Annotated in this window: 101 protein-coding genes and 7 pseudogenes (1 of these 108 running past the window's edge); 62 read left to right on the forward strand and 46 right to left on the reverse strand. The window is 45.4% G+C overall.

Translation table 11 applies throughout. The annotated features are described in order from the left end of the window. Positions 1-18: 18 nt before the first annotated feature. Both AC0IYG_RS10205 and AC0IYG_RS10210 read right to left on the reverse strand, forming a co-directional pair. Positions 19-519: a hypothetical protein gene (locus tag AC0IYG_RS10205; RefSeq protein ID WP_471710984.1), complete on the reverse strand. Its 501-nt coding sequence runs from the start codon at positions 517-519 to the stop codon at positions 19-21. Between the two features lie 6 nt (positions 520-525). Continuing rightward, entirely contained in the window at positions 526-1,641 is a 1,116-nt protein-coding gene (locus AC0IYG_RS10210; RefSeq protein WP_471710985.1) for a Fic family protein, read from the reverse strand. A gap of 215 nt (positions 1,642-1,856) precedes the next feature. On the opposite strand from AC0IYG_RS10210, the gene AC0IYG_RS10215 reads away from it, so the two are divergent. Continuing rightward, positions 1,857-2,813 carry an EamA family transporter gene (locus tag AC0IYG_RS10215; RefSeq protein ID WP_471710986.1) on the forward strand — a complete coding sequence of 319 codons (957 nt, stop codon included), beginning with the start codon at positions 1,857-1,859 and terminating at the stop codon, positions 2,811-2,813. 90 nt (positions 2,814-2,903) lie between these two features. Then, positions 2,904-3,254: a hypothetical protein gene (locus AC0IYG_RS10220; RefSeq protein WP_471710987.1), complete on the forward strand. Its 351-nt coding sequence runs from the start codon at positions 2,904-2,906 to the stop codon at positions 3,252-3,254. Between the two features lie 61 nt (positions 3,255-3,315). On the opposite strand, the gene AC0IYG_RS10225 is transcribed toward AC0IYG_RS10220, so the two are convergent. From AC0IYG_RS10225 to AC0IYG_RS10255, 7 genes are all read right to left on the reverse strand, one after another. Further along, positions 3,316-3,522 (reverse strand): hypothetical protein, encoded by a 207-nt coding sequence (locus tag AC0IYG_RS10225; protein ID WP_471710988.1) that lies wholly within the window; start codon positions 3,520-3,522, stop codon positions 3,316-3,318. A 154-nt stretch (positions 3,523-3,676) separates the two neighbouring features. Next, positions 3,677-5,455, reverse strand: coding sequence for a RagB/SusD family nutrient uptake outer membrane protein (locus AC0IYG_RS10230; protein WP_471710989.1), 1,779 nt, complete (start codon positions 5,453-5,455; stop codon positions 3,677-3,679). Between the two features lie 18 nt (positions 5,456-5,473). Further along, positions 5,474-9,037: a SusC/RagA family TonB-linked outer membrane protein gene (locus AC0IYG_RS10235; RefSeq protein ID WP_471710990.1), complete on the reverse strand. Its 3,564-nt coding sequence runs from the start codon at positions 9,035-9,037 to the stop codon at positions 5,474-5,476. A gap of 169 nt (positions 9,038-9,206) precedes the next feature. Then, positions 9,207-10,181 carry a FecR family protein gene (locus tag AC0IYG_RS10240; RefSeq protein ID WP_471710991.1) on the reverse strand — a complete coding sequence of 325 codons (975 nt, stop codon included), beginning with the start codon at positions 10,179-10,181 and terminating at the stop codon, positions 9,207-9,209. A gap of 97 nt (positions 10,182-10,278) precedes the next feature. Then, positions 10,279-10,533: a sigma factor-like helix-turn-helix DNA-binding protein gene (locus tag AC0IYG_RS10245; protein ID WP_471710992.1), complete on the reverse strand. Its 255-nt coding sequence runs from the start codon at positions 10,531-10,533 to the stop codon at positions 10,279-10,281. Continuing rightward, positions 10,436-10,903 (reverse strand): RNA polymerase sigma factor, encoded by a 468-nt coding sequence (locus tag AC0IYG_RS10250; protein ID WP_471710993.1) that lies wholly within the window; start codon positions 10,901-10,903, stop codon positions 10,436-10,438. The genes AC0IYG_RS10245 and AC0IYG_RS10250 overlap by 98 nt, the downstream gene beginning before the upstream one ends. A gap of 133 nt (positions 10,904-11,036) precedes the next feature. After that, complete coding sequence (locus AC0IYG_RS10255) at positions 11,037-12,038, reverse strand: aldo/keto reductase (protein WP_471710994.1); 1,002 nt, start codon at positions 12,036-12,038, stop codon at positions 11,037-11,039. Positions 12,039-12,285: 247 nt separating this feature from the next. Between AC0IYG_RS10255 and AC0IYG_RS10260 the strand changes: the two genes are divergently transcribed. The 10 genes from AC0IYG_RS10260 (at position 12,286) to AC0IYG_RS10305 (ending at position 19,336) form a co-directional block, all read left to right on the forward strand. Next, entirely contained in the window at positions 12,286-12,444 is a 159-nt protein-coding gene (locus AC0IYG_RS10260) for a hypothetical protein (RefSeq protein ID WP_471710995.1), read from the forward strand. Continuing rightward, positions 12,440-12,724: a carboxymuconolactone decarboxylase family protein gene (locus AC0IYG_RS10265; RefSeq protein ID WP_471711354.1), complete on the forward strand. Its 285-nt coding sequence runs from the start codon at positions 12,440-12,442 to the stop codon at positions 12,722-12,724. Before AC0IYG_RS10260 ends, AC0IYG_RS10265 begins: the two co-directional genes overlap by 5 nt. Positions 12,725-12,734: 10 nt before the next feature. Further along, positions 12,735-12,896, forward strand: coding sequence for a hypothetical protein (locus AC0IYG_RS10270; protein WP_471710996.1), 162 nt, complete (start codon positions 12,735-12,737; stop codon positions 12,894-12,896). 84 nt (positions 12,897-12,980) lie between these two features. Continuing rightward, on the forward strand, positions 12,981-13,595 hold the full coding sequence (locus AC0IYG_RS10275) for a helix-turn-helix domain-containing protein (RefSeq protein WP_471710997.1): 615 nt from the start codon (positions 12,981-12,983) through the stop codon (positions 13,593-13,595). 210 nt (positions 13,596-13,805) lie between these two features. After that, positions 13,806-14,333: an HAD family hydrolase gene (locus AC0IYG_RS10280; RefSeq protein WP_471710998.1), complete on the forward strand. Its 528-nt coding sequence runs from the start codon at positions 13,806-13,808 to the stop codon at positions 14,331-14,333. A 7-nt stretch (positions 14,334-14,340) separates the two neighbouring features. Then, positions 14,341-14,517 (forward strand): hypothetical protein, encoded by a 177-nt coding sequence (locus tag AC0IYG_RS10285; RefSeq protein ID WP_471710999.1) that lies wholly within the window; start codon positions 14,341-14,343, stop codon positions 14,515-14,517. 20 nt (positions 14,518-14,537) lie between these two features. Continuing rightward, on the forward strand, positions 14,538-15,668 hold the full coding sequence (locus AC0IYG_RS10290) for a TIGR03364 family FAD-dependent oxidoreductase (RefSeq protein ID WP_471711000.1): 1,131 nt from the start codon (positions 14,538-14,540) through the stop codon (positions 15,666-15,668). 77 nt (positions 15,669-15,745) lie between these two features. Next, a complete protein-coding gene (locus tag AC0IYG_RS10295; protein WP_471711001.1) occupies positions 15,746-16,621 on the forward strand; it encodes an alkaline phosphatase in 876 nt (291 codons plus the stop codon). Between the two features lie 39 nt (positions 16,622-16,660). Next, the gene (locus tag AC0IYG_RS10300) at positions 16,661-18,016 is read left to right on the forward strand and encodes an aspartate aminotransferase family protein (RefSeq protein WP_471711002.1); all 1,356 of its coding nucleotides are present in this window, start codon (positions 16,661-16,663) and stop codon (positions 18,014-18,016) included. Between the two features lie 18 nt (positions 18,017-18,034). Beyond that, positions 18,035-19,336 carry a DUF5690 family protein gene (locus AC0IYG_RS10305; RefSeq protein ID WP_471711003.1) on the forward strand — a complete coding sequence of 434 codons (1,302 nt, stop codon included), beginning with the start codon at positions 18,035-18,037 and terminating at the stop codon, positions 19,334-19,336. 95 nt (positions 19,337-19,431) lie between these two features. On the opposite strand, the gene AC0IYG_RS10310 is transcribed toward AC0IYG_RS10305, so the two are convergent. Both AC0IYG_RS10310 and AC0IYG_RS10315 read right to left on the reverse strand, forming a co-directional pair. Then, positions 19,432-19,644 (reverse strand): hypothetical protein, encoded by a 213-nt coding sequence (locus AC0IYG_RS10310; protein ID WP_471711004.1) that lies wholly within the window; start codon positions 19,642-19,644, stop codon positions 19,432-19,434. 287 nt (positions 19,645-19,931) lie between these two features. After that, positions 19,932-20,438 carry a hypothetical protein gene (locus AC0IYG_RS10315; protein WP_471711005.1) on the reverse strand — a complete coding sequence of 169 codons (507 nt, stop codon included), beginning with the start codon at positions 20,436-20,438 and terminating at the stop codon, positions 19,932-19,934. A gap of 70 nt (positions 20,439-20,508) precedes the next feature. Here AC0IYG_RS10315 and AC0IYG_RS10320 point away from each other — a divergent pair, with 70 nt between their 5' ends. Next, positions 20,509-21,222, forward strand: a complete 714-nt coding sequence (locus AC0IYG_RS10320; RefSeq protein WP_471711006.1) for an endonuclease V — start codon at positions 20,509-20,511, stop codon at positions 21,220-21,222. Here the strand turns inward: AC0IYG_RS10320 and AC0IYG_RS10325 are convergent. The 10 genes from AC0IYG_RS10325 to AC0IYG_RS10370 all read right to left on the reverse strand — a co-directional run bounded on the left by AC0IYG_RS10325 (position 21,215) and on the right by AC0IYG_RS10370 (position 29,726). Then, positions 21,215-22,393 (reverse strand): glycoside hydrolase family 18 protein, encoded by a 1,179-nt coding sequence (locus tag AC0IYG_RS10325; protein ID WP_471711007.1) that lies wholly within the window; start codon positions 22,391-22,393, stop codon positions 21,215-21,217. The two genes, AC0IYG_RS10320 and AC0IYG_RS10325, sit on opposite strands and share 8 nt — an antisense overlap. A 41-nt stretch (positions 22,394-22,434) precedes the next feature. Next, positions 22,435-23,334 (reverse strand): non-homologous end-joining DNA ligase, encoded by a 900-nt coding sequence (ligD, locus tag AC0IYG_RS10330; RefSeq protein ID WP_471711008.1) that lies wholly within the window; start codon positions 23,332-23,334, stop codon positions 22,435-22,437. A gap of 1 nt (position 23,335) precedes the next feature. Continuing rightward, positions 23,336-24,109: a non-homologous end joining protein Ku gene (ku, locus tag AC0IYG_RS10335; RefSeq protein WP_471711009.1), complete on the reverse strand. Its 774-nt coding sequence runs from the start codon at positions 24,107-24,109 to the stop codon at positions 23,336-23,338. A gap of 60 nt (positions 24,110-24,169) precedes the next feature. Next, positions 24,170-24,670, reverse strand: a complete 501-nt coding sequence (locus AC0IYG_RS10340; protein WP_471711010.1) for a LytR/AlgR family response regulator transcription factor — start codon at positions 24,668-24,670, stop codon at positions 24,170-24,172. Then, positions 24,636-24,923, reverse strand: a complete 288-nt coding sequence (locus tag AC0IYG_RS10345) for a LytR/AlgR family response regulator transcription factor (protein WP_471711011.1) — start codon at positions 24,921-24,923, stop codon at positions 24,636-24,638. The genes AC0IYG_RS10340 and AC0IYG_RS10345 overlap by 35 nt, the downstream gene beginning before the upstream one ends. 866 nt (positions 24,924-25,789) lie before the next feature. Beyond that, positions 25,790-26,851 (reverse strand): sensor histidine kinase, encoded by a 1,062-nt coding sequence (locus AC0IYG_RS10350; RefSeq protein ID WP_471711012.1) that lies wholly within the window; start codon positions 26,849-26,851, stop codon positions 25,790-25,792. A 128-nt stretch (positions 26,852-26,979) separates the two neighbouring features. After that, the gene (locus AC0IYG_RS10355) at positions 26,980-27,549 is read right to left on the reverse strand and encodes a hypothetical protein (protein WP_471711013.1); all 570 of its coding nucleotides are present in this window, start codon (positions 27,547-27,549) and stop codon (positions 26,980-26,982) included. A 10-nt stretch (positions 27,550-27,559) separates the two neighbouring features. Continuing rightward, the gene (locus tag AC0IYG_RS10360; protein ID WP_471711014.1) at positions 27,560-28,234 is read right to left on the reverse strand and encodes a hypothetical protein; all 675 of its coding nucleotides are present in this window, start codon (positions 28,232-28,234) and stop codon (positions 27,560-27,562) included. Next, a complete protein-coding gene (locus tag AC0IYG_RS10365; protein ID WP_471711015.1) occupies positions 28,231-29,016 on the reverse strand; it encodes a TonB-dependent receptor in 786 nt (261 codons plus the stop codon). The genes AC0IYG_RS10360 and AC0IYG_RS10365 overlap by 4 nt, the downstream gene beginning before the upstream one ends. Then, positions 28,962-29,726, reverse strand: coding sequence for a carboxypeptidase-like regulatory domain-containing protein (locus AC0IYG_RS10370; protein ID WP_471711016.1), 765 nt, complete (start codon positions 29,724-29,726; stop codon positions 28,962-28,964). Before AC0IYG_RS10370 ends, AC0IYG_RS10365 begins: the two co-directional genes overlap by 55 nt. A gap of 380 nt (positions 29,727-30,106) precedes the next feature. Between AC0IYG_RS10370 and AC0IYG_RS10375 the strand changes: the two genes are divergently transcribed. From AC0IYG_RS10375 to AC0IYG_RS10395, 5 genes are all read left to right on the forward strand, one after another. Next, positions 30,107-30,319, forward strand: a complete 213-nt coding sequence (locus tag AC0IYG_RS10375) for a hypothetical protein (RefSeq protein ID WP_471711017.1) — start codon at positions 30,107-30,109, stop codon at positions 30,317-30,319. 27 nt (positions 30,320-30,346) lie between these two features. Next, on the forward strand, positions 30,347-30,541 hold the full coding sequence (locus AC0IYG_RS10380; protein ID WP_471711018.1) for a hypothetical protein: 195 nt from the start codon (positions 30,347-30,349) through the stop codon (positions 30,539-30,541). Between the two features lie 152 nt (positions 30,542-30,693). Then, the gene (locus AC0IYG_RS10385; protein ID WP_471711019.1) at positions 30,694-31,923 is read left to right on the forward strand and encodes a multidrug effflux MFS transporter; all 1,230 of its coding nucleotides are present in this window, start codon (positions 30,694-30,696) and stop codon (positions 31,921-31,923) included. A gap of 26 nt (positions 31,924-31,949) precedes the next feature. Next, positions 31,950-33,863: an AAA domain-containing protein gene (locus tag AC0IYG_RS10390; protein ID WP_471711020.1), complete on the forward strand. Its 1,914-nt coding sequence runs from the start codon at positions 31,950-31,952 to the stop codon at positions 33,861-33,863. 97 nt (positions 33,864-33,960) lie between these two features. Then, on the forward strand, positions 33,961-36,753 hold the full coding sequence (locus tag AC0IYG_RS10395; RefSeq protein ID WP_471711021.1) for a DUF5686 and carboxypeptidase regulatory-like domain-containing protein: 2,793 nt from the start codon (positions 33,961-33,963) through the stop codon (positions 36,751-36,753). A gap of 30 nt (positions 36,754-36,783) precedes the next feature. Here the strand turns inward: AC0IYG_RS10395 and AC0IYG_RS10400 are convergent, their stop codons facing one another. Next, the gene (locus AC0IYG_RS10400) at positions 36,784-37,797 is read right to left on the reverse strand and encodes a PDDEXK nuclease domain-containing protein (RefSeq protein ID WP_471711022.1); all 1,014 of its coding nucleotides are present in this window, start codon (positions 37,795-37,797) and stop codon (positions 36,784-36,786) included. A 212-nt stretch (positions 37,798-38,009) separates the two neighbouring features. On the opposite strand from AC0IYG_RS10400, the gene AC0IYG_RS10405 reads away from it, so the two are divergent. Further along, on the forward strand, positions 38,010-38,657 hold the full coding sequence (locus tag AC0IYG_RS10405) for an NAD(P)-dependent oxidoreductase (protein WP_471711023.1): 648 nt from the start codon (positions 38,010-38,012) through the stop codon (positions 38,655-38,657). A 69-nt stretch (positions 38,658-38,726) separates the two neighbouring features. Here the strand turns inward: AC0IYG_RS10405 and AC0IYG_RS10410 are convergent. Further along, positions 38,727-41,705 (reverse strand): annotated as a pseudogene (locus AC0IYG_RS10410) (FAD-binding and (Fe-S)-binding domain-containing protein). A gap of 423 nt (positions 41,706-42,128) precedes the next feature. On the opposite strand from AC0IYG_RS10410, the gene AC0IYG_RS10415 reads away from it, so the two are divergent. The 5 genes from AC0IYG_RS10415 (at position 42,129) to AC0IYG_RS10435 (ending at position 54,092) form a co-directional block, all read left to right on the forward strand. Beyond that, the gene (locus AC0IYG_RS10415) at positions 42,129-45,209 is read left to right on the forward strand and encodes a SusC/RagA family TonB-linked outer membrane protein (protein ID WP_471711024.1); all 3,081 of its coding nucleotides are present in this window, start codon (positions 42,129-42,131) and stop codon (positions 45,207-45,209) included. A gap of 17 nt (positions 45,210-45,226) precedes the next feature. Beyond that, a complete protein-coding gene (locus tag AC0IYG_RS10420; RefSeq protein WP_471711025.1) occupies positions 45,227-46,717 on the forward strand; it encodes a RagB/SusD family nutrient uptake outer membrane protein in 1,491 nt (496 codons plus the stop codon). An 85-nt stretch (positions 46,718-46,802) separates the two neighbouring features. After that, the gene (locus tag AC0IYG_RS10425) at positions 46,803-47,381 is read left to right on the forward strand and encodes a hypothetical protein (RefSeq protein ID WP_471711026.1); all 579 of its coding nucleotides are present in this window, start codon (positions 46,803-46,805) and stop codon (positions 47,379-47,381) included. Next, on the forward strand, positions 47,382-50,738 hold the full coding sequence (locus AC0IYG_RS10430; RefSeq protein ID WP_471711027.1) for a VCBS repeat-containing protein: 3,357 nt from the start codon (positions 47,382-47,384) through the stop codon (positions 50,736-50,738). It abuts the gene before it with no gap. A 3-nt stretch (positions 50,739-50,741) separates the two neighbouring features. Further along, positions 50,742-54,092: a VCBS repeat-containing protein gene (locus AC0IYG_RS10435; RefSeq protein ID WP_471711028.1), complete on the forward strand. Its 3,351-nt coding sequence runs from the start codon at positions 50,742-50,744 to the stop codon at positions 54,090-54,092. Here AC0IYG_RS10435 and AC0IYG_RS10440 read toward each other — a convergent pair. From AC0IYG_RS10440 to AC0IYG_RS10470, 7 genes are all read right to left on the reverse strand, one after another. Beyond that, positions 54,082-56,472, reverse strand: coding sequence for a TonB-dependent receptor (locus AC0IYG_RS10440; RefSeq protein ID WP_471711029.1), 2,391 nt, complete (start codon positions 56,470-56,472; stop codon positions 54,082-54,084). The two genes, AC0IYG_RS10435 and AC0IYG_RS10440, sit on opposite strands and share 11 nt — an antisense overlap. A gap of 10 nt (positions 56,473-56,482) precedes the next feature. Further along, on the reverse strand, positions 56,483-57,694 hold the full coding sequence (locus tag AC0IYG_RS10445) for a DUF4249 domain-containing protein (protein WP_471711030.1): 1,212 nt from the start codon (positions 57,692-57,694) through the stop codon (positions 56,483-56,485). Between the two features lie 2 nt (positions 57,695-57,696). Then, positions 57,697-60,363 carry a TIM-barrel domain-containing protein gene (locus AC0IYG_RS10450; RefSeq protein ID WP_471711031.1) on the reverse strand — a complete coding sequence of 889 codons (2,667 nt, stop codon included), beginning with the start codon at positions 60,361-60,363 and terminating at the stop codon, positions 57,697-57,699. A 167-nt stretch (positions 60,364-60,530) separates the two neighbouring features. Further along, the gene (locus tag AC0IYG_RS10455; protein ID WP_471711032.1) at positions 60,531-61,637 is read right to left on the reverse strand and encodes a hypothetical protein; all 1,107 of its coding nucleotides are present in this window, start codon (positions 61,635-61,637) and stop codon (positions 60,531-60,533) included. Then, positions 61,612-62,346, reverse strand: coding sequence for a hypothetical protein (locus AC0IYG_RS10460; RefSeq protein ID WP_471711033.1), 735 nt, complete (start codon positions 62,344-62,346; stop codon positions 61,612-61,614). Before AC0IYG_RS10460 ends, AC0IYG_RS10455 begins: the two co-directional genes overlap by 26 nt. Then, positions 62,321-62,803, reverse strand: coding sequence for a hypothetical protein (locus AC0IYG_RS10465; RefSeq protein ID WP_471711034.1), 483 nt, complete (start codon positions 62,801-62,803; stop codon positions 62,321-62,323). Before AC0IYG_RS10465 ends, AC0IYG_RS10460 begins: the two co-directional genes overlap by 26 nt. 48 nt (positions 62,804-62,851) lie before the next feature. After that, positions 62,852-63,640, reverse strand: a complete 789-nt coding sequence (locus tag AC0IYG_RS10470; RefSeq protein WP_471711035.1) for an SDR family oxidoreductase — start codon at positions 63,638-63,640, stop codon at positions 62,852-62,854. A gap of 131 nt (positions 63,641-63,771) precedes the next feature. Between AC0IYG_RS10470 and purH the strand changes: the two genes are divergently transcribed. The 3 genes and pseudogenes from purH (at position 63,772) to AC0IYG_RS10485 (ending at position 68,018) form a co-directional block, all read left to right on the forward strand. Then, on the forward strand, positions 63,772-65,307 hold the full coding sequence (gene purH / locus AC0IYG_RS10475; protein ID WP_471711036.1) for a bifunctional phosphoribosylaminoimidazolecarboxamide formyltransferase/IMP cyclohydrolase: 1,536 nt from the start codon (positions 63,772-63,774) through the stop codon (positions 65,305-65,307). Positions 65,308-65,366: 59 nt separating this feature from the next. Continuing rightward, the gene (locus AC0IYG_RS10480; protein ID WP_471711037.1) at positions 65,367-66,242 is read left to right on the forward strand and encodes a hypothetical protein; all 876 of its coding nucleotides are present in this window, start codon (positions 65,367-65,369) and stop codon (positions 66,240-66,242) included. A gap of 160 nt (positions 66,243-66,402) precedes the next feature. Next, positions 66,403-68,018: pseudogene (locus tag AC0IYG_RS10485) on the forward strand (sodium:solute symporter family transporter). A gap of 72 nt (positions 68,019-68,090) precedes the next feature. Here the strand turns inward: AC0IYG_RS10485 and AC0IYG_RS10490 are convergent. The 4 genes and pseudogenes from AC0IYG_RS10490 to AC0IYG_RS10505 form a co-directional block, all read right to left on the reverse strand. Next, positions 68,091-68,536: pseudogene (locus tag AC0IYG_RS10490) on the reverse strand (peptidylprolyl isomerase). 105 nt (positions 68,537-68,641) lie between these two features. After that, on the reverse strand, positions 68,642-68,818 hold the full coding sequence (locus tag AC0IYG_RS10495; RefSeq protein WP_471711038.1) for a hypothetical protein: 177 nt from the start codon (positions 68,816-68,818) through the stop codon (positions 68,642-68,644). Between the two features lie 64 nt (positions 68,819-68,882). Beyond that, the gene (locus AC0IYG_RS10500; protein ID WP_471711039.1) at positions 68,883-69,185 is read right to left on the reverse strand and encodes a transglycosylase SLT domain-containing protein; all 303 of its coding nucleotides are present in this window, start codon (positions 69,183-69,185) and stop codon (positions 68,883-68,885) included. A 64-nt stretch (positions 69,186-69,249) separates the two neighbouring features. Beyond that, positions 69,250-69,471, reverse strand: a complete 222-nt coding sequence (locus tag AC0IYG_RS10505; RefSeq protein ID WP_471711040.1) for a hypothetical protein — start codon at positions 69,469-69,471, stop codon at positions 69,250-69,252. Between the two features lie 475 nt (positions 69,472-69,946). Here AC0IYG_RS10505 and AC0IYG_RS10510 point away from each other — a divergent pair, with 475 nt between their 5' ends. The 11 genes from AC0IYG_RS10510 (at position 69,947) to AC0IYG_RS10560 (ending at position 73,899) form a co-directional block, all read left to right on the forward strand. Next, positions 69,947-70,570, forward strand: a complete 624-nt coding sequence (locus AC0IYG_RS10510; RefSeq protein ID WP_471711041.1) for a molybdopterin molybdotransferase MoeA — start codon at positions 69,947-69,949, stop codon at positions 70,568-70,570. After that, positions 70,552-71,136 (forward strand): molybdopterin-binding protein, encoded by a 585-nt coding sequence (locus tag AC0IYG_RS10515; protein ID WP_471711042.1) that lies wholly within the window; start codon positions 70,552-70,554, stop codon positions 71,134-71,136. Before AC0IYG_RS10510 ends, AC0IYG_RS10515 begins: the two co-directional genes overlap by 19 nt. 49 nt (positions 71,137-71,185) lie before the next feature. Next, positions 71,186-71,425 carry a MoaD/ThiS family protein gene (locus AC0IYG_RS10520; RefSeq protein ID WP_471711043.1) on the forward strand — a complete coding sequence of 80 codons (240 nt, stop codon included), beginning with the start codon at positions 71,186-71,188 and terminating at the stop codon, positions 71,423-71,425. A 223-nt stretch (positions 71,426-71,648) separates the two neighbouring features. After that, a complete protein-coding gene (locus AC0IYG_RS10525; protein ID WP_471711044.1) occupies positions 71,649-71,753 on the forward strand; it encodes a hypothetical protein in 105 nt (34 codons plus the stop codon). Beyond that, on the forward strand, positions 71,750-71,905 hold the full coding sequence (locus AC0IYG_RS10530) for a molybdenum cofactor biosynthesis protein MoaE (RefSeq protein WP_471711045.1): 156 nt from the start codon (positions 71,750-71,752) through the stop codon (positions 71,903-71,905). Before AC0IYG_RS10525 ends, AC0IYG_RS10530 begins: the two co-directional genes overlap by 4 nt. A gap of 35 nt (positions 71,906-71,940) precedes the next feature. After that, complete coding sequence (locus tag AC0IYG_RS10535; protein WP_471711046.1) at positions 71,941-72,174, forward strand: cyclic pyranopterin monophosphate synthase MoaC; 234 nt, start codon at positions 71,941-71,943, stop codon at positions 72,172-72,174. Next, positions 72,071-72,445 carry a cyclic pyranopterin monophosphate synthase MoaC gene (locus AC0IYG_RS10540; RefSeq protein WP_471711047.1) on the forward strand — a complete coding sequence of 125 codons (375 nt, stop codon included), beginning with the start codon at positions 72,071-72,073 and terminating at the stop codon, positions 72,443-72,445. Before AC0IYG_RS10535 ends, AC0IYG_RS10540 begins: the two co-directional genes overlap by 104 nt. Positions 72,446-72,487: 42 nt before the next feature. Continuing rightward, complete coding sequence (locus AC0IYG_RS10545) at positions 72,488-72,898, forward strand: MogA/MoaB family molybdenum cofactor biosynthesis protein (protein WP_471711048.1); 411 nt, start codon at positions 72,488-72,490, stop codon at positions 72,896-72,898. A gap of 137 nt (positions 72,899-73,035) precedes the next feature. Then, on the forward strand, positions 73,036-73,368 hold the full coding sequence (locus tag AC0IYG_RS10550; protein ID WP_471711355.1) for a radical SAM protein: 333 nt from the start codon (positions 73,036-73,038) through the stop codon (positions 73,366-73,368). Between the two features lie 17 nt (positions 73,369-73,385). Further along, positions 73,386-73,559 carry a hypothetical protein gene (locus AC0IYG_RS10555; protein ID WP_471711049.1) on the forward strand — a complete coding sequence of 58 codons (174 nt, stop codon included), beginning with the start codon at positions 73,386-73,388 and terminating at the stop codon, positions 73,557-73,559. After that, a complete protein-coding gene (locus tag AC0IYG_RS10560) occupies positions 73,549-73,899 on the forward strand; it encodes a hypothetical protein (protein ID WP_471711050.1) in 351 nt (116 codons plus the stop codon). The genes AC0IYG_RS10555 and AC0IYG_RS10560 overlap by 11 nt, the downstream gene beginning before the upstream one ends. On the opposite strand, the gene AC0IYG_RS10565 is transcribed toward AC0IYG_RS10560, so the two are convergent. Next, positions 73,900-74,208 (reverse strand): hypothetical protein, encoded by a 309-nt coding sequence (locus AC0IYG_RS10565; RefSeq protein ID WP_471711051.1) that lies wholly within the window; start codon positions 74,206-74,208, stop codon positions 73,900-73,902. A gap of 461 nt (positions 74,209-74,669) precedes the next feature. On the opposite strand from AC0IYG_RS10565, the gene AC0IYG_RS10570 reads away from it, so the two are divergent. Continuing rightward, positions 74,670-75,083: a hypothetical protein gene (locus AC0IYG_RS10570; RefSeq protein ID WP_471711052.1), complete on the forward strand. Its 414-nt coding sequence runs from the start codon at positions 74,670-74,672 to the stop codon at positions 75,081-75,083. Between the two features lie 56 nt (positions 75,084-75,139). On the opposite strand, the gene AC0IYG_RS10575 is transcribed toward AC0IYG_RS10570, so the two are convergent. From AC0IYG_RS10575 to AC0IYG_RS10585, 3 genes are read right to left on the reverse strand one after another with little or no spacing between them, the layout of a single operon-like run. Then, entirely contained in the window at positions 75,140-76,330 is a 1,191-nt protein-coding gene (locus AC0IYG_RS10575; RefSeq protein ID WP_471711053.1) for a glycosyltransferase family 87 protein, read from the reverse strand. A 60-nt stretch (positions 76,331-76,390) separates the two neighbouring features. Then, on the reverse strand, positions 76,391-77,326 hold the full coding sequence (locus tag AC0IYG_RS10580) for an alpha/beta hydrolase (RefSeq protein ID WP_471711054.1): 936 nt from the start codon (positions 77,324-77,326) through the stop codon (positions 76,391-76,393). An 18-nt stretch (positions 77,327-77,344) separates the two neighbouring features. Then, the gene (locus tag AC0IYG_RS10585) at positions 77,345-77,935 is read right to left on the reverse strand and encodes a hypothetical protein (RefSeq protein ID WP_471711055.1); all 591 of its coding nucleotides are present in this window, start codon (positions 77,933-77,935) and stop codon (positions 77,345-77,347) included. Positions 77,936-78,043: 108 nt separating this feature from the next. On the opposite strand from AC0IYG_RS10585, the pseudogene AC0IYG_RS10590 reads away from it, so the two are divergent. Then, positions 78,044-81,131, forward strand: a pseudogene (locus tag AC0IYG_RS10590) (PVC-type heme-binding CxxCH protein). Between the two features lie 55 nt (positions 81,132-81,186). Here the strand turns inward: AC0IYG_RS10590 and AC0IYG_RS10595 are convergent. Then, positions 81,187-81,606, reverse strand: a complete 420-nt coding sequence (locus tag AC0IYG_RS10595; protein WP_471711056.1) for a hypothetical protein — start codon at positions 81,604-81,606, stop codon at positions 81,187-81,189. Positions 81,607-81,978: 372 nt separating this feature from the next. On the opposite strand from AC0IYG_RS10595, the gene AC0IYG_RS10600 reads away from it, so the two are divergent. The 4 genes and pseudogenes from AC0IYG_RS10600 (at position 81,979) to AC0IYG_RS10615 (ending at position 85,677) form a co-directional block, all read left to right on the forward strand. After that, positions 81,979-83,688 (forward strand): PVC-type heme-binding CxxCH protein, encoded by a 1,710-nt coding sequence (locus tag AC0IYG_RS10600; protein WP_471711057.1) that lies wholly within the window; start codon positions 81,979-81,981, stop codon positions 83,686-83,688. Between the two features lie 22 nt (positions 83,689-83,710). Beyond that, the gene (locus AC0IYG_RS10605; RefSeq protein WP_471711058.1) at positions 83,711-84,520 is read left to right on the forward strand and encodes a hypothetical protein; all 810 of its coding nucleotides are present in this window, start codon (positions 83,711-83,713) and stop codon (positions 84,518-84,520) included. Then, on the forward strand, positions 84,487-84,672 hold the full coding sequence (locus AC0IYG_RS10610; protein ID WP_471711059.1) for a hypothetical protein: 186 nt from the start codon (positions 84,487-84,489) through the stop codon (positions 84,670-84,672). Before AC0IYG_RS10605 ends, AC0IYG_RS10610 begins: the two co-directional genes overlap by 34 nt. Positions 84,673-84,755: 83 nt before the next feature. After that, a pseudogene (locus AC0IYG_RS10615) lies at positions 84,756-85,677 on the forward strand (hydroxypyruvate isomerase family protein). A 122-nt stretch (positions 85,678-85,799) separates the two neighbouring features. Here the strand turns inward: AC0IYG_RS10615 and AC0IYG_RS10620 are convergent. Both AC0IYG_RS10620 and AC0IYG_RS10625 read right to left on the reverse strand, forming a co-directional pair. Next, a complete protein-coding gene (locus AC0IYG_RS10620; protein WP_471711060.1) occupies positions 85,800-86,111 on the reverse strand; it encodes an isoamylase early set domain-containing protein in 312 nt (103 codons plus the stop codon). 149 nt (positions 86,112-86,260) lie between these two features. Beyond that, a complete protein-coding gene (locus AC0IYG_RS10625; protein ID WP_471711061.1) occupies positions 86,261-88,522 on the reverse strand; it encodes a TonB-dependent receptor in 2,262 nt (753 codons plus the stop codon). A 192-nt stretch (positions 88,523-88,714) separates the two neighbouring features. Here AC0IYG_RS10625 and AC0IYG_RS10630 point away from each other — a divergent pair, with 192 nt between their 5' ends. Next, positions 88,715-89,125 carry a DoxX family protein gene (locus tag AC0IYG_RS10630; RefSeq protein WP_471711062.1) on the forward strand — a complete coding sequence of 137 codons (411 nt, stop codon included), beginning with the start codon at positions 88,715-88,717 and terminating at the stop codon, positions 89,123-89,125. 37 nt (positions 89,126-89,162) lie between these two features. Here AC0IYG_RS10630 and AC0IYG_RS10635 read toward each other — a convergent pair. Then, positions 89,163-90,135 (reverse strand): annotated as a pseudogene (locus AC0IYG_RS10635) (aldo/keto reductase). Positions 90,136-90,295: 160 nt separating this feature from the next. Between AC0IYG_RS10635 and AC0IYG_RS10640 the strand changes: the two are divergent. The 6 genes and pseudogenes from AC0IYG_RS10640 (at position 90,296) to AC0IYG_RS10665 (ending at position 96,848) form a co-directional block, all read left to right on the forward strand. Further along, positions 90,296-91,060: a M23 family metallopeptidase gene (locus AC0IYG_RS10640; RefSeq protein ID WP_471711063.1), complete on the forward strand. Its 765-nt coding sequence runs from the start codon at positions 90,296-90,298 to the stop codon at positions 91,058-91,060. Between the two features lie 66 nt (positions 91,061-91,126). Then, positions 91,127-92,414, forward strand: a pseudogene (locus tag AC0IYG_RS10645) (aminotransferase class V-fold PLP-dependent enzyme). A 208-nt stretch (positions 92,415-92,622) separates the two neighbouring features. Continuing rightward, positions 92,623-93,240, forward strand: a complete 618-nt coding sequence (locus AC0IYG_RS10650) for a Cj0371 family chemotaxis-regulating polar lipoprotein (protein ID WP_471711064.1) — start codon at positions 92,623-92,625, stop codon at positions 93,238-93,240. A gap of 15 nt (positions 93,241-93,255) precedes the next feature. Further along, positions 93,256-94,428 carry a glutathionylspermidine synthase family protein gene (locus AC0IYG_RS10655; protein WP_471711065.1) on the forward strand — a complete coding sequence of 391 codons (1,173 nt, stop codon included), beginning with the start codon at positions 93,256-93,258 and terminating at the stop codon, positions 94,426-94,428. 138 nt (positions 94,429-94,566) lie between these two features. Further along, complete coding sequence (locus AC0IYG_RS10660) at positions 94,567-94,998, forward strand: hypothetical protein (RefSeq protein WP_471711066.1); 432 nt, start codon at positions 94,567-94,569, stop codon at positions 94,996-94,998. 167 nt (positions 94,999-95,165) lie between these two features. Further along, positions 95,166-96,848: a glycoside hydrolase family 26 protein gene (locus tag AC0IYG_RS10665; protein WP_471711067.1), complete on the forward strand. Its 1,683-nt coding sequence runs from the start codon at positions 95,166-95,168 to the stop codon at positions 96,846-96,848. Between the two features lie 9 nt (positions 96,849-96,857). Here AC0IYG_RS10665 and AC0IYG_RS10670 read toward each other — a convergent pair whose 3' ends face one another. Genes AC0IYG_RS10670 through AC0IYG_RS10680 form a run of 3 tightly spaced genes read right to left on the reverse strand, consistent with a single transcriptional unit; the run spans position 96,858 to position 100,973 of the window. Continuing rightward, the gene (locus tag AC0IYG_RS10670) at positions 96,858-97,862 is read right to left on the reverse strand and encodes a hypothetical protein (RefSeq protein WP_471711068.1); all 1,005 of its coding nucleotides are present in this window, start codon (positions 97,860-97,862) and stop codon (positions 96,858-96,860) included. 40 nt (positions 97,863-97,902) lie between these two features. Continuing rightward, positions 97,903-99,762 carry a glycosyltransferase family 2 protein gene (locus AC0IYG_RS10675; protein ID WP_471711069.1) on the reverse strand — a complete coding sequence of 620 codons (1,860 nt, stop codon included), beginning with the start codon at positions 99,760-99,762 and terminating at the stop codon, positions 97,903-97,905. Then, positions 99,759-100,973, reverse strand: a complete 1,215-nt coding sequence (locus AC0IYG_RS10680) for a glycoside hydrolase family 2 TIM barrel-domain containing protein (protein ID WP_471711070.1) — start codon at positions 100,971-100,973, stop codon at positions 99,759-99,761. The genes AC0IYG_RS10675 and AC0IYG_RS10680 overlap by 4 nt, the downstream gene beginning before the upstream one ends. 294 nt (positions 100,974-101,267) lie before the next feature. Between AC0IYG_RS10680 and AC0IYG_RS10685 the strand changes: the two genes are divergently transcribed. Next, positions 101,268-102,014, forward strand: coding sequence for an SDR family NAD(P)-dependent oxidoreductase (locus AC0IYG_RS10685; RefSeq protein ID WP_471711071.1), 747 nt, complete (start codon positions 101,268-101,270; stop codon positions 102,012-102,014). Here AC0IYG_RS10685 and AC0IYG_RS10690 read toward each other — a convergent pair. Further along, positions 102,008-102,346, reverse strand: a complete 339-nt coding sequence (locus AC0IYG_RS10690; protein ID WP_471711072.1) for a cupin domain-containing protein — start codon at positions 102,344-102,346, stop codon at positions 102,008-102,010. The two genes, AC0IYG_RS10685 and AC0IYG_RS10690, sit on opposite strands and share 7 nt — an antisense overlap. Positions 102,347-102,467: 121 nt before the next feature. Here AC0IYG_RS10690 and AC0IYG_RS10695 point away from each other — a divergent pair, with 121 nt between their 5' ends. The 10 genes from AC0IYG_RS10695 to AC0IYG_RS10740 all read left to right on the forward strand — a co-directional run. Beyond that, complete coding sequence (locus tag AC0IYG_RS10695) at positions 102,468-103,022, forward strand: hypothetical protein (RefSeq protein WP_471711073.1); 555 nt, start codon at positions 102,468-102,470, stop codon at positions 103,020-103,022. A gap of 144 nt (positions 103,023-103,166) precedes the next feature. Continuing rightward, complete coding sequence (locus tag AC0IYG_RS10700; protein ID WP_471711074.1) at positions 103,167-103,724, forward strand: carboxymuconolactone decarboxylase family protein; 558 nt, start codon at positions 103,167-103,169, stop codon at positions 103,722-103,724. 30 nt (positions 103,725-103,754) lie between these two features. Further along, positions 103,755-104,324 (forward strand): carboxymuconolactone decarboxylase family protein, encoded by a 570-nt coding sequence (locus tag AC0IYG_RS10705; protein ID WP_471711075.1) that lies wholly within the window; start codon positions 103,755-103,757, stop codon positions 104,322-104,324. Between the two features lie 31 nt (positions 104,325-104,355). Beyond that, on the forward strand, positions 104,356-107,127 hold the full coding sequence (locus AC0IYG_RS10710) for a TonB-dependent receptor (protein WP_471711076.1): 2,772 nt from the start codon (positions 104,356-104,358) through the stop codon (positions 107,125-107,127). Beyond that, positions 107,108-108,361 (forward strand): MFS transporter, encoded by a 1,254-nt coding sequence (locus AC0IYG_RS10715; RefSeq protein WP_471711077.1) that lies wholly within the window; start codon positions 107,108-107,110, stop codon positions 108,359-108,361. The genes AC0IYG_RS10710 and AC0IYG_RS10715 overlap by 20 nt, the downstream gene beginning before the upstream one ends. Before the next feature lie 112 nt (positions 108,362-108,473). Next, the gene (locus AC0IYG_RS10720; protein WP_471711078.1) at positions 108,474-109,616 is read left to right on the forward strand and encodes a DUF3179 domain-containing (seleno)protein; all 1,143 of its coding nucleotides are present in this window, start codon (positions 108,474-108,476) and stop codon (positions 109,614-109,616) included. A gap of 25 nt (positions 109,617-109,641) precedes the next feature. Beyond that, positions 109,642-111,858 carry a TonB-dependent receptor family protein gene (locus AC0IYG_RS10725; protein WP_471711079.1) on the forward strand — a complete coding sequence of 739 codons (2,217 nt, stop codon included), beginning with the start codon at positions 109,642-109,644 and terminating at the stop codon, positions 111,856-111,858. Between the two features lie 68 nt (positions 111,859-111,926). Further along, the gene (locus AC0IYG_RS10730) at positions 111,927-112,343 is read left to right on the forward strand and encodes a pyridoxamine 5'-phosphate oxidase family protein (RefSeq protein ID WP_471711080.1); all 417 of its coding nucleotides are present in this window, start codon (positions 111,927-111,929) and stop codon (positions 112,341-112,343) included. A gap of 85 nt (positions 112,344-112,428) precedes the next feature. Then, entirely contained in the window at positions 112,429-114,288 is a 1,860-nt protein-coding gene (locus AC0IYG_RS10735; RefSeq protein ID WP_471711081.1) for a glycoside hydrolase family 2 protein, read from the forward strand. Positions 114,289-114,297: 9 nt separating this feature from the next. Further along, positions 114,298-115,343, forward strand: the 5' portion of a protein-coding gene (locus AC0IYG_RS10740) for a glucuronyl esterase domain-containing protein (protein ID WP_471711082.1). The gene runs 136 nt beyond the window's last position; 1,046 of the gene's 1,182 nt are visible here — the first part of the coding sequence; it begins with the start codon at positions 114,298-114,300; its stop codon lies beyond the right edge, outside the window.

A 115,343-nucleotide genomic window follows, 5' to 3' on the forward strand; every position in this document is an offset into this window, starting at 1 on the left:
ATGAGCTGGAATTGGCGTTTACTTCTTCACCGGCTTCAATCCTTTCATCACTTTCAGGCCGATAGCAGGCATTTTTGGAGAAGCGCTAAGCAATTTTGGCTCCGTTTCCGGCTCAATGTATTCCTTCACATTCGACAAATAACGCTCGATGATAAATGCCTCTTCGCGTTCAAACTGAATGGATTGCTCATTTAGATAGTCAGAAAGATCATACAGTTTTTTGTGAAAAATGGCTTCGTCCAGGTTGCCATTGAAGTGATAATCATTCTGAAATCCGTTATCAAATTTGAAGACGATAGGCGTTCCGGCATTGGCAATAAGGCTTGCAGGCGCTCCGGTCAGCGTGATGGGAATGTAGGTTTTTTTGTCGTAAATAAATCCGCCGTGGTTCGTCTTAATGTGCTCACGCATATTCCGCGGCGTATCGCCTACAAACAGCACATCGACAAGTAATATTTGCTCTGCCGCATGAAATTGCGCCGCGTTTTCGATGAGGGGAAGTGTTGAAATTCGGATCATTTTGTCTTATCGTTCTAAAATTCTGATGAGGTCCTCGTTAATGTAATAAATCTCTTTCCCGTCCCTTTTTGGTGTCAGGATTCTCGCTTTTACAAGATCGTCCATGTATTTGGCAACCGTTGTGCGTGAGTTTTTACCGATGGCTTCGCCGAGTGTTTTTGGTTTGCTGTAAGGTTGACTGAACAGCGCTTCGTTCACTTCTTTGTTATACCATTTAATGTGTTTTTTGCCGTGAAGGAAAGTCTCCGACATTTGGCCTAAAATATCGTCTATGAGCTCGCTAGTGAATAAGGACGTTTTTTCGACCGCATCGAGCATATACAAAATCCAATTTTTCCATTCGCCCCGTTGCGTTACCCCTGCCAGATTATAATAATAGTCGTCTTTATTTCTGATAATGTATTGTGACAAATATAAAACGGGCAGCGACAAAAGCTTTTTATTTACCATATACAACAGATTCAGTACGCGTCCCGTTCTCCCATTTCCATCCTGAAACGGGTGAATGGCCTCGAATTGATAATGTGCAATGCACATTTTAAGAAGCGGATCAACCGGATACTTCTGATCGTCATTTAAGTATTCCGTCAGATTAGCCATCATATCCTCAATAATTCCCGGTCCTCGTGGTGGTGTATAAATCGTTTCACCAGCCCTGAATTCACTTTCACCTCTTTTTATGACGATAACAGCCTGCGGCACGCGCAGCTCAGCAGTTGTGTCTTTAATTTGCTGGAAAATGCTGATAATCAAGTCGGTGCTGATCTGGCCACTTTTTAACAGTTCGCGATAACCTGCCCAAAGTGCTTCCCTGTAACGAAGCACTTCTTTGGTCGCAATATTGGTCCGGTCTTCTTTCGTCGTATCCGAGACTGCCTTATAAAGGTCATCTTCTGTTGTGAAAATATTCTCGATTTCCGTAGATGTCCTGGCTTCCTGCAATCCGATTGTGTTGATCAGCATGAGCGGATTAGGAATGCGTAAAACCGTAGCATTAACTGCTGCAAGTGCGCGGGATGCCGAAACGAGCTTTTTCAAGACATCTATATCATCCTCAATGCCAGACTGCGGAGGCAGCAATGGCAGCGCATTGTATGGCTTATTACGATCGTATCTTTCCATCAAATAACATGTCCATTTTTTGGCTTAAATTGGACATGATGCAAATATATGTCCATTTTCTGGACAGATTATTACTACGCGTCCAGTTTCTGGCTAAAATTGGACATGTAATTTACGTTTTTGGTCTGATTTTTAAGGAACATCAAACAAATCCGCATTTTTACATTGCATAACCAGGCGATTATCAGCACATTGGAGGAATAAATACGTCATTTATGGAAACCAGAGACATTGCGCAATGGAAAGTGGCACTTGCCTTTTTTGCTATTTATGTCATTTGGGGCACCACGTACATTGCCATTACTTTTGGACTTGAAAGCTTTCCGCCGTTTCTGTTTTGTGCCTTTCGTTACTTCACAGCTGGTTTTCTGCTGTTTGTAATAGCCAAATTGCAAGGACATCAAATCCCACCTTTAAATATTCTTACCACGACTTCGCTCGGCGGCACGATTGCGCTGGTCGGTGGTTCGGGGCTGGTAACCTGGGCAGAGCAATACATTGGTTCGGGGCATGCAGCGACGGTGATTGCGACCGAACCTTTCATGTTTATCCTGTTTGACCGGAAGTTGTGGCGATTCTATTTTTCCCAAAAAAGCATCATTGCGGGGCTTCTTTTGGGCTTTGTAGGCCTTGTGCTGTTTTCTTACGCGGCTGTTCCTAAGGCAGGAACGGAGAATATGCAAATGATCGGAAATCTGGTTTTAATATTGAGTGCAGCATTATGGGTGGCCGGTTCACTGTTGAGCAAAAAGGCAGACACAGCAGGTTATTCCAATGTTATGCTCGCCGGAATCCAGCTTATGGCGGCAGGCGTTGCAAGTGCAATATTTTCTGGATTGACAGGCGAATATCCTCGTTTTACGTTGGCAAATGTCACATTTGAAGCTTGGAGCAGCCTTGTTTATATGATCACGATGGGTTCTATGGTCGCGTTTCTGGCATTTACCTGGCTTATGACCATTCGCCCGCCCGCGCTGGTGAGCACGCATACATATGTGAACCCGGTTGTGGCTGTGATTGTGGGTTGGATGATCGCAGACGAAACATTTAACGCCATGCAGATCGTCGGGCTGGTGATCATCCTTTTAGGCGTGCTGCTCACCAAGTTCCAGGAATACAAGGCGATGCCCGTTTTTGCCAAATACTTTTCCTTCCGACGACAAAAAATGTAAAAGGTCAGCCTTTCAAAACGGCACGATAATTTTCAGGAATCAGCATTAATAACGAAATTAGGCCACATCAGAAGTATAACCGACCCATTCATGACAGTCAAAACATACAGATTCATAGCATTACTAGGCGACGGCCGCGAGGGTTTCAGCGACAAAGCCCTGGACGAAGAATGGCCCACAGAACCCATCGTCATCGACGCATTCGGCTTTTCCGATGTTTACAGATATTCGGGCGTCGTATTTTTGAATGAAGAATGGTTCGCCAAATACAGCAAGAACTGGCGCAACGACACATCAAAAATCGACGCCCTGTTGACCGATCTCATCAAATACACCGCCAAAGATGTTCATTCTGAAAAATCTAGCAAAGATCAAGGATTATCTGGCCTCTCCGCCGGAGACATTGGAGGAGACTATTCAGGTTTGGAAAGGGTTTTATGATCCGGAGTTGAAGGTGATTTGATGAGGAGGGAATGAAATTCAGGCTAAGCTGCTCGAAAAATCATTTGATAAACTGATTACGGTTTGCTGCCCACCATCCTTTCTGAACTTCGCGTGCCAATTCGGTCGCCTGCTCTTCGGTGCCTTTGTTTTTGGCATTGGATTCAATGAAGCGGAAATAGTCCGCAAACGCCTGAACCTCTCTAATATCGACAAGAGACGCGTCCAAACGAATTACAACTTCATTTTTTTTGCGTTCAATGATCATAGTGTTTGCTTTTTTCAAATATAACATTTATTTGAGACGAATTATTCTCTCATGAAAGTGCTGGCAAGCCTAAAAAACAAAAATTGCCAGGGGCTGAAGCCCCCGGCAATGGATTAATTAATAAAAATAGCATTAATCAAAAGATTCAGAATCCTCAATTATAACCAGGATTCTGCTTCAACATTGGTGCCCCATTCACCACACTCATGTCAATTTGATATTGCGGAATGGGAAAGTAATTATTCTTGCCATTAATAAATTTCCCACCAGCCAGATCGCTCGTGATCTTGGATTCGTAGCTGAAAAAGCTGTTGAGGGTTTTGTCGGCTTGGTCCCAGCGAACGAGGTCGAAGAAGCGGTGGCCTTCCATGGCTAGCTCGATGCCGCGCTCGAAATAGATGGCTTTCAGGACATTATCCTTTCCTTTGGCAGCGAGCGTGCCCGCCGGATAGGGCTTTACAACATAGTTTGCAGCTGGCGTTGTCGAAAATCCGTCCATTGGGTTTTTGCTGTCAATGTATTTGTAAAGCCAGCCCGTTTTGTCTGCGGCCCTTGCTCTTACGCGATTTACATATTCCTCTGCTTTGGCCAAACTTCCTGCATTTGCCTCTGCTTCTGCCGCCATTAAAAGCACATCAGCAAACCGAATCACAAGCACATTAATGGCATTTCCTGGCGCCCACGAGGTCAAATCAGCATAAAGATCCTGGGTTTTTTGTCTGTGAATGTTCTTTTTAGGAGCATAAGGACCACCGTATTTCTGATCGCGCACCCAGTTCATGCCTGGGAAAAGACCCCAGTCGTGGTAAGGAATGTCGCGGCGGCCAACGGTCCAGTCAAGGCGTGGGTCGAGTGGGCCGGGATCGGTTGTGAATGCGGTGGAAGATGTAATGCCGAGGTCGTTCTTAACGGCGTGACTATTGAAATCATCCACATAAGGCAAGCCGTTCGCGTCTGTGCGATAGCTGTTTACGAGCATTTGAGATGGTTGGAAAAATCCGCAGCAAGCGAATGGAGCGCCTGTTCCGTAAGGGAAATTGAGCATGCCGCCCATATTTGCATTTGTAATGTCCAGCGTTCCGTCATTCGCCACCATCTGGATCGCGAAGACCGATTCAGCATTGTTTTTCGTAGCCGCATCGAAGTTGTCTTTGAACGAAACCAGATTGTATTTCAAGCCATTGGAAGTCACGCCGCTGCTGATCACCGTTGCAAAAAGCGTTGCCGCTTCTGCAAATTTGCGCTGGTACAAATAGGTTTTGGCAAGATAAGCGCCTGCTGCCCATTTGTTTGCTCGACCAACCAGTGTCTGCGTCGGAGGCAACTTTTCATAAGCAGCCTTGAAATCCGCCTCGATCATCGGCCAGATGTCCTTGTCATTTGGCTGGTTAAAATCCGTCGTCGTTTCATCGATCCAGGGCACCATATTCCACATTTTTTTCAACTCAAAATAATAATGTGCGCGCAGAAAAAGCGCCTGTCCTTCAATGTTGGCCTTATTCGCCTCCGGAATGTCTGTTACCAATGCCAAAACCTTCAAAACCGCATTAGCGCGTGTAACTCCTTCGTAAAGCGCGCGCCATTTGGTGTTGAAAAAGCCGTTATCAGCGCCGGAAGCGAATGTTGCGATCGCATTAATAGGCGTCTGGTCACCGCCGTCGCTTCCCTTGTGCGCGTCGCCGCCAGGGATGGAGCCGTAAACCCAGTTATCCGGCGGCGCTTCCCAGCCGCTTCCCCCGTTGAAATCGCCCTGCCCGTCCAATGCCGCGTAAGCGCCGGTCAGCAATCCGTCAACGCCTTTTTGGTTGGCGAGCACTTCGTCGCCCAATGCGCCTTGCACGGGTTTGTCTAAAAAATCGTCCTTGCAGCCTTGCATCACCGAAAAGCTGGTCATCAGACAAAAAGCCATGATATATCGAAATCCCTTTTTCATGTCAGTCTCTGGTAAATGTTAAAAAGTAAGATTAATGCCCACTGTGTATTGTTTCGAAGAAGGATATGAGCCTTCGTCAATGCCAAATACGGTCGGGTTGCCATCTGCATTCCGGCTCACTTCGGGATCAAGGCCCGAGTATTTTGTGATGGTAAACAGGTTGGTTGCCTGCACATAAATCCTGAATTGCTGTGTTTTGATCTTTTTCAAAAATGCAGGAGCAAATGTGTAACCCAGCTGGACATTTTTTGCACGCAGATATGAGCCGTCTTCTACGAAATAAGAGTTAGGCACATTGATCGTGCTGAATGAGCTCGAATTTTCCTGGATCGGCGCCTTAGCATTGTGATTTTCTGGCGTCCAGGAATCGTAAAGTGCTGTTTTGCTCTTTGCACCTGATCTGGATGAATTGAAATCACTCCACCAAAGTGTCTGGTTCCAGATCTGATTGCCCTGCACGCCATAAAGGAACAGGCTAAAATCGAACTGTTTGTAATTAAAACCAAGATTCAAGCCATAACTGAAATCCGGGTTAGGGTTACCCAGAATGGTGCGGTCGGCAGCTGTGATCTGGCCGTCGCCGTTTGTGTTTTCATAACGGAAACGTCCTAATGCAGCGCCATCCTGGAACACTGCATTTGCATCGCCCGTCTGTGCAACGGCTTGTGCATTGGCCGCGGCAATTTCTTCTTCCGAATTCCAGAAGCCAACCACTTTGTAACCAAAAAACTGCCCTATTGAGTTGCCAACCTGGTTTCTCACAATAGAATGTCCATCAAAGCCGCGACCTTCCAAATCAAAATAATTGGTGCTGTTGGTCACCTTCAAAATTTTGTTGTTATAAGTTGTGAATGTCAGCGTCGCGTTCAGTTTCAGGTCTTTGGCAAGATCAAAGTGGGAGGTAAGCTGCAAATCGATCCCTTTGTTCTTCATTTGCGCAATGTTCACGAACGGAACCTGGCCACCACCCGCCGTGCCGATCAATGTCGGGTTATACAAAAGATCTTTTACATCCTTAATATAGTAATCTGCGATCACGTCCAGCCTGCCTTTGAAGAATGTGGCGTCGATACCAAAGTTTGTGCTGATATTTTTCTCCCAAACGGCATCCGGATTTCCGATCTGGCTCTTTTCAAATCCTTCCAGTGCGCCCGTTCCGCTCGTGCCCGAAAGGTCATAATAGGAGCTCCTGCGGTTGGAACCATAAGTTGTGAAAGCATTTCCGGACCGAACATTGATCTGATTACCCATAACCCCATAATTCGCGCGCAGTTTCAGGTCGTCCAGCCACGTAATGCCTTTCATGAAATCTTCCTGGGAAACCCGCCATCCTGCGCTTACCGCAGGGAAAAGGCCATATCTTTTATTGATAAATTTCGAAGAACCGTCGCGGCGGATCACAGCACCGAAGAGATATTTATCATTATAAATGTAATCCAAACGGCCTATTAATGAGAACAATGCATCGGCTGAGCGGCTGCTTGAATTGCTTCTTGTGCCCGACCCCGTTCCCAGGTTCATGTAATTGGGATCAAAAGAAAAATAACCCTGCGTATCGCCGCCAATGTCGTAACTCTTGCCATTATACGCTTCTGTTCCCGCAACCACGGTCAGGTCGTGCTTTTGCATGGTTTTGTGAAATGTTACCAGGTTCGTCCAGGTCCAGTTGAAGCCAGAGTAAGCGCCTTCGGAATAGGTGTTGGTGTTGCTGTTTTCCTTGTTTTCATAGGTTGGGAATGCAAACGAATTCCAGCGTCCCGAATAATTTTCACCCCCGAAACTCGTGCGAACCGTGAAGTTTTTGAACAAATCCACTTCTGCGAACACATTACCAAACAAGCGGTTGTCCAAACCTTTATCATAACGTGTACGATCCCGCATGGCCACCGGGTTAAATGCGTCACCCATGCCAGCTGCGCGGCTTCCCGCATAATTGCCCATAATGTCGCGCACAGGAATGATGGGCTGCATGCGGAATGAAAACGCAATCGCAGATCCACCATCAGAAAGCGCACTTTTTGGGTTATCGGAAACGGAAAAAGCCAGGTTTTCGCCGATCCGGATGTGCTTGCCAACATTATACTGGCTGTTTGACCGGATCGTGTAGCGTTTCAGATAAGTGTTGGTCAGAGCGCCTTTCTGATTAAAATAATTTAAGGAAAAAAGATAGCTTCCCTGGTCGCTGCCGCCGCTCAAAGAGATGTTGTGGCTCGTCGAAGGAGCACGTTTGAAAATCTCATGAAACCAGTCTGTGCCTTCTTTATTTGCTTTTACAATCTGATTGAATTTATTAAAATCGTCCACCGACGTGTATTCTGGATTTACATAATACAGATCAGTATTTGTGCCGGGATCCCCTTCCTTAGCGCCGGTAGGCAGAATATAATCGGGCAAAACAGGATTAGGGCCCGAGCCATATTGGTCGTCGCCAACGGTCGTTCCTTCATTCCGCTGCACCTGGAATTTCAGTTGCGCCTGTTCCATCGGCGATAATGTGTTCCAGACATTGCCTTTTGGCGGCGTTTGCATGCCATACCAGGCGCTGTAACTTACTTTTACTTTATCTTTTCCTTTTTTGGTGGTGATAATGATCACCCCGTTCGCAGCGCGCGAGCCGTAAATGGACGCGGAACCGGCATCTTTCAAAACCTGCATAGAAGCAATGTCATTGCTGTTCAGGTCGGCGATGGAAGTTGTGGGAACACCGTCAACGACATATAAAGGGGAATTGTTTCCGAATGTGTTCAAACCACGGATGCGCACCTGCGGTGTTTCGCCCGGCTGGCCGGAACCGATAATGGTCACGCCCGAAGCCCGACCTTGCAACTGGTTAGCAACTTGTCCGTCAGGCGTTTGCTTCAATTGTTCCACATCCACAACCGAAACTGCACCGATCAAATCCTTTTTGCGCTGTGCACCATAACCCGTTACAACCAGCTCAGAAAGCGTGGAAACGTCCGGCAAAAGTTTGATATCCACTGTCGAACGCGAGCCCACCATTGTCTCCTGCGCCGTAAAGCCGATGAACGAGAAAATCAGAATAGACTCATCGCCAGCCACATCAATGCTGTAATTTCCGTCCAGATCGGTCATGGTTCCGTCGTTCGTTCCCTTCACGCGGATCGCAACGGACGGCAATGCTTCGCCTTTTTCGTCGGTAACCTTCCCTTTTACAGGCCGCAGCAGATATTGCGACTGAATCTGCGCCGCCTCACGATCCATTTCCTGTTTCGTTTTTTCAGTTACGCCGATCATTTTGCCCACCTGCCGAAATTCCAGCGAAGTCTGCTTTTCGATCATTTTCAGGATTTCCGGCACAGGCATGCCCATGGCGTAAAGCGTAATTTGCGGCGCATTGCGGACGAGCTTTTCGTCGAAGGCAAAAGTGACCCCGGTCTGTTGTTCAATTTGCCTGAAAACTGTTTTCACCCTCGACTGCCGCACATCCATATTGACGTGCTGAGCCTCGCTGGTACCGGCCATCAAAAGGGCCGCAGTCAGCATGTTAATGCCCAAAATAAGCGTCGAAATGCGCATAAGTTTTTTGAATAAGGGGAGTCCCTTATGGTAATAATTCACCATATTTGTTTGATGTTTAATGGTTAAGCTGTTAAACCGCGCCCGTTCTGACTACTGATGGTTCGAAGCATTGCATAGCAGAGGGACATTCATTGGCCGGGGACATTCGCAGTGTTCCCGGTTTCTTTTTTGAGCCCGCCTTCCTGGAAAGCCAGCTGCATTTTTAGCGCTTTTATTTTATTACAATCGTGCTGTCGTTTAATTGTGAATAATTGAATTTTTTGGAGAAGCCCAACACTTTTAAGACATCGTTAATGGGCTGGTCGTCGAGGGTCAAGGATATTTTTTCAGCTGATAAATCTGCCTTTTCAATGATAATGTGCTGTTTGTATTTTCTTTCCAAAGCATTAAAAACTTCGGATAAAAGCTCATCTTCAAACACCATTCTGTTGTCTTTCCACGGTGCGATGGCAGGTTTGCTGATCTCTGTAACGTGGATTTGAGCCGTTTTTTCGGGAATCGTGGCCTGCTCGGCGGGAAGGAGCATTAATGCGGGACGCTCCGGTTTGTCGCGCATGGTTACGCCCACTTTGCCCGTTTTGACGGTTACTTTAATGTCTTTGTCGTTGTGATACGCTTTCACGTCGAACGATGTGCCGAGCACTGTAATATTCAAAGTTTTTGCATGGACGATGAAGGGCTTGTCCGTCATGTGCTTCACATCGAAAAAGGCCTGGCCTTCTTTCAAAATAACTTCCCTCGTTTTTCCTGAAAATTGGCTTGGGTAGGAGAGGCTGGAACCCGCATTGAGCCAGATGGACGAGCCGTCAGGCAATGCTACTTTCAATGTTTTGCCCAAAGGAGCCTGCACAACCCTGATTTCTGTTTCAGTGGGCTTATGCTGGTTGGTCCAAAAAATAAAACCGGCAATAACAAGCGCCGCCACGGCCGTTGACCACGAAACAAGACGCTTAATGAGGGTGAAATCTGATTTTCTGCGAACAGGCTGTTGCAGCGACTTTATGTTGGCCAGCATACGCGCCTTCATCTCATTCGCAGATTCCGGAGTGCGGGTAAAAACGGTTTCCGTTTCGGGCACATCGGGATTCAGGCTGTCGTACCACTTATGCAATATCTCTTTTTCCTCTTCGGAGGCCGTTCCGTTAAGAAACTTTACAGCAAGCTGTCTGATGTATTCTTGTGTCATTGCAAAGCAGATAAACCCTTTGCATTACTTAGAGGGGAGAATGAGGAGAAACCCCTTAGTTATAAAATAAAAAATTTTGGATTTTTATTGAGGCGACTTAAAATTTGGCAAAAAGCAATAATTGCAGAAGAAGATGTGCGACACCGCTTAGGTTCGAACGGACAATTTTCAATGCTTTGGTCAAATGTGCTTCTGCTGTTTTGGGGGAAATATTCAGCTCTTCGCAAATGTCCGGTAAAGATCTGTCCTGCAACTTATTGTATTGAAAAACAAGCCTGCATTTCTCCGGGCAGGCGGTTTGTGAGGTTCGTAATAATTTCCAAAAGCAGTTTATTCTCAATCTCCTCGTCAATCGAAACCGAGGTAACCGCCTGTTGTTTGATCGTCGATTCCAGTTCCTGCTCCTGTTTGGATTTGGCCAGATAGCGATAAACTTCATAGCGAAGCATTGCCGCCAGATAAGGTTTGAGCGACTGGATCTCCAAAGTCTCCCGCTTCATCCAGAACAACATAAATGTATCCTGCGTGATCTCCTCTGCCACTTCCGCGGATTTCACCATGCGGTGAGCAGCGTAAAAAAGCTTATCCCAATGCCGGTTATAAATCTCGTCGAATGCACCTTCCTCGCCCTCCTTCATCAAAGCGGCAAGCTCGTCATCGGAAAAATGGTGAAAGTCATTCATGGAAGGTTTATCGTTGGCAAGGTTAGTAATCGTTACCAAATATAAAATAAATAACCCACCGGCAAATGGTGATTTAATATAAATACAATATTAAAAATGGCATTATGCGCAGTGCAAAAGATTTTTTAACATAAATGCATGGAATAGCAATATTTTATTTTGAAAGGGTTGGCTAGTGATTAACCAGCTTCATCCCACCTTCGTTATAGCGTTCGCCCGTATTCGGGTAACGTGCAACGAGTCCATCAATTGCGGTTAAATCTCCTTCCAACAAGTCAACGTTCAGTGCACCAGCATTTTCTTCTAAATACTTTCGCTTTTTGGTGCCGGGAATAGGGATAATGTCTTCGCCTTGAGCCAGCACCCAGGCAAGTGCGAGTTGGGCCGGGGTGCAGTTTTTCCCGGAAGCGATCTCTGCAAATCCTTTAACGAGTTTCTCATTGTTGTCCGCAAATTCCTGCTGATAGCGAGGCAATGTCCTGCGGAAATCGGTTTCAGCCAGTGCATCAACTTGCAATGTTGCGGTCACCAATCCCCTCGCTAACGGCGAAAAAGGCACCAGTGAAATTCCTAACTCACGGACAGTTGATAGGATTTCTGATTCCAAATCTCTCGTGATCACGGAATACTCGCTTTGCAGTGCTGCAATCGGATGCACGGCGTGCGCTTTGCGAATGGACGCAGCGGAGGCTTCGCTCAATCCCAGGTAACGCACTTTTCCTTCCTTAACCAGCTCGCTCATTGCACCGACCATTTCCTCAACGGGTACATTAGGATCCACGCGGTGAGCATAATACAAGTCGATTGTGTCGACTTTAAGGCGTTTCAGACTGTTTTCAACGGCTATTTTCATCCACGCTGGCGAACCATCGAAGTAGGAGCCATTTGCATTCCTTGCGTCCCCTGCGTCCTCCCGGTAACGAAAGCCGAATTTTGTAGCGATGAATATTTCATCCCGATTGGGAACCAGCACTTTTGATATCAATTCCTCATTCTGCCCATTGGCATACATATCAGCCGTGTCCCAGAAATTGATTCCAAGGTCGAGCGCTTTATGTAATGTGGCAATGCTTTCCGCGTCGTCGGTTCGTCCGTAGGCGAAGCTCATGCCCATGCATCCCAATCCGATTGCAGATAATTTTTCGTCCGTTGTTCCCAGTTTTCTGAATTTCATGATTTTGGTGGCTAATTGCTTTCGGCAAATTGCCGTCGGCTTTCTATGATGACTTTAATTTTAGAGATTTTAAAGTTATAAAATCAACATGAAGACGATTCAAATATTTCCAAGAATACGTCAACGGCCTATTTCGATAAGTCGGCTGCATTGAATGGACTATTTAAAAAATTGAAAATGGATCATTTTGATAGTCCTGTTCTAAGGTAAGTTTGTTGTGCCAGGCAGCTTAAAATTTTTCAAGATCATGACAAAGCGAAGTTTAACATTGGATGTGGATCCGAAGGCTTATGCCGCGGTGAGAGGGCTGGAAAAATACATTTCGGAATCCGGGCTGGATAAAATTCAGTTACAAACTCATCAAGATAAGGGCGTCCCAACTCAACGGTTGCGCATTTTGTATTGATAAACATACCAGAGAAGCGCGGGAACTGGGGCTTTCAGAGCAGCGCATTTATTTGCTGAACGCCTGGCGCGAAACGGCGCTTTACACAGAAGAGGAGCGCGCCATATTATCCCTTACTGAGGAAGTGACATTCATTGCCGGTCATGGTGTGAGCGACGAGGTGTATAATAAGGCCGTAGCGTTATTTGGAGAAGCTTATACCAAAGCTATTGTCATGGGCATTGTAACAATTAATGCCTGGAACCGCATAGCAATTACCGATCATTGGCCATTGAATTAACATCACGATTATGCAGGATTCCCCGGCGCTTGAAAAGCTACAAAAACTCGGCGTATCGAGAGTAAGTTTTGGTCCCAATTTTCAAAAAGCAGTTCTGTTAGCCATGAAAACATCGTTGCAAAACGTAAAAGACAAGTTTAGCCACGGCCAGCTAACAGATATGCTGGTTTAAACTTAGCGGTTACACAACGTGTTGCAAATCTCCCGTTCCATGAAGCGGGAGATTTTGTTTTATACAAAAAATAAAAATTACCTTGTGACAGAATTCAAGGCAAAAGGCAACTATTTCGATATTATGCAGGAAGACATTCTTTTTCAGATCAGCAATAAATTAAAGGAAGTCAGGAAAAATAAGGGCGTAACATTACAAGAGATCGCGAACGAAGCCGGTGTTACCAAAAGCCTCGTTTCACAGATTGAAAACAGCCGCACCATTCCTTCGCTCCCCGTTATGCTAGGCCTGATCAAGGCGCTTGATATCGATTTGAATGTGTTTTTTAAAGACATTATTTCCACCGCTCCCGGCGATAATGTGCTGATTCGGCGGAAAGAAGAATATCAGCCTTTTACCAAAGAAAACGCCAAAGGCTTTTACTATCACCGGATTTTTAGCAAACAATTTAAGGACAACCACATTGACGTGGTCCTGCTCCGGCTCGAGAAAGATGCCAAGCGCCCGATGGTGCGCACCAATGCATACGAATTTAAATATGTGCTGCAAGGTTCGGTCGAATACACAGTTGGTAAAAACAAATATGTGCTGAACCAGGGCGATTCCATGTTTTTCGATGCCAATGAACTTCATAACCCCAAATGCATCAATGGTGACGAAGTGTTGCTGCTCGTCATCTATTTCTTCAACGAAGCTTAACATTCCCGGTAAATTCGAGGTGAATGTTAAATATTAATTAACATTTACTTAACTTTATTTCTCAGGCATATCATTAGTTTTGTGCCTTGACGGGATCGATCTGGTCCTGCATGACACTTTTACGCACTTTCAGGCTTTGTTTTGAATCAAAGGAATTACCTAAACCCTCCTCTTGAAATTCAGTATTTGTTCACCAATATATATGCAAGGATGTTAATAGAACTGGTTGTTTTTGACATGGCGGGAACCACCGTTAAGGACAAAAATTTTGTAGGAATTGCGTTTCAGCAAGCAATGCAATCACAAGGTTATGACATTGCCATTGAAGATGTAAATCCTTTGATGGGATACGAAAAGCCGCTGGCTATCCGGATGATGTTGGAAACGTGTGAACCGGACAAGGCGAAAATCACAGATGCGCTGGTTAATGAAATTCACACGCATTTCGTGAGCGGAATGATCCAATTTTACAGCACTACCCAGGAAATAGGACCATTGCCGCATGTGGAAGAGACTTTTGCAACATTGCGCGAAGCCGGTGTCAAAATCGCTTTGAACACCGGATTTTCGAGAGACATTGCAGATGTGATCATCGACAGGCTGGGTTGGGAAAATAAAATCGACTGTCTGGTTGCCAGCGACGAAGTGCCTTTTGGCCGTCCATATCCCGATATGATCAATAAAATTATGCAGCAGCTCGAACATTGCATCCGCTGGAAATGTTGCCAAAGTAGGTGATACTGAGGTGGATATCAATGAGGGGATCAATGCAGGTTGCAAATATGTGATCGGTATTACAACCGGCGCGTTCACGGCTGACCAGCTGCTTCCATACAAGCCTACGCACATTATCGACGACATTGCGGACGTGGTTGCCATCATTTCAGAAAGCCCGGCTTACGCTGGTGAAATTCACAAATAGCAAATTTAAACAGCATTGGAATGAGTAAATCTGCTATTGTAATTGGCGCAGGCATTGTAGGATTGGCCACGGCAAGAGCTTTGGTGACAAGAGGTTACCACGTTACGGTGATCGAACGTTCTTCCAAAGCGGTCGGTGCATCCATTCGGAATTTTGGCATGGTCTGGCCCATCGGCCAGCCCGAAGGAACATTATATAACAGGGCATTAAAAGCCAAAAGCATCTGGAAAGAAACGCTAATGGAGGCGAAATGCTGGTTTTACGAAGGCGGCAGTTTGCACATGGCTTATCAAAATGATGAGCTGCAAGCCATTAAGGAATTTGTGGAAGTGAGCGGTTATCGCCCTGTAAAAGTGTTGAATGCTGCTGAAACGCTGGAAATGTCGCCTGCGGTGAATGGAAATGGCCTTTTGGGCTCGTTATATTCTGCGGATGAAATGATCGTTGATCCGCGGGAGGCCATTGCGGGTGTTGCGCGCTATTTGCAGGAAAAATGGAATGTGACCTTTCATTGGGACACAGCCATTTCAAACGTCAGTTATCCAAACGTTTTATCCGGCTCGAAAAGCTGGTCGGCGGATGAGATTTTTGTTTGCAGCGGGCAGGATTTTGAAACATTATATCCGGCGGAATTTGCGGCAGCGCCTTTGACCAAATGTAAATTACAAATGCTCCGACTGGAAGCGCAGCCCAATGATTGGAAAATCGGGCCGGCGTTGTGCGGAGGGCTTTCATTGATACATTATGACGGTTTCAAAGCCGCGCCTTCACTGGCCGGTTTGAAAGCAAGATATCAGGAAGAATATAGCGAATATCTCAAATGGGGCATTCACGTGATGGCTTCTCAAAACGGTCTGGGTGAGATAACGGTTGGCGATTCGCATGAATACGCGCTCACATTTGACCCGTTCGACCGCGAATTTATCAATAAAATGATCCTGGAATATCTGGGCACATTTGCGCAGTTCAAATCACCCAAAGTTTCCCAAACCTGGAACGGGATCTATCCAAAAATGACCAATGGCAAGACAGAAATCGTCTTAAAGCCCGAACAAGGCGTTACGATCATCAACGGACTCGGCGGAGCGGGCATGTCGCTCTCTTTCGGCCTTTGCGACGAGGTGATCGGCGGAACTTCCAGTCAATCCTAAACCCTTAATTTATGTTGCGTAAAATCTCGTTAATCTTATCATTTGCAGCGTTTTCTAGTTTCGCTTCTGGTCAAAAAATGGATAAACCCAAAGGCATTGAGCACGTGATCGTGATCGGTGTGGATGGGCTGAGTCCGGATGGGATCAACAAAGGCAAGTCGCCGGTGCTGCATGATATGATTGAAAATGGCAGTGTAAAATGGAATGTGCGCACCGTGCTTACTTCCGCGAGCAGCCAGAACTGGGCGTCCATGATCATGGGTGCGGGGCCTGAGCAACATGGCATTATTAACAACGATTGGGAAATTGACAAGCACACGTTGCCGCCGATCGTGCAGGAGAAGGACGGACGTTTTCCCACCATTTTCAGTATATTTCATAAGGCTAATCCCAAAGCGGAAATTGGCGTGGTGTATCATTGGGATGGTTTTGGAAGGTTATTTCAGAAAGACGCTGTGAATTACGACAAGCGTTTCGGCACCGAAGACTCCACTGCAACCGATTTTGTCAATTATATCAAAACCAAAAAACCTGCATTGGGTTTTGTACATTTTGACCACGTAGACCACGCAGGCCATCACGGCGGGCACGGTTCGGCGGAATATTATGAGTCCGTTGCCAAAGCGGATTCCCTGATTGGGAAAATCCTTTCGGGGCTGAAAGATGCCGATATTATGGACAAGACATTGGTAATCGTTTGGGCAGATCATGGTGGAGTTGGCAAAGGCCATGGCGGCGCAACGCCTCAGGAAGCCGAAATTGCGGGGATTTTCTATGGTAAGGATGTGAAAAAAGGATATAAGATCGAGCAGGAAGTTTACACTTATGACCTCGCTTCCACCATTGCATTCGTGCTCGGCGTGCAGCAGCCTTATGCCTGGATCGGGCGTCCTGTGAAACCTGCCTTTGATGGTTATAAAGAGCCGGAAAATCTTTGGAAAAGCCAGAAGTAAATCGATTTTAGCGCATAAGCATTTCATAATCAGTCCAAGATGGCCAGTCACAACAGAACGGAGGGGGATATCAATTTATCAGAAGCGCGCCGTGACTGGTATGCCGTCATGAGCGATCCGGAAACGCTTTCTTATCTGGAAGATGATGCGGAACATTTCCTGCACCAGTCGCTTTCAACACCTTGTCTGGACCTGCTGGCTTCGTGTGATGGCATTTATCTGACTGATATTCAAGGCAAAACCTACATGGATTTCCATGGTAACAATGTGCATCAGCTTGGTTACCGCAATCCTTATATTATTGAAAAACTAAAAGAACAGCTTGATATTCTGCCTTTTTCGCCGAGGCGTTATACCAATGTCCCGGCCATCGAACTGGCCAAAAAACTGGGAAGTCTGTTGCCCGGCAACCTTAACCGCGTGCTTTTTGCACCGGGAGGCACTTCGGCGATCAGTATGGCGCTGAAACTGGCGCGAATTGTGACGGGAAAGCATAAAGTTGTTTCGCTTTGGGATTCATTTCATGGTGCTTCGCTGGATGCGATTTCTGCGGGCGGTGAGCTGGATTTTCGCAAAGACATGGGCCCGCTTATGCCTGGCGTAGAGCGCATTCCGCCACCTATGACTTATCGCGGACCATTTGCCAATGCAGGAAATGGTGATCTGGCTTATGCGGATTATCTCGAATATGTAATTGAGAAAGAGGGTGATATAGGCGCTTTTTTGATTGAAACCATCAGAAATACTGACGTCCAGATCCCCTCACAGGCATATTGGAACAAAGTCCGCGAGATTTGCACGAAGCATAAAGTCTTGCTCATTCTCGACGAGATTCCCATCGCATTCGGACGCACAGGCAAAATGTTTGCCTTTGAACATTACGACATTGAGCCGGACATTATTTGTCTGGGAAAAGGCTTGGGCGGAGGCGTCATGCCTATGGCCGCGATCGTGGCCCGTGACACGCATAACATTGCTCAAAGCGTTTCGCTGGGGCATTTTACACATGAAAAAAGTCCGCTCGGAAGCGTAGCAGCATTGGCGATGCTCGACTATATGGAGCAGAACCAGATCCTGGAAAAAGTGCAGGAAGATGCCGTTTTCATGGCGGCTGAATTACAAAAATTGCAAGATAAATTTCCGCTCATCGGGGACGTGAGAGGCGTTGGGCTGTTGTGGGGGATTGAATTAGTAATAGACAAAGACACCAAGGAAAAAGCCGTAAAGGAAGCAGAAATTGTGATGTACGAATGCCTGAAAAATGGTTTGAGTTTCAAAGTTTCGCAAGGAAATGTGCTGCAATTATCGCCGCCGCTGATCATCAGCCGTGAACAATTGCGTGAAGCCTTGCTGATTCTTGAAAACGCCCTGGAAAAGGCCTCCGTCTTTGTGTAATTCATAAAAACCAGTGCTATGCGTTTACAAAAAGCATTGCAGCGTTCCAACGCGCTGTTCATTGCCTGGGCCGTCATTGCCTCTTTTGGAGCTTATTTTTGCATGTATGCCTTCCGAAAACCCTTCAACGCGGGTCTTTATCAGGGACTTGAACTGGGTGACGTTAGTTACAAGGCCGTTCTGATCATTGCGCAGGTTGCAGGTTATACACTTTCCAAATTTGCCGGGATCAAGGTCATTTCAGAGCTGAAACACAGCGCCCGTGTCAAGCTCATTATCTCCTTAATCCTCGTTGCTGAGATCGCCTTGCTTTTCTTCGGACTTGTTCCTTACCCTTACAATTTCATATTTCTCTTTATCAACGGCCTGCCGCTCGGGATGGTTTATGGCGTTGTTTTTAGTTTTCTGGAAGGGCGCCGTTTTACCGAAATGCTCGCTATGGGCCTGAATATCAGCGTTGTGGTTGCTTCTGGAATCTTGAAAACCACTTACATTGAACTGCACACCATGCTTCCGGGCATTTCGGAATTCTGGATGCCGGTGTTTATGGGCGCATTGTTCCTGCCGTTTTTCTGCTTTTTCGTGTGGATGCTTTCGGTGATTCCTGAGCCTACGCCCGAGGACATTCAACTAAGAACGGAGCGGAAGCCGATGACGAATGAGGATAAGCGCGTCGTGATGGCGCAATTTGGCTTTCCGATCGTTTGTCTGGTTGTGTTTTATGCAACGCTCGTTGTGCTGCGTGATTTCCGGGATAATTTCACGATTGAGATCTGGAATGAAATTGACGCCAACTGGGGAAGCAGCGTTTTTACGACGACTGAAATGATCACAGGAGTCGTTGTGCTGGTAATCATTGGCAGCCTGGCTTTTGTGCGGGATAATGTGAAGGGATTTCGACTAACGAATCTTATCCTTTTCGCATCCGTGACGTTATTGGGAGCGGGAACATTTCTTTTCCAAAAAGGCGCTATTAATGGCTTTTACTGGATGTTAATGGTGGGATTGGGGACATTTCTGTCTTACACCGTTTTGCAGACAGTCATTTTTGAACGCATGATCGCGCTTTTCAGGATGCGGGCCAATGCGGGATTTTTCGTTTATATCTGCGAAAGCATTGGTTATCTCGGCAGCGTGGCTTTGCTGCTTTATAAAGAGTTTTTCATGAAAGAACTCAGCTGGTCCAAAGTGCTGATGCAGTTCACCTACATTCAATTTTTCCTCGGATTGCTGCTGCTTGCATTTGCCAATATTTACCTCGAAAAAGTTAGGGCAGCGCGTGAAGAAAAGGCTGATGATTCGAGCCTGGCAGCTGCATAATGTGCTTGAAAGGCACAAAAAAAGGAGAACTAAATGGTTCTCCTTTTTAATCTCAATTTCACCTTAATAACTGATTCTCTAACTATTTTGCAATTTTAAGCTCGACAATCGAAGCTTTTTGTGCCGGCGTGTATTTGGCGAAATCGTTGTTTGCTTTTTCGCGTTGCGGTGCCGGCGTTTCGAAGTGTCTGGGCCGAAGCTGGTAATGTATTTGGAGCCGCTACTTTTGTTTTATCTTCTATGTTGGCAAATGCGAAAGTAGTGCTGAGCGCCATAGCGCAAACGAATGTTGTGATTGAATTTTTCATAGCTAAATCTTTTTTAATTCTTGTGTTTGTCTTATTTGACTGTACAAATGTAAGTCAATGTTTCTGACACGCATAGGATTTTTTTAAGAAATGAGCTAATGGCAATATGAATGGTTTTAATTGATGATGAGTAATTTAAAGGTCATTCATGAAAATGAAGCGTTGCGCAGAAGCTCATTATTAAAGAAAAATTGATTCGCATTAAACATTTGAATAGTGCAATTTGATTTAGTTTTCAATTAGCACATTTAGCTAAGTCGTTTGGCGCCGGTGAGCAGGAGCGGAGCTTATTTTGTTTTCGCTTTGATCAGAATGTATTCAATGTCATTGCCGGATGCAAAGGCTGAGATCTGAGAATATTTTTCGTAGTTATCCCATCTTTTGAGCTGATCTTCATCCACATTTGGTTTGATGTTTTCTTTCAGATTCAGCAGTCCCAATATAACCCGGTCTTCAAAATCATAATCTGAAAGCTTGTTCAGCTGAATTTGATCAGCGATTTCATTGATAAAAATGATCTCAACCTTTCCTTCGCGATAGATCATTTTAGGGCATTTTTCGCAGCCAGCCACTTCGTCTTTGTAATAACTGTCCAGTTTTCCTTTTCCTAAAACAGCCTCAACTTCCTGCATATTGCGAAAAGCGATTTTTGGCAAGTCCAGCTCCACAGTAACCGGCGCATTTTCGTCACCATCGCCAAGCACAAAGAATTTTATAAAAATGGCAATCAGGACGACAATGAATGCAATGAATTTCCAATTTGCCCATTTGCGCTTAACAGTAGTTGTTTCCATGAGGATGGCTTGATTTTTTAAAGTACGACAGTGATTTAAGGTTATACAAAGAATATCATGCCAATGGCCTATGAGAAGCATCATTGAAACGCCCGAGTCCAATTATGGGCAGTTAACCATTTCTGAGGCAACATTGATCCAGGAAAATCTGCGCGAGCAACTGGATCTTACGCCTATGGATAGCGGAATTAAAACCATTGCCGGCGCCGACATTTCCCTGGATTTGAACAGCGAGACGGTTTACGCCGGGATTGTCATTTTAAGTTTTCCTGAGCTCGAACCTATTGCGTATTCACTGGTTCAAGGCATTAATATTTTTCCTTATGTCCCTGGTTATCTTGCATTTCGCGAAATTCCTTCCATCCTGAAAGCTTTTGAGCAAATTCCAGTGAAGCCTGATGTGATCATGTTTGACGGCAATGGGATTTTACACAAACGACGAATTGGAATCGCGTCGCATTTCGGTGTTATAACGGACACTATTACGATGGGATGTGCCAAGAAAAAGCTGGCGGGAATTTACGCAGAACCGGGTAATGTGACAGGTGAATACAGTCTGGTAACCGACAAAGGTGATACGATTGGATTTGCATTGCGGAGTAAGCAAAAGGTCAAACCGATTTTCATCTCGCCGGGACATAAAATGAGCCTTAAAGACAGCATGGACATTGCGATGCAATGCATTAGAAAACACCGGCTCCCCGAGCCTACCAGAAGAGCGCACGAATTCGTCAACCGGTTCAGGATCGGGGAGTTAAGCGAAGGATATCATGAAATTATTTGAGTGACTTATCGATTTCGTCGAGCAAATAAGTTTTGGAATCTGACTCGTATTCCCAGAACATGACGCCTCCCAATTTTTTGTCTAAAACATATTTGCATTTGTCGCGCACCGATTGCTCGTCGTCATAACTTAGCACGTCACCCGTTTTAGCATTAAGCAAATAAGGCGCTTTTGCATCCTCGTCACGATATTCTTTAAAGCCTTTTTTATTAACCAGACTATCTTTGATCATGGTGTAGCCATCCACATATTCCTGCTTGATCTGCTTCTGTCCTAGTCCTTTATCCAATTTGGCAACACGGAACATGCGGCCATAAAAAGGAAGTCCAACGACCAGTTTGTTCATGGGAACGCCTTCTGCTGCAAACGCCTTCACAGCCGTGTCCACAGAGTGACTCGCTTTGTAGATTTTTGACGGATACAAAGCAGCATGATGCACAGCCGTGTCGCCCTGAAAAAGGTCGTAAGTCATCATATTCACATAATCCAGATATTTCGCCGCCTTTCCCATTTCAACCACTTTCAGGAAAGATATAAAACCCGGAACTGCGGTGGTCAGCAGCTTTTTCTTGCCCGATTCTTTCTCAAAAGCATCCAGCTCCTGCCGGATTGCTTCGAACATTAATGTGAAGTTTTGCTTGTCTTCCGGTCTGAAAACGTTGCCGTCTTCGCCCGCCATGCCCGGATATTCCCAGTCAATGTCCACACCGTCAAGGTCATATTTTTTGATAATGTCAACCGCACTTGTCGCAAATATTTTTCGTGAATCTGCGGTTAAAACGGCGTCAGAGAAGTTCTCACTCCACGTCCAGCCGCCCAGGGAAATGAGGATTTTGAGGTCCGGATTTTTTTCTTTCAGCAATTTAAGCTTCCGAAAATTGGTGGAATCCGTTTTTTCATTGGTTAAAAATGCTTTGCCTTTCTGTACATCCACGAATGCGTAATTAATGTGCGTCAGCTTTTCAACCTCAATGCTGTCCGTTTTGATAAGTCCGCGAAAACCGCCCACATAACCGATCACGACTGGTTTTGCGGATGTGCTATCGGTTGCGGCTGCGGATTCTTCCTTTTTTTCTTCGGATTTACATGCATTTAAGAACAGCAGCGGAGTCGCCAGGAGCAGGGCTGTAAATGCGGGAATGAGGGTTTTCGTAAATTTTGTAAAAAGCATGGGATTAGGATATGATTTGTAGCGATAAAGTAACTACAAATTTAATCCGCTTGCAATGCTTCGAGCTTTTGTAATGCCTTCGCCATATCCACACCTTTTCCCAAAACACCTTTGAAAAGATCGCCTTTTTCTTCAACGTGTTTGAGCATATTCTTGATTGTAAAATCTTTTGGGGTCAATCCGTGCTTCACTTCGCTCCATTCCAGCGGCGCGGAGACAGTCGCTCCCGGCTTCGGGCGCACGCTATATGCAGAGGCCAGCGTCTGCGCGATCCTATTTTGCATAAAATCGACATAGATCTGGTTCTTTTTCCGCTTGGAAAGGGATCTTTCCAGCGTAGTGATTTCCGGCAGGCGCTCGGTCACCATTGTTGCCAGGATTTCGGCGAAATCGCGGCTTTCATCGTAAGTATATTTTTTGCCAAAAGGAATGTAAACGTGCAGCCCGCTCGATCCGGATGTTTTGCAAAAACCCGTCATTCCCGTCTGATCAATAAGCTCTTTAATCACAAGCGCAACGTCGATCACCTCATCAAATGTGTTCTTATCCGACGGGTCGATGTCCATCACAATGTAATCCGGATTATCCAGCTTGTTGATCGTAGAATTCCACGGGTTCATCTCAATGCAGCCCATATTGGCCAGATAAAGCAGCGTTTCGACATCATTACAAATGAAATAATTCACCATTTTCCCAGTCGATTCCGCCAGGATCTCTTCTGTTTTGATCCAGTCCGGAACATTATCGCCCGCATCCTTCTGAAAAAAGCTAGGCTCGTTGATTCCGTTCGGATTGCGCCGCAAAGACATCGGCCGGTTTTTGAGATAGGGAATAATGTAAGGCGCGATCAGGCTGTAATATTCCAAAAGCTCGCCCTTGGTAATGTTGTCATCAGGCCAGTAAATCTTTTCTAGATGCGTCAGTTCCGCTTTCTTTTTCATATCACGATGCTTTTCGTTTTGGCGCGCTCAAACTTTCCTTCAACTGGGCCATAAGGTCCTTGCTTTTCGAATGCACGATCTTCATTTTCGGAGCGGTCGGTTTTTTGCCTTTCGCTTTTTCCATAATGAGTTTCAGCAGCGACTCATTGTATGTGTCTTTATAGTTAGAAATGTCAAATTCGGTGGTCAATTGCTCGATCAACTGCACAGCCATCGCCATTTCAGCAGGCTTGATCTTCACGTCCGGAATGTCCAGCTCGTCCGATTCCCGAATTTCATCCTGGAACCTGATTTTATTCAAAATGAGCATGTTACCAGCCGCTTTTATCAAGACCAAACTTTCCCGGTTTCTCAAAACATACGTTCCCAAACCCGCCTTACCCGTCTTTTTCAACGCATCGCGCAGCAATGCATAAGGTTTTCCACCCGATTTTTCAGGCTGTAAATAGTAAGGCGTTTCGTAGTAAATGCTGTCGATATCTTTTTCGTTGACAAATTCTGCGATTTCAATGATCTTGGTTTTTTCAGGGCTTGCCTTTTCAAAATCCTTTTCATCAAGCACCACATATTCGTCTTCGACTTTGTAGCCCTTCACAATGTCATCCCAGTCCACCTCTTTGCCGGTGTTGCCATTAACACGCTGATATTTAATGTTCGCGTGATCTTTTTTGTCCAGCATATCTAAATCCAGCTCGGCTTGCTGGGTTGCGCTAAACAGTTTTACAGGAATGTTGACAAGGCCAAATCCAATGGCTCCGGACCAAATTGCTCTCATATCTTTCTTCGATAGTGACGAATGGTTTTAGACAGCATTTTTGTAAAAATCCGTGCCGCGTCACTGACCGAGCCAATTCTTGAAAGCACCCATCCGCTCACGGCTGATCAGAATGTCGTTATCTGCGCAATTTTCAAGGTGGATTTTCAGGCGGCTGTTGGAGTAAGTAAAGACGTCCTTAATGGCCGCAATCGAGCAGATGTATTTTCGGTTGATCCGAAAAAACCGCTCCGGCGAAACCATTTCTTCAATGTCATCGAGAATGTAATCAACATTGTATTTTTTGCCCTGCACAGTTTGCAAAATCGTCACCTTATCCTCACTGAAAAAGAATGCAATGTCTTGCACATCAATCGTTTGAATGCGTTCGCCGGTCTTCACCAGAAAGCGGGTTTTAAATGTTTTGGTTGTGGGCAGGATAAGGCTGCGGATCTGTTCCAATGAAATTCCTGTCTCCTTTTTTCCAGATCTGAATTTTTCAAGTGCTTGTCTAAGCTCTTCGGGATCAATGGGTTTTAGCAAATAATCAATGCTGTTTGAGCTTGAATGCTTTGATCGCATATTGGTCATAAGCCGTGCAGAAAATGATCGGCGCAGTCACTTTTATTTTATCAAAAATTTCAAAACTAATGCCGTCCGCAAGCTGAATGTCGAGAAAGATCAGGTCCGGTTCCGGGTTGCTTGCGAACCATTGGACCGCAGCAGTCACCGTATCCAGGCTCGCAATAACCTGCGCTTCCGGCAAATGCTGGCCAATTAATTGGATCAGGCGCCTCACCGCTGGTTTTTCGTCTTCAATGATTAAGATCTTCATAATAGGAAGCCCCTTCCGGAGCTAAAAACTGGTTTGAATCATATTTTCCAGAAACAGGTTGCCCCTCCGGGGCGGTTTGGCTGCGCAGGGGCAGCTTTTTGTTTCAAACAATTTGCTAATGTAGGCTTAATGCAAGCGGCATGGTGAATTGGTTTCTTTAATCATCACAAAATCAAACGTAATGCCGGTAGCATGTAATATTGGTAGAATTGACGATCGCAAAATCAAACGCAATGCCGGAGGCATGTCATATTGGTAGAATTTAATGATCGTAAAATCGAACGCAATGCCGGTAGGCATGTAACGGCGTGTGTTACGTTCCTCGTTTCATCCCTGCCGGGATTGAAATTGCCGTTTGATCGCGTTGCTACCAATATTTCGTCGCGCCGCGACTTGGCGTTTTTCTTAGAAACGGGTTGTTGCTCCGAGGCTGTTTGGGCTTGATGTAACCTTCTGTTTCTGCCAAGTTGCGAATGTAAACGCAATGCCGGTGGCATATCCTATTTGTAGAACCGATGTCACAAAATCAAACGTAATGCCAGCGGCATGTCATATCGGTAGAATTTAATGTTCGCAAAATCGAACGCAATGCCAGCGGCATATCACATTGGTAAAACCGATGATCGCAAAATCAAACGTAATGCCGGTAGGCATGAAATATTGGTAGAATTGACGATCGCAAAATCAAACGCAATGCCAGCGGCATGTCATATTGGTAGAATTTAATGATCGCAAAACAAACGCAATGCCGGTAGGCATGTAACGGCGTGTGTAACGATCCTCGTCTCATCCCTGCCGGGATTTAAATCGCCCTTTGATCGTGTTTTTGCTACCAATATTTCGTCGCGCCGCGACTTGGCGTTTTTCTAGCAAATTCCCAATAACGGCAACCGCACGATGAAAAACTGATCTTCATTCGTAACTGAAATCTCCTCTGCGCTTAACAGCTCATATCGTTTGCTAATGTTCGAAAGGCCTATGCCGGTTGATTCGTCGGGCAAACTGCTTTTGGGTTGCAAATTGTTTTTTACAATTAGTTGATTATTAATCAATTCAATGTTGATTTTCAATGGCATTTCGGTCGATGCAACATTGTGCTTGATGGCGTTTTCGAGTAATAATTGTAAGGAAAGCGGGGGTAAAAGTCCTTCTGAGTTGCCTTGGATTTTGATTTGATATTGCAAACTTTCCTCAAACCGGATCTTTTGTAACGAAAGGTAATTTTCGGCGAACTGCAACTCTTGTTTTAATGTCACAAGCTCTTCCTGCTGCACTTCCAGCACATAGCGGTAAATGCCCGAAAGCTGGCGGATGAACTTTGCGGCTGTGTCCGGATTCTCATAAACTAGATTACTCAGCACATTCAGCGAGTTGAACAAAAAATGTGGATTGAGCTGGTCTTTCAAGGATTGATATTGCTGCGCAAACCGCTCCGTTTTCAGCTGTTCGGACTCAATTGCCGCCGTCCGCCATTCCAGTAAAAAAGAACGGCTGATGAGTATGAACAGAATCACGAAGGAGATTTTCATTGGAAAGGCGGTCCAGCTTACCAGCCTGTTCCACGGAATGTTGTTTAGCGTAAATGTTTTTGTAACAAAGAATTGGAATAAGAAAATGATCACAATGCTCGCACAGAACACGTACAAAAAGTAGCAAAGGCTTTCTAAAATCAATCTTTTGACCGGATATTGAATCCAGGAAATGGTCTGGTCGAAATAATCTTCCATCAAAAAACCGCCATAGCTCAATGTGGAAGACATGACGAATGAGATCAGGATTTCCTGCGCCAAAGCGCCGTAACCTTCGCCTGTGGCAATGCATTCAGCGAAGGCGCCGATCGAAATGACCATCGCAATCAGCAGGTTGGCGCCGATAAAAGCGGGAGAGAAATTCCAGAATTTTTTTGAGCCTCGCGTTGTCAATTTCATGTGCCGCAATATTGCCGAATAATATGCAATTCTAAAAGTGGTTTTACTGACAGCCTTTTACCATTTTCTCAGCCAAATTCTTTCCCCAGTAAGGCATTAATGCTGATTTTAAAGCTGCTTCGTCTTGCTTAGCGAACATGGCGAGACTTTCCTTCGCCAACCCGCACGATTTCTCCATGCCCGAGCCGAAAAACTTTGCCATACCTTGTTCCATTTGCGCCAGTAATATCATTGCGCGGGGATTTTTGTCGTTGAGCGCCAATGCTTTCCCAAATGTTTGCAGCACCTGGCCGGATAAGCCCGGCCCGCGTCCGCCCGGATCCACGCTCACTTTGGCCATGGTTATAAAGCCTTGCAAAGCCACGATTTCTGAAATTGTTTTTGGAAACCGCATCTGCTTTTGAAGCTATTTCTGCTGCTTTTGCCAAAACTTCGTCACGTTTCTCGGCAGGCAATGCTTCGTCGATACCTTGATATGCCCCGGCCAGCGCCTGATAATAATAAGGTTGCCATTCATTGGGATTAAGCTCGGAAATTCTGGCAAATGCATTGGCCGATTGCTGATATTGAGGAACCGAATCGGCTTCCATGAGCTTGGCGATTTCCTTTTTCATCGCTTTCTGATAAGGCGAATCCTGGGCGGCTGCGCTGAACATTGTGATCAGCATTGCGATGGTGATTTGTAGTAACTTTTTCATGAATGATAGATTATAAATTGTTTAATTGATTTGCTTTTTTATCCTTCGAAAGTGTGATGAAAAGGCCTGCGAAAAGAAATCTTTTCGCGCCCTGGCCAACGGGCTGACTGGCATAGGAACCCGTTTCGTCGGGTTGTGACGCATATTTATAGCCAAACACATTCTGCCTTCCGAGCACATTGGAACAAGCAACGTGGATGATGACATTGGGTTTCGGGAGATAGCTGATGCTCAGACTGAGGTCGCTGTAAGGCTTTGTTTTCTGCTGCATTTCTCCGGGCAAATTGGGATTGTCAAACGTGTAGCCGCTGTTCCACGACCACGATGTGCCGAGCAAGGATTTGATGGAAGTAACGAAATGCTTCACGACCACCGAGCCATTGTGTTTGGGTGCAAATGATGGCTGGACTTTGGTTTCATAAGCCGCAAATTGACGCTTGCTGTCCACAAAACTGTAAGTGACCCAGAAATCCGTGTCCTTGATTGTATTCTTGTCGCGTAAGAAAAAGTCCACGCCTCTTGCATATCCCGAGCCGTTCAATGCAAGGTTTTTCGGCTCGGTTGTTGATCCTTTGTAAGTGACCAGATTGTCATAGTTTTTATAAAAAGCCTCAGCGCGGAATGTGAGGTTGTTATTGACAATGAAGTAATTAAGAATGTAATGTGTTGCAGCGGAATTTTTCAAATCCGTTTGCAGGACGGCGTAAGTTTTTCCTCCGCCAGCTGCTTGAATTTCCCTGCCGCGAATGAGAACTGGCCCTGATTGCTGAGCTTATAAGCAACCGAAAACCGGGGCGTAAACCACATTACCTTTGCCAGCGAACTATAACCGCTGCGTAAACCGCCCACGACGATCAGGCTGTTGCTGAAATAATAAGTGGCTTCGACGAAATGGTTGAACTGATGATCTGTAAACTGTCGTTTCCGGTTTTCAACCTGCGTGGCTTCTGAATAACTTTTGGCATAAAATTCCAATCCGTTTTTTACAGAAAACTGGGATGAGAAATCTTTGACAGCGGCTATTTTGGAATGGAAAACCTGATTAATCTGCCTGATATCGTCTGCATTGAACCGGGTGGCGTCGCGGTTATTGGACAAAGCAGCGCCGCCGTAGAAAAGCCAGCCTTTGTCGCCAGAATGACGAAATGATACATTGCCGTAATGATATTGGTTGTTGAGTTTTACATAATCTCCACGGCTATTTTCCCCCGGAATCTTTTGCCAGATGGCCATATTGCTGCCCTCGGTGTGAAAATATGCTTTAATGAAACCTGCCTTACCCGTCACTGCATTGCCCCATTTCTGGCGCAAGGAAATCTCGGTGTCCCAGTTGGAAGGCGCTTTTTCCCAATCAAAATCCTGCTTAACCAATGCCTGGTAAGGAGCCAGATTGTAATAATTGGCCGAGGCGGTTAATGCTCGGTCATTTCCAACCAATGTTTGTGTGTAACCTCCGCCCAATGACATGACACTGATGTCGCCCGGCTTCTTAGCGGAATGTCCACAGTGTTTAATGCCAATGCAGACGAAAGTGCTTGTCCATATTCGGCTGAATAGCCGCCTGTGCTGAAAAATGATCCTTTGAAAAGGTTGGCGCTGAACCGGTTGCGGGTCGGGACGTTGGCGGTTGTGCTGCCAAATGCATTGCCAACCTGCAACCCATCGATATATATGGCCGTTTCGGAAGCATCGCCGCCGCGGACAAACAGCCTGCCGTCGTTGCCGACTGTGGAAGTGCCGGGTAATGTTAGTAATGCAGCCGTAATGTTGCCCATTGCGCCGGAAGTGGTCACAATGTCCAGCGGTTTCAGCACGACCGATTTCTTCTCGTCCCCTGCTTCCATTGCGCCGGCTGTGATCGTGACCGCGTTTAACTGGTTAATGGCTTCGTTTAAGGAAATATTCAATGTCAAAGGCTGGCCTTTCAGCTCCAAAGTAACCTCGTGCGTTTTGAAACCAATGGCTTGAACGCTTAAAATCTGGCTTCCCGATTCACCCGTGATGAATGTAAATGCGCCAGTTGCGTCGGAAGATGTTCCGTCATAAGTGCCTTTCAGAATGACATTTGCACCTGGCATTGCGGCTCCTTTATGATCTGTTATTTTGCCGGAAATGGTTGTCTGGGCAGATGTTGCGAGTGCCGTAAAAAGTAAAAAAGTAATCAATAGCGTTTTCATTTTGCCCTTTGTTTGAGACAAAATTGAGCAGAAGGAAATGGCTGAGAAATTCAGTCTGACCGAAGTTCAGAAGCAGCAGTATGAAGTGCGGAAAAAGTTGTCCGAAGTGGAAAGCGAAGGCGAAAATTTTGCGGAAAACGGATGATCAATTCAAACGTAACTGAGTGCTTATTTTCATTTTTTGAACATTAATCATAAAATTTTTTCTAAATTTTTAAATCGCACTGAATCAGCATGTTAATTTTCTGATTTGTGACTTGAAGCATGCCTAAGTGCTGTTTTTGCTGCTTTCTTAATCCTTGAATTATCCCGCTGGCATATTTATTTAAGAAGCCTTTCCAAAACAGTTTTACAACGACTAACTCTTAATCAAATATAACATGATAGCGACACTTGGAAATAACGCAATAAGCACTTTGAAGCCTGGCGCAGTTCTTACAGTTACGGGCGCAAATACCGAAACAGACGCGCAGAGAGAAGTAGCAGATTTCTTACAAATGAGCAACAGAACTGACCTTGGTTATTTTGCTATCTCAAAAGATTACTACTTGTTGTATTTGAAGTCAGAAGGTTCGTTAAGTGGAATTGCTTAGAACTAACTTTTTTCGTTTAATTTAGTCATGGTACAATCAGGTACATTTAGCTTACTGGGCCAAAAGCTCATCAATATCATTATTCACAGAGACGACGTAGCAAAAATAGCACCCATTAAAGAAGGAAGAGGCTGCGTAATTTATCTAAAAAACAAAGTTCCATACGCGGTGAGCGAAAGCGCCCGTGAAGTTTATAAGAAGTTGGACTGGATCGCGGCCTGAAAATCGAATCCGTTGTCATGAAAACAAGCTGAGGCTCCGAATTAACGCGGGGCCTTTTTTGTTGCGCCGCAGTGAGATAAATCCAATTTTCCCCGAACCCTCAGCCGCTTAACCGCGTTATACGGCCTAATGCTACGCCACAATTAATAATAATGTCCAAAAAAACATATTTTTTCCTGATCCTCATTTTAGGGAGTTTAACGGCGCTGGGGCCTTTCTCGATCGACATGTATCTTCCCGGATTTCCGGCCATAGCAAGAGATCTGAATACAACCGCTGCCAAAGTTTCGCTTTCGCTTTCTGGCTTTTTTGTGGGAATTTCTGTCGGTCAATTGTTGTACGGTCCATTGCTGGACCGGTTTGGCAGGAAAAAGCCACTTTTTATTGGCCTTTGCGTTTACATTATTGCCTCGATAGGCTGCGCAATGGCTGTTTCCATCAACGATTTGATATTGTTACGTGTCATACAGGCGATCGGGAGTTGTGCCGCCACGGTTGCTTCCGTTGCCATGGTCCGGGATCTTTTTCCGGTTAAGGACAATGCAAAAGTATTTTCGCTGCTTCTTTTGGTCGTCGGCGTTTCACCTATGATCGCACCGACGGTTGGGGGCTATGTTACTGATGCTTTTGGCTGGCATTCCGTATTCTGGATCCTGACCGGCATGGGCGTTGCGATCCTGATCGCCACTGTGCTTTGGTTACCAGATAGTTACAAGCCGGATAAATCACTTTCGCTGAAACCGAAGCCGATCATTATGAATTTTTTGCAGGTCGTTCGCGAGCCGCAGTTTTATACTTATTCGCTCACAGGCGCCATTGCCTTCGCCGGATTGTTCGCTTATGTCGCAGGTTCGCCGCTCGTTTTCATGGAAGTTTTTTACACCGACGGGAAAGTTTACGGCTGGATATTTGCGTTTCTTTCGGTCGGATTTATTGGTTCGAGCCAGTTAAATACATTGTTTTTGAGGAAATTCAGCAGTGAGCAGGTTGTCAACACCGCATTGATCTGCCAGGTCTTGGTCAGTTTTACATTTCTTGCCGCAGCTTTGGCAGGTTTTCTGACATTGCCGGTAACCATTGTTTTCCTATTCTTTTTCCTTTGCTGCATTGGCTACACTTATCCCAATGCCGCCGCACTTTCACTTGCTCCTTTTACGAGAAATGCCGGCAGCGCATCCGCATTAATGGGCGCTTTTCAAATGGGCGCGGGCACATTGATCTCCATTGTGATCAGTTTATTTGAGGTTCCTTCTGTTGTTCCAATGGTCGCTGCCATGGCCGGATCATCGCTTCTGGCGCTTTCTGTGCTGGTTTTTGGCAGACGATTTATCAAAGAAAAAGTGGAAGTGCAGCAAGGCGCGGATGCTGGCGTCATGCATTAAACCGGTTTTGTTGACTTTATTTGTGCATGGATTATTTCAAAAAGCTCCTCGATTTACTCAAAACAGAAAGAGAAGAAGACCGGCAATCTTACCAGCGGCTGATCGAAAGATCGTCTGTTTCTGAGCGTCGTGCCAGCGGGTTAAGCTGGTATCCGATCGCCATTCGCGGTTCCGAAATGAGCCGGGGTGATTATCTGGCGGTTGAGGTCGAGCGCACTACGCACCAGGATATTTCGCATCAGTTGCGGTTTGGCATGCCTGCCGTTTTGTTTTCCAATCATGAACCAAAAAAGGATCGGCTGGAAGGCATTATCACGCATCAAAGCGGAAACAGGCTGAAAATCACATTGCGCACAGACGAATTGCCGGACTGGTCGCGCGACGGAAAGTTGGGCATCGATCTGCTTTTTGACGACAATAGTTATGATGAAATGCAGGGTGCCATTAAGTCCGCATCTGCATTACTCGAAAATGAAAAAGAGGGGCGTTTGGTAAAAATCCTTACGGGAGAAAAAACACCGTCGTTCAATGATCAACTTCCCAAAATTACAATCCCTAAGCTCAACAATTCACAAAATGAAGCTGTAAATACAATCCTTTCGGCGTCGGATCTTGCCATTGTGCACGGGCCTCCGGGAACGGGTAAAACGACCACATTGGTTCAGGCGATCAAGACTTTGATTAAACAGGATCATCAGCAAATTCTGGTCGTTGCGCCTAGTAACACGGCTGTGGATTTGCTCAGTGAAAAACTGACTGATGAAGGTTTAAATGTGCTTCGGGTGGGTAATCCGGTGCGGGTTTCGGAGCGGTTGATGTCGCTGACATTGGATAACAAATTGTCTGGCCATACGCGTATGAAAGACATTAAGGCGCTGAAAAAACAAGCAAACGAATACAAAAATCTGGCACACAAATACAAGCGTAACTTCGGAAAAGCCGAACGCGATCAGCGGAAAGCGCTTTTTGACGAAGCCCACAAAATCATGAAGGAAGTGGGAAGCGTGGAGCAGTATGCGATTGAGGATATTCTGAGCAAAGCGCAGGTTATTACGGCAACATTGGTGGGTGCTAACCATTACACGGTCAGGAATTTAAAGTACAAAACCGTTGTCATCGACGAAGCTGGCCAGGCGTTGGAACCGGCTTGCTGGATTCCGATCTTAAAAGCGGAGAAAGTGGTGCTTGCCGGTGATCATTTCCAATTAGCACCAACGATTAAATCTAGTGAAGCGGCGAAAAATGGCCTGGCCACAACATTGCTTGAAAAATGCGTTTCCCTTCATCCAGAATCTGTGACTTTGCTGGAAGAACAATATCGGATGAACGAGGCGATCATGGGATATTCTTCCAAAGTATTTTATCAAAACAAACTCAAAGCCAACGAAGCAGTCGCGCATCATCTGGTTTTTCCGGCAGACCATGCATTGGCTTTCATTGACACAGCAGGCTGCGGTTTTGATGAAAAACTGGAAGGGACCAGCTCTACGAACCCAGATGAAGCTGCGTTTCTATTTAAACATTTGACCCAATATGTGACCGACTTGACGCAATCCAAAAGCTTCAAAACAGAAGAATTTCCAAGCATTGCGGTCATTTCACCTTACAAAGAACAGATCGGTCGATTAAAAGAACAATTGGCGCATAATGCGCTTTTGCAGCCATTTATCGCAAAAATTTCAGTAAATACAATCGACAGTTTTCAAGGCCAGGAACGCGACATTGTTTACATCAGCATGACCCGCAGCAATCCCGAAGGTGAGATTGGTTTCCTTTCGGACATTCGCCGGATGAATGTGGCTATGACGCGAGCGCGCAAAAAACTGGTGGTGATCGGCGACAGTGCGACCCTTTCCGGATTGCCTTTTTACGCAGATTTCATTTCCTATGCTGAGGGTTTGAATGCTTACCAAAGTGCCTGGGAGTTCGCGGATATCTGAGGACCGGAAAAATCTTGTTGGCTTTTAGATGCAACCCATTTATATTTAAACGCATCTTGGCAACAGATGGTCACATCCTCACGAACCCGGTCTCTCTATGCGCAAACATTACGTTTCTGTTATTCTTCTTTCCTTTCTGGTCATTGCGCATTGTTTCGGACAGGCTGGGTCGGCGAGTGGGATCAAAGGAATTATCAAGACCAAAAATGGCGAACCGCTCCCGTTCGCTGCCATTATCGTCAAAGGCACAGCCATCAGCACCATTTCTAATGAAGAAGGCCGCTATCAGCTCGATCTGAAACCGGGTTACTACGAGGTCATTTTTCAATATTTAGGTTTCAAAACAGGCCAGAAAGGCTTCACGGTTGAGAACAAAATGGAAACGTTCGACCTCACCATGGAAGAGCAGGCGCTTAATCTTGGTGAAGTGCGCATTGGCAGTCGCGATGAGGATCCTGCCTACACCATTATGCGCCGCGCGATCGCCAAAAGCCGCTATCATTTGCTGCAAGTGGACAGTTATGTCGCCAAGGCTTATTCCAAATCTTCGGTTGTGATCACAGATTTGCCTTTGGAATTTTTGTATAAAAAGGAATTGAAGGAAGTTGAAAAGGAAACGAACTTTAAAAAGGGCGTCCCGATCCTGAATGAAAGTGTTTCCGAGGTCACATTCAAGCAGCCTAACACGTACAAACAGAAGGTTATAGCCGCCAGAAACAGCCAGGACAAGGATTTTGCCAATCCCAATGCTTACTTACTGACGAGTTTTTACCAGCCCGAAGTTGTGAAAGCCGTTTCTCCGCTTTCTCCCCGAGCATTTGCTTACTATAAGTTTGAATATCAAGGAGCTTTTCGTGAAAATGGCATTGAAGTAAATAAAATAAAAGTTACTCCGCGCTCTTACGGCGAAGGCGTTTATAAGGGAACGATCCACATCATTGAAGACGAGTGGAGCATTTACAGCCTTGATCTGACGACGGTTAACACCGGTTTTACGATTGATATCAAGCAGGTTTACAGCCCGGTTCAAGGCGTTTGGATGCCGGTTAATCAGCAGTTTCATGTGCAGGGAGGCATTTATGGGTTGAAGGGGAAAGGTGATTTTGTGATCTCTCAATCGTTTTCAAACATTAAGATTAACCCAGCATTCAGACCTGATATCGTGGTTGTGGATGATAAAAAGCAAAAAGACGAGGCAAAAAAGGTTAAGCTTTCGGGCAGGGAAATCAAGACGCAGAAGCTGGAAGAAGTTGTTAGTAAGCAAAAGGAATTTTCTGCTAAAAACTTGCGGAAGATGATGAAAGAATACGAAAAGCAGGATTTGAAAGCGAAGGAGGAGAAAGGAGAGGACATTGACCTCAATTTTACCAGAAATGACTCAACCGTTGTCGATTCCATGGCGAGCATGCGCAGCACGGCATTCTGGGATTCCATCCGAACTGTGCCGCTCACGACCGCAGAAGTAAAAAGTTACACGCGGCTGGACAGCATTGTTGTCGTAACGAAAGGCACGCAGGAACAGAAAGACAGTTTGAAAGTCACGAAATCCGACACGACTAAAAAGAATAGAAAAGGCGGCGGATTGGGTTTTATAGGCGATATTTTTACGGGCCACAGTTTTAGTTTAGGCAAAAGGAGTCCCTGGCGCCTGGATTATGTGACGCCGCTGCTTGGCGCGCAGGTTAACACGGTAGAGGGTTTGGTTTTGAATGGGGGAGGGTTGAAGCTGCGCTATAATGGCGGCGGTAAGTCGAAAAAGCTGGATAGTTTGGAAATCGGTTCTGCTGACATAAAGCGCTTTTCCACTTCGCAAAGGCAGGAATTAGCAATCAATGCACTGACGCGTTACTCTTTTGCAAGGCAGAAGCTAATGTTCTACGGCGGAGTTGATTACGGCTGGAAACGCAATAAAATCAATGTTTCCGGTGGGCAAACCGTTTCGCAATTTAATGTTGAAAACCCGATGCACCCGCTTTTGAACTCGCTAACAACATTGTTTTTGGAGCAGAACTTTATCAAAGTTTACGAAAAGAATTTCGTCCGGCTGGATTTTTCAACAGACCGTGAAAACGAACATTTCGAGCTAAAAGCGAACATTGAATACGCAGACCGGAGCCCGCTTCAAAACCTAAGAAACCTCGGACCTTATCGCTGGATTGATTGGAAGCGCAGGGACTTTACTTCAAATCATCCGTTTACGATTGACGAGAATGGCGAGTCAGGCAAGTCATTCACTGAAATGACGGCCCACCAGGCTTTAACTATTGGGATTACGGCAAACTACAAACCCTGGCAGAAATACAGGACAAAAAAGGGAGAAACGACCTATTATAATGACGATTCACCGAAACTGTCATTAAACTATCGCAAAGGGATCAATAATGTGTTCAGCAGCGATGTGGATTTTGATCTTTTGCAAATTGGCATTGCGCACGGATTTGAGACTGGAATCAGGAGCAAACTAAGCTATAAGCTGAGTGCCGGAAAATTCCTGAATAGCCGCGAGGTCCGCTATCCTGATTTTCAACATTTTGCAGGCAACCGCTTCTTTTTTCAGCTGGGTGACCCGGTAGGAACATTCAGGATGCTCGATTATTACCGTTACAGCACTTCTAACCAGTTTTTTGAAGCCCACGTCCTCAGTGAACTCCGCAAATTTCTGTTAACCCAAATCACCTGGTTCCGCATTCTTGGCATCAAAGAAAACTTCATGCTGCATTATCTGGCCACCCCGGCTTCCAACAACTATACAGAACTGGGCTACGGCCTGGATGTAGGCATCCGATTGCCGTTCCGGGTGGAAGTTGTGAGTAATTTTGAAAGTTTCAAGTATAAAACGACGGTGTTTAGGATTGGGACTACGATGAATTTTAATTTGGGTAGAAATTAGAGTTCGGTCAATAGAATTTCAAACGAAACTCTATTGACCGAACTCGAAAAGCTTCTGGGCGATTTCGTCAGCAGATGGCAACATTGTTTGATACATTTTCGGTAAATGGTGTGAAGTGTTATAAGTCGCAATTCCGATCGGCTGGCCTGCACTTTTTAACGAATATTCAACAATGGTCCTGTCTTTGCTTTTACAAATGATGATTCCAATCGATTCATTTTCGTGCGGCAGCTTTACGGTGTCATTCAAAACAGCGAGATAAAATTCCATCTTGCCTTTATGCTCTGGCTCGAAATCGCCGATTTTCAAATCTATGGCGATGAGGCATTGTAACCTTCTGTGATACAACAGCAAATCTACCCAAAAGTCTTTTGTGTTGACCTGAATGCGATATTGATTGCCGATAAACGAATAATCACTTCCCATTTCCAAAAGGAATTTCCTGATGTTTTTGACAAGGGCCTGTTCCAACTCTTCTTCCGAGTGCTCATTACCAAGATTCAGAAAGTCAAATGTGTAAGCATCCTTCACTGCAAGGAGTGCTTGCTTGCTGATTTTCTCAGGTAATGCTTCGTCAAAGTTCGTTTGGTTCAGCAGATATTTTTCGAATGTCTTGTTTTCAATCTGGTGGATCAAAACGTTTTTCGTCCAGCCATGCTTCTTGGTTGCAAGAATGTAAAATTGCCTTTCCTGACTGTTCTTGCATTTAGATAAAATGGTCGTATGCTTGCTCCATCCAATTTCTCCAGCCAATGGCTGGAGATTTATATCTGACTGGTAATCAGTGTAAAATTGCACCATATACCAAATGTTCGTGGTGGAGAATCCGCCGATTCCTGGGAACTCCAACTGCAACTCTTTGGACAGCTTCGGAACAATGGATTTGCCCCAACTTTCGGATTGCTTTTCGGCAATGGACTTTCCGATTTCCCAATAAAGATTGATTAATTTAATATTGACTTCCCTAAGCGCTTCATACTGCGCCTGCCTGATTTTTTCTTTGATATTAAGAATGAATTCCTTTTCGAGTATGCTCAAAGCCATGACTGTTGGTTTTATGATTTGAGGTTTAGACGTCGCCACAAATCATTGGTCACACTTTCATGAAAAATTTTTTCGTCTGATCTTTCTCTTGCTATCTTAACCCCATTCAAATCTCTTGATAAATATTAAAGCATTTCGCAGGCAAGCCTGCAATTCCCATCTAGGCAAAGCATGGGAGGAAATTTATTGCTTAATATTTATCAAAAGAGGAAATGAAAGAAATACATAAAATTGCCGTCCTCGGAGGCGGTGGCAGGACTGGTTATTATCTGGTTAATCAGTTACTTGAACAAGGTTTTCAATTGAAATTGCTGCTTCGAAAACCAGAGACTTTCCAAATACAAAATCCATTAGTAGAGGTTGTCAAAGGCGACGCAATAGACGCAGAAATCGTTGAAAGGCTGTTGGAAGGCTGTGATGCTGTGATCAGCACGGTTGGGCAACGAAAAGATGAGCCGCTTGTAGCGAGTCAGGCGACAGCGAACATTATTAATGCAGTTGCTAAGCGGCAAAACAACGCGGAGAATTTCAGATATATTTTGTTAGCAGGCCTAAATGTCGATACGCCATTTGATAAAAAGGGCATTGAAACCCAAAAGGCAACGGATTGGATGAAGGCAACTTTTCCGGATATTCATGCAGACCGGCAACAATCCTATGCATTGCTTGCAGAAAGCAGGATTGCCTGGACAATGGTGCGCGTTCCGTTTACTGAATTTGTCGAAACGAAGGATAAAATTATGGTTAGTCTGGAAGATTCGCCGGGAAGTAAAATTAGTGCAGCGGATATCGCAACCTTCATGATCAGGCAGTTGACGGATAATGCTTACATCCGAGAAGCGCCGTTCATTTCGAATTGACAAAATCTCACTAAGGATGTCAGACTTTCCAGGCAGGTCAAAGTGCCCTGCTTGGAAAGTCTTCTCATTTCAAACCAACGCCTCCCACAAAATCTCGGCCGGATGCATTGCGTGCCTGCCGGTTCCGTCGTGGATCTGGTGGCGGCAGCTGGTTCCTGGAGCGGCGATGATTACTTCTTCGGGTTGCTGGCGAACGGCAGGGAAGAGGACGAGTTCACCTATTTGCATTGAAATGTCATAATGCTCTTTTTCGTAACCAAATGATCCCGCCATGCCGCAGCAGCCGGATGGAATCAGCTGAACATTATAGTTTTCAGGCAGCGAAAGCATTTTTTTGGTTGGTATCATGCTCGAAATGGCCTTTTGCTGACAATGTCCGTGCAATTTGATCAGTCGCTTTTCTTTGGTAAACTGGTCTTTTGATATGTGCTTCAAGTCAATTTCTCTCGCAATGAACTCGTCAAATTGCAATGCGTTTTGCGCGAGTTTTTTGGAATCTTCCACAAGTTCATCGCTAACGAGATCCGGATATTCGTCGCGGAATGTAAGGATCGCGGATGGCTCAATGCCTACGAGCGGCGTGTCGTACGAAATAATGTCTCTCAGCAGCTTAATGTTCTCCTCAGCAATCTTTTTGGCATCTTTCAAAAGTCCTTTGGAAAGTTGTGGCCGGCCCGAAGGCGCGTGATTGGGGATAATCACATCATAACCCAGCTTTTCAAGAGCCATAATCGACTTTTTGCCAATTTCAACATCATTGTAATTGGTAAACTCATCGCAAAAAAGATAAACGTTTCCTACCTGTCGAATGGCTCGTTTTGCGTTGATCATACCACTTTTTCAAAGTCGTGCTATGCAGCAGCGGCATAGTCCGTTCGGGATGGAAGCCGACAACGCGATTGGCAATTTTACGCAAAGGCGCATTTTTGAACACCAGATTGTAAGCCCAGGGAACATAACTCGCTATGCCGGTCATTTTTGAGAAATTTCCAACCAGCCAAGAACGCATCGGAATGCCATTCGCATCGTGATATTGCTGCAAAAACTCCATTTTCAGCTTCGCCACATCCACATTTGATGGACATTCACCTTTGCAGCCCTTGCAAGCTAGACAGAGGTCGTAAACTTCTTTAATCTCTTGATTATCAAATCGGTTCTCTTTGGGAGAACGCGTTAACATTTCGCGAAGAATGTTGGCGCGGGCGCGGGTTGTGTCTTTTTCGTTGCGCGTTGCCATGAAACTTGGGCACATGGTTCCGCCGCTCATTTGCGTTTTGCGACAATCGCCTGAGCCATTGCATTGCTCGGCATGCTGCAAAATATCCTGATCCTTAAAACGGAAGTAAGTTTTGAATTCAGGCGTTTTCTGATCGGCTTCGTAACGCAGAAACGTGTCCATAGGAGCCGTATCCACGATTTTTCCGGGATTGAAGATGTTGTTCGGGTCCCAGGTTTTTTTGATTTCCTTAAAAAGCTGGTAATTATGCTCACCGACCATTTTAGGGATAAATTCGCCTCTCAATCGCCCGTCGCCATGTTCCCCGGAAAGCGATCCGTCGTATTTTTTTACCAGTTCAGCGATTTCCTCAGCAATCATTCTGAATTGCTTGTGACCTTCGCTCGTTTTCAGGTTAATGATCGGCCGCAAGTGAATTTCACCCGTTCCGGCATGTGCGTAATGCACGGCGGACATGCCATGTTTTTTCAGAATTTCGTTAAAATCCCGTATATAATCAGGCTGATCGTAAACGTCCACAGCCGTGTCTTCAATCACCGCAACCGCCTTTTCATCGCCTGGAATGTTGCCCAGCAAGCCCAAACCAGCTTTTCTTAACGACCAGATTTTCTTCGTGTCGTCTCCAAAAAGCAGCGGATAATGAAATCCGATGCCCGCTTCCTGCAATTCTTTGGTCATTTCGGCCGAAAGCGCTTCAACCTCTTCTTTTGTTTCCCTGGACAAATCCACAACCAAAATGGCAGGGAATTTTCCGTCGGGTTTATTTTTTACAAAAAATGCGTTTTTCTTCTGCTCAACATTCGTAGCCGCACATTCCAGCACATAATCGTCAATGAGCTCGACGGCATGCGGCTGGTATTTTAATGTTAAAATCGTCGCCCTTAGCGCTTCGTCGATTGTGTCGCAATGCACGCAAACCAATCCCTGCGTTTTAGGTGGCAGCGGCACAAGATTCAACTTTATTTCAGTCAAAAAGCATAATGTTCCTTCCGAACCCGCGATCAGGCTGCACATATTGAAAGGCTGCACGCGCTCGTCGGTGGCTTCCACAAAAGGCTCTGTATGCAGAAGCATATCCAATGCATAACCCGTGTTCCTTCTGCTAATGCTTGGTTTTGGGAAGTTTCTTCTATTATTTCTGACTGGTTGTCAGGCGATTGCAGGATTTCGTTTGTTTTAAGATATATTTTGTCCAAAAGCGTTGCACTTCCGTTTTTCCGCGTTGCATCTGAAATCAGGTTTTGATAATCACCGTTTTTCAAGCTTTTGAATTCCACTTCACTGCCGTCCGCAAGGATTGCTTTTACTTCCAGCGTATGCTCACGGGCGCTTCCGTAAACGATCGAATTAGAACCGCAAGAGTTATTTCCAACCATTCCACCAATCATCGCGCGATTAGCTGTCGACGTTTCCGGGCCGAAGTATAGTCCATAGGGTTTCAACGCCATGTTCAGCTCGTCGCGCACCACGCCGGGCTCAACGCGCACCCATTTTTCGGCCGCATTGATCTCAATGATTTTTGTAAAATTCCGTGAAACGTCCACCACAATGCCATTGCCCACAACCTGCCCGGCAAGCGACGTTCCGGCCGTCCGCGGGATCAGCGAAATGTGCTTTTCTGTGGCGTATGCAATCAAAGTTTTAATGTCAGCGATCGACTTGGGCATGGCGACAGCAAGCGGCATCTCGCGGTAAGCGGAGGCGTCGGTTGCATATAAAGTGCGCATGGTGTTGTCGAAATGCAGTTCACCTTCAAGTTGGTTGGCAAGAAGACTTAAATCAATGTTAGTTACTGAAAGCGGCGTGGTCATTGTATTATAAAAGCGGAAAAATAGATCTCAAAGTTACGAACAACCAACAAGGATTTCCAGCAAAATATTCATGGAAGTGTTTATAACAACGCGGTGAAAAAATTAAACTTTAATTAAAAAAGTCACCGAAACGGCTATCTATTGTACTTCTCAAATATGGCGTTTGGACTTTAATTGGATAATATAACTTTTTTGCTTAAAAATTGATTTCTTTAAGCAGATTTCAGAATTGCGTTATTGTATTATCAGAACTATTTATATTATTTTGTATGACCGTTATTGAATAATTGTAACTTTTTCGCAGATTAATTTAGTTAAAAGGCCATTTCCCTCATCCTAAGGCACTTTTGATGATTATAAAGCTGGAATGTTAAAATGATACAAAAAGCGGTGACCAGATTTAACAATTTACTTAACAGACCTATGATGAATTTATCCTTTCATGTGTTTCGTCGACATGATTCAAGCAATGCAAAGAACGTTGCGACGAAAGAAAGATTTGCAGGACAAGGCACAGGGCTATTCGCCATCCTAATGATCTTGATTGGCTTAACAACAAATGCTTTTGCACAAGATGTGAATGTATCCGGGAAGGTTACAGACGCAAAAACGGGTGGCGTTCCAGGTGTGACCATTACCATTAAAGGAAGCACAAAAGGAACCAACACGGACGTTGACGGAAATTATCAGATCAGCGTACCAGGCAATGCAACATTGACTTTCAGCGCCATTGGATATGAGACGCAGGATGTGGCGGTTGGCAACAAATCAACACTTAATGTTACACTTTCTGAGGATGTTAAGGCTTTGGAAGAAGTCGTCGTAGTGGGTTACGGAACGGTTAAGAAAAAGGATGCAACCGGTGCCGTTTCTGCTTTGGGCTCGAAAGACTTCCAAAAAGGGATCGTAACTTCTCCTGAGCAGCTTATGCAGGGACGCGTTGCGGGTGTGCAGATTACACAATCCAGCGGTGAGCCGGGCGGTGGAATCAACGTGCGTATCCGGGGAACGTCGTCTGTTTTGGGTGGTAACAACCCTTTATTTGTAATTGACGGTGTGCCTTTGAGTGGAGATAACACTTCATCGGGTGGTGATAACCAGGGTGTTGGCCGTCAGCCAGCGAAAAACCCGCTTAACTTCCTTAACCCGGACGATATCGCGAGCATGGACATCCTTAAAGATGCATCTGCAACAGCGATCTACGGTTCACGCGGTGCGAATGGTGTGGTTTTGATCACAACCAAAAGAGGAAAAGGCAAAGGTGCATTGGACTACGGATATTCATTGGGTATCAGCAACATTACCAAGAAATATGACCTTTTGAACGCAGCTGAATACAAAGCAGCAGGCGGACAGGATCAGGGATCAGACACAGACTGGCAGGATTTGTTGTTCAGAACAGCACTTACACATCAGCACAACCTTTCTTATGGCGGCGGTGACGCATCAGGAAACTATCGTTTCTCATTGGGTTACATGAACCAGGATGGTATTGTGGAAACATCTAATGTTAAGCGTTACAGTGTTGGTTTCAGCGGAACTAAGAAATTCATCGGTGATAAATTGACGATCGGAAGCAACCTGAACTTTGCAAACACGCAAGATACAGGTGTTCCAATTTCTGAGAACATTGGTTTTGAAGGTGATTTGATGGGAAGCATCCTGAAAGCAAACCCTACACGCCCAGCGTACAGAGGCGATACATTGAACCAGTCTACAACTACTGAGCCTAACCCGCTTGCATTCGTGAAATTGTCACAGGATAAAAGCAACACGCTTCGTGCTTTGGGTAACATCAACGCAGAACTAGAAATTTTCAGCGGCTTGAAATTCAAAACTGTATTGGGTTTTGATAAATCAATGTCTTCAAGAAAACAAGCTTATTCAAGAGATCTGGTTGTTGCAGGTATTGGTGGTATTAACGAAGCAGACAAAATTGGCCGCGTGTATATTCGCGATGTGGAAAGTAACAACCAGTTGATGGAAAACTACTTTACATATGATAAGGAGATCGGAACGGTTACATTGAACGCCCTTTTGGGTTATTCTTACCAAAGCTTTGAAAGCGGAAGCAAAAATGTAGCGGCTGCCAACTTCCGTACAAATGACCTGGATCTGATGATCAACAACCTGGGTATCGCCGGAACAGTTGCTGTTAAGGATGCAACATCGCTTTCAAGCGTAGGTTCGGTTATTCAAAATTCGAGCTATGTGAAGGATGAGCTTCAATCTTACTTCGGTCGTGTTAACCTTGGTTTTGGAAGCAAATACTTGTTCACGGGTACATTGCGTGTCGATGGTTCTTCCAAATTTGGTGGGAACAACAAATACGGTTATTTCCCATCAGGAGCATTCAAATGGAAATTGGTTGAAGAGGATTTTATTCCTAAAACTGTTTTCACAGACCTTTCTCTTAGAGTTGGATATGGTGTAACGGGTAACCAGGCAATCCCTCACAACGTTTACGACAGACGTGACCGTTACAGCGATTACGCGATCAACCAGGGCGCTGATAACATTACAGGTGGTGGTTTGAACGCAGTTGCATTTAACAACCCTGATTTGAAATGGGAATCAACTGCTGCATTTAACTTCGGTCTTGACTTCTCCATTCTGAAAGGCAGATTGAGCGGAACAGTGGATCTTTATAACAAAAGCACAAAAGATCTTCTTTTCAAAGTTGTTGCTGCTCAGCCTGCTCCAAACCCATTCGTTTATCGGAACCTGGATACAGACATTCAAAACCGCGGTATTGAATTGGCATTGACGGGTGTGATCGTAGATGGCAAGAAATTCTCGTGGGAAATGGTGTTCAACGCATCTTACAACAAGAACCTTGTTAAAAACCTGATCGGAACATATGATACAGGTGAAATCAACGGACAGGGTCTTTCAGGTGCATTTGCACAGCGTTTGGCAGAAGGCCAGCCTTTGTTCGCTTACTTCCTTCGCGAGTTCGGCGGATTTGATGACAACGGAAACTCACTTTATCCAGCTGGTGACTTCCAGACATTCCTGGGTGGCAAAAGCCCGCTTCCAAAAGTTAATGCAGGTTTAACCAATAACTTAGCATACGGAGCGTTTGATATGAGCCTGTTCTTCAATGGTGTTTTTGGTCACTATCTGTACTCAAACACTGCGAACGCATTCTTTACACAAGGTTCATTTGCAAATGGTCGTAACGTGACAAAAGATGTGATCGGCAACGGAGAAGGAGCTTTGAACGCGCCGGACGTTTCTACGCGTTTCCTTGAAAAAGGTAACTTCGTTCGCTTGCAAAACTTGTCAATCGGCTATCGCGTTCCTATGAAAGCGAACAAAGTGTTGAGCAATGCAAGAGTTTTTGTTACTGGTCAGAATTTGTTAACTTTTACAAAATATAGCGGTCAGGATCCAGAGGTTAGCACTAACAAGTCCCTGAACGATATTCCTTCATTCGGAATCGACTATACGGCTTATCCGAGAGCAAGAACGTGGACAGTTGGTGTTAATGTTTCATTCTAATTCAAATTCATTATAAAATGAAAACCAGTCAGATATACAAAATAATGGTTACAGGGGTTTGCATGGCGACGCTGTCGGCCTGTACTGACCTTGTGAACGACGAGAAAGACTCAGTGGTTAACGAAGTTGTCGACGGCGGATTCGCCCCGGTGGATGTGGTGGAGTCGTTATCATCTGCGTATAAGGATTTGTCTACTTACTCTGACCAGGCCGGTATTTATGCGCTTGGGGAGCATACAACTGCTGAAATGATCCCGCCAACACGTGGTGTTGACTGGGGTGATAACGGGGTGTGGCGGACATTGGATCAGCACACCTGGGATGCGTCTCACTCTTACATTCTGAGTGCATGGAACGCATTGAACCAGCGCGCTTACAAGGCAACTGAGATCCTTGCTTCAAACCCAAATGCAACTCAGAAAGCGGAAGCACAGTTTTTGAGAGCTTACAATATGTATTGGGTTATGGACTATTGGGGCGTTGTTCCTGTCCGCGAGGTAACTCAGGGTGTGAATGACCTGCCAAAAGTTTTGAGCCGTTCAGAAGCATTTGATTACATTATCAAGGATTTGGAAGAAGCCCTTCCTAACCTGCCAAAAAAAGGCCCGTCTATCGGAAATGGAACGGCTTCAAAAGCAGCTGCAAACTTCCTTTTGGCTAAAATGTATCTGAACAAAGCAGTTTACAAAGGTGCTACACCAGAAGGTCCTTATACATTTGATAAGGCTGATATGGACAAAGTGGTTGCTTACGTAGATGCAATTACGGCTGACGGTTATGCATTGGAAAAAGATTACTTTTCAGCATTCTCTTCCGCTGCAAAAACAGAACCGATTTTCAACGTGCAGGAAGGAACGGCGCAAAACCGCTGGATGATGACTTTGCACTACGGTCAAAACCCATCAGGATGGAACGGATTTGCGACATTGGCAGATTTCTATGACACTTTCGAAGCAAAAGATACGCGTATCGGAAAGCCTGCTAAGAAAGACGGAACAGAATTCTCGGGTATCAGCTACGGCTTCCTGATCGGTCAGCAGTATGACGAAAAAGGAAAAGTCATTATCGATACACGTACGCAAAAGCCATTGCAATTCACAAAAGATGTGCCTTTGGCTGGTGCTGCAACGGATAAAGGGATTCGCGTTATCAAGTATCACCCTGCAAACTCTGGAAAATATCTGCTTATGCGTTACGCAGAGGCTTATTTGATGAAAGCAGAAGCGATGATGAGAGGCGGAAACGCAGCTGGTGCGCTAACCCAGGTTAATGCATTAAGAACATTGCGCGGTGCAACAGCATTGGCATCTTTGACAGAAGCCAACCTGTTTGACGAGATCGGTCGCGAATTGTACTGGGAAGGTTTCAAAAGAACTACTGAAATCCGTTTCGGTAAGTTTACAACCGGCACAGGAACATCCGTTAAAGATCCTTACACAGTGCTTTATCCAATCCCGTCTGCTGCCTTGGTTTCCAATGCAAACCTTGTTCAGAATCCAGGATATTAAGACTCAAATCATATTCTTTGACAAAAATGCTCGATCATTTCGGGCATTTTTGTTTTATTATTGGTGTACAAATTGACTCAATGTAATGACCCGTTGCTTACTTTTATTTTTAGCGTTCTTTATTTCTAATTGTAGTTCAAAAGATTCCTCAGATCAGGCCGCAGATGCGCTTTTTCAAACATTAAAGGACAATGAAGCGAAAATTGTCATGTCGATCGATGGGAAAGAATTTTATCCAGAAGAAAGCGTTTTCACAGGGCAGGTGCTGATGTCGGATAACATGATGAATGTTACGTTAACGGATCAGTTTGAAGGGAAAACAATTATCAATCTGGGTGGGGAGAAATGGTTTGCTGCAAAGCCGATCACAAAAGCAATCACTGCAAATGGAGCAGTTGAGACAAACATTAAAATGGGAAAGATCATTGATAAAATCAACATGATCGGTGAAGGTTACATGATGGCCGAGGGCGAGATTACCGCAATAGCATTTACAAAAGACAAGATGGTTTTCAGGATCAAAGGGAAAGTTGGCAGATACAGCGACTTCCAGCAGCCTGACAAATATTTACCCGCGGAAGGCTTCATTGTTTACAAAAAGCCAGCCGTTAGTTTAGGGAACATTACTGAAAAAGAAGTTTTCAGCTCCTCGATATCGAATTAAATGATCACAAAATATAAAGGCACCGTGCACGCGGCAGCCGTTTTTACATTTCTTTTCCTACTATTTTCCTGCAAGAATTCAAGCAAACCGGACGGCTTATTTGAGGAAATGGATGCTTCGGCGACCGGCATCGATTTTGTCAATAAAGTGGAAGACAAAGAGGATATCAACATCTTCAATTACCGGAATTTTTACAATGGCGGAGGCGTGGCAATCGGAGACATTAACAATGATGGCTTGCCCGATATTTACTTCACCGCCAACATGGGTGATAATAAGCTTTATCTCAATAAAGGAAACTTCAAATTCGAAGACATTACGGATAAGGCCGGCGTTGCAGAGCCGACTAAATGGAGCACGGGTGTTGTCATGGTGGACATTAACGGTGATAATCTGCTGGATATTTATGTCTGCAATGCGGGTTACCAGAAGTTTGTCAACAAGCAAGGCAACTCTCTTTACATTAATAACGGCGACCAGACATTCACCGAATCGGCCGCGCAATATGGCCTGAACGAAACGGGTTACACCACACACGCAGCATTTATGGATTATGACCTTGACGGCGATCTGGATGCCTACATTCTCAACAACAGCTTCATCCCGGTAAACACGCTCAATTACGCCAACGACCGCAATATGCGCGCAAAAGACTGGCCGGTAAAGGATTTTCTCAAAGGCGGCGGCGACAAATTATTGCGAAATGACAACGGGAAATTTGTTGACGTAAGCCAGGAAGCAGGCATTTACGGCAGCTTGATCGGGTTCGGACTGGGCGTGACCGTGGGCGACATTAATGGCGACCAATATCCGGACATTTACATTTGCAATGATTTTTACGAAAAGGATTATCTATATATCAATCAAAAAGACGGCACATTCTCCGAAGAACTTGAAAAACGTGTAAAACATACGAGTTTGGCCTCAATGGGCGCGGATATGGCCGACATTAACAACGACGGATATCCCGAATTGTTCGTCACTGACATGCTTCCACGCGATGAATATCGCTACAAAACGACCACTTCTTTTGAAAACCATTATCTCTTTAATCTCAAAAAAGAGAAAGGTTTCCACAATCAATACATGCAGAATAGCCTGCAATTCAATAATCAAGACGGCACATTCAGTGAAATTGCGAATTACTCCGGCGTTGCTGCCAGCGATTGGAGTTGGGGCGCGTTAATGTTTGACGCCGATAATGATTCCAAAACAGACATTTATGTATGTAACGGCATTTATCACGACATTCTGGATCAGGACTTTATCGATTTTTTTGCCAATGAAGTGACGCAGAAAATGGTGATGTCGGGCGAGAAGGAAAATATGCAGAACATTATCGACAAGATGCCTTCGAATCCCGTTCCCAACAACTTTTTTCACAATGAAGGCGATTTACAATTTAAGGAACGCGCCGAAGAATTCGGGTTGGGGGAGAAGTCGTTTTCCAATGGTGCGGCTTACGCGGATCTGGACAATGATGGCGATCTGGACCTTGTGGTGAACAATGTGAATCAGAAGTGTTTTGTTTATAAAAATAAAAGCGAAGCGAAGGCTGAAAAAAACCATTATATCAAGCTCAAACTGGCGGGCGAAGGCAAAAACACTTACGCAATTGGTTCTAAAATCGAAGTTTTTGCAGGTAAACAGGTTTTTAGCAAACAAGTTAATCCGGCGCGGGGATTTCAGTCAAGCACGGAATATCCGATCACGATTGGATTGGGGAAAATCGCTTCCATCGATTCCATTCGCATAATTTGGCCAAACAGAAAAGTGACCAGCCATCCGAAAGTTGCTGCGGATACGACGCTCAACTTTAAGATCAATAACTCCGGAGGCGACTTTGCAAATCCCGCTCAGTCAAAAACAATGTTGCTTACTCAGGTTTCCAGCGATGGTTTTGATGCGCATCAGGAAGACAAATACGAAGATTTTTATCACGAGCGAAACATTCCAATGCTGCTTTCGCAGGAAGGACCGAAAGCCGCGATAGGCGACGTGAATGGCGATGGGCAGGCGGATGTTTATGTCTGCGGCGCGAAAGGGCAGGGCGGGCAGTTGTATTTGCAAAAGGGCGGTTCATTCGTAAAATCAACACAAAAAGTCTTTACGGATCTCGCTGGATTTGAGGACACTGCCGCAACATTTTTCGATGCCGACGGCGACGGTGACCTTGATCTTGTTGTGGGAAGTGGCGGAAATGAAACATTGGTAACCAGCCCCGACTTGCCAACCCGCCTTTATCTGAATGATGGAAAAGGCAATTTTGCGATCAATACGCGCGCGTTGCCGCCGAATTCCATGAATACGGCCGTAATTGTTGCGCACGATTATGACAATGATGGCGATATTGATCTTTTCGTCGGAAGCCGCAGTGTGCCGCGCGAATACGGGTCGAGCCCGAGAAGTTATCTTTACCAGAATGACGGAAAGGGCGTTTTTAAAGAAATAGGGACGACCATTGCGCCGGAACTGGCAAAACTCGGCATGGTGCGTGACGCTTCCTGGGCGGATGTGGATGGCGATAAAGTGAAAGAACTGATCATCGCAGGCGACTGGATGGCGCCCGTCATTTTAAAATACAATGGTCGAAAATTTGTGAGAATGACTTCTGGTCTGGAAACTTACGCGGGTTTCTGGGGATGCCTGAAAGTGGCGGATATGGATGGCGACGGTGATCAGGACATTGTTTTTGGCAACATTGGCGAGAATTTTACACTGAAAGCATCGGCAAATGCGCCGCTAAAAATCTGGATCAATGATTTCAATAAAAACGGGACCATTGAAAAAGTGGTGACCAAAACGGTCGAAGAGCGTGATATGCCGATTTTACTCAAACGCGAATTGACCACGCAGTTTCCGTTTTTGAAAAAAGAAAGTCTGAAACATTCCGAATATGCCAATAAATCGGTGCAGGACCTTTTTCCGAAGGATCTGATGAAATCTGCGGTTGAGAAATCGGTGAATTATCTGAAATCCGCGGTGGCTGTGAATGATGGAAAAGGGCACTTTACATTAAAAGAATTGCCACATATGGCGCAGATTTCTTGCCTGAATGCCATTGAAAGCGCCGATGTGAATGCCGATGGCAAACCAGACCTGATCGTTGGCGGCAATTACACGCATTTCATTCCACAGCTCGGCGCTCTCGATGCGTGTCGTGGTAATGTGCTCATCAACAAGGGGAATATGCAGTTTGACCTGCTCCTAAGCAATCAAAGCGGCTATGCCGTCGACGGCGAAGTGAAGCAGATTAGTCCAATCAACATTCAGGGCGCGCCTTACCTGATCAATCTGGTGAGCAATGCGAAGCCCGTTTTTTTTAAGATTAATAAGCCGCAACCGGCCAATTTATAGTCCATGCTTTTTCAAAATACGATTATCAAAATCTTGCTCTTCACCCTGTTCCTCGCCGGTCTTTCCTGCACGAAGGAAAAGGACATTGCCGAGTATGATTTTGACCTCCTAACTGCCGAAAAAACCGGAATTGACTTTGCTAACACGCTGAAACCAACTAAGGATTTCAACATTTTCTATTATATGTATTTCTATAATGGTGGCGGCGTTGGCGCGGGCGATCTGAACAATGATGGGCTTGTGGATCTGTGCTTTACGGGAAATCAGGAAGCAAACCGCATTTACCTGAACAAGTCGGGGATGAAGTTCGAGGACATTACGGAAAAGGCGAATTTCAAAGGCAACAAGGGCTGGTCCAATGGCGTGTCGATTGTGGACATTAACCAGGACGGGATGCTGGATATTTACATTAGTCAGGTCGGGAACTTTGAGTCGATGAAGGGACATAACCTGCTTTTTGTTTGTCAGGAAATTAAGGACGGCGTGCCGGTTTATGCGGAGAAATCGAAAGAATATGGCTTGGATTTAGTCGTTTTTGGCACGCAGGCCGTGTTTTTTGATTATGATCTGGATGGTGATCTGGACATGTTTCAACTAAACCATTCGGTTCATCAGAACGGAACATTTGGCCGCCGGGCACTTTTTGAGAATGTTTATCATCCGCTGGCTGGCGACAAATTGTTCAGAAATGACAATGGGAAATACATTGAAGTGTCCAAAACGACCGGCATTCACAGTTCTGCATTGGGTTATGGCCTTGGCTTAGGCGTTGGTGACATCAATTTCGACGGTTATCCCGACATGTACATTGGAAACGATTTTCATGAAAATGATTATTTGTATATCAATCAAAAAAATGGTGCATTCCTGGATATGACCGATTCGTCGCTGATGCATACGAGCCAGTTTTCGATGGGCGTGGACATTGGGGATCTTAACAACGATATTTTCCCGGAAATCGTGTCGCTGGATATGCTGCCTTCCAATTATGAAATCCTCAAAAAGTCGGAGGGCGAGGATATGTACAGCATTTTTAAATACAAGATCCGGCAGGGCTACAATTACCAGTTTGCGCGGAATAATCTGCAATACAACAACGGAAACGGCACATTCAGTGAAATTGGCATGTATTCCGGCGTGCATTCGACGGACTGGTCGTGGGCCGCGCTTTTCTCTGATTTTAATAATGATGGTTTAAAAGACCTCTTCATTTCCAACGGCATTCCAAAGCGGATGAATGACACGGATTACATCAAATTCGTGTCCGATGATGTGGTTCAGGAGAAGATCAGGAATAAGAATTTCGACGAAAATGATCCTGGGTTGGCGGATAAGCTGCCTGAAATCAAGCTTAACAACAAGTTTTTCTGCAATAAAGGCGATCTGGCTTTCAGCGATATGAATGGCCTTATTCGGAATGATCAGGTTTCATATTCCAATGGTTCCGTTTATGCGGATCTGGACAATGATGGCGACCTGGACATTGTGACGAATAACATCAATGAGAAGGCATTTGTCTACGAAAACCTGCATGATAAAAAGGCTGAAAAAGGCGATTTTTCACGCGTTTATCTGAAAGGAAAAGCGGGGAATGTGAATGCAATCGGCACCAAATGTCTGGTTTTTAAAAAAGACAAAGTGCTGAGTTTCGAGAAATTTCCTGTCCGCGGTTTTCAGTCGAGTATGGAGGTGCCCTTGAACATTGGTTTGGGCAAAAAGGTCGATGTGGATTCCATGTTTGTGATCTGGCCGGACAACCGTTTTCAAGTCCTTAAACAGGCTGATTTGAAGGATTCTTTATCATTAACCTACAAAAATGACCTGCCAGTTTTCGATTATCAGCAGTTTAAAACAAGCCGTGAAACCAAGGATTACACATTCGAAGACATTGCCGCACAACTGGGCGTGGATGTAAGACACGAGGAAAATAATTTCGTAGAATTTGATCGTAACTCGCTCATTCCGTTCGAAGTAACCGCCGACGGGCCAGCGCTTGCCGTTGCCGACATTAACCACGACGGACTGGATGACATTTTCGTAGGTTCTTCCAAAAAGCATCGCAATCATTTATTTCTGCAAACCAATGCGGGCGTTTTCAACGAATCGATGCAGCCTGCTTTGTTGAAAGACAGCACTTATGAGGAGGTTAGCGCGGAATGGGTGGACGTGAACCGGGATGGACATTTGGATCTGGTGGTTGCGACCGGCGGCAACGAATATTCCAATAATTCTGAGTTTCAAATGCCGCGCATTTACCTTAATGATGGCAAGGGAAATCTGAATGTCAAACCTGATGCTTTTACCAACACTTACGTGACTGCTTCCTGTGTGGTTCCGTTTGATTTTACGGGCGATGGCGTTGTGGATCTGTTCATTGGTGGCCGTGCCGTGCCGCTTAACTATGGTGAAATTCCTAAGTCCTATCTGCTTAAAAATGATGGTTCCGGTAAGTTTACGGATGTTACAAGCCTGTATGCCAAGGAATTGTCCTCTATGGGTTATGTGAAAAATGCGAAGCTGGCTGATCTGGATAAGGACGGAGATCAGGATATATTACTGGCTTTGGAATGGGACGGCATCGTGATGTTGCAGAATAATGGAAAAAGCTTTTCCAAGAAGATGCTAACCGACAAAAAAGGCTGGTGGAATTTCGTAATGCCTTATGATTTTGACGGCGATGGTGACCTCGACATTCTGGCTGGAAATCTGGGTTTGAACAGCAGAATGAAGGCAAATGCCGAGCAGCCCGTGAAAATGTATATCAATGATTATGATGGAAACGGTCGCAAGGAGCCACTCTTGACCTATTATCTGAATGGAAAGGAAGCGCTTTTTCCTACGAAGCTCGAAATGGAAAAGCAGATGCCGGTAATCCGCAAGAAATACATTTTCGCAACCGATTTTTCGAAAGCCAGTTTGGGTGATATTGTGGGCGAAGACAAATTAAAAGATGCTCAGGTTCTGTCGGCCGATTATTTCCAGAATGCAATTTTGGTGAATGATGGGAAAGGGGATTTTGAAGTCAAACCATTGGGATACAAAGCGCAATGGACGCCATTTTACGACGCGCAGATCATTGATGCCAACGGGGATAAGCTGCCTGATGTGCTCATTATGGGCAATTTCTATAATTGTAACATTCAAATGGGGCGCTATGACAGTGATTTTGGCACCGTTCTGATCAATCGCGGCAACTGCAATTTTACGCCCGAACCATTGAAAGGATTACAGGTCAAAGGCCAGGTGAAACATTTGAAAAACATCAAATTGAAAAGTGGAAACGCGATCGTGGCAGCGAGAAATGATGATAAGCTGGTTGTGATCCGTAGAAAAGGCGATCCGGTCAAAAAGTAAAATTATAAGCGACCGTTGCAATCGGGGTTGCGAAAATATTCAGCTGATAACTTTTGGTAACCGCATTCTCAGTCTTAAAAAACACCGAATAAGCGTTCTTTCGGGCATATAAGTTGTAAATCGAGAATGTCCAATGTCCCTGCCACCTGCGGTTTTTCATGCTCGGATTGTAAATGTTCCAGGCGAAATCCAGGCGGAGATAATCGGGAATGCGCTTGTTGTTGCGCTTGTCGTAGAACGGGTAGACATTGTTTTGATAATTGATAAAACCAATCGGCTCCGAATACGGCCGTCCGGTGCTGTAAGCAAATGTGAAGCCGAAAGAATTGTGACGATCAACCGTAATGTCCAGTGAAGCGTTGAATGTGTGCGGTTTGTCGTAATTAGCTGGATACCAGTCGCCCCGATTCACTTTCTCGATCAATGCGGCGTCTTCATCCACAATGTTAAGCGAGCGCGCATAAGTGTAATTTGCCCAGCCTTTCAGTTTTCCCTTCTTTTTGGATAGCATCATTTCCAGCCCGTAGGACTTGTTTTTGCCCTGGATCATCTGCGTTTCAGGATATTCCTGCAAAAGGAAATCTGCCCCGGGTTTGTAATCAATGATGTTTTTGGCATTGCGATAATAACCTTCCAGCGTGATTTCGTAAATGTCATCATGAAAGGATTGGTAAAATCCAGCCGTGAAAAGATGACTGATCTGCGGCTTAATGTGCGTATCGCTCGTTTTCCAGCGCGAAGTCGGAATTGGCGTGGCCGTGTTGGAAACCACCTGAATGTATTGCCGCATGAGATTATAGCCGAATTTTAGTGAAATCCGGTCGTTCAGCGCGTAACGTAAGCCCACGCGCGGTTCCGGCCCGCCGTATGCTTTTGAAACCTTTCCCTTATCATAAACCGTCGAGTCTACAACCGAAAAGTCATCCCTCGGCTGATCGGACAAATAGTTTCTGACCACAGATTTTCCTGTTGCCATGAAAAAAGAATAGCGTAATCCGAGTGAAACGGCCAGTTTTTTGGAAAAATTGATCTCGTCATCTGCATACCAGGCCACTTCATTTGCATGCTCGGTCGGTGTTGCGATTAAGTTTACACTTTCACTTAATCCCGGTTCCAGCGTGCCCGGTTTAATGGCATATTGCGTCCCAATGAAGCCTGTTTCAAACTTGTGATTGGACAGCTGATAATTAATGTTAGACTTGATCTGCCGCTGCTCCACAGATGAGCGCAGCTTCACAACATTGCCAGTCGCTTTTTCGGCCGTGCCAATGTCTGGCGAATATTTGGCAAAAACCGCAGTCGTTTGCACGCTCACCTCCGGACTGATCACATGCAGCCAGCGCAGCATGCCATTGGTCGTAATGTGCTTATAATAAGTGTCTGTTCCCACAACATTGGGCAGGTTCGTGAGCAAGTCCGTTTTGAAATAATCGTTGCTGTAATAGCCCATAAATGTGAGCGTATTTTTGTTATTGATCTTCCAGAACGACTTGGCAGAAAGTTCTCCAAACTTGGCGCTAATGTTGTTAAGCTGCTTATCGAGTTTTGGTAAAATAAAATCATTGAATGCCCCGCGACCAGCCACATAAATGCCCAATTTTCCCTTAATGACGGGCACATCGACCATTAACCTGTTAGAAACCAGACTGATGCCACCTTCCAGTCGCAACTTTTCAAGATTCGGATTTTTGGTGGAAATATCCAGAACAGAAGCCACCCGACCGCCAAAGCGCGCGGGAACATTGCCTTTATAAAGATCGAGACTGTTCACTGTATTTGGCGGAATCACGGAAAACAGACCGAACATGTGCGTAGGATTGAAAATCGGCGTGTCGTCCAGCAAAATCAATGTTTGATCCGTCGTTCCTCCCCGGATATTAACGCCATTAGAAGCCTCGCCGACGCTGGAAACGCCAGGTAACATTTGCAGGCTGCGCAAAATATCCAGCTCGCCAAACGCGGAAGGCAGCTTTTCCAATGTCTTAATGTTGATTTGCAGAGCACCTAGAATCGGTTGCCGGATAGTCTGGTCAAATCCTTTGCTGGTAATGATCACCTCTTCCAGCTGGCTCGAAGTTGTGGTCATTAGCACATCGAAATGCACTTTTTGCGTGCCGCTTTTGATAAAAACTTTGAATGATTCGTAGCCGACATGCCGGATCGCCAGCACATGGTCTCCGTTTGGAAGGTTTACTGTGAAATTGCCCTTCTTGTCCATTTCCGCCGCTGACCAGCTTTTACGATAATCGATCACAATGGAGGCGTCCGGCAGCGGGGCAAGCGTGGCCGAATCGCGCACGGTGCCCGTGATCACAAGACCCTGTGCAAGAGCGGGAAGCACATTCACAAATAAGAATAGCAGCGCGTATAATTGCTTCATTTACAAATCATTATTGCGTCCATTTCCAGTCTTTCGGCAAAAACGGCGTGCGCGACCGACTCTTTTTGCATATCGCCAGCGGAATGTAAGGCCGGCCAGCCGCACGCTCTTCCATGATCGGCTCACGGTTGTGAATGGTTTTGAAAAGCTGGTTTAAAACAGCCGCATTCTTGATGTTTTTCCGCCAAAGCATCGTCCGGTATTCCGAAACAGAAGACGCCGTGAAGAACCCGATGATCAGCTCGTTTTTGTCTTGCTGGTTCGTAACATTGCCCTGAATGGGCGCAGGCGGCGTGTCGGCCAGCGTTCCGGAGTTATTGGCCTGGTCCTGAATAAGTTTTAAAAAGCGGTAAGCATTAGGCGTGAGCGAATTTTGCTGCAAGCTCACCAGGCACGGATTGGACTGTAAAAGCGGGATTTGCGCAACGAGCTTGTCTTTTTGACCTTGTCCGTTGGTATAAATGTCTGAGAAAATGGTGATGTCTTTGCTGTAAAAAATGTCCCAGCAAAGGTCCTCGCAAGTGTAATCGTAAATGTCGTTGTATTTCAGTGTCAGGTCGGTGAAGCAGTCGCCGTCTACGCCATTTTCAGCATCAAAAAGATAATATTTTCCCTGGTTGCAGGTTGTGCAGGTTTTCTGTAATTCCCAAAGCGTCCATTGCCAGCGGTAAAAATTCTTTTCGCCGGCGGGATCATCAAAATCCAGGTAAATGTCATTGCTGGGCGTGAATTCGCCGTAATAAGGGGAAAGTTTTGGAATCCCCTTTGGGTTAAAAACGTCATAAGCCCGCTTCACTGACGTAACCGGCGGCATGACTTCGGCCGAGGATTTATAATATTTTCCGTTTTCTGTCAAAAATTCAAGCTCATAGGCATCGCCTACTTTTCCCTTGAAATTGGCAGGCAACTGATAGATTCCCGGCTCAGTCTCGGTCAGGTTAAGGACCTGCGTGCCGTTTACATTGATCTTCGCTTTCGCTTTTTCCAGCGGCAATGTCGAAAGTCCCTTCGTCCAGATCGTTTGCGTAAATTCAGAACTTTCGTTGGTCGCTTCCGGATTAGTTTTAGACAAAGAAATAAACTGCGGCCCTTCAAGATCCGTAATCACGCCATCCACAACAATGTATTCCTTCGCAGTCTCGAAATTGACGCTATAAGGCTCCACACAGGCCGCAATGCCGGTTATGAGGAGCGTCAGCAGGAATGAAAGCCTGTAATTCATGGCTATTGAATAACTATTTTCTTTGTATAAAACTGACCATTTACATTGCGAAGCCGCACCAAATATGCACCGCTGGAAACGCGCAAATCCAGATTCAAATCGAGCACTTTCCCTTTGCTATGCTGTCCCAAGTTGCTTTTGTAGACCGAAATTCCGGCGACATTGTAAACTTCCAATTCGTAGAAGCCCGTTTCGGGAACAGTTATTTTTACAGAAATGGGTGACCGGGCCGGATTTGGAAAAACGGTCAGCACTTTGTCATCCACATTCGGCTCCAAGCCCGTGATAACTTCCAGCCCGGCGCGCGTAACGGCAATGTTGGCCATTGTGGCGCAATCCCAGTCAAACTGCACTTTGAGCTGCTTGCCCAGCAAATCGTAAAAAGCAGAGTTATTTTTAAACTCGGCATTGATATAAACGACGGGAATGGCCTGACCGTTTAGCGTTACGGCTGTCGGGTTCGTGGTGAAGTTTTTTATTTCAAATGTTAAATGTCTTTTAGCGAGTGATTTATCAAAGTTTTTAGTCCGTTGAACTGTCACATTAACCTGATCATTGGAAACCTTTCCTGCAAATTCCACAAGCTCATATTTTGATTGAACCAAGGAATTAGGATCAACGCCGTCGTCATGAAACATTGTGAATGTAGATGCCGGCACCGAAATATCCTGGTAAAATTTTACGGTAAGACTGTCGGAATTATAGTAATCGGTTGATTTCTTGGTCGTTGAAGTGGATAAGGGGATAAAGCTGCCTCCTCTGGCGTAAACCGGAATGTGCTCAATAGCAAGTTTTGGGAAAATATTCGTGTTGCCATTGTACACTTCGGTGTTCCAGAAATTAAACCATTTCCCTAGTGGCAAAACGACTTTCCGCGAAGGCATGCCATGCAGCAGAACGGGTGCAACCAGCAAATTTTCTCCAAAAAAATATTGGTTATCAATGTTCCCAAGCGCCCTTACGTTGTCGAAATAGTCCATAGGCAAACAAATTAGACGCCCGGAAACACTGTTTTTCCAGGCTAATGAATAAATATAAGGCAGGAGTTGATAACGGACCGCTGCATATTTTTTGACCGTGCTGTAAAATGGCTCGCTAAGGTTAAATGGTTCAACGTTGTCGCGCTGTCCGGCGACTTTCAAAATAGGAGTGAATGTGCCGAACTGAAACCAGCGCAGATCAAGCTCTTCATCTTTTTCTGCCTTGTCGGGCATGGTAATCGACCCGCCCACATCCGAATGCATGTAACCGAACCCGGACATGCCAGCTTGCAAAAGGATCGGGACTTGCAACTTCAATCCCGCCCAGAAACGGCTCACATCGCCACTCCAAGGCAAAGCACCATATCGCTGCGAACCCGCCCACCCGGAGCGCGTCATGTGGAAAATCCGCTTTTCAGGGAAGTCTTTCGTGAAATTATTGTAAAAGGCTTTGGACCAAAAAAGTGAAAACAGATTGTGGATTTGAAATGCATTACCCAGCTCATGCACGGCGTCCATCGGATGCGGATCCGGTTCCGTTTTTTCACTCCACCAGCCTGCAACGCCCTGAGCGGCGATTTTTTTCTGTTTTTCCCAAAGCCAGGTTTGCGCAGCAGGCTTGAAAATGTCGAGCAAGCCAGCCGTTGCGGTCCCTACATCCATCGTATAAGTCTGGCCGCTGGTTGGCTTTTTTGTAAAAAGGGATTGTGCTTCGGCGGTTTTGTAGTTCGCGGACTTCGTGCTAATGTAAGGATCTGCAACGAGAATGGTTTTGATGCCCTTATCATTTAAACCTTTAACCATTGCAGCTGCATCAGGCCAGTTTTTCGAGTCCCAATCCATGTTTCCACGCACATTCTGACCGCCATACCAATTCTGATCCAATGCCAACGCATCGACCGGAAAACCCTGATCCCGAAGCTTGGTAACGGCCACCGTCGCTTCGCTTTCATTTTTATAGCCCGATTTTGACTGAATGTAACCGAAAGCCCAGCGCGGAGGCAATGGCTGCCGGCCCGTCAGAAGCGTATAATTGGCAAGAATTTCGTCATTATCATTGCCATGAATCAGATAATAAGCCCACTTTCCAGTGCTGGCCGACTCCACCCGCAGTAATGTTGAATCCACAGCGCCCACATACATGCGCATGGAACCCGGCTTGTCGCTGTCGAAGAGCAGCCCGTATTTGTGGGACGAAATGATGAATGGAACATTCAGACTTTGGGACAATCCCGTTGACTGGTCAAAATATTGGTATTCCCAGGAGTTATAAAAATCAAAGCCTTTCCTGGCCAGATCCGGGCCGAATGGCCGACCACCGGCACCGTGAAAAACGTCTTTTGGATTAATGTTAAAAAGAAAGCTGACGGAGTCTTTCGCTTGGACAAAACCTCTTGTTTCCTTGATGATAACCTCGTTGCCAGACTTTAACGCAACATTTAAAGGGAATTTATCAATGAGCAGCGTGCACTTTTCAGATCGGATTTCAATGTTGTCTTTGGTTTCAACCACATTAAGCGCCGCAGTTGAAATCGGGAGAATTACAGAGTAGGAACTGTCAAGTCCGGGGGCGCTTTTGGCAGAAAGAAGTTGGATTTTAAATATCTGAGGCGACAATGTCTGAATTTTCAGCGCGTCTTTCGTTCCAAGAATGACGATGCCTCCTTTTTCCTTCTCGTGACTGCACAAAATTCCCGGCGCCCTGTCCAAAAGACAGCTTGCTCACAACCATTAGAAGTAAAACAAAAAGGTATTTGTGTCCCATAAACTAAAAAGGGAACGCACCCAGCGCTCCCTCCTAAGTTAAGTCAAATAAAACAAATTTTCCTGGCTATTGTTTAATTATTTGGGGTGGATTATTGGCAGTTTTCGTATTTGAATTTAGTGAACTGAGTGATCTTGTTTCCAGGATAATCAACGGTTACCGTTGAGGTTTCAGGAAGACCATTTGAGAGATATTTAAAAAGTGAATTTTCTATATATGCATCACGGTCAGGGTATGTCACGGTTTTCTTGATCGTATTGTTGTTCCCTGATGAAGTGACAAGGATATTGATATCATTAGGAATTCCTTTGTATCTGCGAGGAATCAGCAATTCTGGATTTTTGTAACTATCGAACAGTTTCCTCTCAGAATAAACAAGTTTTGACTGATAATGACTTTCTACCAGCGTAATGTTATCATTAGCATCGTATTCTATAACCAGTTCAGAGTCGCCATAGGAATCTTTTATGATCCTTCCTTTTGCATCATATTTGGTATTCTCCGTGTCAGCAAAAACCATTTTCCCATCCTTGAAATTAATCGTTGAAACCGATCCGTCTTCGGACTGTGAAGCAATTGATTGAATTAGCCCTTTTGAATCGTACTTGTAAGTTTTGCTAAGGCTGGTTGTGTAAGTTTTAGGGGCATATTTATCACCTTGTACAACGGTCGTTGATTTATTAGAAGACGATTGAATCAGAGTATCTACATAAACAAATGTTGTGATATCATTGAGCTCAATGCTTCCTTTTTTGTAAAACGGATAATCATTATATGAAAAAGTGCCTTGCTGCAAGGACAGTTTGAAATGGTTAATTTCAACCAAAAAACCCTGGCTATTATATTTAAAAGTATACTTTTCATCATCGCTGGTTTTTACAGGAAACGCTGTATTCCGATAGCCATCCCTACTTTGCACAATAGTTATAAGTGTAAGCCTGCCCTCATTATCTTGGTGCAGGTTCGATTCGTAGGTATAATTGGTGGTGTCAGCATAAGAAATTTCCTCTGTTAACGCCGATTTTCCAGCAAACCGACAATTTCCACTCGGCTCAACTTCGTGGTCTTTTTTACTGCAAGAAACGGATAATGCTAAAAAGGCGAGAAATGTAAAGGTTGATCGATAGAGGCGCATTTGAGCTTTGTGAAGATTAACTAATGTTTTAAAGTATTTACAATTTGTAAGTAGCTGAAACACCTACGCTGAACACGCGCAGATATTGGTCGTAAACGGACCGGAAACTCGAACCGAATGTGCCGAACTGGTCATCAGCGACTGGGGTGCCGTTCTCCGTTCTGTCGATAAAAGATCTGCGGCGGATTTTAGGGTAAATGCCGCCGATAAATTTGGCAGCGGCATTCAATGTGACCCGTTTATTCAAAGCGTAATCAGACCCTAAACCCGCATTGAACCCGACAAGATATTGACTATCATCCATTTTGGACCATCGTGAAAAATAGGTCATGTTGTCTTGCGGAGTATCTCTGTAACCTGCTGATTGTTTAATTTCATTCTTTTTCATGAATGCCAGTGTAGGGCCGATTAGCGCATATGGCTTAAACCTGCTTCGCTCATCATTCGTGAGCACAACATTCATCGCAAGGTCAAGATGTAATGCACGGTATGAAAAACCGGTCGTTTTCAGATCAATGTCGTATTTTTCAGGGATCAGATGATTGTTGGGGAATGGGATGCTGTGAAAGCCGGTGCTGTCAATATCGATGTTTTTTGCCGTTGTTTGATTGATGTAAACGCTAAGATCTATGCCTATTCTTTTGGAAAGATTAAGGTCTGCACGGAAACCAATCGGAATGGAATGGCTTCTATAGAAGTCGGTTTTACGATAAGTTACTCTACCCTTAATGAGACCAGCATTGAGGTCAAAAGCAGTGCAAGTTAAGCCCATAACCCACATAAGGCCCAATGTGAACCGTGACTTTAAATTTATCCAGATTCTCATCAATAATTTCGGAATCGCTTCCTTGTGATTGATTAGCGTAAATAGTCAGGTTTTTTAAATAGCGCGCGGAATACAGCGGTTTTATATTTGACTTAGTGTAATATGCTTCAATAAGGTCACGACCAAAAATGATAGGCAAGGCTCGCTGAATATGTTGTTGAGAGATGACCAGCAAAGAGTCGTTTTTCTCAACATAATAAAGCTTGCTCTTGTCATTGAACAAAAGGCTGTAATATCCTTTAACCAATAACACAAGTGGCTTTCCTTCTTTGCTTAAAACGGGACTATTAGGAAGGCTTGAATCTTTCTGAGCATACGAAACAAACGTCATTAGAATAAATGCGGTGCAAAGAATTGAGAGCCGAACAGATCGCACAAAAAATACATTTGGAGTTAGATCCAAATGTATCAAAGTAAACCCGATTTTACTTAATTTTTTATAAAATTAATACTACATGCTTTCAGTCCTTCCGCCGTCTACTGGCAAGTTGATGCCGTTGATGCTTGCTGCGGCTGGACTGCACAAAAATGCAACGGCTGCTGCGACTTCTTTTGCTTCGCTGAAACGGCGGATAGGGATGCTTGATTGCAGTTCCTGGGCAATTTCTTCTTTTGATTTTCCGGAGTTTTTACTGCGCATTTCCAAAACCGATTCAAGGCGGGAAGTTACGGTGTAACCCGGCAGAACGTTGTTGGAAGTAATTCCAAACTGGCCCAGTTCCAATGATAATGTCTTCGACCAGCTTGCAACCGCGCCGCGAATGGTGTTGGAAACGCCCAAACCCACAATCGGTTGCTTAACTGATGTGCTGATAATGTTGACAATGCGTCCATAACCTGCTTTTTTCATGGATGGGACCACGGCCTGTGCCAGAAATTGATTGTTGACCACGTGCATCTGGAAGGTTTTGATAAACTGTTCTGTATCGGCTTCAATGATCGGTCCGCCGGATGGGCCGCCCGTATTATTGACCAGAATGTGCACGTCAGGAACCAGGCGCAAGTAATTTTCGATGGCTTGCTTCAAATTCTCATGATCTGCAAAATCGGCCACAACATAGCGGTGGAGCTGGCCGGCAGAGGTGTCCAGCGTATCAACGGCTTCCCTTAACTTCTCCTCATTACGCGCGACTAATGTCACATTTGCACCTAATAATGCGAGTTCGATTGCCGAGGCGAGGCCGATCCCTTGCGTGCTTCCGCAAACCAACGCCGTTTTTCCTGTCAGATCCAGATTCATTGCTTTTTACTTTTAGTGCTTATAATTCGTAAGTTATCTCCCCGATTTTAGCAGTTTCTGCTTCAAACTTCGTAGTTTTTTCGGCTATCTTTGCGGTTTATTTTTCAGTCAGAGAAATCATATATCCCACAATGTCGAAAAAAATCCAATCCGCTCTTATATCTGTATACTATAAGGATGGACTTGAACCTTTGGTTCGCCTGCTGCACAACAACGGTGTCAAACTTTACTCCACCGGCGGCACTCAGACTTTCATTGAAAATTTAAATATTCCGGTTACGGCTGCGGAAGAATTGACTGGTTATCCGTCTATTTTCGGAGGTCGCGTTAAGACTTTGCACCCTGCGATCATGGGCGGCATCTTATATCGCCGCGACGATGCGGGCGATGTTGCGCAGGCACAGCAATACAATATTCCTGCCATCGATCTGGTGGTTGTGGATCTTTATCCATTTGAAGAAACAGTTGCTTCGGGTGCAGGAGAAGAAGATATCATTGAAAAAATCGACATTGGAGGCATTTCGCTGATTCGTGCCACTGCCAAAAACTTTAAGGATACGCTGATCGTTTCTTCCCGCAGTCAATATGCGGAAGTGGTTGAGCTGCTGACTGCAAAAGCGGGCGCAACGGACATTGAAGATCGTCGTTATTATGCCGGACAGGCATTTGCAGTTTCGTCACATTATGATGGCGCGATCAATCGCTTTTTTACGGCTGATAAAGAAAAAACAGACAAAGCGCTTTTCGATTTTACAAGCCTGTCGTCGCAGACATTGCGCTACGGCGAAAACCCGCATCAGAACGCCACTTACTATGGAGATCTGGAAGGGATTTTTGATAAACTGCATGGTAAGGAGCTTTCTTACAATAACTTAGTGGATGTCGATGCCTGCGTAAGTCTGATTGATGAATTTGCAGACGCGCAACCAACATTTGCGATCATTAAGCATACCAATGCTTGCGGAATTGCAACTGCCCCAACTGCGAAAGAGGCTTATGACAATGCGTTGGCTTGCGATCCGGTTTCGGCATTCGGCGGTGTCGTGATCACCAATACGAAAGTGGATCTGGCTACGGCTGAGGAGCTTAACAAGTTGTTTATGGAGATTCTGATTGCTCCTGAATATGATGAAGACGCATTGCAATTATTAAAATCCAAGAAAAACAGGATCTTGCTAAAACGCAATGCGGTTGTTTTGCCACAAATTATGTTCAAAACCATTTTGAACGGCGTTTTGGTGCAGGATAAGGATCTTTCAACCGAAGTGCAATCGCAATTCACAACGGTTACCGAAAAGGCTCCGACTGCAAACGAGCTTACCGCACTTGAATTTGCATTGAAAGTTTGCAAGCATACGAAATCCAATACAATTGTTTTGGCGAAAGAAAATCAGTTGCTAGCCAGCGGAACCGGACAAACTTCACGCGTGGATGCATTGCGCCAGGCAATTGATAAAGCAAAAGCATTCGGTTTCGACCTGAACGGCGCCGTAATGGCTTCTGACGCATTTTTCCCATTCGCGGATTGCGTGGAAATCGCACATTTGGCAGGCATTAGCGCAGTTGTGCAGCCCGGCGGTTCTATTCGCGATAAAGATTCTGTTGAATATTGCAATGCGAACGGGGTGTCCATGGTGACCACTGGCGTTCGTCATTTTAAGCATTAATTTTTTGCCACGAATGCAAGCATGGTTTGTGCGTTCGTGGTACCCAAAATCCAATAAATTTGAAAACCCGTACATCATTTCAGCGTTCTTACATTAAGTTAGGAAAGCTGTTGATGACCGGGTTTTTCGTTTTAGTCGCCAGCCTCTTTTTCCTTTATCCTCAAATATTTTACTGCGAACTGATTCGGCTGTCTGATTTCCGTTCAAATAATGGACAAATTTATTTCAGCCCCGAGATTAAGCGAGCGCATGATAAGAAGCTGGAATCCATCATTAAGCGTTCAGAAGCACGCGTCAATTCATTTTTCAACGGAAAAAAATCAGATCCGGTCATTATCATTTGCAGCAATCCGCAGCAATACGAAAAATATTGCAGCAGCACAGAAGGCGCCGGATGCAGCCTGGGAACGCCCTGGGGCAATTCCTTTGTGATTTTGAATGCGCAGGGAATGAATGTGGATGTGATCAGTCATGAAATGAGCCACACGGAATTGCTCACAAGGCTTGGCTGGTGGACCATTGCACGCGAAGTGCCGCAATGGTTTAACGAGGGCGTTGCGCTCATGCTCGACAGGCGATTCGTAAACAATGCTGACATTAGGGGCCGCTATTTCGATTATCTGGACGACTGGCTTTATTACACGGGTGGTGGCCAGGAAATACTTGAATTGCGCGACATTAAATCCATCAAAGGCTTTTTCAACACCAGTCAGAAAAAAGTAATGCTGGCTTATATGTCTTCCGGGCTGGAAGTTTCCTACTGGTTAATCCTCAGCGAGCAGCAGGGCGTCCAGCGATTAATCACTTATATGCAGCAAGGAATGACTTTCGACGAGGCTTACAGAAAGGCTGAGGAGAAGCAGCGGGCCCGATTTTTTAAAAAATTGCCCACCAATCCGCTCCGATTTCAGGATTCAAAGAAAATATCGGAATAAATACATGTCGATTTAACACTTGTAACTATATTTATGATCCTATTAAAAAACGATTATAAAATTTCTACGCCTATTTTGCTTTTGCACTATTTTCTGAAAATAATGTACCTTTCGATTCGAAACGACAAACCTCATACATTCATCTATTTTATTATTTGAAATGCAACAATTACAGAGCCTGGATTATATTGTTTTCTTCTTCTATTTCATTGTCGTATCCGGTTACGGTTATTGGATTTATCAACGGAAAAGGTCAACTGTCGAGTCAACCAAAGATTTCTTTTTAGCAGAAGGCTCGCTGACATGGTGGTGATTGGCGCGTCTCTTATCGCGTCCAACATTTCTGCTGAGCAGTTCATCGGGATGTCCGGAAACGGGTTTTCGATGGGTTTGGGTATTTCAACTTATGAATGGATGGCGGCCGCAACATTGGTGATTGTAGCCGTTTTTATGCCCATTTATCTCAAAAACAAGATTTACACAATGCCTCAATTTTTGAGCCAGCGTTATAATCCCACGGTGAGCTTAATTATGGCCGTTTTCTGGCTGGCATTGTACATTCTGGTGAATTTAACTTCTATCCTTTATCTGGGAGCACTCGCAGTTTCGGGTATTTCAGGATTAGACTTCCAGTTTTGTATGATTGCACTTGCCGTTTTCGCAATCATTATCACCATTGGTGGAATGAAAGTAATCGGCTTTACAGACGTAATTCAAGTTTTCTTCCTTGTAATTGGCGGTTTGGCCACAACCTATCTGGCAATTAACCTCGTTTCTGGTGAGGCCGGCATCGACGGCGTAATGACCGGCATCAAAATGATGCGTGAAAATCATGACGATCACTTCCACATGATTTTCCCTAAAACAAGCCCATTCTATATGCAGCTTCCAGGTCTGACTGTGTTACTAGGGGGGATGTGGATCGTGAATTTGAACTATTGGGGCTGTAACCAATACATTACGCAACGCGCTTTGGGAGCGGATTTGAAAACGGCAAGAAATGGTATTTTGTTCGCCGCATTTTTGAAACTTTTAATGCCGGTTATCGTGGTTTTGCCGGGTATAGCGGCTTATGCATTGTATAGCAAAGGCTTGTTCCAGGCCGAAATGTTGGATGCAGAAGGCCAGCTCAATGCGGATAAGGCTTATCCCGTTTTGCTTAATTTGCTTCCTGCCGGTTTGAAAGGACTTTCTTTTGCAGCATTAACTGCGGCCGTTGTTGCTTCTCTTGCTGGTAAAGCAAATAGTATTTCGACGATTTTCACCCTTGATATTTTCAAAAATTACATTGGTAAAAATTCCGATGAAAAGACGCTCGTGCGCATCGGACGGATCGTGGTTGTGGTTTCAATGATCCTGGCGATCGTTGTTTCTCCTTACATGGGCATTGATAAAAAAGGCGGCTTCCAGTTTATTCAGGAAATGACCGGATTGCTTTCTCCGGGTATTTTTGCTTCGTTTATCATGGGCTTCTTCTGGAAGCGGACCAACTCAGCGGGAGCGCTTTTTGCAATCGTTGGCGGCTTTTTGATCGCATTGGCCATGCATAACAACCATTTCCCATTCGCAGATTGGTCACAAGTGCCGTTCCTGGATCGTATGGGCTTGGTTTTCTTGATATGCGTGGTTGTAATGGTGATTTTAGGCCTCGTGTTGCCGGATGAGAAGAAAGGTTTGGCAATCGACACATCCATGTTCATTCCGCACCGCAGCTTTATCATTGGCGCTGTAACTGTTATCGCAATCATTACGTTCTTATATGCCTATTTCTGGTAAGGAATAAGCAGTCAGGACAAAAAGAAAAGGCTTGGAGCGATCCAAGCCTTTTTGCATTAAGAAGTGTGCTGATTAAGCTTCTTCTTCGATAATTGTAATCTTCTGAATCTTATCGCCCTGACGAATCAGTATCAACCGTGTCAACGCCTTCGACGACTTTACCAAAGCAAGTGTGGTTTCCGTCTAAATGCGCTGTGTTTGTCCGGCTGTGGCAGATAAAAAACTGCGATCCTCCTGGTGTTACGTCCTGCATGCGCCATTGAAAGCACACCGCGGTCATGATATTGATTGCCGCCGCTAAGCTCGCAATCGATTTTGTAACCCGGGCCTCCACGACCTGTTCCTGTTGGGTCGCCGCCTTGAATCATGAAGTCAGGTATAACCCTGTGAAAGATCAGTCCGTCGTAAAATCCTTTTTTTGAAAGATCAACAAAATTTTTCACCGTTCCGGGTGCGTCCTCGTCGTAAAATTCGATTAGCATGGTGCCTTTGTCGGTGACCATTTCAGCCTTTGTCATATTGATTTTTAATGTATTTGGCTTAAAAATTGCAGTTATGCAGCGTCTAATTGCTGGTAGCCATAACAACACAAAGAAAAGGATAATGTATCCTTTTCTTCAATTTTATGCTAAATAAAATGATTGGTTCAAGAGCCGGCAACCAGCTTGCCAGTATTCTCTTGCGAGTTGCAATTCGGCTTTTTCAAGCAATGCAGCTTTCTCTGACTCATTCTCAGTCTTCTGCGACTGCAATTCGGCATTTTTCTGCGCTACTTTGAAATCTTCCAAACGATGAACCACGTCGCCGCTTCCCCATTCTTTGCTTCTTTCGGGGTTGTTGAACCATTCTTTAACAGCCAGTAACTTATAAATGTAACGTGTAGTTTCTGAAGTTTAAACGCAGCTTGAAATAATCGTCTTTGTTTTGCGCATCCAGTTTGTTCTGAATATGCGTTGGTCCTGCGTTGTAAGCAGCTGCTACAAGTGTCCATGACCCAAGTTGACGATGTAAATTGCGGAGATATTTTCCAGCCGCATGCGTTGATTTGACGAGGTGTTTGCGGTCGTCCCTGGTTTCATTTACAACCAGCCGTAGAGATTTTGCTGTCGATGGCATTAACTGCCAGTAGCCTCCTGCGCCTCTGTGCGACTTTGCGTCGTCATTCATTGCGCTCTCTATCAGAGGAAGATATTTAAAATCGGCTGGTACTCCGTACTTTTTAAGAATCGGTTCAATAATCTCTGATTCTTTTTTGGGTCTTTGTCATCAGCTTACGAAAGGTGGGGTTGTCGTAATTTCTGATCATGTTTTGATATCGCTCAGCGATTCGAAGCTCTGATAATGGAATGGCCTCGCCACAGAAGTCAATAGCAAGAAGATCTGAATCTATAATAGTTGTTTCTTTCAGTTCCTTCTTTTCCACCTCCACCTCGCTCATTGGTTCATTACCCATTATTGCGATTGAGAAGGGCCATAAAGATAAGTTTAATCATGCATTTTTTATTTCGTGGAACATAGTTTTAAGCATAAAGCCAGAGTGCAAAGATAACGGTCTTGAATTAATAATATTTTATTTTTAGCTAAAACTTTGATTTATAGGTGGTTACAAAACGACTTTGTAGTATTAATTCAACGGTCTCGCGTTTGGTGTTTCACGCTGATTTTCGCTGATTCCTTTGCCTACTGACTGATATTGGAAATTTAAGTTGGCCAAAACCAGACATTACAAAACTTATTTTTATGATTTTGGATAGAATTAATTGTAAATGTTACATTTCGGCCACTGTAAATCAGTTAGTTAGGCTGTTTGTAGCCAGTGTTTTGGACAGAAATCGCTCGTTTTTGCCGTTTTTTTGAAAACAATTATTGAATCAAACTGTCACGTCAGGAGATATGCTAACTTGCAATCCGCATTATTTTCCTGAATTATGGTCACTGTAAACGAGGCTAAACAAAAGATCATTATCAATTCTGCTGCTTTGCCAGCCGAGACATTAAGCATTGAAAATGCATCAGGCCGTGTCCTGGCAGCAGACATTCTTACACCGATGTCGCTGCCGTCATTCCGGCAATCATCGATGGATGGTTATGCGATCATTGCCGCTGATATTGTCAAAGAACAAACCGCATTGACGCTTGCAGGAGAATCGAAGGCGGGACAAACTAACATCCAAACGTTACAAGCTGGTTCCGCGATCAGGATTTTTACAGGTGCGCCGGTCCCCGAAAACGCCACTGCGGTCATCATGCAAGAGCACACTTCGGTTGAAAATGGGAAAGTCACAATTCATGAATTTCCTGTGGAAAACGGCAAGAATATCAGGAATATCGGGCAGCAGATTAAGGAAGGGAGCACTGCATTGGAAAAAGGAACATCGCTTTCGCCAGGCAGCATTGGTTTTTTGCAGGGGATGAATGTTTGGGAAGCAGAAGTTTATAAAAAACCCAAAGTAGGGCTGCTAATTACTGGCGACGAACTGCTGAAAAAAGGAGATCCTATTGTTTTTGGAAAATATATGAGTCCAATTCAGCCATGCTTGCGGCAGCATTGACCAAAGAAGGAATTGCAGAACTCGAAATAAAATATGCGGCGGATGACCTGGATTCAACTATTCAGGCGTTAGCCGAACTTGCAGAAAGTAATGATGTGGTGCTTGCTTCGGGCGGAATATCGGTGGGTGATTATGACTTTGTTGGCAAGGCCATGGAAGCAGTCGGTGCGGAAACCGTTTTCTATAAAGTGCGTCAAAAGCCTGGAAAGCCGCTGTTATTTGCAAAGAAGGCAGAAAAACTATTTTTTGCTTTACCAGGAAATCCCGCATCGTCTTTGGTTTGCTTTTACGAATATGTGCTTCCGGCGCTCCGGATTATGTCGGGCAGAAAGGACCCATTTTTACGGACTTTGCGGATGCCCGCGAAATATGCTTACGCTTTCAATGGCGAGCGCGATGAATTTTTGAAAGGACTTATCGAAAATGACACCGTAATTCCGTTAGATGGTCAGGAATCATTCGCATTGCGCTCGTTCGCGATTGCAAACGCGATCATTTATCTGCCAACGAGCCAGAATGTGGTCAAAGAAGGGGACTGGGTTGAAGTTCATTTGCTTCCTTTCTGAATCAGATCGGCGTAAATATTGTTAAGCCAAAAATGAAAATGAAATTACAATGAGCATTCAGGTAACTTATTATGGAATGTTAGCCGAGATCGCTGGTCAGGCTAATGAAGTTTGGAATGCAGATAAAAGCCTGACGGTAGGAGAGTTCCGGGATCAGATTTTAGGGAAATATCCAGCATTGCGCGACAAGAAATTCAAAATCGCGGTGGACCAGAAAATCGCCCAGGATTATGTTTCCATCGATCACGCCTCTGAAATTGCATTGTTGCCACCATTCGCTGGCGGATGATTCCTATATTAGTATAAATTAAGAGCCGGTTTCATGGAGAAAGTGCATAAGCCTAAAAAGTATTCGTTCAAGGGCCAATCAGTCCTGAATTTGTGTCAAAATCAATTGCTAGTCACCAGTCAAAAACAGACATTGGCGCTGACGCCATTTCCCTCGGACAGATCCGGCGGATAAAAAAGCAGAAGGCACAGTAACCGGCATTGAATACACGGCTTACGAAGAAATGGCGGAAAAAGCCTTTCACGAGATCAGAGAAGCTGCTTTTGCTAAGTTTGAGCTCTCTTGCCTGCACATTTATCATAGCTTGGGGAATTGTTCCGACGGGTGAAATTAGCCTTTTTGTCTTTGTTTTCGTCGCCTCATCGCCGTGCCGCGTTTGAAGCTTCAGAATACATTGTTGAAGAAATTAAGGCCAATGTTCCGATTTTCGGAAAAGAGCTGGTCGGCGAAGGCGGAATCTTCAGTTTGGAAAGAAAATAATTGAAAGCATTCACCCATCATTGATCATCTGAAAGTTGGTAGACATTACGCATAAGAGCAACACATTACGGATCGCGACCGCCCAGGCTGTTGTGCAAGTGAGTAAAGCTGAAACCATTAAGGCTATTCAGGAACGCGCAGTTCCGAAAGGCGATGTGTTTCGTAATGGCAAAAGCCGCGGGATTTTTAGCGGTGAAAAAAACGCCGGACCTGTTGCCCGATTGCCACCCGATCCCGGTCGAATATACGGCTGTAAATTACAGGATTGAGGACTTACGCATTATTATCGAGCTGACTGTCAAGACTATATACAAAACAGGCGTTGAGGTGGAAGCGATGCATGGTGCATCCGTCGTTGCATTGACGATGTACGATATGCTCAAACCCATTGATAAAGGCGTTGAAATACATAACATTAAATTGTTAGAGAAAAAGGGCGGAAAAAGTGATCGGAAAGCGGTGCCGGAAAATCTCAAAACTGCCGTTGTTGTTTGTTCTGACAGCATTTCAAACGGCATAGGCGAAGATAAATTCGGGTAAACGAATCGATTGAAAAGCTCGAAGCACTGAAACTTAAAGCAAGTGATTACAGCATTATTCCGGACCATAAAAAACAGCATTCAGGAAAAGATCAAGAGCCTTTGCGCAGCACAATATCAGCTTACTTTGATAACAGGCGGAACCGGGTTGTCTGACAGAGATGTTACACCGGAAGCAGTGGCGGAATTGCTCGACAGGGAAATTCCCGGAATTGCTGAAACTGCCAGAAATTATGGCCGAGGAGCGTATGCCAACGGCTATGTTGTCGAGGTCGGTTGGCGGTTTAATCGGAGAAACACTTGTGATCACAATGCCCTGGAAGCACCGGCGGCGTCACAGAATATATGGACGCGCTATTTCCGCAAGTGCTTCATGTTTTTGGTGTTATGGAAAAAGGAAAGAGGGACGATCGACATCAAAAAACATTACATTCATTGGTTGAAAATAACATAATGTCATTACCCATTGTAGATACATTCGGTCGCAACAGACACTTACCTGCGCATTTCGCTGACAGATAAGTGCAACTCTCGCGCTGTACATATTGTATGCCGCAAGAGGATATGCAATTTATGCCTTCCAAATGGCTCATGCAGGCCGACGAAATCAAAGCATTGGCTGAAATTTTTGTTGAAATGGGCGTCGATAAAATCCGTCTGACGGGCGGTGAACCTCTGATTCGCAAAGATGTTGGCCAGATTATTTCTGATCTTGGAATACTGCCGACTTCTTTAACGCTGACAACCAATGCTGTTTTTGTTGATCAATTCATTGGAAACCTTAAAGATGCGGGTGTTAATTCCTTGAATGTCAGCTTGGTATACATTGCGCTGAAGATCGCTTCAAATCAATCACAAAACGCGACCATTATGGCAAAACGCTTGGTAATATCCGGTTGCTGCTTGCGGAAGGGTTTGTTGTGAAGGTTAATATGGTTGTCATGAAGGGCATTAATGAAGATGAGGTTAATGACTTTGTCCGAATGACCCTCAACGAACCAAATTTGCACGTTCGTTTTATTGAATTTATGCCTTTCAAAGGGAATCAATGGGATATGTCGAAAATCGTTTCCTACAACGACCTGCTTTCTGAACATCTGCAGAATGAATTTTGATTTCCAACAATTAACTGGCGAATTGCAGGATACAGCCCACCGTTTTCAGGTGATTGGCGGCGCAGGCACTTTCGGGATCATCGGAACAGTAACGCATCCTTTTTGCTCCGGCTGCAACCGCATCAGGCTTACCGCCGATGGAAAGCTAAAAAACTGCCTTTTCGACACATCAGAAGCTGATTTACTAACGCCACTCCGCGCAGGAAAAGACGTCCGGTCCCTCATCCACGCGCATTTCTATAAAAAACATTTCGCCCACGGCGGCCACGTCAACTTCACAGAATCCCAAGCAAAATCCGACTACGAACAAAACCGGAACATGATTGCGATTGGTGGGTAATTACTGAAAGTCTTTCCACGATGTAGCCGGATTTTCGAACTGGCAAAGGATCGCGTGAACCTGCACAACCTTGGTCGCTTCGTTTATGGAAAAGTGGATTGAATTAGGAAAAATATCAAGCAACGCGAAACGCACATCCCCGTATCTGAATGCATAAATTCGTGGAATATCTTTCACCAGAATTAATTTTCGCTTTACTTCTGACCGGAATCTTTTGCCAAGGCCTTGCTGACATTCCTCATAGTATTTAGCAGCAGTTACTATATCAGAAATCGCCTCAGGAGTAAATTTAAGCTTGTAGGACGGCATAATCAGGCATCCAGCATTGCAAACGCCTCATTCTCGTCTATAAGTAATTCGGGATGGTCCTGATATTTCTTGATGCGCGCGTTTACTTCGTTCATCTGCGCACGGGTGACAACAAAGTCGTCGTCACTTTCCTTAATGAGATCTATCGCATCATTCTTTTTTCAAATCTTCGATCAGAGATGCTGCGTAATCTTTTTTGATTCTGATGTGATAAGTTACTGCCATAATGCGTGTCGGATAAACTGGTTGCTAATCGAAGATAACCAAGTTAAAACAATCTTGCTTATCGCTCCATGAAAATGAGCATTCATAGCTTAACCAATCATGTGAATGTTTTGACTTAAAACCATTCAACACTATTTTTTGCCGTTTAAATAAGGCGTGCAACATTGGGTTTAGGGGCAGGTTATCATTGGTAAAAATCTTCAAAAATTATTTACTCAAAGTAACCTTCAACAGCCATGAGAAACGTGATGAAAACGATTGCCGCAGCCGCCTTAGGCCTTCTTTTGTTTGCTAACAATGCATCCGCAACGACGATAGATCCGAAAGCAGAATGTAAAAACAATTCCTGCGAAAAATTCAAGGTTGGAATGTATCGGGTTAAAAATACGGTTTCCATGAATTTGCTGATGGAAAAACAGAAAGGCGAGCGCGTTGTAATTCGTCTCACGGACAGAAAGGGCAATATGCTGCACGAAGAATATGTCCCTAAACATTTAACAAAATACGGCCGTAAGCTCAACTTCGACGAGATCACCGATGGCGTCTACACATTGGAAATTTCAAATGACAACGAGAAGATCGTTAAGAACATTTATCTGGCAACCAATGAAGTAAGGGAAGTTGAGCGCACTTTGGTAGGCGCAAATTAAGGTTCACGAGTGCGTGCGTTATGGGTTTGTTGCCGCAGCAAATTCATAACGCTTTTTTATTTTTCCAGCACTTCCTGCCGCTCAATCCTTGGTGTCAATTTGACGAAAAGCAGATCATAAGTGATTTTGGCCCAGATCAAAATACACGGCACGGCTTCTACGACATAAGGCTTCATCCATTCGTTTCGGATAAATCTTGGAAAAAGGTCTGTCGGAGATAACGCTGTAAAAACGAATGCAAGAACCAGCAGCACATAATTCGCTTTGTTCGCACTTTGTCCGTAATACCAAAGTGCAACTCCTGTTATGGCAATGATGAATGTGGGCGACTCAGCCCGGTGGTTAAAAATCACCACCCAAATCATGATGGAAGCCAGTAACAGCATTCTGAACGTGAAATTCTGATATTCCCTGATTCTCAGAAGCGGAATGCAGAACAGAATTGCTCCCGCCAGACTGACATAAGTTTTGTTGAGTTGCAAGTTAAACCAAGTTTTTAGCCATCCGATCACCGATAATCCGTCAGAAATAGAATGGTCGTTTGAAAGCAGATTTGCCCAGCTTTTGTATAAAAATATAAACTGGTCAAAGTCCACCACCAGCAGCGGAATGAATGTAAAAACAATCACCCAAACGGCTGTCGCATAAGTCAGTTTCAGCTTGTTCGGATACATTAGGAACAGCGCCAGCCCCACAATTCCGAAAAGTTTGATAAAAACCGTGGAAACAAGGCAGAATGTTGCGAGCCAGTATTTCCTTCTTTCTAAAAAGCCAAATGTGAACAATAACAGGCCAGCGATCAGCGCATTGCTCTGCTCATTTTGAACAGAAGTCAGCAATTCGACGATTACAAAAACAAGAATCAGGCCTTTGGTGCGAATATCCAGTCTCGGCAGATAATAAACCGAGTAAAAAAGCACGGCAGTGTTAAGGATATTCCAAAGTGACAAGCCGAGCACATCAGGCAAAATGGCCAGAACGCTGAAGATCAATGCAAATGCAGGGCTATATTTATACAAATCACCCTGTTCTTCAACAAATTGTGCATAAAGGTCCTGTCCATGGATCAGGTGGAAAAAAGACTGCTTGAAGATGATATAATTGTTGTAAGTCGTGTAAAGCCGACCTCCTTCAACAAAACTTTTCAGTCCGCCGAAATAAGATTGCAAACTGGCAAAAAGCGCCACGCCCAAAAACAGAATCAGTAAATGTTTCTGATTGACTAAAAATCGGTTCACAGCATTCATCCCAGCTTAATTATCTCCATGTTGATTCAAAAGCCAAAACTAGGGATAAATCGGCGGTTTTTATTTTGAATCCTTCACATAACCCAGCGATTTCAGCCAGCCTTCCATCGCCGCAGGCCATCCTGCTAACGAGCCTTTTCCTTCGGTGCGCATGCCGTAGCCGTGGCCGCCTTTTGGGTAAAGGTGCATTTCTGCGGGGATTTTTTGTTTTTTTAATGCGAGATAATATTCAATGCTGTTTTCAACGGGAACGCCCGTGTCGTCCATGGCGTGGACTAGAAAAGCGGTTGGCGTTTCGGCGCTCACCTGCAATTCGTTGGAGTAATATTTCATGAGCTCATCGGATTTTTCAGCGCCCAGCAAATTGTCGCGTGAGCCCCCGTGCGCCAATGTGGGCGTTAGGGAAATCACAGGATAAAGCAGAATAGAAAAGTTGGGTTTTGCGTCTGCCGAAGCTTTTTCGCCTTTATTAAAATGTGTCGACAATGTTGCGGCAAGGTGACCGCCCGCCGAAAAGCCCATGACACCGATTTTGTTTTGATCAATGTTCCATTTGCCGGCACTTTGTCTGATGAGTTTCATAGCTTGCATGGCATCCATTAGCGGAACTTCATGCTGATGCGTCATCGTTTTTTCACTTGGTAACCTGTATTTTAATACAAATGCAGAGATTCCGCGATCATTAAACCATTTGGCAAAATCACTTCCCTCGTGCGAGGCAGCCAGGATTCCGTAGCCTCCGCCCGGGCAGATCATAACCGCGGCGCCCGTCGCTTTTTCTTTCGGCACAATGTAAGCGGTCAAAGTAGGAATTGAAACGCCGCTGATCCGCAGAATGTTAGCATCGTCAGTTACCGACTTTTCTTCAACCGAATTGGTTTTAAAATTTGGAATTTTGCCGTCGGGCCACAAATTAATGACTTCGTTTTGTGCCATAGATTGAATAGGGGAAGCGTAAATGGCCAGCGCGATTAGTAGACCGGATAATTTCTTCATTGGTTATTTTTCAAAAGATTAAGGTTTTGCAGGATTGATCATAATGTGCGCCCTATGCGTGCCCGGATCCATAATCCAGGGCATTCCGGCAACATCAGGTTTTAAAGGAAGTCCGGTGCTTTCGGCTGTTGCAAACGGAATGTAAACCACATAACGCAGGTAACCATTTTTCAAATCGCCGGTTGCAGCGTCGTAATTGTCCTTTGTTCCTGATAATGCAAAAAGAGTCGAAGATTGCTTAGGCATCATCAGTTTGCCATCTTTTACTTCTTTCTCCCTGATGTCAAAAATTTCCTTCGGGTTTTTGCCTTCCTTAACCAACACACGGCCTCTTTCCATAAATGCGTCCAGGCCAGCGAAATAGCACGAAACGCTTATGTCCTCTTTTTTCGGATCGTCCGCAATACAAACCATATCATTGCTTCCGGGGCGGAGCACTTTGAATGTTCCGTCAGCTGCATAGCCGTACACTTTTGCAGCATCACGCTTGTCAGCCGGTGCAGCAAGCACAGCGGTTTTGATTTGAATTTCGGGGGATAAAACAGTCGTTTGTCCCATTGCCTGAACAGCCAGACAGAGGGCAATGGCGGAAAAAAAAGTCTTGCTCATGATAGTAAATGACAGGTGGATTGCCTCTTATATGCCTAAATTAGTAATCTTTATATTAAGAATTACACAAATCTACGTTTGCATTCAAGACCGTAATATATAAACCAAATGAACTTAAAAAAATCGCTGATCCTGTTTCCGGCGGGATGTCTGCTGGCAACAATGATGATTGCTGCTTACCAGCGCGTTAACCCAAGCACTTTTCAGAGTTCGACGCTCGACAGCTTATATAAGGACCTTACCGATGCGCAAAAGCGCTCACCGAAATACGCCGTTGCCGGACTTTCCGTGACCAATGGGGTGGAGGCATCCCTTTTCGCGTCGGAGCCAACCATTACGAATCCCACAAACATTGATGTCGATCATTTGGGCAGGGTTTGGGTTTGTGAAGCATATAATTACCGGCCAGCCATCAATGGCAATCCGACGAAGAATGAAGGCGACCGCATTCTCATTATGGAGGATACGGACGGAGATGGCAAATCAGACAAGGCGACCGTTTTTTATCAGGGAAAAGAGATCGATTCTCCGCTGGGAATCTGGGTGATGGGCAACCGGGTTGTAGTTTCGCAAAGTCCTTATGTTTGGCTTTTTACGGATGAAAACAATGATGGAAAAGCCGACAAAAAGGAGGTGATTTTTGAAGGCGTTGGTGGTGAGCAGCACGATCACGGCATGCACGCATTCATTTTCGGACCTGATGGAAAGCTTTATTTCAACTTTGGAAACGAAGGCGGGCATTTACTCGATGGAAAAGGGAATCCTGTGATTGGAAAAGATGGCCAGCCGATTGATTTCAAGAAATTAAAACAAGGAATGGTTTTCCGCTGCGATCCTGATTTCAAGAATATTGAAGTGCTTGGCAATAATTTCAGGAACAATTATGAAGTGGCCGTTGACAGTTACGGAACCATGTGGCAGTCTGATAATGATGATGACGGCAACAAAGGCGTGCGGATCAATTATGTGATGCAATATGGAAATTACGGTTACACAGACGAGGTTACGGGCGCAGGCTGGCGTGCAAACCGCACCAATATGGAAGATTCAATTCCCTATCGCCACTGGCATTTAAATGATCCGGGCGTAGTGCCGAATTTATTGCAAACTGGCTCAGGATCACCTACGGGCATGGTGATTTACGAAGGCAGACTTTTGCCAAAAGAGTTTTGGGATCAAATGATCCACTGCGAGCCGGGGCATAATGTAGTCCGTTCTTATCCTGTTCAAAAATCAGGTGCAGGTTATACAGCGAAGATCGTCAATCTTGTAGATGGAAAAAGAGACCAGTGGTTCCGGCCATCTGACGTTTGTGTCGCTCCGGATGGTTCGCTCATCGTTTCAGATTGGTATGATCCAGGCGTAGGCGGGCACCAGGCAGGGGATAGGGACGAAGGGCAGGCTTTACAGAATTGCGCCTGCAAACACACCATATCGCGTTCCAAAAGCTGATTTTACAACAGCAAATGGTGCAGTTGAAGCATTGCAAAACCCAAACCTTTCCGTTCGTTATCAGGCCTGGATGGCTTTGAATCAAATGGGGGAAAAGGCAATTCCGGCGGTTGAAAAGTTATTTACAGATAAAAAAGCGGAATTATAGGATGCGCGCCAGGGCGCTTTGGTTACTCAGCAAATGGCCAGCTTCCAGTAAAAAAGCCATTGATATGGCCATAAAAGATGCAAATCCAGACATGCGCATTGCCGGTTTGAGAGCAGCCAGCGAGGTGAAGGGCGTTGAGATTGCAGATTACATTAGCATGCTTGTAAAAGATGCAGAACCGCAGGTAAAGGAGAGATATGTGCATTGATTTTGCACAATAACAAATCGCCAAAAGCGCCTGCATTATGGGCAGAGCTTGCGCAACAATATAATGGAAAAGATCGCTGGTATCTGGAAGCGCTAGGCATTGGCGCGGATGGTCAGTGGGATACGTTTTTTAAAGCATGGCAGTCGAAAGTGGGTGCTAATGCGATTGCAAACCAGGCAGGAAAGGACATTGTCTGGCGCTCACGCGGAAAGGAATCCGTTCCGTTGCTGGCCTCTTTGGCAGGAGATTCTAAAACAGATCTGAAAAGCAGACTGCGCTATTTCCGTGCATTTGATTTCAATGCAGGTGCAAATGAGAAATCGCTTGCGCTTTTGCAGATCATGAAAGGCACATCCGCAAATCAGGCCCAAGTGAACGAACTCGCTTTGCGTCACCTTGATCCGGCATTTGTTAAGCAAAATGCAGAAGCAATGGCTGCCCTCAAAAAGTTGCTCGATTCATCATTCGGCACGCCAGCTTATCTTGAATTGGTTAGCAAATATGAGCTAGAATCGGAAAATGCACGATTGCTGGATATGGCCATCAGCCAGGCATCGACCAGAACGGGCCCTATGGCCGCAACGCAATTGATGAAACAAGGCGGTGGCAAAATGGTTTGGCAAGTTGTAAAAGGAACCGATGCTGCGAAAGCCGAAGGGATTTTGGTTGCATTGCGCGGCGTGGGAAGCAAAGAGTCGTTAGAGATTTTGCAAACAGTTGTGCTGGATGAAAAATATGCACCCGCCTTGCGGACCGTTGCGGCGCGATCACTAGGCGGCACAATGAATGGGGAAGATCAGGTTTTAGCATTGTTAAAAGATGGAAAACTAGCAGGTGAGCAGAAAGCAGCTGCGGTGAAGGGATTAAGTGGAGCGTGGCGTAAATCTGTGAAAATGGAAGCAGCGAAATACACCGATGGCGAGGCCGTAGCAGCTAAAAAGCATCCGGAAGTAAAGGAGTTGATTGGTATGAAAGGTGATTTGTCAAAAGGAAAGCAGGTTTTCACTTCCTATTGTTCAGTTTGCCATCAGGTGAATGGTGAGGGAATGGATTTTGGTCCAAAACTGTCTGAAATAGGCAGTAAGCTTCCCAAAGAAGCGCAGTACTCAGCGATTTTTGAGCCTAGCGCAGGGATTGGATTCGGATATGAGGGCTTTGAAGTAACATTGAAAGACGGCTCAACCGTGTCGGGAATTGTCGCCAGCAAAACAGAAACCGACCTGATCCTCAAATTCCCCGGCGGCTCAACCCAGGAATATAAAATGTCACAAGTGAAATCCATTAAACAACTCAACGATTCGATGATGCCCGCCGGCCTGCAAGACGCCATGAGCACAGAAGAGCTCGTGAGTTTGGTTGATTATTTGAGTAATTTGAAGAAGAAGTAACTACTTGACCGATAAAACTCAAAGGAGAATATGCTAGCTGCACATTCTCCTTTTTTTATTGCCCTTTGTAAGGCACAGCCTTAATTAGTCTGAGATTGTTAAGCTGTCTGATATTCAGGATATTCTCACTTGGAATAATCTGACGATTGATCCAGTTATTCAGCACCATTGTATTCTTCAAGCCAAACCGGCGGCAATATTCCTTCATCGTAACCCATTCGCTAAGCGGATATTTCTGACCGTCAATTTCAATATTCACTTCCTTCGATTCGAATTCTGCTATCAATTCCTCTGCCCTCTGCCGATATTCTCTCGCCTCTGACAACATTTCCTCGGCTTTTTGAAGCAAGGCTTTTCTAATCTGCGTCCGTTCATCTTCTGTTGCCGTTGCAAAGTATTCAAGGCATGCATTGCTTGCATTTTCATAATCAACCGGATTATTAGCCTCTAAAAGTTTTTTCAGTAAATTTTTCATATCGAGTAAGCGTTGATTTTAAAGTGATTTGTAGATTGACTCAAGTCTTTGAATTGCCTTATCAATTATTCTCAGATCATCCAATATGGCGTTTTGTTTCTCCTCGGTTAGTTGGTCAGAAACACTCAAATTTCTAAGAGTAATTTTCAAATGACTTTTCCTGATCAGATGTCCAGCTATAAGTTGTTTAATCTTTTCTTTCACTTGTCAATATCAGCTAGTATGTGTAATGCAAATATAAATTGTTTTGCTATATAACATAACAAAGCAACGATTTTTTAATTGGTATCTTTTCAAACTTCATTTCCTAATCCCGGAAACATAAGGTATTTTTATACGTTATTTGAATATCCTGCAATATCAAAGTTCGTCTTGAAACAATTGAATTTTACTAAGTCTGCATTACTAATCGCCGTAAATACACTCTTATTTAGCTTTTACGGGTTCTGTCAAGTCTCTGATACATTAGTAGTTACCGATCCCGACAGCATATACGCTAAGCTGTCCGAACCCGAAAAAAGATTTTCCCGCAATGCTGTGCTTGGACTGAAAGTCGCGGACGGACTGGAAGCAACGCTTTTTTCTTCTGAGCCAGATGTAATCAATCCGATAAACATTGATGTAGACCACAAAGGACGGGTTTGGGTTTGTGAAGCATACAATTATCGCCCTGCTGTAAATGGCAAGTCCGAGCTTGGAATGGGTGACCGCATCCTGATTTTGGAAGATAAAAATGGCGATGGAAAATCAGATGTTACCAAGGTTTTTTACCAGGGACCGGAAATCAATGCGCCGCTGGGAATCTGGGTAATGGGCAATAAGGCGGTCGTTTCGCAAAGTCCTTATGTGTGGCTTTTCACAGATACGAATGGTGATGACAAAGCCGACACAAAAGAGATTTTGTTCAAAGGAATTGGAGGCTCGCAAAGCGATGCCGGCGTGCATGCATTTGTATTTGGCCCGGATGGGAAATTCTATTTTAACTTCGGAAATGCAGGAAGACAGCTTGTAGACGGACAGGATCGCCCGCTGCTCGATAAATACGAAAGACCCATCGATTTCAGGCAGTTTAAGCAGGGAGTCGTTTTCAGATGTGATCAGGATTTTACCAAAGTTGAAATATTAGCAGAAAATTTCCGCAACGGTTTTGAAGTGGCGGTTGACAGTTACGGAACCATGTGGCAGTCGGATCAGGAAGAGCCTGGCAATGGCGGTGACAGGGTTTCCTATGTGATGGAAAATGGAAATTTCGGCTACATTGACGAGATGACCGGCGCTAGCTGGCGTCTCAACAGAACCAATCTGGAAGACGAAATCCCACGCAGACATTGGCATCAAAATGACCCCGGCGTTGTGCCGAACCTGATCGAAACCGGCTCTGGTTTTCCGATGGGTATGACCATTTATGAAGGCAATCTGCTTCCCCGCCGTTATTGGGACCAGATTTTACTCGCTGACGCCGGACTGCAAAGTGTTAATGGCTTCCCCGTTGAAAATGACGGCGCAGGCTACAAATCAAAAGGCATTTTACCCATCGTTGAAGGCCTACGCGACAAGTGGTTTCGCCCGACGGACGTTTGTGTTGCACCAGACGGATCATTAATCGTTTCCGATTGGTATGATCCCGTGATCGGCTCTAACAAAATGAAAGACAGAAGCCGAGGCAGAATATTCCGCATTGCGCCGACAGGCACGCCTTATAACACGCCCGTTTACGATCTTAACATTCCGGAACAAGCCGTAAAAGCATTGCAAAGCCCGAATTTGTCGATGCGTTACATGGCGTGGAATGCGTGCGTGAAACACGGATGGCAAGCGGAGCCTTATTTGGAAGAAATGTTTCGGTCCATTATGGTGAGTCCGAGGTTAAGGGCGCGCGCTTTGTGGGTTTTGAACCGGATAGAAGGTTTTAATTATCGCAGCCTCGACATTGCATTCAGGGAAATGAATCCAAATTTGCGCATAACCGCATTGCGCGCGGTAAGACAACGCAACAGCGATCCGACCGAATATATCAAAAGACTTACCGCCGATCCCGATCCGCAGGTGCGCCGCGATATGTGCGTTAGCGATCAATCATAACCACACTTATGAGGCGCTGGACGTGTGGCTGCAACTGGCCAAGCAATACAAAGGCAATGACCGCTGGTCGGTGGAAGCATTGAGCATTGGCGCTTTTGATCAATGGGAACGGATATTTCCCGCCTGGCTCTCGCGTGCAGGAGCCAATCCGGTTGGTACGGACGCTGGCAAAGACATTGTCTGGCTGGCCCGGACGCGGCAGGCAATTCCTTATCTGACACAAGCCGCAGCCGATACAAGTGTTAGTTTCAAAAGCCGCCTCCGGTATTTCAGGGCCTTCGACTTTTTTCACGCAGGTTATGAGAAATCGCAAGCGCTTTTAAATGTAATGACCGTCAATTCGTCAGATCGCATTGAAGTGAGTAAACTGGCTTTGCTGCATTTGGATAAATCATTTGTAACTAACTCACAGCAAGGGTTAACCGCGCTGAACAAGCTCCTCGACGAAACTTACGGCACAGAACATTACATTGACCTGATGACGCGCTACGAGCTCGATTCTGAAATGGACAGGCTGTTTAAAATGGCTTTGGATAAATCGGGCGAAGTGGTTGGAAGGGACGCAGGCGCATTGTTGATCGAACAGGCTGGCATCTCTTATGTTACCAACAAGTTGGCCGGTTTAAATGAATCCAAAAAGTCAGCATTGTTGGCTTCTATCCAAACTGTCGGCAGCCCTGAGTCTGTTTATCTGCTTCGTAACACGGCTTTGGATTCCAATAAGAACCGGCGTCCGTGCGGAAAAATGCAGCGCGATATCTCGGCGCAAGCTGGCCGGGTGAAGAGGCTGTTGTTAAAATGCTCCGTGAAGACCGCGTTGCAGGAGATGTAAAAGAGGCCGCTTTGGAAGGTGTGAAAAATGCTTTCCGGGAAGAAATTAAGGCGCAGCTTGCTCCTTATTTCCCCAAACCAGCCGAAGAAGTTGCCTCGCCGGGTAAATCGGACAGTAGAAAAGACCGTAAAAAGAAACGCCGCAGGAGTTAGAAATGTAAGTTTCCGGCCCGGTTTGCGGTATATTTCGTTGCATTGCATCTTTACATTTCAAAAAACATAACGTAAAGAAAAATATGCTCCGCAGAAATTTTGTAAAATCTTCACTTGGTTTGGCTGGTGCAGCGATCGCAACAGGAGAAGCTTTCGCTACTGCCCCGACGGCCAAAAATAAATTCAAGCTTAAATACGCGTCTCACTTCGGCATGTTCCAGAACAGCGCTGGAAAAGACGTTATTGACCAGCTGAAATTTATGGCTGACCAGGGATTTATGGCCATCGAAGATAATGGAATGATGGGCCGGCCAGTGGAGCAGCAAGAAGCCATTGCCAAGGAAATGACTCGTCTGGGCATGCAAATGGGCGTTTTTGTTGTAGATAAAGGCGGTAATGGTGCCAACACATTAGCAGCTGGCAAGCAGGAATACATTGATATTTTCTTGAATGGCTGTAAAAAAGCAGTGGAAGTTGCCAAGCGTGTGAATGCGAAGTGGATGACCGTTGTGCCAGGTGATTTTGAAAGAAATTTGCCGATAGGCGTTCAAACGGGTAATGTGATCGACGCATTGCGCCGTGGAGCGGAAATTCTGGAACCGCACGGATTGGTAATGGTTTTGGAACCGCTAAGCGATTCGCCTAACCTTTTTCCTTCGCACTTCTGATCAGACTTATGAAATTTGCCGCGGGGTGAACAGCAAATCTTGCAAGATCCTTTACGACATTTATCACATGCAGAAAAACGAAGGTCGCTTGCTTTACAACATTGACAGGACTTGGAGTGAAATCGATTATTTCCAGATAGGGGATGAGCCGGGACGTAAAGAGCCGACAACGGGTGAGATTAACTACAAAAATATTTTCAAATACATTTACGACCGCAGCAAAAAAGAGAACAAGTCGTTTATCATGGGCATGGAGCATGGCAATTTCTCACCAGGAAAAGAAGGTGAAGAGGCGCTGATCAAGGCATATGTAGAAAGCGATAGCTTCACAATTTAGGTAGTCGCTTCCGGGCATCTGCTGCGAGCATTCGGCTTGATATTGTTATAAAAACAAAACCCGGAGAGTAGCGAATACTCTCCGGGTTTTTTCATTGCCGGCAGCGGAATGCTGAGAGCGAATTACAAAACTACAACTGAATTTTCTATGGTTTCGTCAACGCCAGCTGCAACGTATTTGTCTGCTGCCCAGTCGTTTTCCCATTTCTCGTCGTCAAGGATGTAACGGAATTGATACTCGCCTGATGCAAGTTCAAGGCTTGTTTTGAAAGAGCCGTCTTTCTGCTTTTTCAATGCGATCGCTTCCTCTGGATTCCATCCGTTAAAGTCACCAACAAGCGCCACTTTTTTAGCTTCAACTGCCGCTTCTGCTGGAACTGTAAATGTTACTTTGTAAACTGATTTACTTTTTACAAACTGTTTCGTTAATGCCATGATTATGTAGTGTTAAATAGTTGATGAGACAAATATACAATCAAAAATTATTCAAATCAATGAATATCAATATCATATAGGAATTTCATCTTTGAATAATCATAGTTAAACGCCAGATTTCGTTTTTTTATTTTCTTAATTGCTCAAAATTAGCGTAACGTATATCGCATTCCGGCAAAGCCCCTGATGCCCTGATTAGGCGCAAAAACGTAGGACGGATCGAACGTCAGGCGATACGGATTATCGGGTGTCGCGAGCACTTGTCCGTTATTATCAAACTGTACATTTTTATCGAAAGGATCGTTCGCGCGGGCGATAGAATTTGCTGGTGGTGTGAAGTTTAGCAAGTTTTTGACGCCTCCGTAAATTTCCAGACCATTGTCAAACTTCTTGGTAATCTGAATGTTTTGTAGTGACCACACCGGCGAAATGCGCGCCCGTGGATCTTCCTCACTCAGGATCGGCAAGCGCATCGGTCCGTAAATATTTCCGGTGTAATCCAGCGAAACGCCTGACCTTTGAAACTCATAAGAAACCGACCAGACGCCCGTGTATTTTTCTGTCAGCACCGGACGAAAGCGAACGCCATTTTCTTTCTGAAAATTTTCCATGTAAGTCCCGCCAGCAATTATTTTGAGTGGAAAAGGAAAATTAAAATCAAGATTCAGGTTCACGCCTTTGGAAACTGCGTAACCGTCCAGATTGTCATAAATGATCTCATTCGGGTTTGTGTCGTAATCCGGCAAGATGCGGTTGGTGAAGTGGGTGTAAAAGATCGAGGCGTCAAAACCAATGAATGAACTTCCGGTGACGATTTTCTTGACAAAGTTGACATTCACATTCCAGCTTTGCTCCGGATTAAGCTCTTCTTTCAATATAACCTGCCGCGAACCGGTTAAGGCAGCGTGGTCTTCGGTAAACAGGTTCACAATCCGGAATCCCCGGCCAATGTTCAGGCGAACAACATCAGTTTGGTTAAACTTGTATTTGTAAGCCAGCCTTGGCGTGAAAATGCTTCCGTGCCGGCTGTTATAATCATAACGCGCACCGAGCAGCACCGAATGTGCGCCAGCCTTGATTTCGTCCTGAACGAAGATTCCCGGCAAAAATATCTTATCCGGATGATCTTTGCCATCCAATAAGCGTGTTGCAGTCGTGTTATCATTGTAAAAAGTATATCGGAATGGCGTCCCGAAAAGCAGGTTATGACTGCCGATTTCCTTGTCCCAAAGCAATTGTGCAAAAGCAATTTTCTGATCCGCATTAAAAAGCACATTACCGTAAGTCGAATTCTGATTATGCGAGCTGAATGAGTATTGCAATGTCACTTTTTCGGCCATAGGAAGCTGGTAAGTGCCCAAGACTTCAAATCGTTTGGTGTAGATGCTTTCACCATAAACGTCTGATCCGCCGCGATAGGTTTTATTCCAATTCATTTGTCCGCCCCAGCGGTCTTCGTAATAGTAACGCGCGGCAATGCTCGCAAGGCGGTTGTCTTTCCGGTTAAACGACCATTTGTTGAAAATAGAAATGCGGTTCTGTAAAGTCAGATCGGTGAATCCGTCCTTATTATTATCAATCGGATTTTGGTAATTGAAATAACTGATCCCCAAAAGGGAGCTTGCTTTCGAACCCGCATTGAATTTGAAACCAAGATCCACATTATAATCCAGCCAGGAAGTGCTGAATGCGTCGGCCGAAAAAACTGGCGCTTTTGAAGGATTTTTAGTGATAATGTTAATGAGGCCGCCCACCGCTTCGGATCCGTAAAGTGTCGAAGCCGGGCCTTTTACGATTTCTACACGTTCAATCAAACTATTCGGAATTCCGGAAAGGCCGTAAACTGTCGAAAGTCCGCTGACCATCGGCATGCCGTCGATGAGCACCATGGTGTAAGGTCCTTCGAGTCCGTTAATGTGAATGTCGCCTGTGCTGCACACATTGCAATTGAGCTGTGGCCTTACGCCGTTGACATAGCTAAGTCCCTCAAAAATGCTTGGAACCGGGTTTTTATAAATGAATTTGGCAGTGATAATGTCAACCGGCACCGGGCTGTCGAGTTTGGAAACCTCTTTCATGGTTCCTGTCACAACGACTTCGTCCAATGCGTTGGCACCCGATTTCATGACGAAGTTTTTAATTAAATCTCGTTCAATCCGGACATTTTTCTCAGTAATGGACGGCACGGAAATGAAGCTTACCCGTAATGTATAACTGCCTTTTGGAATGTCGGTAATGCGATAGTTACCTGTTGAGTCAGCAGTTGTGCCCGTCTTTAATTCATTAATGTACACCGAAGCTCCGAATGCCGGACCCGTTCCATCCTCCAATGTAATGTTGCCGGACAGACTGTGCTGCGCTGATAAATGCAATGAAAGTGTGCATAATAACAAGAGTATGAGTGTCTTCATATAAGCTTAATCTTTGATTTAACTTTTCCTCAATAATAATTTAGGTAAATCTAAAAATATTATTCCACAAACAATAACTTATAATTCGACGCATGAAAAAATTTAGGAAACTTACTGATTCCTGATGCGCGTTTACTAGATTGCGCGTTCCGAATGATTTTAAACCGTAAGTAAAAACCAACCCACTGAACAATGCTGAAAAAATTTTTGAAACCAATTAAGCTTCCCGCGTCTGCGGATTGGGGTGTTTTAATTTTGAGAGTCGGGTTTTCCCTGCTGATGATTACGCATGGATATGCAAAGCTGCAAGGCTTACTGAGCGGAGACCATTCATTTGCAGACCCGATCGGGATCGGGGAGGAGCTTTCGCTTTACCTGACGATTTTTGCAGAATTCGTCTGTTCTATTTTGCTTGTTCTGGGGCTTTTCAGTCGGGCGGCGCTTATTCCGTTGATTTTCACAATGGCCGTTGTTTTGCTCGTTATTCACGCCAATGACCCATTTGATAAGAAAGAGCATGCACTTTCCTTCCTGATCGTTTACATAACCCTGTTCTTCACGGGTCCGGGCCGTTTTTCAGTCGATAACGGTTTATATAGATGACAAAAAAAGCGCTTCCGGATTTGGAAGCGCTTTTTTTCTATTGTGACCATTGGGTCGGAGATCGGTCCCAGCGGTGTGTTTTGAGCTTTTCAGCAATTTCTGGATCCAGTAATTTGCCATCGCTCACAGCAATGTTAGACTTCACGTGCGGCAGCTTGCGCATGCCAGGAATGGTTGTATGCACATCCGGATTGTTCAATATAAACCGCAATGCAAGTTCCGGCATCGTCATTCCCTCCGGGATATCGGCTTTCAGCGCTTCGGCGTGATCCACACTTTGAGTTAAGGTTTTCAGGCACAAAATAAGTCGAGCGCCAGTCGTCGGCCGGGAAAGTTGTTTCTTTCGTCAAAGTGCCGGTTAATGTGCCTTCGTCAAATGGCACACGCGAAATGACGCCAATGTCCATTTGTTTGCAAAGCGGAAAAAGATTGTCTTCCGGTGCCTGATCAAAAATATTATAGATAACCTGAACGGCGTCGATCAAGCCGGTTTTTAGCGTTTCCAGCACATTATCCGGTTCCCAGCGGTTCACGCTGATTCCCCAGCGTTCCACTTTCCCTTCTTTCGTTAATTTCTGGATTGCTTCTTTCCACTCATCTTGCTGCGCCCAGGAATCTTCCCAAACGTGGAATTGAAGTAGATCTATGCGTTCGGTGCCAAGGTTTTGAAGACTTTTCTCCGCATATTCAATAATATAATCCGCAGGAAAAACATCTTTCAGCGCAAACTCAGGCTTAGAAGGCCACTGGCGGTTTTTTGGCGGTATCTTGGTTGCTGCGTATAATTTGCGGTCCGGATATCGGCGGATAAGATCACCTAAAATGCGCTCACTAAGGCCTTCGCCGTAACCCCAAGCGGTGTCAAAAAAATTGACGCCCGACTCAACAGCAAGGTTAAGCGAGTCATCTGTTTCTTTACGGTCAGAGCCGGTCCAGCCTGCAAGTCCCCACATTCCATAACCTATTTCGCTGATCTGCCAGCCACTGCGCCCAAAACGACGGTTTTGCATTGTATAGTAAATTTAGTGTTCCTGTTTTAAAGCGTTTAATCGCGTCTTTTTAATGTTTAAGAAATACATTTGTAGAATTTTAAGTTCAGAAAGTCAAGATAACGTTCTTCAATTAGACTTGTAAGTGAGAGACAAAGGGTTGATGGTAAAAGTATTGTTGATGACCATAAAAAGAATTGCCGGAATTGTTTTGATCCTCAGCATTTCCGGGTGGGTAAATCAGAGCGAACCTTCCGAAAAACGGTCAGAATCATGCGCCGCGTTTCACCAGTTGCAAATGGATATCCGCGACGATGTGATTTCGCCGGATTCTGCCCGGGCAGCATTCCGCGCAGTAATGCGAGAATTGAGAGCGAGTTACAGCAAAGACACTTGCCGCGGCATTGACTCCGCATATTTTGTTTATCCTGTCAAAAATTACACCGCCCGCGAATCCGTCGGCGGCCGGGGAAGAGGTTACCGCGGCGACGGGTTTGACCTTTTCGATAACAATGTAAAAGGGAGTCATCCCGCGCACGACCTTTTTATCAAAGACAAAGATCAGGATAACCTCGACGACCGCACCTGGAAACCCGTTGACGTGCTTGCATTCACATCCGGCGTGGTTCTGGCAACAGAAACCGGCTGGAAGTTTGACAGTGAATATCGTGGTGGAAACTGGATATGGATTTACGATCCCTGCCTTGACGGACTTTTCTATTATGCGCACAATAACATCATTGAAGTGCAGCCTGGCCAATGGGTTAATGCAGGCGATAAAATCGCAGAAATGGGACGCTCGGGATACAATGCTTACCAAAAACGTTCGCCTACGCACTTGCACTTAATGTTCCTGCAACTGGACGAATATGGAATGCCGCTGCCCGTCAACACTTACGACTGGCTGCTCCAATCCACTGCAAAAGGGACTTCGCCGGATCAATGATTGGGATTGATGCTATTAATTAATAAATTGTAGCTCACTCTATTACTATCCCGAAAACCTGATTTTATGAACAATCGCCGGTCCTTTTTCCGAAAGAGCGCGGCCATTGGCGTTGGCGCCTTTGGTCTCAACAGTCTGTTCAATGAACTGCATGCCGAAAGTTTTTACGAAGCCGAAAAGCTTTGGAGTGAAAACAGTGCGGATAACGAAGATTACTGGTCGGTGATTCAGGATGCTTACACGGCCAGCAAAAGTGACATCATTATCCTCAATAACGGTGGCGTTTCGCCTTCACCGATTGCCGTGCAGGAAGCTTTGGAAAAATATAACAAAGCAGCCGCCCAGGGGCCTTCCTATTATATGTGGCGCATCATTGACAAAGGCCGCGAGCCGTTAAGGCAGCGATTGGCCAAGCTTGGCGGCTGCGATGCGGAAGAAATTGCGATTAACAGAAATGCCACAGAAGCACTTAACACCATTATTTTCGGCCTGCCGCTCGAAAAAGGCGACGAAATAATCGGCACAATTCAGGATTATCCGAACATGATCCAGGCCTGGAAACAACGGGAAATGCGCGATGGGCTGGTTTACAAACAATTATCATTTGATTTTCCGATTGAAAACGACGAGCAGATCGTAAAAGCATTTGCCGACGCGGTTACGCCCAAAACGAAGATCATTCACGTCACCCACATTATCAATTGGGTGGGGCAGATTATGCCGGTCAAAAAGATCTGTGATATGGCGCATAGCAAAGGAATTGAAGTCGTTGTGGACGGTGCGCATACATTCGGACTGCTTGATTACAAAATTCCTGACCTGGACTGCGACTATTTTGGAACGAGCCTTCATAAATTTTTAAGCGCGCCCGTTGGCAGCGGAATGATGTGGATTAAGAAGGACAAAATCGAGAAAATCTGGCCTTTACTCTGCAACAGTCAGCCCAAAAGCAAGGATATCCGCAAGTTCGAAACGCTGGGGACGCGCAGTTTCTGCATTGAGCAGGCCATCGGCGAAGCCATCAATTTTCAGGAAGGGATCGGGTCTAAAAGGAAACAGGAGCGGGTGCATTATTTGAAAAAATACTGGGCTGAAAAAGCGCTGCAAATTCCCTGGTGTGAAGATTCACACTTCCCTGAAACCAGAATTTTCCTGCGCCATCGCCGGCGTGAGCATTGACGGCATGAAGCCCGAAGAGCTGGACAGCAGGCTGATGAAAGAATATCAGATCCACACCGTGGGAATAAATTGGGAAAATATTCATTGTGTGCGGGTTACGCCCCATGTTTATACCAAAATAAGTGATTTGGACAAGCTCGTTGGCGCCCTCGAAAAGATTGCTAAAAAAGCCTGATAATCATTTTTATCTCCTTTTTAAGAGCATAACCGATGCCTGTTTGGCTGGGTTATGCTTTTTTGTTTACAGTATAATCCCATTCCGACCGTTTATAGTAGATAAGGATTTTAAAGTCGGTAAATTGAACCACTTGAAACAATTGCATTTTGATGCGGGCTCGAAATTTTTATTTTTGATTAGCATCAGACTGAAAACCAAATTTAATATGACGCAGTTACGAAAGGGTTCTTTCATTAAAAGGGCCAAAGACATTAGCATCAGCGGTGCATTGGCACTGGCGATTTTATCCTCCGGAATTGGCATGACAGGTTGCGGTTCCAACGAAGAAGAAGAGGCATACAGCTACGAAGAAAGCACTTATTCCAAAGGCATCCGCTCGCATATCAAGGAAGTGAAGCCGGGCGAATTCAAAATCATGGACGAAGAAAGTGTTGACGCCGACAAGTCCCTCGCCATTGTCACTTACCTGGACGGCCACACCGATTCATTGAGCACATCAGCCGCCAAAGCACTGATTGACAATGAGATAAAAAACAACAATGCTTATGTAGGACATCACAGCGGCTTATCCAGCATGCTTTTATATGGTGGAATGGGTTATTTGCTGGGCAGAAATTCAGGCAATTCGTACATGAACAACTTCCGCGGCCGCGATAACGGAAACATGGCAAGAGGTTTTTACGCAGACCCTAATGCATATAACCGGTCGCAAAGCGCTGTGCAGCAAATCAATGCGTCCCGCACCACGAGGACGGTGACTGCACGACCAAAAGGCGGTAGAAATGGTTTCTTCGGTCGCTCAGCTGGCAGAAGCGGCGGATAATTAAAATTCAGGTTTATGATTAAGTTAAAATCGCTCCCCAATCACCCCGAAAAAGGATTGCAAAATGTAGGCTGGGATTGGATGCTGGGCGCAGATACAGCTCCGTATGTCGTGAGCGATGTGGTGGTGATCACCGAAGAGCAGGCTGTGCAATATTATGAAGCGGCCGGCACTTTGTACGAAATGATGGTGGAAGCAGGTCAATATGTGATTGACAACGGCTTGTTCAAAGATATGGGCATTCCGGAAAACCTCATTGAACTCGTCGAATTATCCTGGCAGGACGACCGCCACATTCATCTTTACGGCCGTTTCGATCTGGCTGGCGGGATTGATGACGAGCCGGTCAAACTCATTGAATTCAATGCCGACACGGCAACCTGCATTCCCGAAACTGCTGTTGTGCAATGGGCGCACCTGCGCATGAACGGACTCGATGAATCGCAGCAATTCAACACGCTTTACGAAACGCTCGTCGGTCAGTTCAGATATTTGAGAGAGGCTAACAATGATCTGGATGCTTCGATCCTTTTTTCGACCATGCGCGGTTATCCCGAGGACGACACCAATGTTGCGTTGCTCACAGAAGCCGCGCGGGAAGCGGGTTTTGATGTGGACTTTGCGTATATAGAGGACGTTGAGTTTTCCAATGGTGAAGGGATTTTCAAGATGGAGCCGAATTCAAATGATTTTGTACGCTTCGATTTTTGGTTCAAACTCGTGCCTTGGGAATACATTGGTAACGACGAGCCGGAGCTGGCAAAAATGCTGACGGACATTGTCAAAAACCGAAAAGCAGTGATCCTTAATCCGGCTTACACGCTTTTATTCCAATCCAAATACATATTAAAAGTGTTGTGGGACCTTTACCCATATCATCCGCTGTTGCTGCAAACTGAGCGTTATGCGCTGCCGCACAAGAAATCGGTCCGGAAAGTGCTTTTTGGCCGTGAAGGTGCCAATGTTTCTATTCTTGAAAAAGGAGGTGAAGTGCTGGAAACGGTTGAAGGCGAATATGATGACCAGCCGAAGATCTATCAGGAATATCTCACATTTCCTACGGACGCTGCCGATCTTTCCTATCAGGCGGGCGTGTTTTATGCGGGTGAAGCTTGCGCGCTTGGCTTTCGTCGCGGCGGTCGGATTCTCGATAATAAGGCGCAGTTCGTAGGGCACATTGTTGACTGATTTTCGTGCTATTAGCAATTTTAATATCGGTCGTAAACGCCTGTCAATGTTATCGATACATTGAAAACAACCGCAGGCTAACTCAAACGACCGTTTGCTAATCTTTTTAAGAAAAAACGGTTTTGTATTACAAAGTTTGTGACGGCATTTAAGGTTGAGCCTGGTACGAGTTTTTTGCAATCAAGCATTCAGCCAATCAACGCCAGCTCATTCCGAAAATTTCTAAACAAAACAGTCATGATACACGAGAAGATCTTTCAATTAAAAAGTGGACGAGAAGTTAAAGTTGTAGTAAAAGGTTATTTCCTTCACGATAATCCGCAAAGAAGCACAGAATACGAAATACAAATCCGCGAGCCGAAAGAAAAATATTTCCGCGCTCCAATCGGCATCAATCATCCACAATATTGGAAATTAAAGAGATTGTCCGCGCAGCAAGCGAAGTTATTAATACTTGAATACAGCGGCATTTCTCAAAGACAAGTTAACCAGGCTGTCAGTGAATTTAATACGGTTTTGAGCTTTCCAGCAGCACAGATTGGTCTGCAATACGAAACACAACTAGTATAATTACATTGACCATTATGATTCGGATTTTCACTTGCAAAGCGGGCAGCGGGCTACAATTTTAATTAGCCGGTTTGTCCGCTTTAATATTTTCTCTCCTTCCCATAATTCCCCTCATTGCAATAGAATTTAACTAAATTCAGCTTTTCCGTTAAACGCTGATCTATTGCATGAAAACCTCCAAGATCGTCTTCATAACAGGCGGAATGCTTTCCGTTTTTCTGGTGGTTTTTTTAGTTCAAAAATTTGCATTTCCTTCCAAAAAGTCCTACGATTATCTCGATTCAACATTCGCACAACCTGTCATCGGCATTTACGAACGGGATAGCGACACAAAGCTTCCATCGTTTGAGCATTATGCATTAAAGCTGGATAAGGTCGTTAATCAGCCGCTTCTTGCAACATTGATTGCCAAAATCCCTGAAACGGAAAACCTAATCATCACCATCCTGATGCCCGGAACCGATTATGCTTCTGCACCGGACGCGATCAAGGACATTAACGACGGTGCATATGATGCCAAAATCGAAGCATTGTGCCTTGCATTGAAAAACCGGACCGGCAACATTTATCTGCGCTTGAATCCTGAAATGGAAGTTCCTGTGCAGCTTTACCCGTGGCAATATCAGGCTCCTGCCAACTATATCGCAGCATTCAATCACTTTGCGACATTATCCAAAAGCGTTTTTCCAAAAGCAAAAATAATTTGGGGAGCGGCTGGCTATCCCGGCGCAGATGAATATTGGCCGGGTGCTGAAAACGTAGATTATGCGAGTGTAACGCTTAACGGCGCATCCGAGCTGAAAGCGACTGCTTTTCCACCGGTTAAGGATGTGGTTACGAACTTCAAACGCAAAATCCAGAGAATGCGGGCGTTTGAAAAACCCGTTCTCATTATCAATGCAGGCGCGGGCAACGTGGGAGAGTTACAAAAAGCCCTGAGCCAGGCTGTTAAGGAGACGAAGGATGAATCTGAATATCTGTATTCGGACAAAAATGACACGGAAAATGCAGAATTCAAGCGCGAGGGTGCACAGCTGATTGGCGTTTATGATCCGAATGAAGTCCTCGTTAAATCCGGGTTAGTTGGCGTTGAACACATTTTTATCGATCTGGAAAGTGTGCAGAAGGGACAATTTCAAAAGGATTTCAATGCGATCATGGCAAGAAAGCATGATGCGATTGTCAGCATTGAACCCTGGCGGGACATGAAAGCGCGCGGCGATACTAATGTGCTCATTAATGTCATTAACGGCATTTATGACGCTGAATTCAGGGAGATCTATCGTGTCCTTGCCGCCAGCAAACAGACGGTTTACCTGCGATTCGCACACGAAATGGAAATTCCGATCCATCGCTATGCGTGGCAAAGTCAGGATCCGGTGCTGTACATTAAGGCTTATCGCTATTTTATGAATTTTGATAAAACTCAACAAAATCACATTAAGAAAGTTTGGGGCCCAGCCGGGGACCGCGGCTCGATGGAATGGTGGCCGGGCAGCGATGTGGTGGATTACATTAGCATTGCCATTTACGGATTGCCCGATAAAAACATTACGGATCCTGAGCAACAGGAATCTTTTGAAACAATTTTTAACCGAAAAAATCACCGGATGCGGTTGGCAGGAAAACCTCTTTTTATCACTGAATTCGGCGTAAAAGGCCCCGAGGATTTTCAGGGGAAATGGTTAAACAAAGCTGCTGACGTCATTAATGCGCACCAGGAGATTAAAGGCGTTTGTTATTTCAATCTTGCGGATAATCCCAAAGTCTGGGGCGACATTCCGGCTCCTGACTGGGGCGTGAGCAAGGAAACTTTCCAGAGTTTTGTAAATGCGCTTTCCGAACAATGATTGGTTTTATTACAAAGGCGTGTTAAGGCTGGAATTGACAATCTCGGTCACCATATCGCCTTTTAAAACAAATAAATAAAGCGCATACATTTCCGGGTGATTCGGAATTTGAAGTGTCAGTTCGGGGCCATTGCCGACACTTTTCATCGCTATCGGATTTCCTAAATTATCCATCCGAACCAGCTTCCACTCGAATTGTAAACCAGTTTCCGACTGATTGACAACATTCCAACTCGAATTCCTTTCGATAATTGCATGATAGTTAAGCAATGTGCCGGCAAACGTCCCCACGGCTGGTCTCAGGATCTTTACTTTCGGAATATTGAGCGGCCTGGCTCCGCCTTTCCAGCGCGCAACGAGTTGTAGGTAAGTGTTTTTGTGTCGCCCCGTGTAATCTTTAATCGCATCAAAACTCACCCGCGAAGAGGTGTGAACGTCCTGCCAGTTTGAAATAAAAACACCATTCGCTTCTTCTGAAAGCTTATCATACACTTCAAAAGGAACATAACTAACAAAATGCGGGAAGCTAAATGTGGCTGATTTTTTAAATTTGTCATCGTTGTAAACCAGACCATAGGCATCAATTTCCGGAATAACAGAACGGGTCAGCGCAACCAGTTCTGGCGTTGTTTCTGACGCTTCAACATCCACCGTGACAGGACGTTTGGGGTCAGCCATTTTTATTTTAAAGATCAAATCTTTTAACCAAAGCAAATAGGCTTTCTGTTGATAAACCAATGCAGGCTGCTGATAATGCTGATGCAGATTCTGAAAAACGGCGTTTCCAATGTTCCAGGAAATGATATTTGGGTTTACTTTATTTTTCTGAATGGTCCTTAATATCGTCTCAGACCATGTCTTTAAGCTCTTTTTATCCTTCCGAAAATCGATTTTATCTGAAATCCAGAAGCCATAATGCAGCTTCATATTTTGCGCTTGTGCAACCGCCAGAATGTTGTGATCGTAGAAACTCGGCCCATAAAATTTGACGGTGTTAATGCCAATGTGTTTCATTTCAACGAAATCCGCAACGAGCTCTTTTTTGGTAAATGCATTAAAAGTCTCCGGCCAGTTCTAGTCCCTTATGATAGTTGACGCCCTTTGCGTCTTTAAAGAAAATTTTAGCATTCGCCAGATCATTAATGGGACGTTCTGGCAGCGTTGATTTTAGGATAGGATCGTTTGGAGCAGGTTTTCTTTCAAGCGTGGAGATCTGCGTCGCAAGCCGTTCTGAGGTTTCCGGATCGGGGTTTACGTCTTCCAAAAACTGAAACTTCGCATTGTAAATCCATATTCCGAGCAAAAGGACTGTAATGAGCATGGCCGTATTACGCAGACCCGTGTAAAGCTGATGCCTTAATATCCAAAGAAAACCTTTTACAATCTTCAAACGGCCCATTACGACATTCAGCCAGGGATTTCGCGCACGCAAAAGCCGGAATTGCTGCTGTCGGCTGGCCGCAATGGTGAAGCACATGAACATGCAGTTGAGCCCAGCAAAACCCGCCATAATCAGATTGTAAGGATTCCAGTCGGTCAGTAAAGCGTAAGTTATAGCGCCCGCAGAAGCCGCTAAAACGAGGAGATTAGGAATGTTAAGCGGCCAGTTGTTGGCTTCATTTCCGTCCTTAGGCGTAGGCACGTAAGGGACTTTTTTACCAGCAATGGTGTAAATGAGGCCGAGTATGAATATCCACCAGGTCCCGATTAAAAGCAATCCGCCCACCATGTGAAAGCCACGCTCGTCATCCTCCATCACCCACCATTGAACAAAATGCCGGATCAGAACAATTGCTGCAATAAGTGGGAAAACGGCCATTCCAAACTCGGAAATGTCGATATGCATCGGTGTCACGCCAAAAACCAGCGCGATGATCGGGATCAGGAAATTGATCAGATAAATGAGCCCGGACATGTAATGCATGGGAATAATGCCGTAATGCAGTTTTTGCCGCCACGAAAACTGGCTGAACAACTTTGGATAAGCCGTCACGAGCAAGTCAAAAACACCGCGAGACCATTTCAATTGCTGCTTGTAATAAGCAGACAAAGTGGAGGGCACGAGCCCGCGGGCCACAACTTCGGGCACATAAACAGACTTCCAGCCCTTCGCATGCAGTTGCATGGATGTGTGCATATCCTCCGCCAACCCAGCCGCATGTCCACCGATCGAATCCAGCGCCGTCCGCCGGAAAGTGCAGTTTGCACCAATGGCAAGGACGGTTCCATACTGATTCATGGTCATCATCATTGGCCCGTAAAACTGGTAAGTCTGCTGCGCTGCACCCTTCGCGATCAGACTTTCGTTGCTGTTGCGATAAGCCTGCACAACCTGCACATAACCGATTTCGGGATTGGAAAAATGAGAGACAATCGGGTCTAGAAAGTCGGGAAAAGGGACATGGTCGGGATCCAGCACGACGCACAATTCGCCGGAAGATTGTTTGAGCGCATTGTTAATGTTGCCCGCCTTCGCATCTTTTTTGTCCGTGCGCGTAATGTGATGCACGCCCAGCTGCTTGCAAACTTCTTTTAAATAGGGATCGTCCGCCTCGTCGCAGAGATAGGTTTCGTGGGGATAAGTGATTGCTTTTACCGCAGTCAGCGTTTCAAGAATCATGTCGTAAGGCTCCCCGGGACAGAATGTTGTGAAAATATCAACGGTAAAATCCCTGGTCAGCGGCGGCGTTTTGGGGACGGTAATGTAGAGATAATGATACCATTCGTATAGCAATTTCAGGCAAGTGAAAACGAAAGTGGCCATCAGCATCCAGTACAGCGGCGCATATCCGCGCACGGCCTGCCCAAGCACTTTATACAGGAAAAATACGATCGCAATGCACCCGATGAAGATCATCACCCGGAGTGTGATCAGCTCCTTTCTCGTTGGCGGCGCAACCGTGATGCGCTTCATTCGTCGGCTACCACATAAAAGGGCGTGTTGCAAGTCGCAAAATGGCCGTTATAGTCATAAATTTTTGCAAAAATGCGATAAGGACCTTCTGCTAATGGTGCTTTAAACTGTGCCGAAAGCTGTGTCCCCGGAACGGTTAAGCTGTCCAGCGGAATAAGCCTTTGCGTGCTGTGTTGCAGATTTTTTTTATACCAATCCTCCTTAAAAATTTCCCACTGGATGGATTTAATGCTGTCCGGATCATGCATAACGATTTCTGAAACAATCGTTTGTCTGCTATTGAGCAGAATGTTATCAGCAGCACCCTTTTTATTCACCAACATGTATTGAACCTCCGGATAATGGTCTTTCGCAGGTTTGCCTTTCCACAGATATTCCATGATCGCAACCGTTTCCGAATGTTCGCCTGATTCATCAAACATACTGAACCACGTGTGCGTCGCTTCCTGCTTACTTCCCCAAAAAAAGACGCATGATCCCAGAAAACGAGGATCTTTCAACGGCATGTGTTCCTGGTAACGCTTCATCATAACGTCAGCATTTTTCTTGCTTGGATTTTCAATAAAAGCGCCCCAGGCAGTGCTTGCCGTTCCAGTCCAGGGGCCGTCGATCCCCCATTCCAGCAGCATGTAAGGTCCGTCCCAAAACCATGCAAACCGATTTAGCTCACCTCGCAAGAATCCTATGCTGTTAAAAACATTAAAGGAAATAAAATCAATGTCGCAACGGAGCTGGATATTCGCAATGTATTTCTCGTTAAAATCAAGCACGGTTGTCGTCACCGGATGATCGGGATCTTGCTCATGGATCATGTCGGTAAGTGCATTAAATGCATCGTAAAACCGGTTATATGCAAGCTTATAAGGGAAATCCAGTTCATTGCCCAGACACCACGCCAATAGGGCCGGATGGTTTTTGTGTTTGTTAATCAGCGTTTTAAAAGCATTAAATTGTTGCTGTGTCTGTTTAGTGTCGTCATAAAGCGCCAATTGATTGCTGTTCTGTATGGGCAGGCCGGCGATGACGGCAATGTTGTTGGCCTGGGCGCTATCGAGGATTTGTTCCAAATGTGTTGTGTCCCAGATCCGCAGGCAATTTCCACCCGCTTCCCGCAATTTGCTAATGTTCGAATTGCCTGCTGCACCTTTAATTTCAAAAGGCTTACCGTTTCGCAAAAGTGTGTATCCGTCGTCTGATTCAACAATTTGCACAGCTGCGTCGGATTTTTTTTTCGGATTTGAGCATGATCCAAGAATTAAAAACAAGAGCAACAGACCTCCGCACATTGTTGTAAATACAATGTTTTTTCCCGCAAAAATGAAGTTGCAGGCGTGCGGACGGAGCGGATTGAGGTTCACAGCGCCTAAGTAACTGAAAATCTAGTAATTTAAAAACAGCTGATGTCCCTTAAAGTAACAAAACGGCTTCGCTTGAAGGTGGTAAAATTGAATCAGCTTTTGCTTTTATAAATAAGGCCCTCTCAACGATTTATTGCCATTATTAAAATGCATACAGGTTTTAGCTCACAAGTTGCCATTATTACCGGAGCCGCATCCGGGCTTGGGCTGGTTATCGCTCACAAATTATTAAACGAAGGAGCATATGTCGGGTTGTTTGACCTCAATCCTGAAACGCTTCGGAATGAATTTATCGGGAACCCGGACAAGGAAGAACTCATAAGTGTAGACGTTACGGACCAGGAAATGGTGGAAAAGGCGGTTTTGCAAGTTGTAGACCGTTTTGGCAAAGTGGATATCCTAATTAATTGCGCGGGCATTACGGGCGCTACCAATGTTAAGAGTCACGAAGTGGATGCCGATAATGTTAAAAAAGTATTCGATATCAACTTCATGGGCAGCTTTTACACTTCGAAAGCCGTTTTGCCGTACATGCTGGCCAATCACTACGGCCGGATCTTGCACATTGCCTCCATTGCTGGCAAGGAGGGAAATGCAGGGATGCTGGCCTATTCTGCTTCCAAAGCCGCCGTTATCGGCATGACCAAAGTGCAGGGAAAGGAATATGCTGAAACCGGTGTCACCATTAATGCGCTCGCCCCGGCAGTAATCGAAACGCCGCTCGTGCACGCTATGCCTGATACGCAGGTGAAATACATGACCGACAAAATTCCAATGCGCCGCTGCGGAACATTGGAAGAAGCCGCAAGCATGGCCACATTCATTGTTTCCGCAGAAAACAGTTTCACCACCGGCTTCACATTCGATCTTTCGGGAGGAAGGGCCACTTACTGATTTTTTTCCAGCTCAATAAAATCTTCGCGAACCGGCGTAAAGCAATCGATCACTTTGCATTGCGTATGGGCAACAGCGGAATGTGGTGCGTGCGAAGGAATGTAAGCGGTCATGCCTTTTGTCAAAAGCATTTTTTCGCCATTAATGTCAAATTCCAGCTCACCTTCCAGCACATGGCACCATTGCTCGTGATGGTGGCTGTGTTCAGGCAGAACGGTGCCGTGATCAATCGTGAAATGGCCGAAAGTCATTTTGTCTGAGTGTGAGAGCGTTCCGTGGATGCCGTCCCAGATTTTCACATGTTTATTGGTATTGAAATTAACAAAAGGCATAGTAATGTTTGAATAAGCTTGAAAATGGAATTTAAAAATAATCAAAACGCAATGAGCTGTTTGCTATTCCTGTTGCTTTTTATACATTTGCATATTCCGACCGAATTTTAATATTACAACATTGCGCAGGATTTTATCCATATTGCTTTTGGGGTTGCTGCTTTACAACATGGTGGGCTATTCGATAGTTTACCTGTCGGAAGAAACGCACACCATCAGCGAGCGCGGCAAAGACCTTATTCAGCAGTCGGACAATTCGCAGGACATTGTGATTAAAGTGCCCGTTGCGGTTCCCTATCAGACCAGCTGGGATGCACCGGAGCAGGTGGAAGGTCAGATTTTGCATGAAGGGCAATATTATCAGATGAAAAGCCGCCAGCTGATCAATGATACGATGTATGTGCATTGCGAATACGATCAGACTGCACGCGAAAAGTTCAGCGACCTTGCTTCAAAAATTAACGATCAGGTTACCGGAAATGCAAGTGATCAGCAGAAAGATCAGCATTCCAACATTCTCAAAAACTTTGTAAAAGAATACATGTCCCAGGACAGGAAACATGTGTTTTATTTGCTTGAATGGGCGCCAGCCCAGGAAGTTGCCGTTTCACAAGTGCAGCTTCATTTTTCCGAAAGACAATTTACCATTCCCTCGCCGCCACCCGATCTGGCTTAGTAATGTCATTTCATTTTCTCCTTTTTGACCGCATTTCCATAGAAATGTTGTGTTCAGCTTGAACTGTAAATCAGCGCTTGTTAGCTATTTCGTTCAATTTGAATCAGGAGAAGAAATCTTTTTACTACAACAGATTTTTTCCAAATGGCGCATATTACATTGCCGGATGAATCCCTTCCCGGGATCGTCGGCTTATTCAATTTCCGTCCCGAAACGGCTTCGTCGCTTCGTTGGCTTGCCGACACGCTGCTGAGAGGCGAGTCGCCGCTGACCAGTGGCGAGCGCGAACTCATTGCCGCTTACGTTTCCCACCTCAACGACTGCACGTTTTGCCATATGTCGCATGCTTCGGCTGCCATGGCGCATTTGTCGTGTGATTTGGATCAAATCGCAGACATCCGAAATGGTTTCCAGCACATTCCAGTCACCTCAAAACTGCGCGCATTGCTTCGTATAGCGGCCAAAGTTCAAAAAAGCGGGAAGGAAGTTTCGGAAGAAGACATTGCCGCGGCTCGTGCCGAAGGAGCCATCGACCGCGAAATCCACGACACGGTTCTGATCGCAGCATCATTCTGCATGTTCAATCGCTATGTGGATGGACTGGGCACCTGGGCGCCTCAGGAACACGAGGATTACCGCGCAATGGGGCAACGTATGGCCTTCCAGGGTTACATTCCTCCCGTTACGCAGGCAGCTGAATAATTTTTCCAAAACCACTTTCAAACTATAGCAATGCCACATATCCCATTGCCGGAACATTTGCCGGGAATAACAGGTCTGCTCGAATACAACAAGGAAACCGCCGCGCCGATCCGCGAGCTGACGCAATTCCTTTTGCGCGGTGAATCCACATTAACGCCGGGCGAAAGAGAGCTGATCGCGACCATTGTGTCGCATAACAATGCATGCAAGTTCTGCACGGCCGCGCACACTGCCGCCGCCGACCTGCTGCTTGGCAACACCGAAACCTGCGAAATCATGAAACAGGACATTGACGCCGCGCCGGTTAGCGACAAAATGAAAGCCTTACTTAAAATTGCCAAACAAGTTCAGGTGCTCGGGAAAGCGGTCATCAAAGAAGCCATCGCAGAAGCGAAAAGTAATGGCGCAACCGACATTGAAATCCACGATACAGTCCTGATCGCAGCCCTGTTTTGCCTGTACAACCGCTATGTAGACGGAATGGCCACCGTGGCGCCTTCCAATCCTGAATTTTATCAGGGCCTCGGCCAGCGCCTAGTCGATAATGGTTATAACCGACTAGCCAATGGTTACGACCATTTGAGACACCAGCAACAATAAAACATTAACAACCCTCTTGAAACAGGTTTATATGAAAAGAACTTTACTTTTTTTGCTATCCTTCCTCTGCGTGTTTTTCATGCAAAACGCATTGGCACAATCCACTCAGCTTTCCGGTCACATTATCGACAATGATAGCCAAAAGCCGCTTTCGGGCGTTTCGGTGTCGGTTAAAGGGAAAAATACCGGTGCTATTACGAATGCAGATGGATTTTTTGAATTAAAAACCAATGTTCCTGCGACGCTGGTGATCTCGCTGATCGGTTATGCGCGTCAGGAATTGGAAGTTGCTTCTGCTCAGGCGATTAATGTGACTCTTGTTCCGGCCGCGGAAGAGCTTAACCAGGTTGTTGTTTCAGCATCGCGGGTGGAAGAGAGCATTTTGCGCTCTCCTGTGAGCATTGAAAAAATGGATTTGCGCGCGGTTCAGCAAACGCCTTCTGCCAATTATTTTGATGGATTGGTCAATATGAAATCGCTGGATATGGTCACCAGCAGCCTTACTTATAAGCAGATTAACACAAGAGGATTCAACACAACGGGCAACAGCCGTTTCCTGCAACTGGTGGATGGCGTTGATAATCAGCCTTCCGGACTTGGTTTTGCGATGGGAAATCTTTTTGGCCCGCACGACATTGACGTGGAAAGCGCAGAGCTCATTCCCGGTGCAGCCTCCGCATTATACGGCCCGATCGCTTTCAACGGCATGCTCAACACACGCACCAAAAATCCATTTGAATATCAGGGATTAAGCGCGCAAACGAAATTTGGCGTTAACCACATTGGCGACGGCACTGACCTCGGCGCAAAACCAATGTACGACCTGGCCGTTCGTTACGCCAAAGCATTTAATAACAAGTTTGCATTCAAAGCGGCTGCGAGTTATCTCAAAGGAACGGATTGGTATGCAAATGATTACACAGACATTGACCCAAACACACCAGCCGCGAACCGCGGTCCGAACAATCCAGGCAGAAACGCGCTGAACATTTACGGCGACGAGGTGGCGCAAACGATCCCGAACATTGGACGCGTTTCCCGCACCGGATATGAGGAAAAAGATCTAGCGACTTACGGCGTTTACAGCCTCAAAATGCTCGGCGCGTTGCATTACCGCATTACGGACAAGCTGGAAGCCATTTATCAGGGCAATTTTAATCAGGGAACAGCGCAGTATACGGGTAGTAACCGATTTGTGATCAATGATTTCAAGTTCATTCAGCACAGATTAGAATTGCGGGGCAGCAACTTTTATGTGCGTGCTTATTCCAATCAGGAGCGTTCCACAAACTCCTATAACACACGTGCTTTGGGTCAGCAGATCAACCGGACCTGGGTGAAGGATCTGGCTGGAACTACAGTTTCGCCGGACAAAGCGGATGCAACCTGGTTTGAAAGATACACGGCTGCTTACAATGGCGCCATTGCCTCAGTGGGCGGGAAAGATCATTCCATAGCGCGCGCTTTTGCAGATCAGGGACGCATTTTGCCAGGGTCCGGTGAATACGAATCGGCCAAAGATCGCCTGATTCAGACGCGTGGGCTTGCGGGAGCGGGAATCCTGAGCGAATGCAGTCTGCGACATGTGGAAGGCATGTATGATTTCAGTTCTGCATTGAAATTTATCAATTTCCAGGTGGGTGGCAATTACCGCAAATATTATCTAAATACGGGCGGGACATTGTTTGATGATAAAGACAAAAACCTCACAAATGAAGAATACGGCGTTTTTGCACAGGCTTCCAAATCGTTCTTTAAAGATGTTTTGAAGCTGACGGTTTCTGGCCGTTATGACAAGAATGAGAACTTCGACGGCCGTTTCACGCCACGCGCTTCGGCGGTTATTTCGCCCAATGAGAACCACCATTTCCGTGCATCTTATCAAACCGGTTTCCGTAACCCAACCATTGGCGATCAATACATTAAGCTGAATGTGGGCCCGATCATCATTCTGGGCGGTGCACCGGTGAACTCTGCGGGTTTGAATGCTTACGAAAATTCGGTTACCATCGCTTCTTTCGGTGCATTTGCAAGTGCATTCGGGGCGGATATGGCAAAAGGAACGCCATTTCCACAGGCTGTTGCCAATAATAAGGACAAGCTTGTGAAATCCAATGTGCCTTATATCAAATCAGAGAAAGTGAAGAGCTATGAGTTTGGCTACAAGGCGGTTATTGCCAAAAAACTCTTGTTTGATATCAATTATTATTACAGCCAATACACTGATTTTATGATTAATACGGTCGTGGCGAGAGCAAAGTCAGACATTCTGTTGCCGGACGGAAAAGTGAATCCTGCGGCTGCCGCGGAATTGCTTGGAGCTGACAGACAGCTTTTTCAGCTTTATACCAATGCAGCAGATAAAGTTTCGATCCAGGGCGTAAGTGCAGGACTGACTTATTCGCTTCCCAAAAATTACAAGATCAGCGCGAATACAACCTGGATCGACTTCAACATTGGCGATGCAGATCAAAACAATGTTCCCGCATTCAACACGCCGGAATGGAAAACCAACCTCATTTTCGGGAATGCGAAACTGACCGAAAAAATCGGTTTTAATGTGTCCTGGCACTGGCAAAGCAGCTTTGACTGGTATGGCACATTTACCGAAATGCAGCCGGGAAAAGTGAAAAGCTACAACCTGCTCGACGCGCAAATCAGCTATCGCATTCCAAGCCTCAAAACGATCGTGAAACTGGGTGCTTCCAATCTGACGAACCAGTATATCGTCCAGGCATACGGCTCGCCGGCAGTCGGCGGCTTGTATTATGTGAGCCTCAATTTTGATCAGCTTTTCAGATAACAGCAGCTTTATGAACATGGAAACATTGGAATTGACTAATCTGGAAGAAAAGAGGACTGACTCAAAATGGCTCGCATTTGGCTTATGCGTAGTGAGTTACATGCTGAGCGGGACGGTTTCCACATTAATGTCGGTTTACTTGCCTGTTGCCATTCCGGAACTAACAGGAAAAGCCGTTTCACAGGCAGAACTCGGTGAGATCGGTGCTTATGTGAATGCTGTATTTCTGTATGGCTGGATGGTTGGCGGGCTTTTGTTCGGCGTCGTCAGCGACCGCATTGGCCGGGTGAAATCGCTGACATTGGTCATCGGACTTTACGGACTTTCGACTTGCATGGTGACCGTTGTGCCGGATTGGTATAGTTTGCTCGCATTGCGTTTTGTTTCCGGAATGGGCATAGGCGGCGTTCTACTGATCACAACAGTTTACATTTCAGAAATTTGGCAAGACAAAAACAAAGCCGTTATGCTCGGAATACTGGCCGTTTTCTTTCCGGTCGGCATTGTAACAACGGGCAGTCTTAACCTGATCTTTTCGGATTGGAGAAGTGCTTTTCTGGTGGGTTTGATTCCGGTTTTCGTTGCAGTTCTTGTGTTTTTTCTGCTTCCTGAATCCGACAAGTGGCGCATGACCAAATCTTACGATAACAAGCCCGAAGGCCTGTTTGTCAAAAGTAACCGTGCCAATCTGCTTTACGGTTCACTCATTTTCGGCTCGGTGCTGATCGGGCTTTGGGGGATTTTCTCGTGGCTTCCAACCTGGGTGCAAACATTGCTGGCAACCGGTCAGGATGGGCAGAAGGAGCGGGGACTCGTGATGATCCTGCTGGGTATAGGCGGGATCACGGGTGGAATTTTCTCTGGCATGCTGGTCAATAAATTTGGCAAAAAAACCACGCTCATGTTCACGTTTGGCACTTGCCTGGTTATGTGCTGCATTCTGTTTTTGACCAACAGCACTTTTTCAAACATCATTTACATAGAAACGGCCGCGCTGGCTTTCTGCTTTGGAATCAGCCAGGGCGCGCTGTCAAGTTATATTCCTGAGCTGTTTCCAGTTTCGATCCGGGGAACAGCGACGGGCTTTTGCTTTAATGTAGGACGGTTCTTCACGGCTACGGCGGTGTTTTTTATCGGATCGCTCGTGGCAGTTTTGGGTGGTTTCGGGAATGCGCTGCTCGTATTCACAATTCCGTTCCTGGTGGCGCTGATCGTCACGGCCAGAAGCAAATGAAGTCAGTAAATTATCATAGGTTAATAATTGGGCAAACGGGTTTGCCATATGGCGAACCCGTTTCTTTTTTTCTTAAACTATAAAACAAGCAACTAGTAAGATCTTCCCTCATATGAGAAATTTAGTTTATCTGGGCGTTACCGGCATTATCCTTTACGAGATCGCCAAAGTCTATTTTATCATGCCGATGCCGGGCAGTCAGCAAATGAACAGCATTGACATTGCTTATTTTTTGCACACCTGGCGCTGGGCGTTCCGCATTGTTTTCTGGCTGATGATCATTGCGGGCTGCACCACCGCATTGATGGGAAAAAGGAAGTGGATCACGGTTATTCTGTTGATGGTTGCCGGCGCCGTTACATACGGGACAAACTATGAAATGGCGGCTGATACCATGTTTTACCAGCCTTCACAAGTGATTTTACACAATGCTGCTTTGAACAAAGTGCAGGACGACCGCCTGGTGATCGGCGTGGAGGCCAACGGAGAAACGAAGGCATATCCCATTCAATTCATTGGTTACCATCACCAGGTGCGCGATGTCCTGGGCGGTGAACCTGTGATCGTCACATATTGCACGGTATGCCGCACCGGGAGGGTTTTTGAGCCCATTGTCGAAGGCAAGCTGGACGAGTTCAGGCTTGTGGGCATGGATCATTTCAATGCGATGTTTGAAGACAAAAGCACAGGAAGCTGGTGGCGGCAGGCCAACGGTGAGGCCATCGCGGGTCCATTGAAAGGACAGTTTTTGCCAGAATTGCCGGTGGTGCAAACCACAGTTTCGCAGTGGTTCAAGCTTCATCCCAACAGCAAAATCATGCAGCCAGATCCGGCTTATCAGGCGAAATATGATTCTATGAGCCGTTATGAATCGGGAAAAGGAAGATCAGCACTCACCAAAACGGACACAACTGCCTGGAAGGAAAAGTCCTGGGTTGTGGGCGTGCAGGCTGGCAAAAGCAGCAAGGCTTATGATTGGAATAAGCTGATTAAAGAGCGTGTGATCAATGATCGAGTAGGCGCAATGCCGGTTGCCGTGGTTATGGCGGCAGATAACAAGAGCTTTTTCGCATTTGAAAAAACCGGACAGCAGGAAATCACCATCAGAAACGACACATTATTTGCACAAAAAACGGCCTATAACCTGCTGGGCAAGCGCGTTGTGGGTGACGGGGCAGATTTAAAGCGCGTTAACGCTTATCAGGAATTCTGGCACAGTTGGCGTACATTCCATCCTGACACCCGGCAATATTGAGTTTTTGCATTACCAACATTGAATAATGAACATTAAATCTACATTCCTTACCCTGGCAATGCTTTCAGGGGCTTTTTGTGAGACGGCATTTGCGCAGGAAAATCATGAAAAAAAGCAGGATTCTGAAAAAGTGCTGGACCTGAATGAAGTGACGATCGAAGAACGCAAAAACGTGATCCACACCGAGCGGCTTCCCGATGTGCAGAACACTTACATTCACGCAGGAAAAAAGAACGAAGTAATCCAGCTGGGGGGCATTAATGGCAACATTGTTGAGAAAACCGGGCGGCAGATCTTCGCCAAAGTTCCAGGTGTTTTTGTTTACGATATGGATGGAAGCGGTAATCAGATCAATATTTCTACGCGTGGCCTGGACCCGCACCGGTCGTGGGAATATAACATTCGCCAAAACGGTGTCATTACCAATTCCGATATGTATGGCTATCCCGCCAGTCATTATAGTCCGGCGATGGAATCCATTGAGCGCATTGAGCTGGTAAGGGGCACTTCTTCGCTGCAATATGGTGCGCAGTTTGGCGGAATGATCAATTACGTGACCAAAAGTCCGGATACAACCAAAGCATTTTCTTTTGAGAGCATTAATTCGGCTGGGTCATTTGGATTGTTTAGTTCTTATAATGCCATTGGCGGCAAGATCGGGAAGTTTGTTTACTCAGCTTATTATCAAAAACGACATTCCAATGGTTACCGTAAAAATGCCAGATCGGATGCAGAATCGCAGTTTATAAGTTTGGCTTATGAATTCAGCAAATCGCTTCGCATTAAGGCGGAGCTGGGACGATCTTCCTATGTTTATCAAATCCCCGGCCCGCTGACCGACGCAATGTTTGCCGCCGATCCACGCCAGTCGACGCGTTCGAGAAACTATTTTAACCCCGACATTTACATTCCATCAGTTGTTTTGGATTGGCAGATCAGTCCCAATACGCAACTGAAATTTACCAATTCAGGTGTTTACGGAGCCAGAAACAGCGTCATGTTCGATGCATTTGCCAATGTTCCGGACACGATCAGTTCGTTGACAAAATCTTACAAAGCGCGGCAGGTCGACATTGATAATTTCAAAAGCTTCACTTCCGAGCTTCGGATTTTACATCATTATGACTTGGCTGGTTTCAAAAATGTGCTTTCAGGCGGTGTGCAAATCATGCATAACAACCTGCGCAGAAGACAGCTCGGCAAAGGAACAACCGGCAGCGATTTTGATCTGACACTAACCGATCCAGCTTTCGGCAGGGACCTTTATATGAAGACGAACAATGTGGCATTATTTCTGGAAAACATGATTTACCTCACGCCGCAGTGGACCTTTTCGCCCGGAATCCGTTATGAAAATGGCGCTACGGAAATGACCGGAAAGATCAGTTATTACGATCCGGGCGACCTGCCAAACAAGATCAAACACAATTTTCCGCTTTTCGGGATGAGCTCGCAATATAAGCTGGATGACCAGAACCGCATTTACGGAGGCATTTCTCAGGCTTACCGTCCGGTTGTTTTCAAAGACATTATCCCGGGATCTGTTTTGGAAAAAGTGGATAAAAATCTCAAAGATGCTTACGGTTATAATGTGGAAGCAGGCATTAGCGGAAGCACAAAAAATCTGCGTTACGACATGGGTGTGTTCCAGGTTTTGATCAACAACCGAATGGGAACGGTTTCAATGCAGGAAGATGGAAAAGCGTACATTTTGCGCACCGTTACGGGCGACACGCGCACCCGTGGCTTGGAGGCTTACATTGAATATGTGGCGTTTAGGCAGGAAACGATGACAACGCCAACAGAGCTTTCGTTTTTCACCTCAACCTCTTATTTTGATTCTGAATATATCAAGGGAAATGCTGTGCTCAATGGTGAAAACAGGAGCGTTAAAGGAAATAAAGTAGAAGGCGTGCCAACTTGGATTTCTCGAAACGGGGTGCAGCTTTTGTATAAAAAACTCTCAGCAACCTGTCAGTATAGTTACGTAAGTTCCAATTTTGCAAATGCCTTGAACACTATTGAGCCTTCGGCGAACGGGACCATCGGAAAAGTGCCGGGTTACGGCCTGCTCGACATCAATGCGACCCTGCACCTGAACAACACGCTGACCGTGCGGGCTGGCGTGAACAATGTTACCGACAAGCAATATTTTACAAAACGGCCCACCATGTATCCAGGAGCGGGCATTTGGACTTCTGATGGCCGGAGTTTCGGGATTTCAGTCGGGGTGAAGATTTAAACACATAGGTTGTACGCCGTTTCATGTGGCATTATTTTAATATCTGCTATTACAAAAAGATAAAAATCATGGCGGATAAAACATTGAAAGACGTAAGCGAAATCATGAAAGATATTGATCTTTGCATGCTTACAACCACAACTACCGACGGCGCGCTAGCGTCCAGACCGATGAGCAACAACGGGGAAGTGGAATACGACGGAAACTCTTACTTCTTTACCTGGGAAGGTTCGCGCATGGTCAACGACATTGAGATGGATAATGGTGTTAACCTAACATTTCAAGGGGAAAAAGGCATTTGGATCTCGGTAACAGGCAAAGCCGAAGTAAGCCGGGAACGTGAAGATATGGAAGAACATTGGGTTAGCGACCTGGATCAATGGTTCGAAGAAGGGCTCGATACACCCGGAATTGCCATGATCACTGTAAAGGCAAAACGCATTAAATACTGGCATGGAGAAGAAGAAGGAGAAGTAAAGCTGTAATTCTTTTTATGCTTATCGATTCAATCACATCGGATACCGGTGTGATTTTTTAGTTTTAAGTAGAAGATCACAAAACGACAAGCTTATGATTGATACACCGGTTCATCCCAATTACGGGTCATCGAAAAGCAAAGAAGAATCTTTTGATGATGAAAACTTCCTCGATGCATTGCCCAGGGCCGTGCTTCGGCCCAACCAATACGTTTTGCTCGATGGAGAATGGAAGTTTGCAATAGACCCGGATGATAAAGGCGTTCTCCAGCGCTGGTATATTCACCACGATTTCAAGGAGCAGGCTCACTGGCCAGGAAGCGTTGAAACCCACCTCGCGACATTACATCAGGACACGCCTTCCTGGCAGGACAATGTTGTGGTTTGGTATGAAAGAGAATTTGATCTGCCGCAACGAGCAGAAGAGCAGATTCCTGCAAATACAATTTTACAATTGACTTTTGGTGCCTGCGGATATGAAACGCAGGTTTGGCTAAATGGATTTTTATTGCCCACGGTTGAAGGCGAAACCAAGCATATTGGTGAGTATACATCGTTTTCCTACGAATTGGAAGAAAAAATATTGCGACCGGTCAACCGCCTGACTGTGCGCGTTGCGAGTTCCATGGACGCAGACATTACGCGTGGGAAGCAGGAATCGCACGTTTACAAGCGGGGCGGCATTTGGTATCAGACATTCACAGGAGCGGTTCGCAGTGTGTGGCTGGAAACGGTGGAACGCAACCGACTGCGGAGCAGGGTAGGCGTGGTGAGCATTATTGAAGATAACCTCGTCCGGTTCAACCTTACAACGCGTATCCACGATCCCGGTTCGTACACCATCCGTCTCAAAGTGTATAATGTGGACCGCGATCCTGCCAACATTAAGCAGGTTGCCGAGGACGAATATCCGATCGTGCTGGAAGTGGGACAAAAATCACAGCGACTCGTGCTGGAAGTGCCCGATGCCCAGTTATGGTCGCCGGAAAGCCCTATTTTATATCGCCTTGTCGCACAGCTGATCGATCATAACGGATATGTTTCGCAGATTGAGACCAAGTTTGGCATCCGGAAATTTGAAGCAAGAGGCAACCGCCTTTTTCTAAATCATCGGCAGATTTACCTCGATGGAATACTATATCAGCCCGGAAATGCATCTTACAGGCAAATTCAGAAGCATTTGTATGCAATGAAAGAGCTCGGATGCAACCTCGTGCGCATACATATTGCGGGCGTGGACCCGCGGATTTACAAACTTGCCGACAAAATCGGCCTGCTGCTTTGGGTGGAAGTGCCGAGTCCGCACCGCTCGAACGCAAAAAGCCGTGAAAATCATGAGGAAGAATTGCTGCGTATGCTTGCACTGATCGGAACGCACCCTTCCGTGGTGATTTGGAGCTTATATAATGAAGATTGGGGGGCGCAGGACATTGCTTCCAATCCCGAAACCCGTGAATACATTGTCAAAATGTATCACTTCATGCAAATCGCTTATCCGCAATTTTTGGTTGTCGATAACGACGGCTGGCAGCATATCAGCTATGAAGGCAGGCTGAAATCAGATCTGCTGACCGCGCATTTTTACACGCCCGAACTGGATCACTGGAAGGATATGCTAGACGATTTTACTGCGGGTAAATTGGAAAAGGTTGCGGCTTTTCCTCTCGTGGTCGGTGATCCGTTTTTTTACAGAAAACAGGTTCCGTTGGTTGTCAGCGAGTGGGGTGGCTTTGGTTTTGCTGATTATGGCGGTCCAAAAGACGACTCAGACAGAGCTTTGCAAATTGAGCTTTATAAAAAAGAACTCCGCAAACGCCCGATATGCGGCGATGTGTACACGCAGGCGACCAACATTGAAGACGAAAGGAATGGCCTGATCGATTTTGAAACCGGTGCATTGAAAGTGCCAGCCGGCTTACTGGCTTCTACACCGCCAGAAGCGCCCGCAACTTAACTTATGATAATGAAATTATTTTTGACTGTGCTTGCATGTGTGTTGTTTTTGGAAATCACCCATGCTCAGAATTATGATGAAGCCAAGGTTCCGGCGTACACATTGCCCGAAATTCTGAAAATGCAGGATGGCAAGCCAGTCAAAAATAAACAAGCCTGGAAGCGCATTAGAAAACCTGAAATTCTGCGGCTCTTTGAGGATAATGTTTACGGTCAGCTGCCGCAGGCTTATGACAGCATTTCTTATTCAGTTTCGAATGTTGTTAAAACCGCGATGGACGGCCGCGCGACTTTAAAGGAGGTTGCGATCCAGGTTTTTAAAAACAAAAAATCTGTCACCATTCACCTCACTTTATTTGTTCCAAACCAGCCCAAAAAGCCGGTTGCCGCATTTGTCCTCATTAATAACCGGGGAAAGGACAACACCGACGCAACCCGAAAAGTGAAGAGTCCGTTTTGGCCAGCGGAAATGGTGATCGATAGCGGTTATGCCATCGCAGCATTTCACGTAAGCGACCTTGCGCCGGACGATAAGGACACATTCATGAACGGCGTGTTGCAATTATATCCTGACCAGCTGGCTGCTGACAACGGCATGCGGGCAATAGGCGCCTGGGCCTGGGGCGCTTCTAGAGTAATGGATTATTTTGAAAAAGACAAAGACATTGACGCAAAACGCGTGACGGTTGTGGGTCATTCGCGTGGAGGAAAAGCTTCGCTATGGGCCGCGGCGCAAGATAAACGCTTTGCCATGTGCGTTACCAATTGTTCAGGAAATACAGGCGCGGCATTGGCCAGGAGGCAATTTGGCGAGCGTATCACACGTATTAACACGACTTTTCCACATTGGTTTAGTAACAATTATAAAAAATTCAACGACCGGGAAACTGAGCTGCCCGTTGACCAGCACATGCTGATTTCACTCGTTGCGCCGCGGCCCGTTTATGCAACCAATGCTTCCAAAGACTTATGGGCTGATCCTACGGGGACATTCCTGGCATTGAAGGCGGCCGAGCCCGCTTATCATTTATACAACCTGGAATCCGCATTGCCGGC

The organism is Dyadobacter sp. AC419, from assembly GCF_979253085.1.

Bases quoted from the DNA above. Each gene is read 5' to 3' on its own strand.
- AC0IYG_RS10205 (WP_471710984.1), bottom strand. From the start codon at position 519: ATGATCCGAATTTCAACACTTCCCCTCATCGAAAACGCGGCGCAATTT.
- AC0IYG_RS10210 (WP_471710985.1), bottom strand. From the start codon at position 1,641: ATGGAAAGATACGATCGTAATAAGCCATACAATGCGCTGCCATTGCTG.
- AC0IYG_RS10215 (WP_471710986.1), top strand. From the start codon at position 1,857: ATGGAAACCAGAGACATTGCGCAATGGAAAGTGGCACTTGCCTTTTTT.
- AC0IYG_RS10220 (WP_471710987.1), top strand. From the start codon at position 2,904: ATGACAGTCAAAACATACAGATTCATAGCATTACTAGGCGACGGCCGC.
- AC0IYG_RS10225 (WP_471710988.1), bottom strand. From the start codon at position 3,522: ATGATCATTGAACGCAAAAAAAATGAAGTTGTAATTCGTTTGGACGCG.
- AC0IYG_RS10230 (WP_471710989.1), bottom strand. From the start codon at position 5,455: ATGAAAAAGGGATTTCGATATATCATGGCTTTTTGTCTGATGACCAGC.
- AC0IYG_RS10235 (WP_471710990.1), bottom strand. From the start codon at position 9,037: ATGGTGAATTATTACCATAAGGGACTCCCCTTATTCAAAAAACTTATG.
- AC0IYG_RS10240 (WP_471710991.1), bottom strand. From the start codon at position 10,181: ATGACACAAGAATACATCAGACAGCTTGCTGTAAAGTTTCTTAACGGA.
- AC0IYG_RS10255 (WP_471710994.1), bottom strand. From the start codon at position 12,038: ATGAAATTCAGAAAACTGGGAACAACGGACGAAAAATTATCTGCAATC.
- AC0IYG_RS10260 (WP_471710995.1), top strand. From the start codon at position 12,286: ATGACAAAGCGAAGTTTAACATTGGATGTGGATCCGAAGGCTTATGCC.
- AC0IYG_RS10270 (WP_471710996.1), top strand. From the start codon at position 12,735: ATGCAGGATTCCCCGGCGCTTGAAAAGCTACAAAAACTCGGCGTATCG.
- AC0IYG_RS10280 (WP_471710998.1), top strand. From the start codon at position 13,806: ATGTTAATAGAACTGGTTGTTTTTGACATGGCGGGAACCACCGTTAAG.
- AC0IYG_RS10290 (WP_471711000.1), top strand. From the start codon at position 14,538: ATGAGTAAATCTGCTATTGTAATTGGCGCAGGCATTGTAGGATTGGCC.
- AC0IYG_RS10295 (WP_471711001.1), top strand. From the start codon at position 15,746: ATGGATAAACCCAAAGGCATTGAGCACGTGATCGTGATCGGTGTGGAT.
- AC0IYG_RS10300 (WP_471711002.1), top strand. From the start codon at position 16,661: ATGGCCAGTCACAACAGAACGGAGGGGGATATCAATTTATCAGAAGCG.
- AC0IYG_RS10305 (WP_471711003.1), top strand. From the start codon at position 18,035: ATGCGTTTACAAAAAGCATTGCAGCGTTCCAACGCGCTGTTCATTGCC.
- AC0IYG_RS10310 (WP_471711004.1), bottom strand. From the start codon at position 19,644: ATGAAAAATTCAATCACAACATTCGTTTGCGCTATGGCGCTCAGCACT.
- AC0IYG_RS10315 (WP_471711005.1), bottom strand. From the start codon at position 20,438: ATGGAAACAACTACTGTTAAGCGCAAATGGGCAAATTGGAAATTCATT.
- AC0IYG_RS10320 (WP_471711006.1), top strand. From the start codon at position 20,509: ATGAGAAGCATCATTGAAACGCCCGAGTCCAATTATGGGCAGTTAACC.
- AC0IYG_RS10325 (WP_471711007.1), bottom strand. From the start codon at position 22,393: ATGCTTTTTACAAAATTTACGAAAACCCTCATTCCCGCATTTACAGCC.
- ligD (WP_471711008.1), bottom strand. From the start codon at position 23,334: ATGAAAAAGAAAGCGGAACTGACGCATCTAGAAAAGATTTACTGGCCT.
- ku (WP_471711009.1), bottom strand. From the start codon at position 24,109: ATGAGAGCAATTTGGTCCGGAGCCATTGGATTTGGCCTTGTCAACATT.
- AC0IYG_RS10340 (WP_471711010.1), bottom strand. From the start codon at position 24,670: ATGCGATCAAAGCATTCAAGCTCAAACAGCATTGATTATTTGCTAAAA.
- AC0IYG_RS10345 (WP_471711011.1), bottom strand. From the start codon at position 24,923: ATGAAGATCTTAATCATTGAAGACGAAAAACCAGCGGTGAGGCGCCTG.
- AC0IYG_RS10350 (WP_471711012.1), bottom strand. From the start codon at position 26,851: ATGAAATTGACAACGCGAGGCTCAAAAAAATTCTGGAATTTCTCTCCC.
- AC0IYG_RS10355 (WP_471711013.1), bottom strand. From the start codon at position 27,549: ATGAAAAAGTTACTACAAATCACCATCGCAATGCTGATCACAATGTTC.
- AC0IYG_RS10365 (WP_471711015.1), bottom strand. From the start codon at position 29,016: ATGTCATTGGGCGGAGGTTACACACAAACATTGGTTGGAAATGACCGA.
- AC0IYG_RS10370 (WP_471711016.1), bottom strand. From the start codon at position 29,726: ATGAAAACGCTATTGATTACTTTTTTACTTTTTACGGCACTCGCAACA.
- AC0IYG_RS10375 (WP_471711017.1), top strand. From the start codon at position 30,107: ATGATAGCGACACTTGGAAATAACGCAATAAGCACTTTGAAGCCTGGC.
- AC0IYG_RS10380 (WP_471711018.1), top strand. From the start codon at position 30,347: ATGGTACAATCAGGTACATTTAGCTTACTGGGCCAAAAGCTCATCAAT.
- AC0IYG_RS10385 (WP_471711019.1), top strand. From the start codon at position 30,694: ATGTCCAAAAAAACATATTTTTTCCTGATCCTCATTTTAGGGAGTTTA.
- AC0IYG_RS10390 (WP_471711020.1), top strand. From the start codon at position 31,950: ATGGATTATTTCAAAAAGCTCCTCGATTTACTCAAAACAGAAAGAGAA.
- AC0IYG_RS10395 (WP_471711021.1), top strand. From the start codon at position 33,961: ATGCGCAAACATTACGTTTCTGTTATTCTTCTTTCCTTTCTGGTCATT.
- AC0IYG_RS10400 (WP_471711022.1), bottom strand. From the start codon at position 37,797: ATGGCTTTGAGCATACTCGAAAAGGAATTCATTCTTAATATCAAAGAA.
- AC0IYG_RS10405 (WP_471711023.1), top strand. From the start codon at position 38,010: ATGAAAGAAATACATAAAATTGCCGTCCTCGGAGGCGGTGGCAGGACT.
- AC0IYG_RS10415 (WP_471711024.1), top strand. From the start codon at position 42,129: ATGATGAATTTATCCTTTCATGTGTTTCGTCGACATGATTCAAGCAAT.
- AC0IYG_RS10420 (WP_471711025.1), top strand. From the start codon at position 45,227: ATGAAAACCAGTCAGATATACAAAATAATGGTTACAGGGGTTTGCATG.
- AC0IYG_RS10425 (WP_471711026.1), top strand. From the start codon at position 46,803: ATGACCCGTTGCTTACTTTTATTTTTAGCGTTCTTTATTTCTAATTGT.
- AC0IYG_RS10430 (WP_471711027.1), top strand. From the start codon at position 47,382: ATGATCACAAAATATAAAGGCACCGTGCACGCGGCAGCCGTTTTTACA.
- AC0IYG_RS10435 (WP_471711028.1), top strand. From the start codon at position 50,742: ATGCTTTTTCAAAATACGATTATCAAAATCTTGCTCTTCACCCTGTTC.
- AC0IYG_RS10440 (WP_471711029.1), bottom strand. From the start codon at position 56,472: ATGAAGCAATTATACGCGCTGCTATTCTTATTTGTGAATGTGCTTCCC.
- AC0IYG_RS10445 (WP_471711030.1), bottom strand. From the start codon at position 57,694: ATGAATTACAGGCTTTCATTCCTGCTGACGCTCCTCATAACCGGCATT.
- AC0IYG_RS10460 (WP_471711033.1), bottom strand. From the start codon at position 62,346: ATGGGCTTAACTTGCACTGCTTTTGACCTCAATGCTGGTCTCATTAAG.
- AC0IYG_RS10470 (WP_471711035.1), bottom strand. From the start codon at position 63,640: ATGAATCTGGATCTGACAGGAAAAACGGCGTTGGTTTGCGGAAGCACG.
- purH (WP_471711036.1), top strand. From the start codon at position 63,772: ATGTCGAAAAAAATCCAATCCGCTCTTATATCTGTATACTATAAGGAT.
- AC0IYG_RS10500 (WP_471711039.1), bottom strand. From the start codon at position 69,185: ATGAATGACGACGCAAAGTCGCACAGAGGCGCAGGAGGCTACTGGCAG.
- AC0IYG_RS10505 (WP_471711040.1), bottom strand. From the start codon at position 69,471: ATGGGTAATGAACCAATGAGCGAGGTGGAGGTGGAAAAGAAGGAACTG.
- AC0IYG_RS10510 (WP_471711041.1), top strand. From the start codon at position 69,947: ATGGTCACTGTAAACGAGGCTAAACAAAAGATCATTATCAATTCTGCT.
- AC0IYG_RS10515 (WP_471711042.1), top strand. From the start codon at position 70,552: ATGCTTGCGGCAGCATTGACCAAAGAAGGAATTGCAGAACTCGAAATA.
- AC0IYG_RS10520 (WP_471711043.1), top strand. From the start codon at position 71,186: ATGAGCATTCAGGTAACTTATTATGGAATGTTAGCCGAGATCGCTGGT.
- AC0IYG_RS10525 (WP_471711044.1), top strand. From the start codon at position 71,649: ATGGCGGAAAAAGCCTTTCACGAGATCAGAGAAGCTGCTTTTGCTAAG.
- AC0IYG_RS10540 (WP_471711047.1), top strand. From the start codon at position 72,071: ATGGCAAAAGCCGCGGGATTTTTAGCGGTGAAAAAAACGCCGGACCTG.
- AC0IYG_RS10550 (WP_471711355.1), top strand. From the start codon at position 73,036: ATGCAGGCCGACGAAATCAAAGCATTGGCTGAAATTTTTGTTGAAATG.
- AC0IYG_RS10555 (WP_471711049.1), top strand. From the start codon at position 73,386: ATGAAGGGCATTAATGAAGATGAGGTTAATGACTTTGTCCGAATGACC.
- AC0IYG_RS10560 (WP_471711050.1), top strand. From the start codon at position 73,549: ATGAATTTTGATTTCCAACAATTAACTGGCGAATTGCAGGATACAGCC.
- AC0IYG_RS10565 (WP_471711051.1), bottom strand. From the start codon at position 74,208: ATGCCGTCCTACAAGCTTAAATTTACTCCTGAGGCGATTTCTGATATA.
- AC0IYG_RS10570 (WP_471711052.1), top strand. From the start codon at position 74,670: ATGAGAAACGTGATGAAAACGATTGCCGCAGCCGCCTTAGGCCTTCTT.
- AC0IYG_RS10575 (WP_471711053.1), bottom strand. From the start codon at position 76,330: ATGAATGCTGTGAACCGATTTTTAGTCAATCAGAAACATTTACTGATT.
- AC0IYG_RS10580 (WP_471711054.1), bottom strand. From the start codon at position 77,326: ATGAAGAAATTATCCGGTCTACTAATCGCGCTGGCCATTTACGCTTCC.
- AC0IYG_RS10585 (WP_471711055.1), bottom strand. From the start codon at position 77,935: ATGAGCAAGACTTTTTTTTCCGCCATTGCCCTCTGTCTGGCTGTTCAG.
- AC0IYG_RS10595 (WP_471711056.1), bottom strand. From the start codon at position 81,606: ATGAAAAATTTACTGAAAAAACTTTTAGAGGCTAATAATCCGGTTGAT.
- AC0IYG_RS10610 (WP_471711059.1), top strand. From the start codon at position 84,487: ATGCTCCGTGAAGACCGCGTTGCAGGAGATGTAAAAGAGGCCGCTTTG.
- AC0IYG_RS10620 (WP_471711060.1), bottom strand. From the start codon at position 86,111: ATGGCATTAACGAAACAGTTTGTAAAAAGTAAATCAGTTTACAAAGTA.
- AC0IYG_RS10625 (WP_471711061.1), bottom strand. From the start codon at position 88,522: ATGAAGACACTCATACTCTTGTTATTATGCACACTTTCATTGCATTTA.
- AC0IYG_RS10630 (WP_471711062.1), top strand. From the start codon at position 88,715: ATGCTGAAAAAATTTTTGAAACCAATTAAGCTTCCCGCGTCTGCGGAT.
- AC0IYG_RS10640 (WP_471711063.1), top strand. From the start codon at position 90,296: ATGACCATAAAAAGAATTGCCGGAATTGTTTTGATCCTCAGCATTTCC.
- AC0IYG_RS10650 (WP_471711064.1), top strand. From the start codon at position 92,623: ATGACGCAGTTACGAAAGGGTTCTTTCATTAAAAGGGCCAAAGACATT.
- AC0IYG_RS10655 (WP_471711065.1), top strand. From the start codon at position 93,256: ATGATTAAGTTAAAATCGCTCCCCAATCACCCCGAAAAAGGATTGCAA.
- AC0IYG_RS10665 (WP_471711067.1), top strand. From the start codon at position 95,166: ATGAAAACCTCCAAGATCGTCTTCATAACAGGCGGAATGCTTTCCGTT.
- AC0IYG_RS10670 (WP_471711068.1), bottom strand. From the start codon at position 97,862: ATGAAACACATTGGCATTAACACCGTCAAATTTTATGGGCCGAGTTTC.
- AC0IYG_RS10675 (WP_471711069.1), bottom strand. From the start codon at position 99,762: ATGAAGCGCATCACGGTTGCGCCGCCAACGAGAAAGGAGCTGATCACA.
- AC0IYG_RS10685 (WP_471711071.1), top strand. From the start codon at position 101,268: ATGCATACAGGTTTTAGCTCACAAGTTGCCATTATTACCGGAGCCGCA.
- AC0IYG_RS10690 (WP_471711072.1), bottom strand. From the start codon at position 102,346: ATGCCTTTTGTTAATTTCAATACCAATAAACATGTGAAAATCTGGGAC.
- AC0IYG_RS10700 (WP_471711074.1), top strand. From the start codon at position 103,167: ATGGCGCATATTACATTGCCGGATGAATCCCTTCCCGGGATCGTCGGC.
- AC0IYG_RS10705 (WP_471711075.1), top strand. From the start codon at position 103,755: ATGCCACATATCCCATTGCCGGAACATTTGCCGGGAATAACAGGTCTG.
- AC0IYG_RS10710 (WP_471711076.1), top strand. From the start codon at position 104,356: ATGAAAAGAACTTTACTTTTTTTGCTATCCTTCCTCTGCGTGTTTTTC.
- AC0IYG_RS10720 (WP_471711078.1), top strand. From the start codon at position 108,474: ATGAGAAATTTAGTTTATCTGGGCGTTACCGGCATTATCCTTTACGAG.
- AC0IYG_RS10725 (WP_471711079.1), top strand. From the start codon at position 109,642: ATGAACATTAAATCTACATTCCTTACCCTGGCAATGCTTTCAGGGGCT.
- AC0IYG_RS10730 (WP_471711080.1), top strand. From the start codon at position 111,927: ATGGCGGATAAAACATTGAAAGACGTAAGCGAAATCATGAAAGATATT.
- AC0IYG_RS10735 (WP_471711081.1), top strand. From the start codon at position 112,429: ATGATTGATACACCGGTTCATCCCAATTACGGGTCATCGAAAAGCAAA.